Genomic DNA, 109445 nt, shown 5'->3' on the forward strand with positions numbered 1-109445 from the left:
CGTTTGGCTTGCGAGGGTCGGCGTGGGGACGTGGGTGTCAGCTGGCGGCGTGACGTCGGCGTTACCAGGGCTCGCCGGAGGCGAGATCGACCTCGCTGTCACCCTTTGCGGAGGGACAGACGTCGGCCAGCACGCAGTCCGCACAGTCGGGATTCCGAGCCGTACAGGTCGCCCGACCGTGATCGATACAGAGGTGGGTGAACTGCTGCCAGTAGCCTTCGGGAACGATCCCCATGAGGTCCTGTTCGATCGGCTCTGGATACTCCTCATCGGTCAGGCCGAGTCGACGCGAAAGTCGCTGGACGTGGGTATCAACCACAATCCCTTCGACGACGTCGTGGGCGTGCTGGAGGACCACGTTCGCTGTCTTTCGGCCGACACCCGACAGCTCCGTGAGTTCGTCCATCGTATCCGGCACCTCGCCGTCGTGGTCCTCGAGGATCGTCGCACAGGCGCTGCGGATGTATTTGGCCTTGTTGTTGTAGTACGTGATCGAGTTCAGGTCCTCGGCGAGTTCCTCCTGTGAGACGTCGGCGTAGTCTGCCGCCCCATCGTACTTCTCGAAGAGATGTTTCGTCTCTTTGTTCACGCGTTCGTCAGTACATTGTGCCGAGAGGATCACCGAAATCAGCAATTCGAGGCGGTTGGCATACCGCAGCGAAATCGTCGAGTCTGGATAGGCTTCCTCGAGACGCGTAATGACTTCCTCGGCCTGTTCCTCGCGGCTCTCGAGCGGGGTTCCCATTGTGCGTTCGTTGCGAGAGTGACCATTTGATCCTGTCGGTCAGCGATTGTGAGACCTCGAGGCCGGTCGTCGACGACTCACTGTTGGCGAGACCACAGATTCTGTGTTCGAGTAATAATCAGAAATAAATATATTTACTATTTTGTGAGAAGTGAGATGGGTCCGTGAGTCGGCGTTGACGGAGACAGATAATCAACAGGTACTCGAGTATACGAACAGTTCAACACGGTTAGACGACAGTAGCGGGCGGTGACGTGTTTGTTCGATCGACGACCCATCGATTACGTCGGTTTCCGAGTGAAAGTACCCAATCTGGCGGTTGTTCATCTGCTAAACCCGAGTGTCTCGCTCGGACGAGCTCTCCCTCGACAGTATATACGTAGACCGATAGTAGTAGATACTTATCAAACTCTCGTTATGTATATTGGTGCGCTCCCAATCAACTGGGCAGGCCGTCACCATCCGTCGGACCGACGGAGAACACGACACGCACTGTCAGAATGCGGCTGGCTGTTCCGATCTACAAGTATCGTTCGGTGGCTTCGTTCGACGGTGCAGTTACGGCTGTGCTGTGGTACCAAGCGTTAGTAGTCCCCGTCTCGTACGCTCGAGCATGCCGCACACAGCGCCGTTCGAGGAACACACCGACCGGTATGAGGGGTGGTTCGAGGCCCATGAAGCCGTGTACCAATCCGAACTCGAGGCTCTGGAACGCTTGGTGCCGTCGCCCGGATACGGCCTCGAAATCGGCGTCGGCAGCGCACGCTTTGCCGAACCGCTCGGGCTGTCGGTCGGGATCGATCCAGCCGAGGCGATGCTCGAGTACGCCCGCGAGCGAGGGATCGACACTGTCAGAGGTGTCGCCGAAGCACTCCCGTTCGCAGACGACGCGTTCGAGACCGCGCTGATCGTGACGACGATCTGTTTCGTCGACGATATCCCGCAGACGCTGGCCGAAGCGGATCGAATTCTCGAGCCGTCTGGACGACTCGTGATCGGATATATCGACAGGGACAGCCCCGTCGGCCAGCGGTATCAGGAGACCAAAGACGAGAATCCGTTCTACAGGGACGCGACGTTCGTTTCGACCGACGAACTCGTCGCGGCGCTCGAGACGGCCGGGTTCACCGAGGTCGAGTTCGTCCAGACCATCTACCACTGGCTCGATGAAATCGATAGCCCCGAACCGATCGAGGAGGGGTACGGCGACGGCTCGTTCGTCGGGATCAAAGCGACTCGGTGATGGTCTGACCAGCCGCGGGCATCGACCGACCCGATATCGACAGATCGGATTGCCCTGTCGGAAACGTATCTCATTACGCGACTCACCAGTACAGCCAAATGAGTTCGTTGAGTAGCCCGTTCTATGACCGCCATCGAACTCGAGGGACTCACGAAAGATTACGGCGAGGTCCTCGCAAACGACGACCTGACGTTCAGCGTCGAAACTGGGGAGGTCTTCGGCTATCTGGGGCCGAACGGGGCGGGGAAGACGACGACAATTCGGATGCTTCTCGGGTTCATTTCCCCGACGGCGGGGACTGGCCAGGTACTGGGACACGATATCCGGGACGAACGAGCGCTCATCGAAGCCAAACGGCAGATCGGGTATCTCTCCGACGAGCCGGGGTTCGACGAGCAGGCGACTGGCAACGAAATCCTCGAGCTCCACGCCGCGGTCAAAGGCGACGAGCGAAGCGACGAACTCCTCGCGTTGTTCGATCCCCCGATGGACCGACAGATTCGCGAGTACTCGCGCGGGAACGTCCAGAAGCTGGGGCTCGTGACAACGTTCATGCACGATCCGGAGCTCGTGATCTTAGACGAGCCAACGAGCGGCCTCGATCCGCTGATGAAACAGCGCTTTGCTGAGTTCCTCCGACGCGAGAAAGAAAACGGGGTGACGGTCTTCTTTTCCTCGCACATTTTGAGCGAGGTTCGACGGCTCTGTGACCGCGTCGGCATTATTCGCGGTGGGGAACTCGTCACGATCGAACCGATCGAGACGCTGTTGACTCGAAGCGGGAAGGCGGTGCGCATCCAGAGCGAGACGCCGATTCCGCTCACGGTGCTCGATATCGATGGCGTCCACGACCTCGAGTCGAGTCTTCCCGGTGGCACGGACGATATCGATCCGTCGTCGGCATTTACCGAATGTGCGTTTACGTTCACTGGCGACATCAATCAACTCCTCGCGGCCCTCTCCGAGTACGACCTGCTGGATCTCTCGATCGAGGAAGCACCACTCGAGGACGTCTTCCTGCGATTTTACGGCGGTGGGACCGATGTTTGAATTCCTTCGATATGACGGACGAAAACGGCTCATGGGGAGTCTATATCTGTCGATCGGCATGGCACTCCTGGCGGCGATGATCATCTGGGTCTACCCCTCGTTCCGTGACGCGTTCGACGAGGACGAACTGCTCGCGGCCTACCCACAGGAGCTCATCCAGCTGTTCGACGTCCAGACGATGACTGCACTCGAGGGCTTTCTCGCGTTCGAACTCTACGTCTTCGGCTGGGTGATCCTGCTCGGCCTCTACTTCGCCTACAGTGCCGCGGGTGTGATCGCCGACGAGGTCGACCGGGGCCGAATGGACTCGCTGCTGGCGATGCCGGTGTCCCGACGGCGGCTCTTGACTGAGAAGTTCGCGTCGCTTGGCGTGCCGATCGTCATCGTGAACCTCCTGTTGCCGCCCGTCGTGCTCGTCGGTGCCTGGCTGATCGACGAATCGCTGTCCGTGGCCGACGTGTTCGCCGTCCATCTCCTGTCGATCCCGTATCTGTTCGCCTGTGCTGGGATCGGTCTCGTCTGCTCTGTCGTGTTCGATCGCTCGTCGATCGCCCAACGGGTTGCCCTCGGGGCGACGTTTGCCCTCTTCCTGATGGAATCGGTGCTCGAGGGAACCGATTACGAAGCGATCGGGGCACTGACGCCGATGCGGTACTTCGATCCGAACGAAATCCTACTCGAGGGGACGTACGACCTCGTTGGCGCTGGCATCCTGATCGCGATGACCCTGTTGTTCGTCGTCGGCAGCCAGTTCTGGTTTGCACGGAAAGATATCTAGCCGTCTGTCAGCAGACAATTATTTTTGTGGCGTCCCCAGCACGTCCACAGCCGGCGTTGAAGGGATAGTATAAGGATGATACACGTATGACGTGTGAGATACCATGTCTGATGTACGATCCGATACCGACGGCACCGTGCTGGTCCCGGTTGCGAACTCGGAGACTGCCGACCGCCAGCTCGATACCGCGATCGATATCGCAACCGATCGGTCGTACCGAATCCTGCTCGTCTACATCGTCGACGTTCCGTCCCAACTGTCGCTAAAAGACGGCCGCCGATACCTGCTCGAGGACGACGATGAGGCGATGCTTGCGGATGCGGCGGCGCGTGTTGAGGCCGCCGGGGTCCCTGTGGACAAGCGGATCCGGATGGCTCGCGGTGTCTCCACGGGAATCGTCGGGGCCGCCGAAAAGTACGATGTCGACACGATTCTGATGGGATGGCGCGGACGACCGCCACGACAGGACGTCATTCTGGGCAACCACATCGACAGAGTTCTGCGAGACGCCGAGTGTGACGTACTCGTCAAACGGATCAAGACGCCGAGACCGGAGCCAGTCGAGCGGGTTCTCGTTCCGGTCGCTGGTGGCCCACACGAGGGCCTCGCTGTCGACACGGCTGCCTCGATCGCCAGCCGAAACGACGCTGCTGTCACGCTGTTGCACGTCCGCGAATCGGACGACCCCGAACGGACGACAAACGAAGCGAAAACGTTACTTGCCGAGGCCGCAGCCGCGTTCGACGACAGTCAGTCGGTCGATCGTCGCATCGTCGAAAGCGACGACGTTGCGGGGACGATCACTGACTCGACCAGCGAACACGACGTCACCGTCCTCGGAACCTCACGGGGCGGACTCGTCCAGCGAGCGCTCCTCGGGACGATCTCCGAAGCGGTGGGGAGACACGCCGCCAACACGGTCATCCTGGCAAAGCGCCACGATCCCGTTCCCTCGCGGCTTCGTCGACTGCTCTCCTGATACTGTCGGACAGAAGTCAGTCGTTACGATACCAGCCCGTGTCAATCGGAGACAGGATTATCCCGACTGCGAGAGTAATACGCACATGGTTGATCGCGTTCTCGTTCCGTACGATGGGTCGACACCGTCGAACGACGCCCTCGAGTACGCCTTCGAGACGTTTCCCGAGGCCGATGTGACGGCCGTACATGTCATCGAGGTACCGGAGTCACACGTCGCGTTTCTCGAGGGCCCGGAGATCCGGCCACCGGTCACCGAAAAGGCCCGCGAACACGCGACGGAGATCCTCGAGGGCGCGATGGAACTCGCCGCTGTGCGTGGCCGCAAGCTCGAGACGGATATCGTGACGGGAAAGCCGGAACGCCGGATCGTCGACTACGCAACGCGGACCGACCACGAGACGATCGTCATCGGGAGTCACGGCCGACGGGGCGTCTCGAGAATCCTGCTTGGGGACGTGGCAGCGGACGTCGTTCGCCGGGCCCCGATGCCCGTCGTCGTCGTTCGCTAGCGACCGATCCGTCGACGCTGATCGGTGAGTCGACAATATATTCCTGGTGGCTGTTCAAACGGATGCTATGGACGGCCTTTCGAGCGACTGTCGGGTTCTCATCGATCAATGACGGGGTACTATCGGCGCTATCTGCAGGTGCTCGTCCAGTTCGTTCCTCTCGCGATCGCGTTGTTGCGAGACCGTCGGCGATTCCTGCTGTTCGGTCCGTCCCGCCGGGTGTCGACGGCAACGCACCGAGATCGGGCCGAACGACTCACCGAGACGATGCTCGAGCTCGGCCCGGCGTTTATCAAGGTCGGACAGGTGCTGTCGACACGACCGGATATCGTCCCGCCGACGTACGTCGAGGCGTTTTCGAGGTTACAGGACGAAGTTCCCGAAGGTGCAGGCGGTGATCCGCTGACCGTCGTCGAATCCGAACTCGGCGACGAACTCGATCTCGAGACGCTCGAGCCGGTCGCTGGCGGCTCGCTCGCGTTCGTCTACACCGCCGAGTACGATGACGAGCGAATCGCCCTGAAAGTCCGACGACCGGGGCTGGTGCCGGTGATCGAGCGTGACCTGCGGGTTATCAGGGGGCTCGTGCCGTTGCTGTCGATGGTTGCCGACGAGCACCAGCAGTACTCGATCGAGAACCTCGCCGACGACTTCGAGAACATCATCCTCGAGGAGTTAGATTTCGAACGCGAGGCGTCGATCATGGCCGAAATCAAGGCCAACATGGGGGACGATAAGCGGGTCGTCGTCCCCGCAACGTACTCCGAACTCTGCTCCGAACGCGTGGTCGCGATGGAGTACGTCGAAGGGACGAAGATTACCGACGACCGCGCCCTCGCCGCGGCTGGTGTCGAACCGACCGAGATGGCGACGCTGATCGCCCGCACGTATCTGCAGATGGGGCTCGTCGATGGCGTCTTTCAGGCCGACCCACACCCCGGCAACCTCGCGGTGACCGACGATGGACGGCTCGTCATCTACGATTACGGCATGAGCCAGCGGCTGACCCCACAGGAACAGGCCGATCTCACGAGTCTGTACCGAACGCTCGTCCGTCGTGACGTCGACGGCCTGTTGAACACGCTCATCGCCCTCGAGATACTCGATCCAACGGTCGATCGGGCCGCAGTCAGACGGGTGCTCGAACTGGTGATCGAGAACCTCGAGGGACGCTCCGAAATCACCTGGCGGGCGATCATCACCGAGTTGCTCTCGATGCTTCATGACTTCCCGTTTCGGATCCCGCCGAACGTGATGTTGCTCATTCGTGCCGGGACGGTCGGCGAAGGTGTCTGTCGAACGCTCGATCCGGAGTTCGACTTCCTCGAGGCGACGCGGTCGTTTCTCGTCGATCACGGGTTCATCGAGAGCGAGTTCGAGGCGTTGCTCGCGGACGTCCGGGCGGACGTTCGCGAGTCCGCACCCGTCCTCGCTCGAGCACCCGCCCGGTTCGATACCGTCTTCGGACAGCTCGAACGCGGCGAACTCGTCGTCAGAACCGAGCCGGTCGAGGCGACACCCGGCGGCGATCCGGCGGTCGGCTACGCGGTCGTCGCTGGCTCCCTGTTCGTCGCGACGGCCGTCCTGACGTTCCACGAGTTGCCACTCGAGGTCGTGAGTCTGGTCGCCGCACTCGTCGTGTTCGGACAGTACGTTCGCCGAAGACGAGCGACCTGATGCGGGGGATTCTTGGCGGTGTCGCCCCAAGAGCGACCAATGGACAAAATCTCCTATGAGTATACGTTCGGGATGGACGACGCAGCCATCGACGAAACACTCCACGACCACGAGGTCGGCGTCCTCGCCCTCGCGGACGATGCGAGCGCCTACGCTGTGCCGGTCGCCTACCACTACGACGGCTCGTCGCTGTACATTCGGCTGACGAACGACGGCTCGAGTACGAAGATGGCGTTTCTCGAGGCGACGGCAGACGCCTGCCTCTGTCTGTACGACATCGAGCGGGCGGATACGTACTGGAGCATCATCGTCAGGGGGCCGATACGGAAGCTCTCTGCCGACGAACAAGCGGCATTCGACGACACGGCTGTCAACGAATCGTTCCGACAGCTGCCCGTCTTCGATCAGGACGTCGAAGCGCTCGAGGTCGAGATCTACGAACTCGAGATGGAGACGGTAACCGGGCGAGAACGGGAGCCATGACCGGCGGCCTGTCAGTTCCAGTAGGCAGGGTACTCCCAGCACATATATATGTCCGTTTCGTGAATAGGTTCACATGAACGTTCTTGTCCCGGTCGATGAATCCGATCCAGCACAAGAGGCCGTCCAACATGCCGTCACGACGTATCCAGACGCCACGATCACGGCGCTTCACGTCATCAACCCGTCGATGGCGATGTATCGTGGGGAGATGGCGTACAACTACGAGCGGCTCATCGAACTCGAGGAGGAAGAAGCCGAGACGCTGTTCGAAACGATCGAAGAGATCGGCGAGGAACACGACGTGTCGATCACGACGGAGCTGATGGTCGGGACGCCTGCCCGCAGTATCGTCTCGTTCGCAGAGGACAACGACGTCGATCAGATCGTCCTCGGCAGCCACGGTCGCTCCGGGATGTCACGCGTTCTGCTGGGAAGCGTCGCCGAACAGGTTGTCCGGCGTGCGACGGTTCCAGTCACCGTCGTTCGGTAAGCCGGCGGCCACATCGCTCGACGTTGGTGATGGGACTGGACGTCGGCAGTGTGACAACGGCTGCTGCCGGTCGAAGCCACTCACTCGGACAGTGCGACACCAGAGAGTTCGTCCGCCCGCAATTCGTACCACTCGAGGTCAATATCGCTGTTGGAGACGTCGATGTCTTTGGCGACGCGGTAGTACCAGGCCTCGATCTCGTCGTCGAGTTCGCTCTCGTCGATCCGCTCGAACGGGCCGCTTGCGATCACGCTTGTCCAGTCGTGGGGGTCGTGCCACGCGTAGACGGTTAGACAGACTTCGTCAGTCGCCTCGATGAACTCGCGTTTTTTGCTGTCCTCGGCGAATCCGAGGTCCATGATCGCTCGTTGCTCGTCCGGATCGTATGCGAACGCGACCGGAATGCCGTACGCGTGACGCCCGTTCGAAAGGGAGAGAACGCCCGTCGCCTGGTTGTTGAGAAATGCAGTGATCTCCTCGTCAGCCATCGTTTGTCCGTACCATGAATCGGTCATTCGGGGCACCGACGTGATAGACAACAAAGCCCCTTATAGAAGGGATGGGAACCAGTAGCTTGCCAAGAGTGACAAGGTGAACCGACTGTCAGCTCAAGAAAGATATCCGGACCGCGAATCGGGATGACGGCCAACAGTCTTCTACCGGGCACTGACTCGAGCAGACGGCGACGAACCCGACGCTGCCATCGAGGAGTTGCGGCGGGCCTCTGCTCGTGGCGAGTTCTCGGAGAACCGTTCGAGAACCGGCGCGAACGACTCGAAGAGGATCGATACCGGAGCCCCCGAGCGCGTATTTTCCTCCACCTAGTTATTATATTTCTTTAAAATGAGATATAATGAATATTTCAATGCCCATGGAACTTTCAGTCCGTGGGAACACCATACGGGATATTTTACCCCGCTCGTTCACGGTTGAATCATCAAAACCATGAACGAGTGTCAGATTATGGACGAAGACGGCGTCACACAGTGTGCGTGTCGGACAGACGATGTCCTCCGTCTACTCGCGGACACCCGTCGCCGGAAGTTCATCGCTGCGTTAGAATCCTGTGAGGACGGCTGGATACAGGTGGAACCGCTTCTTCGTCAGACCATCCCAGCCGGGAAAACCAGTCTCGAGGCCTGGACACGGGAGTTCTGTCACGTCCACTTACCGATGCTCGAGGATCATGGACTCATCGACTACGACAGCGAGGACGGGCTGATACGACGCTATCACTGTGAACTGGTGTCTGACGTTCTTGCAGTGATCGATTCGGATTGACGCCGCTCTCGTTGCGGATCCCGTCCCGTATCGAGCCTAGCCGACGGCGACACCGAGAGTTATCAGTCTGAATGTGGTGTATGTGGCCAAACCGATGTCGCAGACAACGTTTGGCTATCTGACCGAGGAGAACGCACCGCTGTTTACCGACCTCTATGAGTTGCGGATGCTACAGGCGTACCTCAATCAGGATCACAACCCGACGGCGACGTTCAGTCTCTTCGTCCGCGACCTGCCACCGAACCGGGGGTATATGATCGCTGCAGGATTAGAACAGGCGATCCACTACATCGAGACGCTCTCCTTTGGCGAGCGCACGCTCGAGTATCTGGCCGAGGAAGGGTTCGACGAGTCGTTTCTCTCCTCCCTGTCCGAGTTCGAATTCACCGGCGAGGTGCGCGCCTTGCCCGAAGGGACGCCAGTCTTCGCGAACGAACCGCTGCTCGAGGTGACGGCCCCGATCGCAGAGGCACAACTGCTCGAGACCGCGCTGATCAACCAGATCGGCTACCAGTCGCTCATCGCGACGAAGGCGAGCCGAATGCGGGACGTCATCGACCGGAACGGCGAGGGACAGCAACTGATCGATTTCGGCTCGCGGCGAGCCCACGGCACCGACGCCGGGATGAAGGCGGCTCGAGCCGCGTACATCGGCGGCTTCGACGGCACGTCGAACGTCGCTGCCGGCGAGGCGTTCGGGATTCCGATCTCCGGGACGATGGCCCACTCGTGGGTCCAGAGCTTCGAGTACGAGCGTGACAGCTTCGAGACGTTCGTCGACGAGTACGGCGACGAGAGCGTTCTCCTGATCGACACCTACGACACCGTCCGGGGGGCAGAAATCGCAGCGGACGTCGCCGACGAGAAGGGGGCGGCGATCCGTGGTGTCCGCCTCGACTCGGGCGATCTCGCCGCCCTCTCACAGGACGTCGACGAGGTACTCCCCGACGTCGATCAGTTCATCTCCTCAGGCATCGACGAGTACAAGATCGACGACTTCTTCGAGCGAGACGGCGTCGGCGCGGGCTTTGGACCGGGAACCGCGCTGGTGACGAGTACCGACGCGCCGAAAGTCGAAGGCGTCTACAAACTCGTCGCCACCGAACGCGACGGCGAGATGCGGCCGACAATGAAGCTCTCGGCGGGGAAGGTCACCTACCCCGGCGAAAAAAGCGTCCGACGTACCGAGTCGGACGGCCAGTACACCGGCGACGTCGTCGGACTCCGGGACGAGGACCTGCCCGGCGAAGAGCAACTCGTCACCGTCATCGACGACGGCGAACGCGTCATCGATCTTCCCGACCTCGAGGCCATCCAGGAGCGAGGCCGCGAGCAGCGACTGAAACTGCCCGAGAAACACCGCGACATCGAGGATCCCGAGCCGTATGACGTTCGAATCAGCGACGAACTGCAGGCCGAAACCGAGGCGTTACGGCAGGAACTCGAGTCCCGACGTCCGGCGTAGCGGTCCACTATGGCGTCGCTAGTCGACCGTCAACACCGGGACCGACGACCGGCGGACGACGCGAGCCGTCGTACTCCCGAGCAGTCGACCGGAGCCGACGGCACGGCCGCGTGTGCCCATCGCGATCAGGTCGACGTCGACCGACGAGACGTACTCGAGCAGTTCCTCGGCCGGGACACCACGGCGAACGTCGGTCGTCACGTCGAGCTGTCGATCCCGTGCCATCTCGGCGACCGTCTCCGTCGCGTGTTTGCCGCCCTCTTTGAGCAAGCCAATGATGCTCCGAGGAGCGTCCTCAAGGTCGTACGTCGTCGTGTCGATCACGTAGACGGTGTGCACGTCGGCGTCGTATTTGTCGGCGATCTCGAGAGCGTTCTCGGCGGCGCGTTCGGCGGCGTCGCTCCCGTCGGTCGGGATGACGATTCGGTCGTACGTCGGGGCGGGTGCGTCGCCGTCGTCGGTCAGCCGGACCGACAACACCGGGACGTCCGACAGCGCAAGGACGCGTTCGGTGGTACTGCCCAGTCGGGCCCGGTCGGCTCCCGTCCGGCCGTGTGTCCCCATGATGATCATGTCGACGGCCTGTTCGTCGACGTACTCGAGGATCGTTCGATGCGGGACGCCCTCGCGGACTTCTCGAGCGGCCCGGAGGTCGTGAGCCTCGGCTTCGTCCGTGATCCGGATCGTCGCCTCGCGGCCCCGTCGCTCGGATGGGGCGTACAGTTCCTCGCGGTCGTCGGCGGCGAGTCCGGCCGGCGTACCGCCGGTCTCGACGACGTAGAGGCTGTGAATCTCGGCCTCGTACGTTCGGCCGAGATCGAGAGCGTGATCGATCGTCGCTTCGGCACCGGCGCTGCCGTCGGTCGGGACGAGTATCGTCGTGAACATACCAGGCTGTTCGGTCCGGACGCCTATCAAATGCACTCGTATGTTCAGTATCTGACAGCAATCGTGGGCCAGCCACTGCTCGCCGTCGTCACGACTCCTGGTAGGCCCCTTCTTCCAGTTGAATCTCGGGGATCTCCGGCGGGGCGTAGTACCGGACGATGTGCACGTCGTACGTCGCGTTCGCGGCGACGCCGCCGGCGACGCTCGTCACCGGCTGAGCGATCTCGCCGACGTTTTCGGTGCCGAGGAAGACGACCGACGGCCGGATCTCGTCGGCAACGTCTGTGATCCGAGTTGCGATCGCTGCGGCCGAACCGTCGTCGATTTGCTCCTCTCGGAACGTCGCGCCGGGAGCGATGTCGTCGACACCCTCGCGGAGCCGTTTGGCGACGTAAGAGACGCTAAACGGCTCGGACTCGCCGGATTCGTACCAGCCAACGCTCGTTGCGTACGCCTCGTCGTCCGGAATCACCGAGAGGGCAATCACGTCCTCGTCCAGTGCCTTGCCGTACTCGGACGCCCGCATCAGTGCCGCCTCCGCCAGATAGGACCCGTCGAACGGGACGAGAAACGTCATGTGTCTCTAGAGCGTTCGCGCTGGTCAGTCAACAATCTTTGGTACTGTGACACTATACGATTGGGGCGCGTACGACGGCGATATGAGCGAGACCGTACTGGTCCCACACGATGGCAGCGAGCACGCTGACGCCGCACTCCGTTTTGCACTCGAGACGTTTTCGGACGCTTCGGTCGTCGTCCTCCACGTGGTCGAACCCTTTGCAGAACACACTGACGCCGGCGTCGAGGACGGCGGACGGTGGCGACGTCGCGCACGCGAGCACGCCGCGGACGTCTTCGATGGCATCTCCGATATCGTGGCAGCGTTCGAGACGACCGTCGACACCGTGTGGCGGTACGGACGGCCGAAACACGTGATCGTTCGGTATCTCGAGGAAGAGGGAATCGATCAGGTCGTGATGGGCAGTCGCGGACGGAGCGGGATCGATCGGCTGCTTTTGGGGAGCGTCGCCGAGACTGTCGTTCGACGGGCATCCGTCCCGGTGACGATCGTCCACGATACGGATCGTGACGAGACGGCGTAGCCGCCGCTCGAGCCATCGGCTCACGTGTCGAGTCCCGACTTACCGAACGACGGTGACCGGAACTGGCGACCGTCGGGCGACGGTTTCGGCCACACTCCCGTAGAGCGCCCGGTTCGTCTCGAGTCGGCCGTGTGAGCCGAGTACGATGTGGTCGACGGCTTCGTCGGTTGCGTACTCGAGAATGAGTCGCGCCGGCTCGCCGATATCCGACTCGGTCGCGACCGAGCGGTCGTAGTCGGCGGCGACGTCGGCAACGTCTTCGAATAGCTGGTCGGTCGCCGCGTCGACGGCGCGATACCACGCATCCGAGCCGATCATCGGCTCGTAGGCCGAGTCGACGTCGGTGCCGTAATCGGGTTCGAACAGATCGACTGCGTGATAGGCCGTGATTTCGGCGTTTGGAAACGCCCGCAGGGCGTGTCGAAGCGCGTCCATCGAGAGCGGCGAGCCGTCGACTGGAACGAGAACCGAACTGGGCATAGCGTCTGCTTCCGGCCGGAGTCATATATACCATCCTGTTGGATTCCCTGATCGAACCTCGAGCGATCGCCTCGAGCCCGTCCGTTTTTGGCTCTCGTCGGTGGACGATTCCCTATGACTCCGATCGAGCTGCCCGATCCTGAGACGGACGGGAAAACGAGCGTCGAACGAGCGATCGCGACCAGGGCGAGTCGGCGATCGTTCGCCCGCACGCCGCTCGAACTCGCAGACGTCGCACAGCTCCTGTGGGCTGCCCAAGGACTCTCCCACGTCCGCGACGGCGTCGAGATGCGCACCACGCCCAGCGCCGGGGCGACGTATCCGCTCACCGCATTTCTCGAGGTCGCGCCGGACGGCTGTGCGGAACTCGAGGCCGGGCTGTACCGGTACGATCCACCGCAGCATCGACTCGAGGCCGAACTCGAGGGTTCGATCCACGACGAGGTCACGCACGCGGCGCTGGGACAGGACGTAATCGGAGACGCGCCGGCGACGATCGTCCTCGCCGCGGACGCCGACCGAACGCGACGGCAGTATCCCGACCACGGTGACCGATACGTCCACATGGAGGCCGGACACGCGGCACAGAACGTCCACCTCGTCTGCGAGTCACGCGACCTGCATAGCTGTCCCGTCGGTGCGTTTTCCGACGACGACGTCGCAGCCGTGCTCGACCTGCCAGAGCGCCTCGAGGCGCTGTACCTGCTTCCCTGTGGCCAGCCACCGGCCGACCGGTAGCGGTCCCGGTTCCGTGTTTACTGCAAGTGGTCTTCGAACCAGTCGGCTGCCACGTCGGCGACCTCCTCGAGGTGGCCGGGGCCTTCGAAGAGGTGGCCTGCGCCCGCGACGACGTGGAGATCGTGTTCGCAGGTGAGCGCGGCGGCGGCTTCGCGGTTGAGTTCGAGCACCTGCGTGTCGTCGCCGCCGACGATGAACAACGTGGGGGCGGTGACGTCCCCGAGCACCTCGGATGCGAGATCGACGCGGCCGCCTCGAGAGACGACGGCGTCGATGTCGGTAGCAGGACGCGCCGCACCTCGCAGTGCCGACGCTGCGCCGGTACTCGAGCCGAAGTAGCCGTAGCGACGGTCGGCCGTCTCCTCGCGGCCTCGCAGCCACTCGGTCACCGCGACGAGTCGGTCGGTCAACAGCGGAATGTCGAAGCGGTTCTCGCGGTATCGGTCCTCTCCTTCCGTGAGCAAGTCGAACAGCAGGGTACCCAGCCCTCGCTCGCGGATGACGTCTGCAACGTAGTTGTTCCGCGGGCTCTTTCGACTGCTGCCGCTGCCGTGGGCGAAGACAACGAGACCGCTCGCGCCGTCGGGGACGATGAGTTCGCCCTCAAGTTCGACGTCGTCGACCGGGATCGTCGTGTAGTTCGCGTCGGACATGGCGTGGTCTCCACTCCCTGTCGTCTTAGTGTTGTCATCGGTCAGTTCGGGAGAGAGTTCACGATTGCTGTCGGTCGACGGCAGTCAGCCGCCACCGCCGTCGGTGGTCGCGTGTGAGTGGCTACAATCGCGGTTTCGAGTCCGCCGCTACTCGATATCGATCTGCTGTCCCTCGAGCGAATCCGGTTCGCGTTTGGGGAGCATGACCGTGAGGACGCCGTTTCGATACCGTGCCTCGACGGCGTCTTCGTCGACCGGATCGGGAAGTCGAACGGAGCGACTCATCGACTGTCGGGACCGTTCGCTCTTGATGTAGAACTCCTCGTCTTCGTCGGTCGTCTCTTCTTCGCGCGCTGCAGTGATGTGAATCGTGTCCCCGGAGAGGCGAATCTCGATATCGTCCTTTTCGAAGCCCGGCACATCGGCTGTCAGGACGAACGTCTCGCCGTGGTCGGCCAGATCGATGCCCATCGTCGTAATCGCCGCCTGTGACTGTCCGAACTGGTCGATATCCCACATCTCGAGTGACTCCTCTAGCTGTTGTTGTAGGCGCTCGAACTGTTTCTCGAGGGCTCTGAACGGATTGTTGTCTGTACTCATTGGTGAACCGGGGCGAAACCCCGGCTTGGAGTCCGACGCCATTCGTGTTAAACGTTTCATCGGTTCGGCTGCTGTCGAGTGGCTCGAGCCCCGTTTGCCCGCTACCGTTTTGGCCCCACAGCGAGTCTAGCGGGACGAATGCAACTCGAGGCTACCAGGGTTGACATCGGCACGAGCCGGCCACTCGTGTTGTTGAACACCGTCGATGCGGCCGAACTGGGTGCACACCCGCTCGATCGCGTGCGAATCGAACACGACGACGGAACGATGACCGGGATCGTCAAACGGACCGACGAACTGGTCGCAGCGGGTTCCATTGGCGTGACCGAACCGCTTCATCACGTCCGCGGGACCGTCGACGTCACACTCGCCGGACCCCCTCGATCAGTCCGGTACGTTCGCAAGAAGTTAGACGACATCGAACTCGAGGCCGACGAACTCGAGACGATCGTTCGGGATATCCACGAAAACCGCCTCTCGGACGTCGAACTGAGCGCCTACGTCTCGGCGGTGTATACGAACGGACTCTCGCTCGAGGAAACCAAACACCTGACGGAAGCGATGAGCGGCGTCGGCCAGCGGCTGACGTGGGAGACCCCAGTCGTCGCGGACAAACATTCGATCGGCGGCGTGGCGGGCAACTGCGTGACGCCGATCATGGTCGCGATCGTGACGGCGGCGGGGCTGACGATGCCCAAGACCTCCTCGCGGGCCGTGACCTCGCCAGCGGGAACGGCGGACGTCATGGAAGTCCTCTGTGACGTGGAGTTTACGATCGCCGAGATCGAGTCGATCGTCGCGGAGACGAACGGCTGTCTGGTCTGGGGCGGCGGTGTGGATCTCTCGCCGGTCGACGACGAGATCATCCGCGCCGAAAACCCACTGTCGGTCGATCCGCCGGGCCAGCTCATCGCCTCGGTGCTCTCGAAAAAGCGCAGCGCCGGCTCGACACACGTCGTCATCGACATCCCCTATGGTGAAGGGGCGAAAGTCGAGAGCCTCGTCGCAGCACGGGAGCTTGCGGACGATTTCAAACGCGTCGGCGACCATCTAGCAGTCGACGTCAGCTGTGCGATCACCCACGGAACCGATCCGATCGGCCGCGGCATCGGGCCGACGCTCGAGGCCCGGGACGTCCTTGACGTACTCGAGAGCGAGGGTCCGGAGTCGCTGCGACTGAAGTCGTTACGGCTCGCTGAGATGCTCCTCGAGCACTGTGGCGTCGATGCGTCGTCGACCGAGATCCTTGAGTCGGGACAGGCACTCGAACGGTTCCGACGGATCGTCGCTGCACAGGGTGGCGACCCCGAGATCGAAGCCACAGACCTCGAGCCGGGAGCGGAGTCGACGACCGTCCACGCAGCCCGGTCCGGAATCACGACGCGTGTCGACAACCGGCAACTCTGCGATCTCGCACGGCGGGCGGGTGCACCCCTCGATAGCCGTGCTGGGCTCGTGATTCATCGGACCGTCACCGAGCAGGTCGAACCTGGCGATCCGCTGTATACGATCCACGCCGAGACACCGACCAAACTCGCGGAGGCGGAGCGACTGGCCGACGAACTCGAGCCGGTTCGGGTCCGGAGCAAGGCGGACGCACTCGTCGAGCGCCGGTAGCTGTGTGCGGTGTAACTTATTTGGGCTACCCAGTGGTGAGACACATACTGTATGTACGACACGATCCTCGTTGCGACGGACGGGAGCGACTCGGCAAACCGTGCAGTCGACCAGGCGCTCGATCTCGCGTCGACGTTCGACGCCGACTTACACGGGATTTCGGTCGTCGACACCCGACGATACGGCGACTCGATGCTGTCGGATTCGGATAGCGTTATCAGTGATCTGAAAGCCCGTGCTGAAGAGATCCTGACGGATGTCGGCATTCGAGCCGACGTCGACGTGACCACGACTGTCCGTCGCGGTCGCCCACACGAGGAAATCGGCAGCTATGCCGACTCGATCGATGCAGATCTGATCGTGCTTGGAAACCGCGGTCTCGGTGGCAGCGGCGAAATCGGGAGCACGGCGGAGCGCGTCGTCAGATATCTCGACCGCCCGGTACTAACGGCCTAACCACGTCTCGAGCCGACGATCTATCAGTGATTCGGGTATAACCTATTTGGCAGCTTCCGACATGCATACCGCTACGCCAATGTACGAGACGATTCTCGTCCCGACCGACGGGAGCGACCCGGCAAATCGGGCAGTAGAGCACGCACTAGAACTCGCGGACAGATATGGTGCCGACGTGCACACGATGTACTGCGTTGAAACCCACCGATACGGTGAAACCGCGCTGAGCAGTGCCGAGATCGTCCTCGACAGACTCGAGGAACAGGGCGCCGCAATGCTCGAGGAGATCAGCGACCGGGCTGATAACGTCGGCATCGACTGCAGTTGGTCGGTCTGTCACGGCCGTCCGTGGGAAGAGGTCTCCGAGAAGGCAGCCGACATCGATGCGGATCTGATCGTGATCGGTCATCAAGGGCAGAGTCACACGCGAACGAACAAGATCGGCAGCGTCGCCGAGCGAATCGTCCGGACTGCGGATCGGCCGGTGTTGACCGCCTAACCGATCGACGACGCGTACGACCTCGTCGTCTCGGAAGCGCGCTGGAAGCGCACGCCGGTCGTCGGCTCGACCGTCGGTGGTATGCCGCTCCAGATCGGAAACGGTCGGAACGGCTCTCTCGTCGCCCCCGACGATATCGCGGGCGTTACACGGCGCGTCGAACCTCTCCTCGGAGACGACGCCACCCCTCTAAGGGGATCGCCCCCGTTTATCGGATCACATGTCAGCGGATCTTCCGACCGGGACGAACTCATCCAGGGAATGACCGTCGAGATCGAACAGGAAACCGGCGACCGCCTCGTTGGAGAGGTCGGTGCGATCCTCTCCGACGACCGCACCCATCCCGACGGAATCCTCGTCAAGCTCAAATCCGGCGTTCGCGGACGCGTCAAACGCATCGGACCGGACACCTGAGCGGCGCGCAGCCGTCTGTCGTGGCGACAGCCCGATGGTTTACTTCGGTGCGCCGCGAACAGGGATGTATGAAGTGCCTCGTAGCTGTCGACGGATCCGAAGCGTCGAAGAACGCCCTCGCCTACGCCATCGACATCGCAGACGCGATGGACGGTTCGATCACGGTCGTCCACTCGGTTGACCCCACTGCCCACGACGAGGGCGGAAGCGAACCGACCCTGTCGCTTTGGGATGAAGATCAGCGACTGATCCTCGAGAGCATCGAAGACGCCGAACAGCGAGGACTCGATCTCCTCGACGATGCCTCGGCGTTCGCCGACGACCTCAGTCACGACGTCGCGGTCGAACTCTGCTACGGCAATCCGGTCGCGGAGATTACCGATTACGCCGAGGACGAGGGATTCGACGCGATCTTCGTCGGCCACCGGGGCCGATCGGAGCGTGCGGGGCTGATGCTCGGGAGCGTCGCGAAGTCACTCGTCGAACGGGCGACCGTTCCGGTTACCGTCGTTCGCTGACGTCGTCCGTGTGCCTCATCACCAACGATTGAGTGGTGATTACTCCTCGAGCAGCCAGCCGAAGCGCTTCTCCCAGAACTCCTCGGTCGGGGGCTTTTTGCTCCGGCCGTAGGTCTTCTTATCACGGATCTGTCGCTCGAGCACATCGCGCGCCTCGTTGAGCGCGTGACTCGCGCCGTACCCCTCCCCGGAGGCGATGTACAGTCCACTGTCGGTGTGCAACCGGATGCGGGCGAGTAGGAGCGAAACCCCGCGGCGTTTCTCGTCGTGTTTGTGGAGATGAACCTTCGCGTCCAGCACGTTCATTCCGTGGTCTCTGTCGTCGAATTTCTCGATCATCGCGACGATACTGTCGTAGGTCGTGTCATCTATCAGGTCGGTCCCGTAGATCTGGACGGCCCGGTTCCCGCCGGCTTCCCACGTCAGTGACTCGAGGACGTCGGTTTTCGTGACGATCCCGTACGGGTGGCCGTCCGTCGTCACCAGCAGCGACGAGGCGTCGATCTCGAACATCTCCTCGACGGCCATCTCGAGCGTTTCGTCCGGCTGGATCGTCCGTACCGGTGTCGTCATGACGTCTCGAACGGGGAGATCCAACATCCGCGCGGGCTCGCCCTCCCGAGAGCCAAAGCCACCGCGGCGCGAGCGGCCAGTTCTCGAGGAGATTTCGCCGCCGAACGGGTCGGTTCCACCCGCGTCACCGCCCTGGCTCGTTACTTCAGCGCGGACCGTCAGGTCGGTCACGTCGTAGAGACTCACGATCCCCGCTGCCGTCTCGTTCTCGACGACCGGGAGATGCGTGATCCGGTGCTCACGGAAGACGTTAAGCGCGTCGCCAAGCGTCGAGTCCGGCTCGAGCGAGACGAGATCGCTCGAGGCGGCCTCTGAGACGGTCGCCGCGTCGAGAAACGGGTTCACTTTCTCGAGGATCGTATCGGCGGTGACGACGCCGACCAGTTCCCGGCCCTCGAAGACGGGAAGAAGCTGGGAGTCGCTGTCGATCATCAGCTGTGCCACTTTTCGGACGTCTTCGTCCGGCGTGAGTCGAGGGACGTGCCAGACCAGCGAGCCGAGCTTTTCGGTGGGCTGGCGATGTGAGGTGGCGAGTTGTCGGCGCGTCACGACGCCCTCGAACGAGTCGCCCCGCACGACGACGCCGTCGACGTTCGAATCTTCGAACGTGCCGACGAGCTTCGAGACGGGTGTTTCCGGGGTGAATTCGACGTACTCTTCTGAAACGATGTCTTCGATATCCATGCGTGTTCTGTTGTATCAGGTCGGGTGTTAGTGTGCAATACGGTACCACTGTACTGGAGCTGTGCTGGTTGTCGGTCCCCTCATCACGTTCCCACAAGAACTCGAGAGTCGATCTCGAGTCCGTGGATTCGACGGGTCGTCCGGCGGGTTACCGGTCCAGATACGCCATCGCCTCCTCGTCGGAGACCTGCCCGAAGCGTTCGTAGAACTGCCCGACGCCCATGAACCGACTCGGCGTCTCGAGACAGACGACCGCGTCGGCTTCATCCTCGAGGGCAGCGATGGTCTCGGGTGGGCCGACTGGCACTGCCAGCACGATCTGTTCGGCGTCCGTTTCGTTGAGCGTCTGGAGACATGCTCTGGCCGTCGACCCCGTCGCGACGCCGTCGTCGACGACGACGACGGTTTTCCCGGCCAGACCTGGCGGCTCGCGGTCGCCCCGATAACGGTCGGCTTTCTGTCGAGCGTTTTCGGCTTCTTCCTCGCGGCGTCGCTGGAAATACTGTTCGTCGCTGTCCGTCTGGCCGATCGCGTCCTCGTTTCGCCAGGTGCTGCCGTCGCTTGCGACGGCACCGATAGCATACTCCGGGTTACCCGGCGCGCCGATTTTCTTCGCGACGACGATATCCAGTGGGATCTCGAGTTCGTCAGCGACCGCTCGACCGAGCGGAAGCCCGCCGCGCGGGATCGCAAGCGCGATGTCCGCGTCGATGTCCCGCTCGCGGAGTTCCGCTGCGAGGCGCTCACCCGCGTCGGTTCGGTCCCTGAAGCGTTGGGTGCCGACCATCGTCTCTACGTGCCACAGGTGACGGTATATAACAGTCGGGTACCCCTCACAAGACCGAACGGATCTCGTCCGAAGCGGCCGGGCACGGGCAGAGCCTCACAACGGAGGCAGATCGATCTCAAGGGCGTTCGTCGGCGTCGGTTCGGTCGCCACTCGAGTCAATAGAACAAAGACTGTGGCCGCTGTACCGCCAGCCATGTACGACGACGTGCTCATCGCAACCGATGGCAGCGACGTTGCAACGGACGCCGCAACAGTTGGCATCTCGCTTGCACAGGCGTTCGACGCGACGGTTCACGCGCTGGCGGTCGCCGAGGCCAAACGCGGCACCGACGCGAACCGCCGCGAGCAACGCGAGGCGGCTGTGGACGCAATCGCCACCGACGCCGTCGAGGCGGGCTGTACGGCCGAGTCCGTCGTTCGAACGGGACGACCGGCAAGCGAGATTCTGGCCTACGCCGACGAGGCCGACGCCGACGCCATCGTCGTCGGCACCCACGGCCGAACCGGCTTGCGACAGGCCCTACTCGGCAGCGTCGCCCTCGAGGTCGTTCGCGACGCCAGCCAGCCCGTGCTCACGGTTGGGCGCGAAACGGTCGACCGCGACGGCATCCAGATCGACGACGTCTGTCTCGCAACCGACGGCTCAGTGGGTGCAACCGCCGCGACCGAACACGCCCTGTCGTTGGCTGAGGCCTGCGACGCCACCGTCCACGCGCTGTACGCGGTCGACGTCAGCCCCGAGGCCGACGCGATTCGAGAGAACTTCCTCGAGCACGGCGAGCAGACGACGACGGGCGTCGAAGAGCGGGCCACCGAGCGCGGCCTTGAGACGACGCGGACGGTCACAGAAGGAACTGCCCACGAGGTAATTCTCGACTACGTCGACGCTGAAGCCGTCGACGTGCTCGTCATGGGAACGGAGAGCAAATCGAACCTCGAGCGACTCGTGCTGGGCAGCGTCTCCCAGCGCGTGGTGCCGGCGGCGAGCGTTCCGGTGATGACCGTGCGAACGCCCACGCCCGAGCAGTAACGATTCTTCGAAGGCGATGAAAACGCTCCGGTGCCGGTCACACCGTATGAACCGTCGGGTTCGACCTACGTCGCGTCGTCTTCATAAAACTCGGCGTGGGGAGTGACTCCCTCGAGTCCGGGCGGTGATCGCTGGCGCACGACGAAGACGTCGTAGGCCTCCTCGTTGGCGATGTGGACGCCGACACTCGTCAGCGGTGTCACGATGCGGCCGACGTTGTCGCTGCCGAGGAAGACGACGCTTGGCTCGTGTTCCAGTGCCAGTCGCTCGATGTGGCCGGCAATTCGTGCCTCCGGCGGGAACTCACGGATCCGTTCGTATTCGAACGACGCCTCTGGTGTGAGCGACGCCACCTGTTCGCGCAGGTGCTCGACGACGGCGTCGACGTCGTACGCCTCGTCCTCGTCGATCCAGCCCTTCTCTCGAGCGTATCGCTTTCGTTCCGGGACGACGGTCACGGCCGTCACGTCCTCCTCGAGTGCAGTGCCGTACTCGGCTGCTCTGACGAGGGCGGCTTCCGCGAGGTCCGAGCCATCGAATGGGACAACGAACGTCATACATCCCGTCTCTATGCCCTGCCCAATAACTTCGAGGGGCATTCATACGGGACCCTCGAGCGGCTGCGACCCGGCAATCGATAGCCAAACGGTCGCTCGAGCGTGGGACAGAGACGACACCGGCCGACAGTCACGGCCGACTGACGACCCCACCAGCCGCGAATCCGAGCGACAGATCACAGACGGCACCTCAATCGTCGCTGGACTCCCCCTATCGGGGCGCCGTGCAGTGGCGACGGGACCGATCACCGCGACCCCTCTCTGTAACATCATATTCCGTCTCCCACGCTCCCGGTAAGCAGTGCTTTCTGACCGAATGATTTACAGGCATATGCTTGTAATAGACTGTAATAACACACCGTCGTATGGCGGGTAAAATAGGGATATAGCCGGTAGCCCGTCCAAAAGACGATGGTAATAAGTAACTATTTCTAGCTGAAGTGAAAGTACACTGAAGTGTATCGGACCGAATTCGATCGAGCGGACGGTCGCGAGAGGACTCGGACAGCGGTCGTCTGGAGCCGACAGGGAGTGATCGAAACGGATCGTTATCGAGTCCGCGTACCCTGTATCGTTATTGGGTATGGGACTGGAGCTACGTCCATGTCAGCTCCGATCGATGGAATCGATTCGGTCCTACTGCCGACTGACGGCAGCGACAGAGCGCTCACTGGAGCGAAACGAGGCACCGAACTGGCCGCCGCCACGGGAGCTGACATCCACGTCCTCTCAGTCGTCGACACGTCGGAAACCGAGACCATCTCATCGCTTCTCGGAAGCGATGGCGACGAGAACCTGGCGGCGAGCGAGGCCGAAGCCGAGACGGCCGTCGAGGCCGTCGCGACGATGGTCCGGGAGACAGCACCGGAACTCGAGGTCACGACGACGACAGACCGTGGAACGCCGTTTCGAGTCATCGAACGATACGTCGACACAGCCGGTATCGACGTGATCGCGATGGGAACGAAAGGTCGAACGGGACTCAAACGGGTGACGCTCGGCAGCGTGACCGAAAACGTGCTTCGGACGGGATGTGCCCCCGTGCTTGCGGTCCCACCGGAAGCGACCGACACCTCACTCTCCCCGACACGGACCGACCGTATCCTCCTACCAACGGACGGGAGCGAAGGTGCGGCTGTCGCTGTCGAGTGGGGAATCGACCTTGCCACCGTGTTCGACGCGATGGTTCACACGCTCTACTCGGCCGACACGAGCCGATTTCTGGCGAGTACGGAGCCGGACGAAATCCTGCCGAAACTCGAGGAGGCAGGGAAACACGCACTCGAGACGGTTCGTGAACGAGCCAGAGCGGAGGGTGTCAGCGTCACTGGAGCCGTCGCAAGCGGACCGCCAGCGAGGGTGATTCTGGACTACGCCGACAACAACGAGATTGACCTCCTCGTCATCGGGACGCACGGCCGATCCGGGGTGGCACGCCATCTGATTGGAAGCGTTGCGGAAAACGTCGTCCGGAACACTACCGTGCCGGTCGTCTGTGTCCCGATGAGTGCCGACCAGCACAGGTAACTCGTTTCAGTTGCTACTATCGCTGTACACGACCGTCACAGTCGGCATATCAGAGTGTTACTCGCTTTCAATGGTGATATCCCCGACCTGGGTCGCCTCGTGGTACTGACATATATAGGTCGTCATCTCTTGGGTCGCAACGACACCCTCAAGCGATGTTTCCTCTCCTTCTTCACCGACGTCATCGCTTTGATAGTCGTCGATGACCTCGTCGTTCTCGTCACGGATCTCGAGATTGTGCGTCTGACCGTCGTTGTTCACCCACCTGAACGTATACTCCTGCCCTTCGATGAGCGTAAGTGTGGGGTTCTCTTCGCCCTCGAGGAACGCCGGTTCGATGCCACCCCAGTGTGAGACTTGGCCGTCGAAGTAGAACTCCTCGACCGCTCCCCAGTCTTCGTCAGCGGCACCGTTTCCGTCTTCGGCCGCTCCATTGCCGTTCTCTCCATCCCCACCACAGCCGGCAAGCACCGCCATCCCTGTCACACCTGCGATTTTCAGCGCTGTCCGTCGAGAAAACCCCGTATTCTCTGTCATCGCATACAAGAAGGACATGCTGTTGCTTAATACCCATTTATTATCGAACGGAAACTCGCGAATTCGAGCATAACAGCCTCGAGCTATCCGACGACGTTCAGTTGTGCCAACCAATCGAGCCCCAACGGTCGTCGAACAGTCTCAGTACCGCTCGAAGTACCGATCCTGAAGCTTCACGAAGCCCGCCATCAGCAGTGCGAACACCGTCGTCGCGAGCGCGAGCTGGACCCAGTGGACGAGCGCAAGCGGTTCGACGTCGAACAGCAACTGGCCGGTCGACGTGTAGAGGACGAGCAACTGCAACGTCACCGCGATGGCGACCGCGGCGACGAGCCACCGATTCGAGAAGAGCCCGAGCCCGTATCGGAACCGGACCGCCTGGATGCGGACGATCTCGAAGACGACGAACCCGGTGAACACCATCGTCTGGGCGAGGTCTCGGCCGACCTCGTAGCCAGGACTCCAGCCAAACACCGCCCCTGTCACGTCGTAGCCCGGGATCAACTCGCCGTAGAAGTTGAGCGTAAATAGCGGGAGCAGACAGACCGTCATGAAGATCGCGATGCCGACGATCGAGGTAACGATCCGGTCGGTGATGACGCCCTCGTCGGGCGGCCGGGGCTCGCGCTCCATCACGTCGTCGGCCGCGGGATCGACGCCCATCGTGAGCGCGGGAATCCCGTCGGTGACGACGTTGATCCAGAGGACCTGAATCGGCGTGATTACGAGTCCGAGCCCGGCGAGCGTCCCGGTAAAGATCATCGTCACCTCGCCGCCGTTGCCCGATAAGAGGTAGTTGACGAACTTGCGGACGTTGTCGAAGATGCGGCGGCCGCCTTTGACGGCGTCCCGAATCGTCGCGAAGTTGTCATCGAGCAAGACGATATCGGAGGCCTGTTCCGTGACGTCGGTGCCACGAATCCCCATCGCGATCCCGACGTCGGCATTCTTGACGGCGGGTGCGTCGTTGACCCCGTCACCGGTCATGCCGACCGTGTGGCCTTTCGCCTGGAGCGTCTGGAGGATCCGCGTCTTGTGGTCGGGCGAGGTACGGGCGAAGATGTCGACGTCATCGACGATCTCACGCAGTTCCTCGTCGGTCATCCCCTCGAGTTCGGGCCCCGTCACGACGCGCGTCGAGCGCAGGCCGACCTCCTCGCCGACGGCCCGCGCCGTGACGGCGTTGTCGCCGGTGATCATCACGACGTTGATGCCCGCGTCGAGACAGCCCTCGATCGCACCGGGAACCTCTGGCCGGGGCGGGTCGAGCATTCCCTGCAGACCGAGAAAGACCAGCTCCTGCTCGAGGTCCTCGTCTGGATCCTGGGCCTGAGATTCGGGCACGTCGGGCCGGTAGGCAAACCCCATCACGCGCAATGCGTCCTCGCCGAACGACTCGTTTTGTGCCTCGAGTTCCGCCCGACGCTCGTCGGTCAACGCGACGTGTTCGCCGTCGACGAGTTCGCGATCACAGCGCTCGAGGACGGTCTCGGGTGCGCCTTTCATGTAGGCGACAGTCCTGCCGTCGGGCGTCTCGTGGACGGTCGTCATCCGCTTTCGCGCGGAGGTGAAATCAACCTCGCCGAGTCGGGGGTAGGCCGCGTCGAGTTCGTCGTGGTCGAAGCCGGCCTTTTGAGCGGCGACAAACAGCGCGATCTCGGTGGGGTCGCCGAGATACGTGCGGGTGCCGTCACTATGTGTCGCCACGTCGCCGTCTCGTTCGCGGGTGCCGACGTCGACGTTGTTACAGAGCATTCCACAGCGCAGTACCTCCGCGACGCGGTCGCTGTCGACGGGCGTATCGTCCTGTAAAAACTCGCCCTCGGTGTCGTAGCCGGTGCCGGTCACGTCGTAGGTCTCGCGGTTGGCGACGATCCGCTGGACAGTCATCTCCTCTTCGGTGAGCGTCCCGGTCTTGTCCGTACAAATGACGTCGACCGAGCCAAGCGCCTCGACGATCGGCAGGCGGCGCACGAGTGCGTTCTGCTCAGCCATCCGACGCGCCCCGAGGGCAAGCGAGAGGGTGACGACCGCGGGCAGCCCTTCGGGCACCGCCGAGACGGCGATCCCGACTGCCGTCAGGAAAACCTGCAGCGGCGGCGTATCGCCGATCACGAGTTCCGTGATCGCGATGATCGAGACGATGCCGAGGACACCGAGCGCGATGAGTTTGCCCAGCCGATCCATCTCCGTCTGGAACGGCGTGTCTCGTTCCTCGGCTTCCTCGAGGGCGGTCGCGATCTGGCCAATCTCGGATTCGGGACCGGTTTCGACGACGACCGCCGTGCCGGAGCCACGCTCGACGACGGTGTCCTTGTAGAGCATGTTCTCCCGCTCGGCGAGCGAGGTCTCCGTGTCGACCTCGCCGATCTCTTTCGAGACGCCGACGCTCTCACCCGTCAGCGCCGCCTCGTCGACGCTGAGGTTGGATTCCTCGATGAGCCGAGCGTCAGCCGGAACGATATCGCCCGACTCGACGAAGACGATGTCGCCGGGGACGAGCTTCGTGGCGTCGAGTTCGGTCTTCTCGCCGTCCCGTCTGGCCATCGCATACGTCGTCGACAGTTCCTTGAGCGCCTGGATGCTCTGTTCGGCGCGGTAATCCTGTAGAAAGCCGAAGATGGTGATGAAGACGACGACGCCGGCGATCACCCCTGCGTCGATCGTGTGCCCGACGAAAGCCATCACCGCCGCCGCGACGATGAGCACCCAGATCAGCGCCGGCTTGTACTGGTCGATAAAGATCTGCAGCGGCGAGATTCCGTCCCCGGCTTCGATCTCGTTCGGCCCTTCGCGCTCGAGACGAGCGCTCGCCTCGTCCGACGCCAACCCCTGCTCCGAGGTCTCGAGTCCCGAATAAACGTCCGCAAGCGCCCTCGAGTGCCAGTCATGGTCCGTCGTAGGCTCGGCTCGCTCGTCTTGTGCTGACCGTGACACGTGTGTATGAGTACACTCAGTGAAGTAGTATTTAGTTGCCGTGCCCAGAGAGTGAGAATCTCCGTTCGGGGTCGACAAACTCTAGTGTGCGTTCGAACGCTGTGATGTTCGCGAGTACGAGCGGTCGAGGATGTGGTCGCTGCTCATGGTCGACGGTGTTCTGGTGCCGTCGCGGCTCCAACATGTCACAGTCGATGAAAGCGAGACATAAGATTAACATGATAGACGGTGTAGCGCTATCCGTATGTCTGAATCAATCCAGCGATTAGAGCCCCTCGATCGTCGGCCACTCGCCGATAAAACCTGTCTCGTCACCGGTTCCTCGCGCGGGATCGGTCGCGATATCGCCTTCGAGTTCGCCCGCTGTGGGGCAGACGTCGTCGTGAACTACCGCAGCTCCGACGAAAAAGCACAGGAAGTGACCGAACGAATTCGAGCGAACGACGAAACGGCGATCGCCGTCGGTGCTGACGTCTCGGACCCCGACGAAGTCGTCCAGATGGCCGATGAGGTCCACGACGAACTCGGCTCGATCGACGTCCTCGTCAACAACGCAGGGATCACCATCGATCGGAAGTTCGAAGAGATGACCTACGAGGACTGGAACCGAGTTATCGAGGTCAACCTCAACGGGACGTTCAACTGTACCAAGGCGTTCTACGACGACATCAAAACGGCCGATCAGGGACGACTGATCAACATCTCGAGCGTCGTCGGCCAGCAGGGCAACTACGGGCAGGCCAACTACGCCACGTCGAAAGGCGGCCTCATCGCCTTCACTCGGACGATCGCGCTCGAACTCGCCAGACACGACTCGACGGCCAACTGCGTCGCCCCCGGCTTCACCGAGACCGACATGCTCGAGAAAGTCCCGGATCGCGTCCGTGAGCAGATCCGCGAGGACATTCCACTGAATCGGTTCGCCGATACCCAAGATATCGTCGGCATGGTTCGCTTCCTCGCTGGCAACTATGCGAATTACATGACCGGACAGGTCATCGGCATCAACGGCGGGATGGAGTGGTGATGGGCAGCCGACAGGAGAGATGGTATTATACCATCTGCCGGTGTAAAGTACCGTATGAGTGAGCGTATTCTCGTCCCGTACGACGGCTCGCCGCCCGCAACGAAGGCACTCGAGTACGCCTTCGAAACGTTCCCCGACGCGTCGGTCACCGCCCTCACCGTCGTTCCGCTTCCCGAAGGCTACTGGGCCGCCTTCGAGGATGACGAACACAGAGCCGCCGACATCGAGCGGGCTCGCGAACGCGGGCAGGAGATCCTCGAGGACGCAACGACGACTGCAGCGGCACACGACCGTGAACTCGACACCGACGTCGCGACGGGGAAACCGGATCGGGAGATCATCGAACAGGCCGAAACGGAGGGGTACGATACGATCGTCATCGGCAGCCACGGCCGAGAAGGGGTGTCACGAGTCCTTCTCGGCAGCGTCGCAGAGGCCGTCGTTCGCCGCTCGCCGATCCCCGTCGTCGTCGTCAGGTAACTGTCTCGCCCGCTGGAGCTATCGTCGCCGGCACTATAAATGATTAAGAGGAGCCAGACAGTACGTGTCTCATAACCTATCATGTCTTCAACGAATCACGCTGCCGAGTCCATTCACTCGATTCTCGTGGCGATCGACGGAAGCGACGCCGCTGAGAACGCCCTCGAGCGCGCGTTAGCGATCGCCGACCGGGAAGCGGCAGTCGTACACGTGCTGACGGTCATGGACACCGCCAGCGGGCCGCTGGCGTTCGGTGTCGAAGACGTCCACGAACTCGTCGAGGCCAAAGAGCGCCTCGTCGACGAACTCGTCTCGAGCGCCGACGAGTACGACGTCGACATCACAGGAGCCGTTCGGCGCGGTCGCCCCGCCGAGGAGATCATCAGCTACGCCGACGAACACGGTATCGACCAGTTCGTCCTCGGGCGAACCGGGCGTGGAGCGGTCACGGAAGCGCTGCTCGGGAGTACGGCCGATCAGGTCGTCCGCACGGCGACGATTCCCGTCCTCGTCGTTCCCGACGCCGTTGACGACGAATGAGATGTCGGTTGGCACTCGCGTCCAACTGCGTTCGGAGGCGGGACCGTCGACTAGGTTTACTATCGACTCTCTCTAACAGTCTGCTACGATCATGTCGCGATCGATTCTCGTCGCACACGACGGTTCGCCACACGCACAGGCTGCATTGAGTTACGCTCTCGAGACGTTTCCGGGTGCGCGACTCGTGGTTTTTCATGCGATCGATCCGTTCGAGGTGACCCCAGACGAGGCGGGGCTATCACCGTTGACCGAAGAGTGGCTCGAGGACCAACACGCAGAAGCGGCCGCGCTCTTCGAAACTGCGCTCGAGGATGTCGACACAACGGCCGTCACAGTCGAAACCGAGACCGCAGTCGGCTCGCCAGCACAGACGATCGTCGCCGCCGTCGAGGAGACGGACGCCGATGGGATTGTCGTCGGGAGCCGTGGCCGTGGGAACGTCGCCGAGGCGCGGATGGGGAGCACCGCCGAACTCGTCGTCAAGCGTGCGAGCGTTCCGGTAACGGTCGTCCGATAGCAGCGACGGCGTCGACTACTCGTCGGCTGCTTCGCGAACGACGGTGACGGTCACTGGCGAGCGGGCGACGACCAACTCCGCGACGCTGCCGAGTAACAGCCGGCCCGGTCCCGTCCGTCCGTGCCCGCCCAGAACAATCCCATCGATATCGTGCTCCTCAGCGTAGTCGACGATTTCGCGAGCGGGATCGCCGGTCTTGCTTTCGGTGGTGAGAGCAGCGTCGTGCTCGGCCGCCAGATCGCGAACTTCGTCGAAAATCAGTGCTTCTTCCTCGGCTGCTCGGTCGTACCATGCTTCGGAGCCGTGAGGTGGCTCGTTTCTGACGTCGATGGGTGTCATGGAGCTGTAGCCGGGCTCCGACGGATCGATGACGTGGAGCGCGACAACGGACGCGTCAGGGTGGATTTCGAACGCGTATTCGAGTGCCTGCTTCGACAGCGGCGAGCCGTCGACAGGGACGAGTAGTTGGCGAGACATCACCTCTTCGTACTTCGCGGAGTCTCAAAAGACTATGCAAGGACTGCTCGAGCCGTCGACCTGTCTTGAGTCACGACTCCGTTCCGACTGACAGCATGCCTTTATGCGTGCCGTTGGTGTACGCCTGATCGCTCGCTATGAACTACAAGGAATTCATCGGCCAGGTTCAGCACCGACTCGAGTATGCACAGTTCGGACAGGCAGTTCGGGCGACCAGAGCTGTCCTGACGACGCTCGGCGAACGCCTGCAAGAAGGGGAGGCGACCGATCTCGCCAGCCCACTCCCGATGGAAATCGATCGCTACCTGATCGACGCCGAGCACGGACAGCGCTTCGACTATCAGGCGTTTCTCGATCGGATCGCCGAACGCGAGGGTGTCGACCGACCCGACGCCAACTACCACGCCCAGCAGCTACTGGCCGTCGTCGGCGAGATCGTTCCGGCGGGGAACCTCGAGAAAGTCAACAATCAACTGCCCGAGGATTTCGATCCGCTGTTCGAACTGATCGAGGCACCTGAGGAGTGACCGCTGACGAGCAGCCACCGGTCGCCGGCGACGAGTCGCCCTCGAGTACCGATGTCGACGGCGCTCCAAGCGAGACACCGCCGGGGCCGATCAGCCGCGTCTCTCGGCCAAAAGGGGCCGCTCGGGAGTGGTACGACCGGATCAGCGAACGGTACGACACGTTCGCCGACCCGTTTGAGGCACCGGCACGCACGGCAGGGATCGACCTCCTCGATGCACAGCCGGGCGAGTGCGTCCTCGACGTGGGCTGTGGAACCGGAACCGCACTCGTCGCGCTGTCCCGAGCTGTCGGGGCCGACGGGACTGCCGTCGGAATCGACCTCGCCGACGGGATGACTCGTGTCTCGAGAGGGGCGCTCGCTGATGCCGGCCTCGATTACGGCGTTGTGGTACTGGGCGACGCCGCGACGCTGCCGTTCGAAGACGATGCCTTCGATGCACTGTTCGTGAGTTTCGTCCTCGAACTGTTCGATACACCCGAGATGCTGGCCGTGCTCACGGAGTGGCAGCGCGTGCTCGCTCCTGGTGGCCGACTCTGTGTCGTCTCACTGTCCCGCCGTGGCGATGGGCCAGCGACGTGGCTGTACGAGTCAGTTCACACGCTGATCCCAACGCACGTCGACTGTCGCCCGATCTACGCTCGTGACACGCTTCGTGAGGCCGGGTTTCGGATCGACGACACACGCGAGGCAACCGTCTGGGTGTTCCCGGTCGAAATCGTTCGCTGTCGACTCGAGTCCTGACCGTGGCCACGAGCGAACAGAACAGGTCGCTCGAGGAGTCATACGGACGCCTGTCGGTCAGTGCCGTTGCACCCGCGACCCACCCTGTAGGTGTGCTGGGACACCGTGACAGCGACTGGGTCAGTCGTCTTCGGACCGGTCGCCGTCGTAGGTGTCTCGGCCCAGCACGCGATTTGCCGGACACGTTTGTGCACCCGCAGACGCCAACAGCACTGCCGCAACCAGTAACATCGCTGCTGCAATGAGGCCTTGTCTGCCGGCTCCAAGCGATTCACCGAAGGCGATGGTCGCCATCGATGCACCGACGAATGCGAGCCCGCCGAGAAGTCGAACCGTCTTCTCCGTCTTGCCGACGTTTTTCTTCACGACGACCACTCCATCCAGCTGCCGTCTCGATACTGCACCAACCGAAGCGTTCGAACAGAACACGTTCCGAATGTCATGATCGATTTTCCGTGCCCTCGTCCGAAATACGTGTCGCAATCGGGTCTTGGACCGTCCCATCCACTCGTGTTCACGCGAGGAGAGCCGTGAGTGATCGAGCGCTGTGTCTCGAGTCAGTCCGTCCGGGCCGCTATCGAACGATCGTCACTGGCACCGCTGCCCGCCGGGTAACCGTTTCGGCAACGCTACCGAGCAGGATCCGTGAGATGCCCGAGCGACCGTGGCTCCCCATGACGATGTGGTCGACGTTCCGGTCGTCGGCGGCCCGCAGAATCGTGTGGGACGGCCGGCCAGTTTCGACAGCCGTCTCGAGCACCGTCGACGAGGAGTAGTTCCCCTCCTCGAATCGGTCTGTGGCCTCGTCACAGAGTTGTTCGCCGCGCTCGCGCGCTCGGTCGAACGTCGTGCTGTCGTAGTAGCCGCTGTCAGAACCCGCGTAGACGCCGTCGGCTGGATCGATGACGTGCAAGATCGTGATCCGCTCGCCGTCGTACTGGTCGAACGCATAGTCTACCGCGTCCCACGACGATTCGGAGCCATCGAGCGGCACCAAGACGTGTTTCGTCATACCGGAACGACGGGATCCGACACCAAAATCTTGTTCATGAGTTCCGAACGGAGACACTCCACAGCACGGTATTCAGACGGTCTGCTGTCCCGGTGTCTCGGCGCACCCCGAACGGTTGCGGGTGCACCGAAACTGACGGACAGGCGTCCGTATCAGATAACGTTCTGTAGGATGCCACCGTCGACAGTAACTGCCTGACCGGTAATGTTTCGGTTCTCAGCCAAGAAGACTGCAAGTCGACCCATATCGTCCGGTGTCTGGTCACGTCCCATCGGAATAACTCGTTCGATGGTTTCCTCGTAGGATTCCTCGAGTTCAGGTGTCAGCACGTCTTCCCACATCGGTGTCTGGACAATTCCTGGGCAGATGGCATTGACCGTTACGTCCGGTGCGAGCTCGAGGGAAAGCGACTTTGTCAGTCCGAGCACAGCGTGTTTCGATGCACAGTAGTGTCCGAGACCGGCCGCGCCGATGTCGCCGGCAATCGAGGCGGTGTTGATGATGCTCCCCTCCGACTCTCGAAGATGTGGAATTGCGGCCTTCGAGACCAGGAATACCCCTTTCGCGTTCACGTCCATGATCGAGTCCCATTCGTCCGCTGCCATCTCCTCGACAGGCGTGACGGTAATAATGCCGGCATTGTTTACGAGCAGATCGAGTCCGCCGAACTCCGAGACGGTCTCGTCGATCAGCGCGTCGACCTGCTCCGGTTTGGTCACGTTGCACTCGACGACATGGGCCCGCTGTCCTTGGTCTTCGATCTGCTCAACGACCGCCTGTGCCCGCGTCGCACCGCTGACTTCCTGTGAGGACTGCTGATTGTACGCCGTCTCGAGGACGTCCACATCAGCAATGACGATGTCGCTTCCCGCGGACGCCAGTTCTGTTGCGATACCGCTGCCGATATCTCCACCTGCGCCGGTAACGATCGAGACTGCCCCATCGAGCGATGTTCGTTCTACCATGATCGACATGCTAGTTCGTCACATGTTATCATAAACGTATGCGACGCTCGCACACTCGAGAACCGCGACAGTGTACCGTCTGCGAAGACACTCCGGATCGTTGTAACTGAACCTTTTCTCACTTCGACCTGTACGCGTAGTGTATGACAGGCCTTCGCTGGGTGCAACTGTCCGAACAGGAGCGAAACGAGTTCCTGGGAACCGGCGGCATTGGCGTGCTCTCGTTTGCAACGAGTGGGGACGAGCCGCCGGCGTCGTTCCCGGTTTCGTACGGCTATTACGACGATGCCGAAGACTTCTACTTTCGGCTCTCCTTTCCGCCAGGGAGTACCAAAGAGACGGTCATCGACAACCCAGTGTCGTTCGTCACCTACGCCGAAGGCGATGACGGCTGGCGCAGCGTCGTCGCCGCCGGAACGCTCGAGGAGCTCACCGAGCTTCCACACGAGTCGGTCGCCGTACAGGGGATGTGGGCGGTCGAAATTCCGACGGTCGACGTCTTCGATCGACCGCGGTCGGAGATCACGTTTCACGATTTTCGGCTCGATCCCGAGACAGTGAGTGGTCGGAAAGAAACCAGCTGATCACCGACCCCGGGAGAGCGAAATCGCGCGATCAGGTTCCTGGGATCGGTGCCAGCGTGAGACCGTACATCGCCGTCACCGTCATCCCGATGATCGCGACGAGCAGCGGCGGCCAGATCCGTGTACTGGAGACCGGCGGAGCGATACGACCGCCGCCGAGATACTTCACGACGAGTTCGATCGTGAACAGGCTCGTCGTCGCCGCCGCGGACATCATACAGAACGGGCAGATCGCCCCGATCACGCCCAGTTGCAGGTAGACGAAGTACGCCGACGCGCCCAGCCCACCGAGCGTGATCAGGAAGATCCCTCGCTCGAGCAGGTCGTGTTTCGTCTCGAGCCAGAGCCCGCCCAGGACGAGCATCGTGGCGTAGTAGCCCGCGCCGAGTAAGGCAAGCGGGATCGGGCCAACGTACGCCCACGCGCTCGTGATCACGGCCATACTTCCCTCGGGTTCGATGCCGGACGGGAGCGGGAGCGCCCAGAAGTGCACCGCGGTGAGGAAGATACTGGCGCCCCACCCGATGACCGCGATACCCAGAAAGGCACCGAGGAGTTTGTTCACGTAGCGTTGTGCGCCGTAGGACTGCGTCGTACTCGTGTTCGAGATGGATTCGCCCATTGTATGCTGCTGTATAGACTATTCGAACTTAAGACTTTGTGTGATTACCACAATACTACACACAAGTGGACGGGCTGAGTCGATCGATATCGCACGAGCGTTCCGTCACTCGAGTCAGTAGTAACCAAACTGCTAGCAAGTTTGCACTGCTAAAAGCCACGTTTCCACGATGGGGGACCAGGAATGATAACAGCACGGAACGTAGAAGTTAGAATTGTCCATAAAACGCAATACTAGTGCGAAGCGGCGATCGAGTCGAACGCGCTAGTCGTCCGCCTCGACGGCGACAGCGGTCTCGGATTGAGATGCGACAGCCTGCTCCTCGAGCCAGGATTCAGCGTCGAGCGCGGCCATACTCCCGGTTCCGGCAGCCGTGATCGCCTGTCGATAGTCGGGATCCATCACGTCACCCGCGCCGAAGACGCCCTCGACTGCGGTTTCGGTCGTCATCCCCTCGAGGGTCTGCAGATAGCCCTCTTCGTCGAGGTCGACGGCCGTCTCCTCGAGAAACGTCGTGTTCGGGACGTGGCCGACGCCGTAGAAGATCCCGCCGACGTCGACGTCCTCCGACTCGACGTCCTCGTCGGAGCCGAGTTTCTCCTTCGGGCGGCCGTCGGGGTGGCTCACCAGCGTCGCACCGGTGACACCGTCGTCCTGGGAGCCGTGGATCTCGAGTAGTTCGGTGTTCCAGCGGAACTCGATCTGGTCGTGTTCGCGGGCACGACGAGCCATGATGTCGGAGGCGCGCAGTTCGTCGCGACGGTGAACGACCGTGACGGTGTCGGCGAACTTCGCGAGGAAGAGCGCTTCTTCCATCGCGCTGTCGCCGCCACCAATCACGAGCACGTCGTCGCCGCGGTGGAACGCGCCGTCACAGGTCGCACACGTCGAGAGGCCATAGCCCATCAGCTCGTCTTCGTTTTCGGCCCCAACCCAGCGCGCGCTCGCGCCGGTTGCGACGATCAACGACTGCGTTCGCAGCGTCTCGTCGTTCGACAGTTCGAGAGCGAACGGTCGCTCCTCGAGCGCCGCGTCCTCGACGGTGCCGTGGACGAACTCGGCACCGAACCGTTTGGCCTGTTCTTTCCCGTTCTGGATCAGTTCCATGCCGCCGATCCCCTCGGGGAAGCCGAGGAAGTTCTCGACCTCGGTCGTCAGCGTCAGCTGGCCGCCTGGCTCCGGCCCCTCGAGTACGATCGGCTCGAGGTCGGCGCGTGCGGCGTACACTGCCGCCGAGAGCCCGGCGACGCCGGAGCCGACGATCACGACGTCGTGGACGGTCGCGTCAGGTGTGTCCTCGTTCATTCAGTGTATCCCTCGATCATGTCGCGCAGTCGGTCTGCCGGCAGCGCGCCGGTGTGCTGTTCGACCTGCTCGCCGTCCGCGAAGAGCACGAGCGTTGGGACGCCGCGGACGCCATAGGCTCCGGCGAGTTGCTGGAGGTCGTCAACGTCGACTTTCGCGACGACGGCGTCGGTTTCGCTCGCCAGCCCCTCCATAACGGGCTCGAGCATCTGACATGGCCCACACCACGTCGCAAAGAAGTCTACGAGGACGACGTCGTGGTCCGCGACGACCTCATCGAGGTGACCTTTGCTCTCGATGTGGACGGGTTCGTCGGGAGACTGTCCGGGTGAGCCGCTGTGTGCATCAGTTGCCATCACGCTCTTCTATGGGCTGGTAGTGTTTAAAGGTTTTGTGTGAATTGCACAATACAGGAATGGGTCGAGCTCGCGTCGAAGCAAGCAGGGATACATTGGCGATGATCGAACAGCCTTCATTCCCCGAATAACTCCCGTTTCGCGCAGTGGAACGTTCTCTCGAGTAGACTGTGTGATGAGCAAACACGAATCAGTGTTTCGAAATCTGTGCAACGCGGACGATCACGCAGGAACGTGAAAGCGACCGAAATACCCGACTCGAGTGCCCGCGAACGCGTCGAACTCGAAGCCCTCCCGACTGGCTCGCCGGCGAAGCGTCGGTCGGGTAACGAAGTGAGGATCCGGGAGCAGTTCTCCGACGACGAGGCGGCCACCGGGTTTCACCACGCGGTAGAGTTCGGCGAGTGCTCGCTGTTGATCGGGGATTTCACCGAGGGTGAGGACCAGATATGCGGCGTCGAACGTGTCGTCGGGATACGGCAGCGTCTGTCCGTCGGCGTGGACTGGGACGACGTTTGTACAGTCTCGAGCAGTCGCCTGCGTCCGGAGTTGCTCGAGCATCCCTCGCTGGACGTCGACCGCGTGGACCGTGCCACCCGGCTCGAGCTGCCGTGCGATGGGGAGCGTGTAGTGCCCCGTTCCAGACCCGACCTCGAGGATGCGCTCGCCCGACTGTGGTGCGAGCAGTGCTCGCAAACGGGTCCGCGTGATGACGGGCCGCGGGAGGTCGATCCAGCGTCGGCGGGCGTACGGACACGGGGACGGGTGCTGCCGCCAGCGAAGCGCGTACGCGACGCCGGCGACGGCGACGAACCCAAGCAACCCGAGGAGTGCTCGGGTGACGCGTCGAGTGACCATCGGACGTGGGTTGTCGACGGATCGACTAAGGCTTTGATTCTGGCGCCATCGTGAGCGAAGTCGTCCAGTAACGGCTCGTCGTCGCTCTCTCGAGACTGCCACTGCCACCACAACAGCCATGCCTATCCATGTGGTCTTGTACAATGTGTCCTATACAACAAACAAGCGAGTTGACGGGGCGTTCGACGACGTCGTCGGGATGACGATCGATGCACTCGAAGACGCGGGGTTCGGCGTCCTCTGCGATATCGACGTTCAGGCGACGTTCGCAACGAAACTCGAGGAGGAGTTCCGTCAGTACAGAATTCTGGGCGCGTGCAATCCCGGGTTGGCACATCAGGGCCTCGAGGAGGATCTCGATCTCGGAACGCTCCTGCCGTGCAACGTCGTCGTCTACGAGGACGATGCCGGCGACGTGATCGTCAGCGCCGTCGATCCCGGCCAGTTGCTCGCCGTCGCCGACAACCCGGCACTCGAGTCGATCAGCGATGATGCCAACGACCGGTTCGAACAGGCTTTTGAGAGTCTCTAATCAGGTTCCTGCGTTCTCAGCGACAGTTCTCGCTGTGGTCGCCACGGCCCGGACGAACTGAGCGCCACACCAGCGCCGGCGTTGTGTCATCTGTCCCGCTTCGGTCGACGATCCGTGGCCGAGACAGGAGTCTCGTCCCGAGTCACAGCGGTCGACGAATCGGTCGGCGACTCGAGCGAGCGCAGGAACTGGGCCAGTAGCGCGAGACTCGAGGCCGAAAGTAATCCGAACACGACGAGGACGGGCATCGGAACGCCGTCGCCGTCACGGATCATGAATACGGCCATCGCCAGGACGGCCAGACTGAGCGTCGCCGCCTTCACGAGAAGGACGGCGGTGAACGCGTACCCCCACGCTCGGCGCTTCCGGAGCCAGTGTGCCGAGAGCAGGAACGCCGGCAGGATGATCCCCAGATCGAGCGAGTAAATGACGGATGTCGGGAGCGCCGCCTCGGCGACGCTCGGGGGGACTGTCCCGGCGACAATCGCCGGCAGAATCTCCGCCAGCCACAGGACCGCGACCAGCACCGCCAGCACCACCTGAAAGGCGACGTACGGCCGAACGGACAGGTCGCCGGCGGCTGCTTTTAGTTCCGCGGCCTCGAGTCGGGCCAGTCCGCCGACGAACGTGACCAGCGTGAGCCACAGCAGCGTCGTGTAGACCAGATACAGCTCGTTAAATGCCGTCATGAACGCGTACGACGCGTAGGTGTACAGCAGGTAGCCGTCCACGCCGAGCCAGACGATGTAGCCTCGCAACGAGCCTCGAGCGGCGTGGTAGAGCGCGATCGCGAAGATGGGAAGCGCAACGACCAGCGTCAGCAGATCCTGTCCGTAGACCTGCGGTAAGAGGACCGGTGCGTCGCGGTAGAACCCGGGGACGAACAGCCCGACGGTCGTCGCGATGCCCGCGAGGACGAGCGTCGCCACCGAGGCGAGGACGTACGGCCGCGGCAGTGCTCTCTCAGCGCTGGTCATGACACCCCTCGTGAACCGGCTCGTCGTGCATCGTCGTGTCGGAGTCGTCGAATCTGGGTCACGCCTTCATCACCGTTGACACTCTCTCGGATAGAATACGACATAAAGGGCGCGACCGAGAAGCGGTCGCCGGGAGCACCGCCCGTCGGCGAGCCGCGAGCGCGGACATGCGGACGCCTTTCGACGCACTGTTTGGGCGCCCATACGGACTGCTGTCAGTCAGTTCCATCGCAACCGCTGGCGGTTTGTGGTTGCGCCGGGACATCGGTACAGCAACCTGTCTCACTCGTCGTCGGCCGCCGCCAGTGCCACCGGATCGGGGTACGACTCGAGGTCGCGAACCTCCTGTGTGGCCCGTCCGTCGTCCGACTCGTAGTACCGGTGTCGTTGGATCCACTCCGTCGCTCTATCGTACCGGATCGCCACGCGCTCCATGACCTCCTCGCCGCGGTCGGGATCGGTGTGGATCGAGACCGTCTCGTAGGCCTCGATCTGGTAATCCCCGTCGGCGTAGCCCGTTACCTCGAGCGTCGTGCGCTCGGGTTCGAGTTCCTCGACAGCGTACTCGAGGAGGCGGTCAGCCAACTCGTCGAGGATCGCAAGCGAGGGAATCCCGGTGTCGTCGCTCGTGGTCATCGGTCAGGAATCGAAACGTAGTTGGCTCCTTGCATCAAGTGATCGAGACGTCGGCCAAGCGGGTGCGCGGTCCGTTCGAGCACGCAGCCAGCTACCATCTCACTCGAGTTAATCGTTCGCCCTTGAGCGAGCCGATCACGGCCGGAGCGTGGATCGAACGACCCTTCGCCGGAGATGAGCCCGTAGCCGAACGCAGCGCAAGCCCGACGACGACGCCCCAGAGCGGCCAGATCGGGAGCCGGACCCACCGCGCTGTACGGGAGAGCGCAATCGAGGGGAGTCCGCACCGATCGGTCCTTTCGTGTCATCAACCACGAACGTTCGCGTCATTCTCGGTTCGCAGGAACGACTGACGTGACCCGGATCGCAGCAGGCCCGCTTGAAGCGACCACGAGCAGAACGACAACGAGTGCTCGAGCGGCGTCAGGCCGCGCAGTTGTTCGGTCCGAGCTCGAGTTCCGTCGCTTCCGCCGGGTCGTCGAGGGCATCCCGGCCCGTGTTCAGTTCGATCACGCGCTCGTAGTTCGGCGGCTTCTCGGGGGCGTTCTCGGTCAACCGGCTGACGAATTCCGCCTCCTCGAGGCCGAGCAAGTCGAGGTCGTCGCGGAGGTCGCCGAGTCGAGCCGCGATCGGGTCGCCCGGCGAACCGACCTCGTATCGGCCGTCTGTCGTGACCGAGACGTGGCCCGGCAGGATTCGCGTGTCGTCTGGCAACTCGAGGATCGTCTCGTGGAGCGACTCGTACAGCAGTTCGGCACCGGTGGCGGCGTCCTCGTCACCGAACTGGAGTTCCGTGCGGCCGACAGACTCGACGAACAGCGTATCGCCAGTCAACAGCGCCTCGCCGTCGACGAGGTAGTTCACCATCTCGGAAGTGTGTCCCGGCGTGTGCAGGATCTCGATCTCGACGTCGCCGATCTCGATCGTCTCACCGTCGGTGAGCGGTTCGTACTCGTAGTCAACGTCGCGATCAGTGGCCGCCTCACCGAGGTGGTAGGGCACGTCGAGCGTCTCCGCGAGCGTCCGACCGCCGGAGATGTGGTCGGCGTGGACGTGCGTGTCGAGGACCCGATCGATAGTGACCCCGGCTTCGCCAGCGACGAGCGTAAACTGGTCGATCTGGCGCGTCGGGTCGACGACGACGGCGCTCTCGGCGGCTCTCGAGCCGACGACGTAGCCCAGACAGCCTTTCGCGCGCCGCTGGAGTTGCGCGAGAAACAGGTCGTCGTTTTGCGTCTCGATCGGGACGACCTCGTACACCGTGCTCCAGTCTTCCATCCCGCCTTTGACCACAGAGACGTCGTTGTAGCCGTGTTGCTCGAGTTCGAAGCTAAACGGTGTTGACGTGAGTCCCTTGCCACAGATGGCGACGATCGACTGGCCGTCGGCCAGTTCGTCCACGCGGTCCAGTTGTTCCTCGGAGAAGTCGTCGTCGGGTCCGAACGGGACGTTCTCGGCGCCGGGGATGTGCCACTGCTCATAGCTCTCTTTAGGTCGCGTATCGACGAGTGCAAACGGCTCGCCGGCATCGAGCTTGTCCGCGAGTCGCTCGGCAGTAATTTGGTCCATAAGTGGGATGCACCGACAACACTAGTCCCGTATCGATACGCATAGCTACCCGCCTTGCAACAGCGACCCCGCCAGCACCGGGTTTGAGCCGACCGAGTCAGTTCGCCGCGCAGTTGTTCGGCCCGAGTTCAAGTTCCGCGGCGTCATCGGTCAGCGGTTCTTTGCCCCAGTTGATGGCTTTGATCTGATTGTAGTTCGCCGGTTCGTCGGAGAGGCCGTCGACGATGGTCTGGACGAACGCGTCGCGGTCGTCCATGCCGAACAGGTCGTTGGTCGCCTCGAGTTCGCCGAGCGTCGTCGCGAGGGGTCGGATCTCCTCGTCGCTGAAGTGGCCGGGGAGGACGACCAGCTCGTCGGGCAGGTCGGCGAGCCGGTCGAGGCTCTCGAAGAGTGCGCGCGCCCCCTCGCGGACGTCGGCCTCGTCAGTTCCCTCAAGATCGGGCCGCCCGACGCTTCTGATGAACAGCGTATCGCCGGACAGCAGCCCGTCGCCGATGCGAAGGGAGACGCTGCCGGGGGTATGGCCGGGCGTGTGGAGGACCTCGAGGTCGCGGTCACCGACGGCGATGCTGTCGCCGTCTGCGATCGACGCGTAGCCCTCGAGGTCGCCGCCGTCGGCGTCGTGCAGGTAGTACGGAACATCGAACTCGTCGGCCATCGGCCGGCCACCGCTGACGTGGTCCGCGTGGGCGTGCGTGTCGACGACGCCGACGATCTCGACGCCCTGGTCGTCGGCGACGCGTCGGTACTGGTCGACGTACATACTCGGATCGACCACGACGGCCTCGTCACCGTCGGCGACGAGATACGAAATACAGCCGGTTCCAGGGCGGACGACCTGCGTGACGCCGTCGACGCTGTCGACGTCGTACGTGACGTGAACCCGTCCCCAGCCGTTCATGCCGTCGGCCATCGACCGGGCGTCGTGGCCGTGGTCGCGGAGGACGTCCGCAGCGGTTGCGGACGTGATACCGGCGACACAGACGATGGCGATTTCCTCGTCGTCCGGGAACTCCTCGAGCGAGGCCTCGAGTTCGGAGACGTCTCCCTCGAGCAACTGATCGTAGATCGGGAGGTTGTAACTGCCCTCGACGTGCCACTCGTCGTAGTCGTCCTCGTTTCGAACGTCGAGGATGAACAGGTCGTCGTCGTCGCGTCGGGCGGCGACTTCGTCCGGAGCGATCGTCGGGTCTACGCCTTCTGTCTTGCTCATATCACTCAATACTACGCACAGGACGATAATAAAGCTGCCCGCCATATGACGGTATGGGTCGTCGTCTTCTGAGAGGCACACCCACAAAAATCGAAACGTGGACTCGAGACTGTCGCTACGCCGCCATGTTGCGACACGACTCGGCACACTCCGGCAGAACGTCGGCACACACCTGACAGTGCTCGTGGTCGAACTGCGCGCATTCGTCGGCACACGCCTCGCACGCGTCCGCGCAGACGCTCGCCAGTTCGCCATGGTAGTCCGAATCGCGGGCCATCAGTCGGGCGTGCAGCGTCGTCAGATCAGCGACGTCGCGACAGAGTCGGATACACTCGGCCATCTCCTCGCCGTGGTCTGCACAGGCATCTGCACACCACTCACAGGCCTGAGCAGCCTCGAGGCAGTTGTCGATACACGCTTCCATCTGGTCGTCCGAATGTGCGAGTTGTTGTAACGACATTGCAAGAATCAGATCACCGTGATTTTCAATCAGCCTCGCGCATGCCGGTGCAAGCCAGCGTCGAAGTCAACTCCTGCACCTGTCGATCGAGAAACGCGCTCTGGAGTCGACGATGTGTGCCATCACCGGTGGCTCGTCGACGGCAGTCGTCGTTAGGCGTCTTCGATCCGCTCGATTGCCTCGTCGAATCGGTCGTTCGGCTGTGCGCCGACGAGTCGCCCAGCCGTTTCGGCGGCCGGGTTGAAGACGATGAACGTCGGTGTCCCCGACACGCGGAGCGACTGTGCCCGTTCCCCGTCGGTTTCGACCTCGGCTTCGAGTTCCGATCGACGGTCCTCGAGACACGACTCGAGAGCCTCGGCGTCGACACCGGAGACCGAACGGGTGTACTCGATGAGGTTGTCAGTGGCGGCCCAGCCCGCGTTCTTCTCGCCCTGTTCGTCGAACACCGCCGTATGCCAGTTCCAGTACGCCGTTGGCTCGTCCTCGCGGACCTGGTCCCAGACGCACTTGCTAGCGACTGCGGCGGTCATCGAGTCCGCGCCGAAGTACGCCAGCGGAACGAACACGATTCGAACCTGCCCCGGTTCGACGTACTCCGAGACGAGGTTGGGGAGCGTCTCCCGTTCGAACTGCTCGCAGAACGGACACTGAAAGTCGGTCCAGTAGTAGAGCTCGAGCGGTGCGTCGGGCGAGCCCATAATCGCCTTTCCGGCGAGGTCGACGCCCAGCGGGGACGTCTCGTCGCTCGAGTGGAACGTCGCCGACTGGGCGTGGGCAGTGTCCTCGTCGGAGTCGGAGCGTGTGAAATAATACGCGCCGCCAGCGCCGAGTGTCACGACTGACCCGGCGAGGAAGGCGCGACGGGATGGCTGATCGAGCGACATCTGGTAGTGTGCGGTCGTTCACGGGACGTGACTGTAACGGAGTCGTCGATTTGCTGAGTCAGCAAAACAGAGCCGCTCATTTCAGTTCCCCCTGCATCGGTTCACGTAAATGCTCTCGCGGAACTCGATTCGGGGATACCTGACGAACCTCTCCGCAGCGGTCTGGTACCCGTTCGAGACGTGGCGAGGAACGATCGGACTCCTCGTCGTCGCGTTCGTGACGTACGTCCTCTTGATCTTGAGTACGATGCCGGAGTTCTCGCTCCAGATGCTCGGCGACGGCGTCCACTGGTTCGAGTACGTCCTCGTCTCGTTAACGGAGACGGTGTACCGCACCGACGGCTGGACCGGATTGGGAACGATCGTCCTCTACGCGCTGCTCTCGGGTGTCGCCATCGTCAACGCCGCCGCACAGCTTCGCGTCGTCGGCCTCTCGAGTCTCACCGACCTGTCCGGGGTGCTCCCCGGCCTCCTCGCGTCGGGCTGTGCGAGCTGTGGCGCTGGACTGCTCGGTTTTCTCGGCTTCGCGGGCGGACTGGCACTGCTGCCCTACGACGGCGCGTTGCTTCGCGTCGGTGGCCTCGCGCTCTTGCTCTTCTTCCTCGGGCGTGCGGGCCATCCTGAGCAGTGTGCGGTTCCGACGGAGGTGTCGCGATGACGGCCCCACGCACGCTCGGAGCGATCCGCTCGAATCCGCGAGCGATCCTGTGGGGAACGGCCGCCGCCGTCGGCGTCTTCTCGCTGTTCGGTCTCGTCACCGGACTCATCCCGAACCCGCTGTACGTTCGGATGGTTCCCCGGACACCGACGGATTACCTGTTTCTGACCCTGACCGCGCTGCTGGCGGGTGTCTATATCGCACAGCGGCTATCGACCGACGTCGATACCGACCTCGAGAGGACGGGCGAGGGAGACGGCTCGGGCACGGGATCGGAGGACCGCTGGGCGATGGGCGGACTGATCGGTGGCTTTCTCGCGGTCGGCTGTCCGATCTGTAATGCCTTCCTGCTCGCGCTGTTCAGTTCGTCGGCGCTGATGACGTACTTCGATCCGCTTCGGCCGCTGCTCGGTGCCATCTCCGTGGCGCTGCTGGCAGGGCTAATCTATACGCGCCACAAACGCACGTGTTCGACCTGTGCCACGTGATCGTGGGTGCTCAGGTGGTCTGCTGTCCCGGTTTACTGGTGCATCCGCAGGTGTGCCGGAACTGTCTTACAGTCGTCCGTCTCACTCGGACTCCTTCCAGTCGCCGGCCTCTGTCTCGCGAAACTCCTCTTTCGCCTCGCGCTCGCGCGGCCAGAACGCGAGCACGAGAACGCCAACGTAGAACGTTCCGACGATCCCTGCGACGACCGCGCCGGGGGCAGACGCGATGGCCGCGGTATCGGGAAAGTTCTCGCCCGGCGCGAAGGCGGTGACGCGAAAGAGCCACGCGAGACAGAGCACGGTCAGCAGTGCAAAGTAGATGCGTCGCAGCCGGTTCGAGATCGCCTCGAGCAGCGTGATCTTCAGCGTCGGTCGCCGGTAGTCGTCGCTGAGTTCGGCTCGCCAGTCGCTGTGTTCGTCGCGTTGGGATGGGTCCAGCGTCGTTGCGAGGAAGTTCTGCTGGAGGAGTCGTACACGAGCACGATAGACGTCGTAGTCGCGATATCGCCGCGCCTCGATCAGGAGGAACATGTCGACGGCCAGCACGCCAACGAGGACGATGTAGTGGGGGTTGTCGGGGCTCGAGAACGCCCACGTGAGGATCGCGGCCATCACCGTGACGCTCCACGTCGTCGTTTGGTCGAGCGCGAACGCCAGGTCGTCTCGCGGGCGAGTTCCCCGCGATAGGCGTGACCCAGAACGGCATTTAGCTCCGAGAGATCGTAACCGAACTCCCGTCCCGGTTCGGCCTGTGTGGACTCGTCGTCGGTGGTGTCGGTCATCGGTTGCCCACTCTTTCGACGGCCGGCGAGAAATTAGTAGCCACTGAACGGCAGTGTACACTTGATCGCGTATCGGCTGTACGATCGGTGAAACCCGTTCCAGCCGCTGCTACAGCGCCGGTCGAGTACGCGGCCAAACAACGAGAATTGAGCATTCCAGCACGAGCAACCCGAGCGATGAGTGCGAGTCGACCAGTCCAATATTGTGGAAACTGTACAAAACACTCAAGTACTGGCGACTCGTTGTTTCGGTAATGACTGAAACAGCACCTTCGGAGACGGTCGGCGATGGAAGCGGTCCCCAGAAACCCGTCCAACTGGACAGCGTCGCCGACTACGACGAGTTGCTCGAGGCCCACGACCTCGTGTTGCTCGAGTTCATCACGTCGGGTTGTGGAATCTGTGCGTCGATGGAGCCGGTGCTCAGCGCGGTCGCTCGCAGCGCACCGGGTGCCGTCGCAACGGTAAACGCCGGCCTCGTTCCGGACGTTGCCGACGAGTACCAGATCCGCAGTGTCCCAACGCTCGTCGTCTTGAAAGACGGCGCGGAGGTCGCGCGCCTCGACGACGGCTTCCAGAGCGCAGAAACAGTCGTCGAACTGCTCGAGACGCACGCGGCGCAGTGAACAGGTTTATTTCGACCTCGTAATGCTATTTTAGCGCAATACTGGCTCGAATCGAACGGCCCACAAAACACCTCCGCCGTTTTGCTGGACCGGCAAATCGTCGCCTACTTGTTCGACGGCGGTAATCGACTCGCCGTGCAACACGAGGGACAGACAGATTCGGCGGAGATCTTTCAGGTTCTAGCCGACGACTACGCGCGGCGGATCCTCGTCGCCGCGGATCAGGGGCCGATGACGGCGAAGATGCTCAGCGAGGCCTGTGACGCCTCGCTCGCGACGGTGTACCGCCGCGTCTCGATGCTGCAGGAACACGACCTGCTCGAGGAACGAACGTCAGTCGGGCCCGACGGCACGCATCGACGCGAGTTCGAGACGGTACTCGAGGAACTTCACGTCGACCTCTCGGGCGGCGAACTCTCGCTGACGATGGAAACGCGCGATGAACTCGCGGACAATTTCACGGCGCTGTGGGACGGATTACGAGGCGACAAATGATCGAAGCGCCGTTCGTGATCGCCAAACTGATCACGCTCACATTGAGCCTCGCGGTCGCATATCTGGCCTATCACGGCTACCGTCGAAACGACCGCGAGCCGATGCTGTACGTCGCCGCCGGATTCGTGTTTATCGGTGCCGGCGCAGTCTGTGAGGGCCTGATTTACATGGTGTTTGGCACCTCGATCCTGTCTGCCGGACTCATTCAGGCTGCAATCGTCTCGAGCGGCATGGTGCTCGTGCTCGTTTCGCTGACCAAGTGACGGCTCGACCCGTCGCCGTCGCAGCGGCGATCGATTCGCTGACCCGGCAACTAACCGGTCGCCATTTATATGCTCGACAACAACCTCGAGATATGCATCGCCGTCGATATCTGTATACGGCCGCCACCGCTGGGATCGTTGGCACTGCCGGCTGTCTCGAGACGCTCTCTGGAACGGGCGATAGTCGAACCGTCCTCGAGCCACCGGAACAGGACTTGAGTGAGGCATCTCACCCGAGTTACGACGAACCGTTGCCCGAGACCACGCTTCCCGATCCGCTGCTCGGCGACGAGATCTCGACGGCACAGTTCGAGGGCGAGCGGGCCGTCTTGATGACGTTCTTTTATACGAACTGTCCCGACGGTATGTGTCCGGCACTGACCTTGCGCTTGCGTCGCACACAGGAAGTCGCAGCGGAAGAGGGGTTCGCTGACAAGTCGGCGTTTCTCGCACTGACGTTCGATCCCGAGCGGGACACGCCGGACGTACTCGAGACCTACGCCGGCGAGCAAGGTGTCGACCTCGATGCCGAGAATTGGCATTTCCTCCGGCCGGAAACGTACGAGGAGGCGAAACAGGTCGTCTCCGAGCAGTACGGGTTGCCACTCGAGAAACGCGACGCCGACCAGTACGAGAACCTCGAGTACGCGTTCCCCCATTACAATCTGATCTTGCTCGTCAACGAACAGGGGATCGTCGAGCGAGCGTACCCGAACGGTGCGACCGTGGACGTCTCGCGTGTCGTCGAGGACTTCGAGACCGTCGTGACTGCGTGATACCCACCTCGATCATTTCGTCAGTGCTCATTCGACGGTCGTTGTCCCGTTACTGGCGTGTTCGTACTGCTCCTCGAACACCTGAATGAGTCGGTCCATCTTCGCATACCAGTCGTTGACGGTTCGCTGCATATCGCGTGCGATCTGTGCGGCTGGCGTCGAGAAGTAGACGTGGTAGTACCCGCCCTGCTCGTAGTTGACCTGCTCCTTTTGGACGAATCCGCTCTGGAGCAGTCGCTGAATCGATCGGTAGGCGGTCGAGCGCTCGCGGTCGACTCGGTCTGCGACCTCGTCGATCGTCAACGGCTCGTCGCTCTCGACTAGCACCCGGTAGCATGCGGTGTCGAGTTGTGTGTGACCGTGGAGACACTCCAGCAGTCCTTCACACACCATCTCCTGCTGGAGTTGCTCAGTCATCGAGTTTACCATCGTCTTATGCTGATATTCGCGTCTCGTCGTGATAAGAATTTTGTAAGATTCGTACAATACCAGTCGGCCGTGATAGCGTCCACGTCCGCGACCGAATTCTCTGTGCGGTCGCACTGCCGCTGGCGGGTGTAGTGCGGTCAGTACGGCGGTCGTTGTGCCTGCACGACGTCTGCGAGCTGTTGGTGCTCGTCGGCGAGCAGTTCGTTCAGATCGTCGATTGTAATAATCCCGGTCAGTTCGCCGTTACTGTCGGTTACGGGAAGTCGACGAATACCGTGTTCGCTCATGAGCTCAGTGGCTTTGTAGAAGCCGCTATCGTGTGCGACCGTACACAGATCCGTCGACATCACGTCCGCTGCAGTCAGTTCATCCGGGTGGTCGCCTGCCGCAACCACCTGCAACGTCAGGTCGCGATCAGTTACGATCCCGACGGGATCGCTCTCATCAACGATGACGACGCTGCCGACGTCTTCATTGTCCATCGTCGTTGCGAGTTCTTTGGCCGATTCATCCGTGGCTGCCGTAATAACGTCACTCCGTGCGAGGTTGTCTACTGGCATCGTTCGCTCACCAGACTATCCTCCCCACGCCCGAGAATATAATCCCGTGTGCCGTTTATTCGATATCCGTACTGTCTTGCTCGAGAACTATTGCAAAACCGAGTCTCGAAACTACGGGACCACGATATCGACCTGGCGTTAGCTTTCGACTGCAGTCACGCCGTCATCGACGTGTTCGTACTTGTCTTCGAACTCCTGGATGAGCTGGCCCATCTTCGCGTACCAGTCGTTCAACATCCGTTGCATGTCGTTGGCGATCTGGGAGGGGTCCGTCGGGAAGTAGACGTGGTAGTAGCCACCCTGATCGTAGTTGATCTGTTCTTTCTGGATGAAGCCACTCTGGAGAAGTCGCTGGATCGACCGGTAGGCAGTCGACCGTTCCCGGTCGACTCGGTCGGCGACTTCATCGATCGTCAGCGGCTCGTCGCTTTCGACCATCGCTTGAAAACACTCCTTGTCCAGTTGTTTGAGACCGTGGATACACTCCAGGAGCCCCTCGCAGGCCATGTCTTGCTGGAGTTGTTCCGTCATCGAATTTGCCATGTTACTGGTTCTAGATAGGGATCCTGCTGGTATAAGGGTTGTGTGAGTATTGTACAATGACGAGCCGCGGTAGTCAGGGACTACAAAAAACCGTCGTTCGACGTTAGTCCGCGACCGTCGCAGCCGTTTTCGACTCCGCGCGCATCGTTTTGATCGTGCTGTAGATCACGGCCCCACTGACCAGGAACGCCGAGAGCAGGATCAGCGCGAAGCTGACCGTGCTCAGGACCTCCATGCCGAGGTAGTCGCCGGCCTGGCGAAAGGCGACGGCGACCGAGCCACCCAGGAGCATCAGCCCGAAGTAGATCTTGATGTCGCCTTCGTTGACGATCCCCGTCGCCGCCGAGCCGATGCGGGCACCGAGTGCACTGCCGGCGAGCAGCGGTGCGACGATCGAGAGATCGACGCCACCTTCCATTCCGTAGAGGAACGACCCGATCCCGCCCGAGAAGACGATCTCGAACAGGTCGGTCCCGACCGCCACGGGAACCGGCACCCCGATGAGGTAGAACATCGCGGGCATGCGGATGAAGCCGCCGCCGACGCCGAGGAAGCCCGACAGCAGGCCCGTCGCAAAGGCAACAGCGAGGACCATCCACAGCGAGACCTGGATGCCGCCGGCGATCGTCATCATCGGTGGAACGCGATACGACTGGATCTTCTTTGCAATGTCCGGAATGGCGTCCGGATCGATCTCGTCGTTCGCGGCGTCGTGATGGCCACCACTGTCATCATCACCATCGCTTTTGAGTGCATTGCGCGTAACGAACACGCCGATTGCACCCAGCAGGACGACGTACGTGACGCCAATAACCCCGCTGGCGAGGCCGAGTTCCTCGAGGTAGAACACCCCGATTCGCCCGACCTCGATGCCGACCGACGTCCCGACGATCATCAACCCGCCGAGTTTGTAATCGACCTGTCCCAGGTCGTGGTGTTTTAACGTCGCTATCACGGCCGTCCCGAAGACGAACGCCATTCCACTCCCGACCGCGACCCGCGCTGGATACCCCATCACGAGTAACGCGGGCGTGACGAGGAACGAGCCACCCATCCCGAAGAAGCCAAACAGCACGCCGACCATGAAGCCGAAGCTGACGAACAGCACGATCAGCGTGAGTCCGATGCCAAACAGTTCCATCTATGTCTCCTTGATCGTCTTGATGATTGGTGGTGCTGCGACCTGCTCGAGTGCGCCGTATCCGACGTAGAGGACGATTGCCTCGACGAGGACGGCACCGACGAGCACGCCTGCCTGTGCTGCTGGGGAGAGGGCTGCGAAGTCGATCATGCGTCTCGACCTCCGTCCGTTACCAGTTGTGTGCGGATCATGGATTTCTACTCAGTAGAGTCTACTGGCAGAGTGCGTATAACGCTTTTGGGAATAGCGCACAATATTACTGCAACCTATCTCATTGCTAACCCACGAGAATATTTACATACGTTATCTAAATATAGCGGCCGGGTCGACGACGCCGTAAATCCCTCGGGCGCGCTCGAGCAATACACGTCAACAAATACCATACCAACTCCACTCGAGTCGACGTGAGAGTACTCGTACGCGAGAAACCGTGTGAGCCCGTGTCGGACTATGCCGATAACCGTTAGTCGTGTGGATGGAAACGCTTGACGGCGCGGTCGACGGCGTCAGTCTGCCCGAGGAACGTGACCCGGTCACCGTCCCGCAGTTCGTGATCACCGGTTGGCACCTCCGTCGACCCGTCGTCGTGGGTAAGCAAGCCAACGATACAGCCGTCCGGAATCTCGGCATTGACCTCGGCGATCGACTTCCCGACGAGGTCCCCGGCCGTTACTTCGATCTCCTGGACGTCACCGGTTCGGCCGAGTTCGTTCATCCACGCCGACAGCGACGGCCGTTCTAAGACGTTCTCGAGCGACCACGCGGTCGCCATCGAGAGGTCGATCGCCCGGACGCCGAGCGATTCGAAGGCATCGACGTTGTCGGGTTGGTTGACCCGTGAGGCGATCTTCTCGACGCCGAAGGTCGTCTTCGAGAGTTGACAGACCAGCAGGTTGACGTCGTCGTCCGGCGAGGTCGCGATAACCGTCTTCGCGTCCGCGACACCGGCCCGCTCGAGGACGTCGGCGTCGGTGCCGTCGCCTTCGATCGCTCGCAGACCCCGTTTGCGGGCTTTTTCGACCGCATCGGGGTCGTTGTCGACGAGCAGTACGTTTTCGCCGTCCTGTTCGAGCCGTTCTGCGAGGGAGAGGCCGACCCGCCCCCCGCCGATGATGAGTGTGCGCATTGGTGAAACCTCGAGGTAGTTCGCGATCTGTGGTGCGAGCCCAGCCTGTAAGACGACCGTCGCGAAGATGATCAAAAAGACGGTGCCGGCCAACAGCTGGGCTTCCTGTGGCCGGCCGAGTATCTGCAGTTCGACGGCAAACAGCGTCGCAACGCTGGCGGGGATGATCCCGCGTGGGCCGACGGCGCTGAGAAAGAGCCGTTCGTTGTGGGTAAAGCGCTCGGCCGTCGTCGAGAGATAGATCACTGCCGGCCGAAGCACCAGCGTGATCGCGACGACGATAACGAGGCCGGCAACTCCGAGCCGGAAGATGTCCGCGAAGTCGATCAACGCCGCCAGCGCGACGAACACGAACGAGAGGACGACGACCGAAAGATCGTCCAGGAAGTCGATAACGTCCTCGTGGTGTGGGAGATCGATGTTGCCGAGTGCAAACCCGGCCATCGCAGCGGCGGCAATCCCGGTCTCGCTGGCGATCGTTTCGGCACCGGCGTAGGCGACGACGATCCCGGCGAGGACGATCAGCCGAGCGTGCAGCGGGCCATTGCTGGGGGCGAGGTTTCCACGGGTGAGCAACAGCCAGACGCCCGCGGCGACGATCGCACCGAACCCGAGCCCGATGCCGAGTCGCTGGAGAAAGTAGCCGACGAGAGATGGCCAGCTCCCGTCGCCAGCGATAAGTACCTCGAAGACGACGACGACCAGGATTGCAGCCGTGACGTCGTTGATTACGCCCTCGCCCTCGAGGACGGCGATAACGTGATCGCGGACGGTTACGACCTGGAGGATCGGGCCGATCACCGTCGGGCCGGTTGCGATCAACAGCGCCCCGACGAGCAGCCCGACGTCGACGCTTGTCTCGAGGAAAACGACCACGGCGGCGGCCGTCCCGAGCCAGGTGATCGCTGCACCGACGGTGGTGAGCCGGAGCAGCGCCGTTGGGCTCTCTCGGAGCTTCCCGAGATGGAGGTGATAGCCGCCTTCGAAGAGGATGATCGCGACGCTGACGCCGACGATCGCGGAGAGGCCGCCGCCGAAGGTTTCCTGGGAGACGATCCCGATCCCTTCCGGACCGATCAGGATCCCAGCCAGGATCAGAAACAGGACGCTCGGAATTCGCAGTCGATCCGCGAGCACGCGGGAGGCGACGCCGAGCGCCAAGATCACGGCGACGATACCGACGAGCGTCACCGCGGATCGCCCGCGCTGGGCTCTCGAACACGCGTTGGCCACAGCGGTTGCGGTTCCGGTGTCGCTGGTACCATAATCTCGAGGTGGTCGCTGTACATGGTCAATCGTTGCCTTTGGCTGCTGTCCCGGGATGGCTGTCGGTCGTCCGGACTGCCTGGACGCCGTAGTAGAAGATCACGACCGTCACGAAAAGCGACGAGCCGACGAGCAAGACGAAGCTGACAGTATCGAGAATCGGCATCTCGAGCCACGTGGCGAGTTCACCGAAGGCAACCGCTGTGCTGGCCAGCAAGAGCATGATGCCGAAGTAGATGGTAACGTCGTCCTCGTCGACGTACGCCGTCGCTGCCGAGCCGATGCGGGCACCGAGTGCACTCCCCATCAACAACGCAGTCACGACGCCGATGTCGATGACACCGGACAATCCGTAGGTGAACGCGCCGACCGCACCCGACATGAGCGCACCGAAGAGGCTCGTTCCGACGGCGGCAGTGAGTGAGACCCCGATGAGATAGTAGATTGCGGGCATGCGAATAAAGCCACCGCCAACACCGAGAAAGCCCGAAACCAGTCCGACGCCTCCACCGACACCGGAGATCGTCCACATCGATGCCTTGCTCCCGTCGGTGAGCGTGACCATCGGTGGGATGTTGTACGACTTGATCGTTTGTGCGATCTCGGGGATCTCATCGCCAGTGTCGTCGTCGTCGTCAGTTGACTGATTGAGTGCACTCCGAACGAACAGGACGCCGATCGCTGCAAGCAACAGGATGTACGCGACGCCGACGACGAGCTCAGCCCGGCCGAGTGCCTCGAGGAAGAAGACGACGGCCTTGCCACCCTCGATACCGAGAACGATGCCGACGAACATGAGCGCGCCGAGTTTGTAATCGACTTCGCCGACGTCGTGGTGTTTCAGCGTCGCGATGACGGCCGTTCCGAAGACGAACGCCATCGAACTACCGATCGCGACCGGGGCGGGATAGTCGAGGATCAGCAGCGCTGGTGTAACGAGAAAGGAGCCGCCCATGCCGAAGAAGCCGAAGAACACGCCGACCATGAAGCCGAAACCGATGAACAACGCCAGGAGTTCGATACTCAGTCCAAGGAGCGCCATCGGTTATCCGTTCCCCAACCGTTCGATGACCGGCGGGGCAACCGCTCGTTCGACGACGCCGTAGCCGGCGTAGAGGACGATCGCCTCGACGAGGACGACGGCGACGAGGAGTGTTGCCTGGACCGTCGGTGAGAGTGTATCGAGCCCTAGCATTCGTTTCGACTCCAGATGACCGTCGTTTGTATCCGGCACAGCGGTTCTCGCATACGCCCCTCTATCTGCAGAAGCTGTATAACACTTTTGGGATTGGTGTACAATATTATTAACGAGAATCTCACGGCTATCCAACGGAAATATCTTCGTACGTTTTACAAATATATCGATTGAGCGGATACCGAGCCCGTTCTCGAGCGCGCCACACCGTGGCACGACGAGGGTTCTCGCGATTAGTGAGTCGAACCACTGCAGTTACAGCGACCACAGCCGAACGGTGCAACTGGCGACCGGTCAGCGACCGACCCACTCAGTTGCGAACAACGCCGTATTGGGGAGGGAAAACAATATTATACCGTCGACACCTATAGCCAGTATGAAAGCCGTCTGTGCCACCGACCTTTCGGCAGCGAGCGAAGCGACTATCCAAAGCGAGACGTGCCTCGAGTGTCTCGGGCGGATCGGCGTCGAGGAGATTCACCTCGTCACCGTGATCCCGTCGAACGTTCACGCGGGGATGCCCGGTATCGACTTCGAAAAGCGCCGCCGGCAGGCGCTCGATCGCTACCGTAGGGTCATCGAGAAGGCCGGCTTCGACGTCGAAACGCACGTCGTTCGCGGCACGCCCCACCGACGGATCACCGGGATCGCCGAAACGATCGGCGCGAGCCTGACGATCGTTGGCTCGCGCGGGAAAAGCCCGCTCGAGAACCGCGTCATCGGATCGACGGCGCGAAACCTCGCTCGGACGACGGTGACGCCGCTGCTCGTCAACCGGGTCGAACGCGAGACGGAAGACCCCGACGTCGTCAGAGCACACCTGTTCCAGCGCATGCTGTACGCCACGGACTTTTCCGAGAACGCAGAACGGGCGTTCGAGACGTTCTCGTACCTGCGCCACGCCACCGAGGAGGCGACGCTGGTCCACGTTCAGACGCCGAAAGATCCCGGCCTTCCGGAGGATGACGATCCCGAAGAAACCCTCGGAGAACTCGCTGCCCAACTCGAGGAGTGGGGGATCGAGACGCAGATCAACGTTCGACAGGGCGATCCCGCCGACGAAATCCTCGCCGCGGAGGCCGAGTACGATCCGACGACGATCCTCGTCGGCTCGCGTGGTCACAGCCGACTCCGCCGACTGCTGCTCGGCAGCGTCTCCGAGGACATCGTCGCGCAGGCGAACGGGAACGTGATGCTCGTGCCGCCGGAGCGACTGGCCTGAGACGGACCGCTGTCCGCCAACTCCATCGCGACTGCGACCAGCCCGCAAGGAATCACGCAGTGCTCGCAGTCGCGGTCAGGTTCTGTTGCCCGGACCAGTCGCGGCCGACACCGTTTCACGGCCCAAGAGCGTGTCGCATGGTACGGTATGATTCGATCACAGACAACACAATAATATTGTTAGATTAGTACACTACTACAAACCCTATCCGACCACATGGAATTTGGTCGATCTGGACGGGTACAACAGCCCATCGCTTGCCCCGAACCCGCTGGCTTTCGTATCCATTCGCAACTCACGCATCCCGGTCGACCCACTCGTCACCCGATAGCTCCCAGTCCAGCCGCGGAATACCCGCACCCCGACCAGACAATATTGTTCGTGCTACACACAATTATTATGGTTACCGAGTCCGTACAGTCGGGTGATGAGTGACGCTGCAGACGACGAACGACAGCGAATCCGTGAGCAAAAGAAACAGGAACTGCGCGACCGCCTCGAGAACGGGGGCAGCCTCGACGACGCTCAGCAGACGGCCAGCCCGTCCGAACCGATCAGCGTTCGGGGTGGCGACCACCTCGAGTCCGTCGTCAACGACCACGACGTCGTCCTCGTGGACTGCTATGCCGACTGGTGTGGGCCCTGTCAGATGCTCGAGCCGACGGTGAAGGCACTGGCTGCAGAAACCGACGCCGCGGTCGCGAAAGTCGACATCGACGCCAACCAGGGGCTCGCCCAGCAACTGGGCGCGCGCAGCGTCCCGACGCTGCTCATTTATGCGGACGGCCAGCCCGTCGAGCGCATGGTCGGCGTGCAGGACAAAGCGACGCTGAAGGGCCTTATCGAGCAGCACAGCTAAGATCACATACCGGTTGGGAGACGAACGGCACCCGAACTGACGACGCCTCATACCACTTTACCCATGACCGACGACTGGAAACGGACGCTCGAGATGCAACGCGACGAGAAAGACCAGTACTTCGCCAACGACCCCCACTCGCCGATTCCGCCGGCCGAACGCGAGTCGGTCGACGGTCTCGAGTACTACCCGATCGACGGTGACTACCGGTTCGAGCTCCCACTCGAAACGTACGACGAGCCCGAGCCCGTCGTCGTCGCCACGAGCACGGACGGCGAGCGCGAGTACCTGCGCTGGGGCGAGTTTCGGTTCACCGTCAGCGGCGAGGAGGTCACCATCCAAGCGTACAAATCCGAGGCGGACGACGACCGGCTCTGGGTGCCGTTTCGCGACGCGACCAGCGGTGAGGAAACCTACGGCGCGGGTCGATACCTCGATTTAGAACCCGACACCCACCGGACGGCCGACGGGGAGTGGCTCCTCGATTTCAACGAGGCGTACAACCCCACGTGTGCGTACTCGGACCAGTATGACTGCCCACTTCCGCCGACGGAAAACTGGCTCGAGGTCCCGATCGAAGCCGGCGAGAAGGTGTTTCACTGAGTCCGGAAGCGCGGTTACTCGTTTTTGAGGTACGTCTGTTCGAACGAGCGGACACTCTCGTCGGTTCCCGCGATGATAACCTCGTCGTCCGGGTCGAACTCGAGCGTGTCCGGGTCGAACTCCGCGATCAGCTCCCCGTCACGGACGACGACGAGGACGGTACAGCCGGTCGTTGCCCGGACGTCGGCACCGGTGAGGGTGCGACCCGCCAGCCGGCCGACGGGGAGTCTGACGACGTCGATCTGTTTGTCGAACGTCAGCACCGATTCGTCCTCGAAGATCGTCGACGCCAGCATGCGACCGCTGACGGTCGCAAGCGACTGGACATACGCCGCGCCCGCCCGGTACAGTTTCCCCTCGCTCTTCGACTCGTTCGCCCGCACGATCACGTCGATCTCGGGGTTCAGATCGCTCGCGATCAGCGTCGTGAAAATCGCAGTCGTGTCGTCGTTGACGGCGATGATCACGGCCGATGCGTCCTCGATGTCGGCCTCGAGGAAGGTCTCCGGCTCTCGGGCGTCGCCCACGACGTCGACGCCCTCACTCTCCTGTCTGTCGATCACCGTCACCTCGGCTCCCGTCGACTCGAGGACGTCGGCCGCGACCGCTCCCGCCTCCCCGTAGCCGGCGACGAGGACGCGCTGGGGGGAAAACGACTGTACCGAGGACGTCGCCTCCTCGCGCAGGGCCGCGATCCGGTCCGGTTCCCCCGCGACGAGCAGCCGAACGTCGTCGTCTAACTCGAGGGCCGGATCGATCGGGCTCTCGAACTCGCCATCGACCCAGACGCCGATGATATCGACAGCGAACCGGTCTCGAAGCCGCACGTCGCCCGCAGTCCGGTTACAGAGGTCACTTCCCGATTCGATCGAGAGCTCGACCAGTTCCAGATCGTTCCCGATTTCGATGCCGTCGTCGACCGCCGTCGTGACAGCAGTCGGGACCTGATGGGCCAGACTCTCGCCCAGCAGTTGCCGCGGCGAGAGCACGCTATCGGCCCCCGCGATTCGGTGGTACTCCGCGAGGGACACGTCTTCGACGAGCGTCACCGTCGTAACGTCCGGGTTCACTTCCCGCGCCGACAGAACGATGCTCGCGCTACTCTCGTCCGAACTGTCCGCGACGAGCGCCATCGCTCGTTCAACCCCCGCGTTCTCGAGCACCTCGACTGACTCTGGGTCGCCGTGGACGACCCGGTGACCCGCCTCGTGGAGGCGCGTCGCCAGTTCGTCGTCGGATTCGACGATGACGTAGGCTTGGCCTCGAGATTCGAGTTCCTCGACGAACGTCTCGCCGCGGGAGGTGTACTCGCAGATAACGACGTGGTCCTCGAGATCAGTCACCGCCGTCGGTGGCGTAGGGGAGAGCGTGTTTCGGAGCCACGGGACCGCGAACACGTCCGCGGCAGTGAGGATCAGTCCGATGCCGGCCAGTTGCATCCCGATCATCAACAGGTTCATCTGCGGGGTCTGCCACGGTGCGTCCTCACCGTACCCCGTCGTCGTGTACGTCTGGAAGACGATCTCGAGCGAACGAAACAGCGGCTGTGGCCGCCCTTCCCACGTCGACATCCCGTAGTTGTATAGAAGCGTAAATATCACCGTCGTCGCGGCCACCAGCGCCAGATAGTAGCCGGTCCGCCGGGACTTCCACAATGACATACTGATCGTTTTAGCTGGTCCGGTGTTTACGTTACCGATCGTCAGCCCGGCAGAAACAGATTGAGAACGGCGACGACGATTCCTGCAAGTCCCATCCGGACGCCGGCGACGATCCAGTTCTGTTTCGAGATCGATCCGAGGTACGCGCCGAATAGAAACAGGACGACGACGCCGACGGCGATCCCGACGAGCGTCGCCTCGAGCAGCGTAAAGACGACGTCGTGGGCGAGAAACGGGAGCAATGGCAGAATAATGCCGATCAACGGCCCGATACCGCTCGCCACCGCGTTGATCTTTCGCGCCCCTGTCCGTCGCTCTTGAACCGTCGTCTCGTCTAACTCGGTTAGCATGGCCTGCTCGATCCGCAGCAGTTCGGCCTGTTTCTCGGCGCGTTCGATCTCCCAGACGCTCCAGACGCCCGACGTGCCGAGTCCGACGGCCGCGCCGAGGCCGATCGTGACGACGGTGATCCCTTCGGTCACGCCCGACAGATACGCGCCGACGATAATCCCGATGCTCGTCAGCGTGCCGTCGAACCCGTTCGAGATGAAGTAGCGCCGCGAGATCGATCGGACGTCCTCGTCCGCGAGGAGCGTGCGAAGCGACGGCATTTGCCTAGCGGTCCTGTGGCGTCGCGCTCTGTTCGACCAGTCGCTCGCCGCAGACGACCTGATCGATCGAATGGACCGTCCCGCCCAGGTCGACGAGGGTCTCTTCGACGGTCGCCGCCTCGAGGTCGTCGCCTTCGATCGTGAGTTTGATGTTTTGGACCGCCCGATCGGTTTCGACGAGCACGGCGTTAACGCCCTCGACGCCCGAACAGCCGGCGACGGCGTCGGCGAACTCGAGGATGTCAGGGTCGTGCGGTTTCATGACGTCGAGGACGAGCCGTCGTATCGGGGCGTTCATATCACGTACCGTCTCGGGCGAGCGTCTTAGTGACGAGGGCGATTCGCGGCCGGCGAAATCGACGGGCGACCTGCCAGCCCGGCGAGCGAACGCTCCCGGACTCCCACCCGCCCGTCACCGATGCCGTCGTTTGACGAACACGGCGACCGCGAGATAGCCGGGCAGACAGACGGCGAGGACGACCGCGATGAGTCCCCAGTCAGCCACCTCGAGCGGGATCGTCCCGAAGTACTCGTTGAGCGGCGTATACAACACCGCGAGCTGGAGTGCCATCGACATCGCGACGGCGACCGTCAGCCATGGATTCGACAGTGCCGGCGTCTCACGGAGCCAGCGGATGACGTAGAGGCCGCCGAGTTCGAGGAAGACGAACGACGTGAACACCATCGTCATCGTATACGGCGTGACCGACGCGGCTCCCTCGAGCGTGTAGACCATGAGCGCGAGCAGGACGACCGTGGTCACGGTCCCGATGCCGGCGATCAGCGTGAGTATCTGCCGACCGATGATTCCCTGGTCGCGGTCGCGCGGGGGCCGATCCATCACATCGCCGCTTGCGGGGTCCGCGCCCAGCGCCAGCGCCGGCAACCCGTCGGTGAGCAGGTTGATCCACAGCAACTGGACGGCAGGCAGGATGAGATAGCCGTACAGCGAGGCGATGAAAACGATCGCCACCTCCGCGACGTTCGCGGTGAGCAGGTAGGCGACGAACTTCCAGATGTTGTCGAAGATCGCCCGCCCGCGCTCGATCGCGCGCTCGATCGTCGCGTAGTTGTCGTCGAGCAAGACCATATCCGAGGCCTGTCTGGCGACGTCCGTCCCGCGAACCCCCATCGCGACGCCGATGTCGGCGTTTTTCAGCGCGGGCGCGTCGTTGACGCCGTCGCCGGTCATCGCAACGTCGTGGCCCCGATCCTGTAGCGCCTGCAGGATGCGAACCTTGTGCTCCGGCGACGTCCGCGCGAAAATGTCGACCGAGGCGACCCGCTCGCGCAGCGTCTCTTCGTCCATTTTCTCGACTTCTCGGCCCTCGAGCACCGTGCTCCCGAATCCAATTGATTCGCCGATCGCCCGCGCCGTCCGGACGTTGTCGCCGGTCACCATTTTCACGTCGATGCCCGCGCGTGTCGTCGCCGCAATCGCATCGGCGACCTCCGTTCGCGGCGGGTCGATCATCCCGGACAACCCGACGAACGTCAGCCCGTCGTCGAGAGCGTCGGCATCGGCAGGCTCGTCGCGGTAGGCCATCGCGAGCACGCGCAGTGCGTCGTCGCCGAACGCCTGTACCGTCTCCTCGATCCGAGCGCGGCGGTCGTCGGTCAACTCGACGGGCCCGTCGTCGGTCAGAATCCGATCGCAGTTCTCGACGACGACCTCCGGTGCGCCCTTGACGTAGCCGACGTCGTCGTGGACGGTCCCCATCCACTTGCGCTCGGATGAAAAGGGGATCTCGTCCGTCCGTGGCATCTCGGCTCTGCGTTGCGCTATGTCGATCCCGCGACTATCGGCCGCCTCGAGCAGCGCCTGTTCGGTCGGATCGCCGTCCTCGAGGGTCGAATCGTTACAAAGGACGCCGATCTCGAGGAGCAGCTCCTCGCGGTCGGTGCGCGTCGCCGGCTCGTCGGTGGCAACCTGCTCGAGATCGACGATGGTGTCGTTCAGCCAGAGTTTACTGACGGTCATCTGGCCTTTCGTGAGCGTCCCGGTTTTGTCCGTACAGACGACGTCGACGGCACCGAGCGCCTCGACCGCGGGGAGCCGACGAACCAGTGCGTTCTCGGCCGACATCAGGCGAACGCCGAGTGCGAGCGTGAGCGTCACCACCGCGGGCAGTCCCTCCGGAATCGCCGCGACAGCCAGCGACACCGCAGTCAGCGCGGCCTGAAGCGCCGACGTTCCACGGAAGAGCAACAGCGGTGCGACCAGCGCCGAGAGGACGAGCACGCCGAATCCGAGGGTCCGACCCAGCTGGTCGAGTTCGTCCTGCAGCGGCGTACGGGTCTCCTCAGTCGCGGCGAGTTCGTGAGCGATCGCCCCGACCGCCGTCTCCATGCCCGTGTCAGTGACGACGGCCCGGCCCTTCCCGCGGGTGACGTTCGTGCCCTTGTAGACCATCCCCTCTCGTTCCGCCAGCGGTGCCTCGGACTCGACCGTCGCCGTCGACTTCGAAACCGGAACGCTCTCGCCGGTCAACGCCGCCTCGTCGACCTCGAGGTCGGACGCCTCGAGCAGTCGAGCGTCGGCGGGGACGACGTCGCCGCCGCGGAACACGACGACGTCACCGGGAACGAGTTCAGTCGCGGCGATCTCGCGCGTGTCGCCGTCCCGGCGGACCGTGGCCGTCGGCGCGGCGAGCCCCCGAAGCGCCTCCAGGCTTCGCTCGGCCCGAAAATCCTGGACGAAGCCGAAGATCCCGTTTGCCACGACGATGATCGCGATCAGGATTGCGTCGACGGCGTTCCCGGCCCAGATCGAGAGGGCGGCCGCAGCGATCAGGACCCAGATCAGCACGCTGTCGAACTGCGCGATGAAGATGTCGGCCGCCGATCGGCCACCACCCCGGACGATGTCGTTCTCGCCGTAGGTCTCGAGTCGACGCCGTGCCTCCTCGCTCGTCAGCCCGTCGGGGTCCGCGTCGAGGTCCTCGAGGACACGCTCGGGCGACCGCTCGTGTGGCGAGGCTGCCATTGTCCCGACTGTCACTGTGGAAACCTATAGGCGTACACCCCGGAATTGTGGTCCGATGGCGAGCAGGACACATCGGTGGCCGACAGAATCTATCTCGAGCGATGGGCGCAGTTCGGTCGCGATCGACACGACTGCAGCCGAGTTGAAGACAAAGTGATTACTCGCTCCACTCCGAAGTGGCAACCGAGTGAACGGGATCGAAATCGGAGTTCGGTTGGTCGCTGGTGTCGGCCTCATCCTCGCGAACGCCTTTTTCGTCGCCATCGAGTTCGCGCTCACCCGTGTCAGGCAGTACCCCGAGTCGACGTTCGACGAACCCGGCCTCCGCCGGGCCTGGGAGATGACCGACGACCTCGAGATCTACCTTACGAGCTGTCAGGTCGGCATTAGCGCGACGAGCATTGCCGTCGGCATCGTCGCCGAACCGGCCCTCGCCACAGTCGTCGCGCCCATCTTCGCGAACACGGCGCTTGCCTCCGCGGGTGCGGGTGCGGTCGTCGCCTTCGTCATCATCAACCTCTTGCATCTCACCCACGGCGAACAGACGCCGACCTATCTCGGCGTCGAGCGGACGAAGTTCGTCGCCCGATACGGCGCAACACCGCTGTACTGGTATGCTGCGCTGCTCCGCCCCGTGATCTGGCTCGGCGACGCCGTCGCGAAGTGGACGCTCCGACGCTTCGGGATCGAGATGACCGGTGCGTGGCTCGAGACCGAGACGGAAATCATCGAGACGCGAGCCGACCTCCGGCGGAAACTCGGCTCAGTCCTCGAGCAGGGTGATCTCCCGCGGGAACGTCGAGAAGAGATCCTCAACGCGCTCGTCGTCGGCGAGGAACTGGTCAGCGACGCCATGACTGACGTCGAGGACGTAACCTTCCTTTCGACGGCGGCGTCCGTGGAAGACAATCTGGATCGGATCGGCTCGAGTCCGCACACGCGGTTTCCGCTGATCGATGGCGAGCCCGAGGCGTTCGTCGGCATCGTCTACGTCCCGACGGTCGTCGACCGCATCGACGACCTCCGCGACGGGACGGTGACGTTCGAGGAGTTCGCGACGCCGCCGATGACGCTTTCGGCCGACACGCCAGTCAGCGACGCCATCGACGCGTTACAGGCCGAACAGCAGGAACTCGCGCTCGTCGAGGACGACGGCGACGTCGTCGGCCTGCTGACGGTCACGGACGCCCTCGAGGCGCTGGTCGGAGCGTTCGAGGATCCGCTCGAGACGGACGACTTCCTGTCGGAGCGCGTCGGTCGCCGACGCTCGCGGACGGACTCCTGATCGACGCCGTTCTCTCGTTCATCTCGCCCGTCTCAATGTCGGCTCGCCAACAACACACGTATACCACTCCCGACCGAACGCGGAAGTATGTACGATTTCGTTCTCGTTCCCGTCGACGGCGGCGACTCCTCGATGGCGGCCCTCGAGCACGCTGTCGAACTCGCGGCCGACCACGGGGCGACCGTCCACCTCCTCTACGTCGCCGACACGAACACGCCCAGCCTCGCTCGACAGGGGACGACCGTCGTCGACACACTCGAGCAGGAAGGTGAAGACGTCCTCGCGGCGGCCCGATCCGTGGCCGAGGATCAGGGCGTGCCCACCGTGAGCGACGTTATCCAGGGCGATCCGCGCGAGGTCATCCTCGAGGCCGCCGCGTCCGGCCCTGTTGACCTCATCGTCATGGGAACGCACGGCCGACGCCGGCTCGGGGAGTACGTCCTCGGCACCGTCACGGAGGGCGTCATCAACGAGACTGAGATGCCGGTGGTGACGGTTCGGGCGGACGAGGACGTGACGCGGTCGTACCCGTACGACGGGATTCTCGTCCCGATGGACGGGAGCGACCACGCGGAGGCGGCACTCCGCCTCGGTACCGAAATCGCAGTCCACCACGGCGCGACGATATACCTGTTGACCGTCGTCGATACGCCCGTTCTCGGGATCGCCGACAGGACGACGTCGGTCGCCGACGACCTCGAAGAACGGGCCCGCAAGATCCTCACCGAAGCTTCGGCGATTGCGTCGGACGCGGGAGCCGACGACGTCGTCACGACGGTCGAATCGGGCTCGGTCCCGCGAGAGATTGAGTCGGCCGCGGACGCGGACGGTGTCGACCTCGTCGTCATGGGGACCCACGGGCGGATCGGCCTCGATCAGCGACTGCTCGGCTCGACGACCGAACGGGTGATTCGGACGGCACCGACGCCCGTGGTAACGACGAGCGCGACCGTCACCGACGACGACTGATCGACCCGGGACGAACGCGAACCACACCGCTCGAGGCCACTTTCGCTGGCGATTTATACGACCGGTTCGAGGAGCGACATATAGATGTCCCTGCTCGAGAATCTCGTCTTGGTGTTCGTCGCGGGGTTCATTACGGCGTTGGCGACCGGGATCGGCGCACTGCCGTTTTTCTTCTTCGACTCGATTAGCGACCGTCGAAGCGTCATGCTCTGGGGACTGTCCTCCGGGATCATGGTTTCGGCGTCGGTGTTCGGCCTCATCGAGGAGGGGCTAGCCGAAGGGACGATGGGCCAGATCGCCGTGGGGATGGCCGCCGGCGTCTTGCTCGTCGTCATTGCACACGACGTCCTCATGGACGCCGACATCGACCCACGCGAGTACGAGGAGGCGGACTTCAAGAAACTCGTGCTTATTCTCGGTATTCTGACCGTCCACAGCTTTCCGGAAGGGATCGCCGTCGGCGTCTCGTTTGCAGATCTTGGTCTCGAGGGAGGGGTCGCGTTTCTGGGCTTTACCGTCCCGCTGCTGGCGGTCTTCATGACGATTGCGATCTCGATTCACAACATTCCGGAAGGCACCGCGATCTCGATCCCCCTGAAATCGATGGGCGTGTCCAAGTGGAAGATGGTCTGGTGGGCAGTCTTCTCGAGTCTGCCACAGCCACTCGGAGCCGTTATCGCGTTCGCGTTCGTTAGCGTCGCGCGGGAGTTCCTGCCCTACGGCTTCGGCTTCGCCGCGGGAGCGATGATCTACCTCGTGCTCACCGAGTTCATCCCGGAAGCCCTGGATCTTGGCAAAGGGCTCCCGAACGGCGGGAAACCGGAGCTCGCGGGCGGAATCGTTCTCGGTGTGGCGATTATGGTGCCACTGGCGTTCATCTGATCGCCGTTACCAGTCGTTGCGAATACGGTTTCGTCGTTCAAAGAGAGGCGTAAAACTCGCGCTCAGTACCGATAACTCACCCAGTGCTCGCTTCGCTCGCGCTTCGTTCGCCATACCGCAGAGAGCCGCGCTATCGCGCGTCTCGAACACCGCTCCAGCCGATGCAGAAACTGCGAGCGAAGCGAGCAGTTTGCACTATCTTGCTACTGGTCTGCTCGCAGAATCATCGACAGAAAGCAGGACTTTTGACCACACGTGGACTGAAACTCGTACTGATGGACCAGATTTCGCTCGAGCGGAGGTGGCTGCGATGACGACGAACGTAACCGAAATTACCGTTATTGGAGACGACGATACCGGGCTGGTCGCCGGGGTGACCAGTCTCCTGTTCGAGCGCGGGATCAACATCGAAGACCTCGATCAGGCGGTTCGGGACGGCGTCTTCCGGATGTATCTCGCCGTCGACACCTCCGAGATGGTCTGTACCGAAGCCACGCTGCGCGAGGACCTCCACGATCTCGGCGACGAACTCGGCCTCGACGTGCAGGTTCGGTTCCCCGCCGACCGCGAGACTCAACAGATCGCCGTGCTCGTCACGAAAGAGAGCCACTGCCTCGAGGCACTGTTCGAGGCGTGGGCGAACGACGACCTCGGCGCGGATATCGGCGTCGTCATCGGCAACCACGACGACCTCCAGCCGCTTGCCGAACACTACGACGTGCCGTTTCACGACATCGGCGACGACGGCGGCCAGCAGAACGAAGACGCGCTGCTCGACCTCCTCGGCGAGTACGACGTTGACCTGATCGTGCTGGCGCGATACATGCGCATTCTCAGCCCGAACGTCGTCTTCCGCTACGAGGATCGGATCATCAACGTCCACCCGAGCCTGCTGCCCGCCTTCCCCGGCGCAGAGGCGTACCGACAGGCCGTCGAGGAAGGCGTCCGCGTGGCCGGCGTGACCGCCCACTACGTGACGACCGACCTCGATCAGGGACCGATCATCACCCAGCGCGCGTTCGACGTCCCGGACGACGCCGACTTAGCGGAGATGAAACACCGCGGCCAGCCCCTGGAAGCCGACGCCCTGCTGGAGGCAGTCAAACTCCACCTGAACGGAGACGTCTCGGTTCATCGCGGCCGGACGTCCGTTCGGGAGAACGGCACTGGCTACCAACTCGGCCTCCCCGACGAACTCGAGGAGTTCACGCCGGACCGACCAGTTGATGGGATCGGCAGCGTCGTCGCAAACGACCAGTAACCGCTGGCTGCGGCGTGTTTTTTGGGCGCGGCTCGTGTCGGCTACGACTCCCAGGCCTCGAGGCAGTCGTCGCTACAGAAATAGTGGTGGATCGCCGTGCCGTCCTCGACGGTGCTGACGACGCGTTGTTTGGACGCCGATGCAACGGAGTCGCCACACTGTCGACACTCGGGTGGGTCTTCGTCCGTGAGTTCAACCATTACGCGACTGAATGCAATCGTCATACTTGAACGAATCTATCGGTACTATTGTCAGCAACTCGTTCAGATATTCTGACAGTAGGCTTATCGACGTCGATGGCGTATTTTGGTATGGTATGGCACAACGAGAAATCGAAGAGGAACTCTTCGTCGACCAGTACACGCTCGGCCTCGTCGGCCCCGATCAGGAGTGGGCGGGAACCGTTGCCGACGGCGGAACGATCGAGACGTATACGCCGCCAGGCTGTTGGGGGCCGATGATCACCCCCGAGTTCCACGGCGGCCACGAGGTCACGCGACCGATTCGCGTCGAGGGAGCGAGCGTCGGCGACGCCGTGGCACTACATATCCGGGACGTCGAGGTCACGAGTATGGCGACGAGTACGGGCTCGATGGCCGAACGCGAGGACGCATTCGGCGACGACCCGTTCGTCGACCACCGCTGTCCGGAGTGTGGAACGAAGTGGCCCAAGACGATCGTCGAAGGGACGGGTGAGGAGGCGATCAAGTGCGCCGAGTGCGGCGCGAACGCCTCCTCCTTCGGCTTCGAGTACGGCTACACCGTCGCCTTCGACGACGACGGCACCGTCGGCATTACGCTCGACGAGGACGCGGCCCACGACCTCGCCGAGAACGCCGACGACGTGATGGACATTCCCGAAAACTCGCGCCAGCACCCCATCCTGCTGTACGAACCCGGCGAGATGCCCGGGACACTCGGGCGCTTGCGGCCGTTTATCGGCAACGTCGGGACGACGCCGCCGGTCACGATGCCCGACTCGCACAACGCCGGCGACTTCGGCCAGTTCCTCATCGGAGCCGACCACGACTACGGCATCGAGAGCGAGGCCGACCTCAAGGACCGAACTGACGGCCACATGGACATCCCGCAGGTCCGCGCCGGCGCGACCCTGATCTGTCCCGTCAAAGTCGACGGGGCCGGTATCTACGCCGGCGACCTCCACGCCAATCAGGGCGACGGCGAACTCTCACTGCACACGACCGACGTCAGCGGCACCGTCCGCATGGACGTCGAGGTCATCGACGGCCTCGAGCTCGACGGCCCGGTCCTGTTGCCGCCCGAGGCGGATCTTCCCTTCATCAGCAAACCCTACAGCGACGAGGAACGCGAGGCGGGCCGCGACCTCGCCGCCCAGCACGGTGTCGACCTCGAGGATGACATGGGCCCGATTCAGGTCATCGGCTCCGGCGCGACGGTCAACGACGCGACACAAAATGCGTTCGACCGGGCGACGAAACTGCTCGACATGAGCGAAGGCGAGGTCCGCTCGCGGTGTACGTTCACCGGCGGCGTCCAGATCGGTCGCCTGCCCGGCGTCGTCCAACTCGACTTGCTCGCGCCGATGGCTGTCCTCGAGGACCGCGGAATCGACCACCTGGTCCGCGAGCAGTACGACCTCTGAGCCGGCTCACCCGTCGGTCGAGCCGCCCTGCACGGCCGGCATCAGTGTCAGTTCGGCGTCGTTCGACACCGGAGCCTCGAGAGCTGCGCGCTCGCCGTTGACCGTCACTCGCACGCTCGAGCGCACGTCGTCGCCGTCGTAGAGGTACGGTGTCGCCCGCGGGTACGCGGCGGTGAATTCAGCCAGCGCATCCGCGACGGTCGTCCCCGTGAACTCGAGGCCCACCGTTTTCCCGCCGGTCGCGCTTCGGAGCGGCCCGTACACTGTGACTTGCATGGATGGCACTGTCGTCTGGCGAGCAGATATACTGTCGCCCAATTCTGATCCACGAACGCCACGAATGCGGTGTGTGTGTCCCGTCTTCGTTCGTATTCCGTACGCCTAGTGAAAAATAATAACCATATAAGGTTTTTCGAGGGCATATAGCCACAATAGTTATAATAGTGTTCCAATTGAGTGATGTTTGTATGTGAGATGGACACATGGTGCTAGGATCAGTGCGGTACACCGATCGGACATGACAGCGGTACTGGGATAACTAACGGCTACAGTATGTCAGAACCACCCACCACGCGTCGGTCGTCGAATCGCACAGAAACCACCCCACTGGGGGACCACGAGCCGATACGACGAAGCATCGAAGTAGAGTACTGGGTTATCGACGAGCAGGGACGCCTGACCGAACCAGGCGACCTCGTCGAGGCCTCGCCAGGGGTCGAACGGGAGTTCATCGCCCCACTGCTCGAGATCAAGACGACACCGTGTGAGACGACAGCAGCGCTTCGGAACGAACTGTTCGAGCGGCTCAATCGGGTCTTGCGCCGGGCCGACACACAGGACAAGGGGCTCGTCCCGCTTGCAACGCCAGTAAACGAGGATTCCATCGCGGACCTCCCGAGTGAGCGCACGCGGATTCAGGATCAGATCATCGGTGCGGATTTCGAGTACGTTCGACACTGTGCCGGGACGCATATCCACGTCGAACAGCAGCCGGGACGCGAGATCGACCAGCTCAATACGTTTATTGCACTCGATCCCGCGCTGGCGCTAGTGAACTCCTCGCCGTATTTCAGAGGGACGCGCCTGACGACCGGCGCGAGATCGAAACTGTATCGCCGACTGGCGTACGCCGACCTGCCACACCAGGGGACGCTGTGGCCGTACGCCGACGACACGGCGGAGTGGGAGGGGCGGCTCGAGCGCCGGTACAACGAGTTCGTCACGGAAGCTCTCGATGCCGGGTTCGATCGGGAAACGATCGAATCGTGCTTCGATCCGGAAAGTGCGTCCTGGACACCGGTCAAACTCCGCGACCAGTTCTCGACCGTCGAGTGGCGCTCACCCGATACCGCGCTCCCGAGTCAGGTCGTCCGTCTGGCCGATGATCTCGTGGAGGTCGTCGAACAGTTACTCGACGCCGAGGTCCGTATCGGCGGCGACACCGGTCGCATAACGGACGACGCCGTCGTCCTTCCGGCGTTCGAGACGGTCCAGACGTACGTCGACGCCAGCATTCAGGATGGGTTGTCCTCGGACGCCGTCCGGTCGTATCTCGACCGGATGGGGTTCGATGTCTCAGCGTACGATCCCCTCGCTCACGAGCTAGACACCCGCGAGGAACTGACGGAAGAACACGCACGACAGCTTCGACTCGAGTACGCTGCGCGACTCGAGCAGGACGTACAGCAGGCACGGTCAGTCAGCGCTGACTGAGAGGAGACCGTCTACGACGAGATTCGAACGCCACAACGAGGAGACCACCACATGGGACAGCTTCGACTTGCGTTGCTCAACGCGGCTCACAAGGCCGTAGACACCCGGCAGAACTTTCACCGAGAGCTCGACGCGGAGCTGACGGTGTTTCACTGTCCGTCCGGCGAGTTCCCCGAGAGCTTTCGGTACGACGGGTTCGTCATCACCGGCTCGAGTGCGTCGGTCTACTGGGACCGGGAGTGGATCGGCCGGTTGAAAACGTGGGTCGGCGATGCGATCCAGGCCGGGCTGCCCGCACTCGGTGTCTGTTATGGCCACCAGCTTCTCGCGGATGTCATGGGCGGTCGCGTCGAGGGGATGGGCGACTACGAAATCGGCTACCGCACTGTCGAACACGACGGGGAGAGTCGCCTCCTCGATGGAATCGACGAGACGATGACGGTCTTTACGACACACTCGGACCACGTCACCGAGAAGCCGCCGGGTGCGACAGTCTTCGCGACGAACGAGTACGGAATTCACGGCTTTCGAAAGGATCGCGTCTTCGCCGTGCAGTTCCACCCGGAGTACGATATGGCGACCGCCAGATCGGTCACGAACGGGAAAACGGGGCAACTCCCGGCACAGCGCATCGACTCCGTCCTCGAGGGCATCCATCCAGAGAACTACGAGGCCGCCTGTGAGACGAAACAGCTGTTCGACAACTTCCTCGCGTACGTCGAGGAGGTACGAGACACGCGGCTCAGGACGGACTCGTGACGGCTGAACCGAGAGCCACCACGTCGAGCCGTCGATCGAGGGGATCTACACTGCCATGTCGTGGCGATCCTGTTACAGCCGCTGGACCGCACCGATCGCACTCGAGAGCGGCGGCGCGTCGAACAGCTCCTGATTCATGTAGGCGTTTGCACCTGCACAGTACAGATCGCGAGCCGTCTCGATAACGTCGTCCTCGAGTGGCTCGGGCTGGACGTCACAGAGCGATTTCCAGTCGGCGATGTCTTTTTGCTTGGCTTCGGCTTTCGCTGCCTTGACCGCCTGCACCCACTCGGGCTGGGTGCGCTTGTGGTACTGTCGGAGCACCTCCTTCGAGAGCTGTGTCCCGCCGTGACTAAAGCGGTTCTCGTCGAACGTGCCGACGACGTCCGCGACGCGGATCTCGCCCTGATAGAACAGACACTCGATCTTGCCGTCCTCGTGGACCAGTCCAGCGGAGTCGGCCTGTTCGGTGATGATTCGGTTGACCTCGAGTGCGACTGACTCGAGATCCTCGATCGACGCCGTGCCGGCGATCGCGTCGGCTTCCGCCCGGTCGAGATAGCGGTCGCCCTCCTCGTATTTCGTCGAGAACTCGACGATCGGCTCCTCGAGGTCGACGACCTCCTCGGGCCAGCTCTCGAACGCGAGGCCGTGGTCTTCGGGCTCGGTTCGTCGGCGCAGACTCGAGCCGATGGGGACGCGATTGCGGAAGACGACCTCAAGCGGAATGAGGTAGTTCTCGCCGGCCGCGTCGTGGTAGTGGTCGTAGTCGTACTCGCGACCCTCGTGAGGGAGGTCGGGGACCTGCGTGAGATCGATCGCCATCTCCCGAGGCGGACTCGAGGCGTCCTCGAGAGGCACGATGTCGCCGTTTTCGACAACATCGTCGGACCGCGTCCGACGGTCTGTCGAGCTATGCTCGACAACACCGCGGTAGTGGGTCGGGACGCCTTCGGACTCGAGGCGTTCGAAGTTGAACGCGCCCATCGTACAGAGGCTCGTGCCTTTCTCGGGGATCGAATCGGGCATCTGGCCCCAGTCGAACACCGAGTAGGCGTCGGTGAAGACGAACGCGCCGCGGCCGAGTTCGTCGTCAGTTGCTGCCTCGTCGATGCGGAACTCTTTGACACTCGTCATACGGGACACCTTCGGCTGTCGCCGCCGCCGCAGTTCATACCCGAGTTGCCGTGGCCGGACCCTAAGAAGGTTTCAGTATCGGTTCGATTGCCGGACACCGGAATTTCCGGTATAATCTGCCGATCCATCACGCTTTTCTCGCTGTACTGGTATTGATACGTCGATGGAGCGACCGGTGACCGAGGCAGACCTCACGTTCGACCACGTTCCCGAGACCGACCAGTCGTTCGAGAACGCACTCACGAAAGCACGCGCTGGCGACCGGCTCACGGTCGACGACGCGATCGAGTTACTCACGACGGGGACGGAGATTGGGGGTATCGACAGCACGCGCAAAGAACAGGTGCTCGAGGCTGCCGACCGCCGCCGCGCCGACGTCGTCGGCGAGGAAGTCACGTTCGTCGCCAACCTGAACAACAACGTCACGACGGCCTGTAACGTGGGCTGTCTGTTCTGTAATTTCAAAGACGCCGCTCACACCTTCGAACGCGACACCGAGATTCAGAGCGCTGGTTTTACGAAAACGCCCAGCGAGTCCCGCGAAATCGTCGCCGACGCCGTTTCTCGCGGGGTCTACGAGGTCACCTCCGTCTCCGGACTGCACCCCGCGTTCGCACTCGACGACGAACACCGCGAGATCCTCGAGGCCCACCCGGACCCGAAGGCGGTCAACTACAAGCCGCCCGAAGCCTACGAAATCGATCCCGGCACCTACACGGACCAGATTTCGGCGATGAGCGTCGACGGCGTTCACGTCCACTCGATGACCCCCGAAGAAGGGTATCACGCCCGGCGTGGCACCGACTGGTCCTACGAGGAAGTCTACAGTCGACTCGCAGCTGCTGGCCTCGATACGGTCCCCGGCACGGCCGCCGAAATCCTCGTCGATGAGGTCCGGGACGTTATCTGTCCCGGCAAGATCAGCACGGAGGGGTGGCTCGAGGCGATGGAAGCCGCCGCGAACGTCGGTTTGGGCCTGACGGCGACGATCATGTACGGCCACGTCGAGAACGAGGCCCACCGCGCGATGCACTTGAAACGAGTCCGTGACCTCCAGGAGCGCGTCGACGGCGCGATCACGGAGTTCGTTCCGCTTTCGTTTGTCCACCAGAACACGCCGCTTTACGAACACGATGTCGTCTCTGGCGGCGCGAGCACCGACGAAGACGAACTCATGATCGCCGTCTCGAGACTGTTTCTCGACAATATCGACCACATTCAGTCGTCGTGGGTCAAATACGGCGACGAGCAGGGGCTGAAGATGCTCTCCTGTGGGGCCGACGACTTCATGGGGACGATCCTCTCCGAAGAAATTACCAAGCGCGCCGGCGGCGAGTACGGCGAGTATCGCTCGTTTGCGGACTACGTCGACCTCGTCACTTCGATCGGTCGCGTTCCGGTCGAGCGCTCGACGGACTACGAGACGCGCCGCGTTATCGACCCCGACGAGCCGCCGTTCGGCCCGCGACTGGGGCCGAAATCCGACGGAACGCCCATTCTGACGCCCGAGGAGCGCGCGCCGCCGGCCGACGACTGATCGTCACAGACTACTGCCGGGTCGGTGCGAACGGAGGAGCACTTTTTTCGGATGGCACCCGTTGACACAGATATGAACCACCTCTTTCAGACCGACGACACCAGCTGGCGACTGCCAAACCACGCCCACGTGGTCGTCTACGAACGCGAGGACAGCGATCGCGGCCTGCTCACGATCTACGACTGTGGGGCCGCCCAGAAACCACCGAAAGCGCAGTTGCTCGGCACCCTCGAGTCGGTCGATGCACCAGCCACGGTCGAGTCTCAGCCGACGGGCAAGATCGTGAAACTCCGTGCGGATGCCACACTCGAGGAAGCCGCGCCGGATCAGTTCCGGATCGTCCGGTCCTAACGGGTTAGTTTTCGTCCGTGATGCCGACGGCCCGGACCGGTGCACCATCGCTGTCGAGCGCGAGCGGGTACGCCCGGAGTTCGAACCGATCGTCGACCGCCTCGAGGTGCGTGAGGTTCTCGAAAATTAACTGCTTGTTGCCAAGCAGCGTGTGGTGGGCCACGAAGCCATCGGGTTCAGCCGCACCCGCGGTGGCCGTCGGCGTCGGATCGGGGTTGAGCGTATCCACGGCGACATCGAATCCCCGTTCGACGCACGTCTCGGCCGCGGCCGGCGCGAGATACGGATGCTCGAGATACTGCTCGGTGCCCCAGTGGACATCCCACCCGGTCCAACACACCACGAGATCGGCGTCGACGTCGGGAATCCGACGCGCCGGAATCGGCTCGCGCGCCTCGAGGTCACGACAGTCGATTCGAATGGCGTCGAAGGCGAACCGCTCGAGCGAGTAGGCCGCGAGCGTGTTCCCGTCGGGGTCGATGTGGGCCGGGGCGTCGACATGTGTGCCGGTGTGGCTGCCACACTTGAGGGCAGCGACGCTGGCTCCGTGTTCCTCGTGGGTCGCGTGTGGCCGGACGACGACCGGCGGGTCATCGGGGTAGGTTTGCATCCCGGTTTCGATCGGGTGGCTCAGATCGACGTGCATACGCGACTCTCCGCGGTCGAAGGGGGATAACGCTGTGTGATTGTCGGGCCGGACGCTTCTCGAGGGCGGCACGTCGAACCGGAGCGTCGAAACCCCTCGGTGACGTTCGATGAGCTATGACCACGGACGAAGCCGGCGTTCGACGGGCGATCGACCTCGCACGGACCGCAGTCGACAACGGCAACACCCCCTTCGGCTCGCTGCTCGTCGTCGACGGCGACGTCGTTCGGACGGCCGAGAATACGACACTCACGGACGACGACATTGCCGCCCATCCGGAGTTCAAACTGGCCCGGTGGGCCGCACGCGAACTCGAGGCCGACGAACGCGCCTCGTGTACGATGTACACCAGCACAGAGCCGTGTCCGATGTGTGCAAGCGCGATCGCCTACGCGGGACTCGACCGTGTCGTCTACAGCGTGTCCGTCGACTCGCTCGCAGCGCTGCGAGACGACGGAGTAATCGAGATCCCTTGCGAAGAAGTGGTCGATCGGTCCGACGCGACGACGACCGTCGAGGGACCGGTGCTCGAGGACGAGGGACTCGCTGTCCACCGAGCGTACTTCTAACGCGTCGACAGCGACTCGCCGTTGAGCACCGCACGATAGCGCTTTCCGGCCGCGTCGTCGGCCTCGAGCGCCCCGCGAATCGTCGGCGAGATCCACTCGCGATCCGCGTCCGCGTTCCGACCGCCATCAGCGCCGGCCGTGCCGTCGGCAGCCACGCCGTCGAACGCGTCGGGTCGCAGGTCCGCGGGCAGGAACCGTTCGTAGACCGGCAGCCGCTCACCGAGGGGCAAGTCGGCGGCGTCGGCGATTTCCTCGAGTTCGCGCAGCGCGGGCCACGTGTAGTCGGGATTGATGTGGTCGTCCGTAATCGGCGAGACGCCGCCCAGATCGTCGACGCCGCAGTCGATCAGGTCGCGAGCGGGCGCGAGATTCGGCGGCACCTGCACGGAAATTTCCTCGGGCAAGGCTACACGGGCCATTGCCGTCACTCGGCGCATCGTCTCGAGGGCGGGCGAGCCCTCGTCCCAGCGCTCGTTGTCGACGACGGGCTGGACGATCACCTCCTGAATGTGGTCGTATCGCTCGTGGAGGTCACGGATTGCGAGCAGACTCTCCGCGCGGTCGCGCCAGGACTCACCGATCCCCACGAGGATCCCAGTCGTGAACGCGACGTCGAGTTCGCCCGCGTTTTTGATGGTTTGTAGGCGTTGGCCAGGCTCTTTTTGCCGGGGACCGGCGTGGGCATCGACCTTGGCGGTCGTCTCGAGCATCACGCCCATACTGGCGTTGACGTCGGCCACAGTGGCCAGCTGCTCGCGAGTCTGGTCGCCCGGATTCGCGTGTGGAAGCAGGCCTTCCTCTAAGGCGACCTCGCAGGCCTCGCGCAGGTAGGTATGAATCGAGTCGTGGCCCCACTCGGCGAGCTGGTCGTAGATCTCGGTGTAACGGTCATCGGGGTCGTCGCCGAACGTAAACAGAGCTTCCGTACAGCCCGCGTCGGCCCCCCGTTTGCAGATGTCGCGGACCTCCTCGAGGCTGAGCAGGGAGGCCTGACCGGGGGCGTCGAAGTAGGTGCAGTAGGTACAGGTGTAGCGACACGCCGTCGTCAGCGGGATGAAGACGTTTCGGGCGAACGTCAGCGCCTCGGGCGCGTCGACGTCGTCGGGCGTGACCGCGAGCAGATCAGCGACCGCTGTGTCGTCGATCGCGATGTCGACACCGTACTCACTCGCCCCAGGAATCATTACCTCGGAGTGGTATCGCGTGGCAGATAAGCGCTTCACTTCGGTGAGGCCGTCTGTCACTCGCGTGTCGTCTCCTCGAGTCGGGAAACGCCGACACGGCCGTCCCGCGTCTCGAGGTCGAAGCCGAGACCCCGAAGACAGGCGGGTGCACGGTCGGCTTCGTCGCCGTGGATGAGCACCTCGACGAGATCTGTGGGTTCGTCGATGTCGGTGCTCAGCCGGAAGGAGTCGACCGTCTCGAGGCTCGCGTCGATATCGCGAGCGATCTCACAGTGGTCCAGATACGACGTGCCGTGATAGTCCACTCGGAATTCGGGGTGGGAGACGACCAGTGCGTTCGTCCCGCCGCTTCGTCCCGGCGCGATGGTAACCGCAGCGTCGTGTGCAAAGAGCGCCGCGAGTGTGTCAGGTGTTGCGAGCGCGAGGTCGGACATGACGACGGCAGTGGTCTCGTCGTCACGACTGGCCGGCAGCCGCGCGTTGACGGCCTCGGTCAGCGGCCGGTCGTCGACTGTCACCGAGACGGCATCACGGACGGGTGCCTCGAGTGAGAGCGTTGCGGGGTCGAGCGGTGCCGTCGAGACCACCGTCGGCTCAGCGCCCGCCTCGACGACCGCCGTGAGGACGTCGGCGAGCATGGCTCGAGCAAGCGTCGACCGTTCTGCGGACGACAGCACTGACGCGAGCCGCGTCTTCGGGTCGATGGCAGCAAACGGGACGACGACGTGCATCGATCGAGTGTAGCCATGGAACCATCAAAAACACGTCGGACCCGAACGTCCGCGTTCGCAACCTCGCCATGCCCCAAACCGAACGCAATCGCTGACGTCGTCAGTCGGTAGGAACTGCGAGCCTAAAACAGTGGCTCGAGTTCGTCTTCGTCGTCTTCGACGAGTTCCTCTAAGTTCTCCTCGCTTTCCTGTTGGATGTCGTCGATGTTGTCCTGGGCTTCGATCGCGACCTGCTGGAGGCGTTTGATCCGCGGGACGTTCGTCACGCCCGAGAGCAAGATCGCTGCAGCGACTTCCGGCTCCTGCCGGGGGAAGTCCCCACCACGGACTTCCATGCTCCCGGTTTCTTCCTCGAGCCACTTGCGGCCGCGTTCGATGCCTTTCCGGTTCAGATACTCCGACGGTCCGGAGAGGACGAGCAGGGCACGCTCGGTGCCTTCGATCTCACACGGCAGCGTCAGTCGGCCGAGTGCGGCCTTGCGGACGAGACTTGTAATGCGGTTGGTCGTGTTTGCAGCGTCCAAGTTGTCGTTACCGCCGTCATCGCCGGTAAACCGCGAGAGCAGGCCGCCGCCCGTGTTCAGATCGACCTCTTCGCTCGCAAACCCGACCGTCGAGACGCCGCCACCCGAGAGCGTGTTGATGATCTCGGAGGAGTCGACGACGCTTTCGGCGACTTCCTGGCCGTCGCCGACCTCGCCAGCACCGAAAAGGATCCCGAATCGGCGGACGATCTCCTCGTTGATCTGGTCGTAGCCGCCCTCGACGGACTCGCCGGTCTGTCGCCACGAATCGTTGTCGAAGACCAGCAGATTGTCGACTTCGCGGACGAACGTCTGGAACGACCGCGCCGCGTTGAGCGTGTAGATTCCGCCCTCGTCGGTCCCCGGCAACACACCGAGTCCGTAAACAGGGATCGTGTAGATCCGTTTCAAGTGCTTCGCGAGGACGGGTGCACCGCCCGACCCAGTCCCGCCGCCCATGCCAGCGACGACCAGAAATGCATCGACCTCGTGGGTCGGAATCGCATCGATGGCGTTTTGGACTTCGTCGATGTCTTCCTCGGCGACCTCCGCGCCGAGTTCGTTGTCTGCACCCACGCCGTGGCCCTTTACGCGGGCTTGGCCGATGAGTACGCGATTCTCCTGTGGAATATTATCGAGACCCATGAGGTCCGCTTTCGCGGAGTTGACAGCGATCGCCGCGCGGACGATTCCGCTGTTCGTTCGATCGTCGTAATCGAGGAACCGATCGACGATTTTCCCACCGGCCTGTCCGAATCCGATCATCGCCAGCTTCATTGTTTGTAAGGGGGCTCCGTTGGATTGAAACCAGAGTAATCAAGGACATAAGTCTTTTGTTGCAGTGAATGTCATGCTTTGTTTTGTATTGCTGAAAACCGACAGCAGGAACCCTGTTTTACGTAGTATACCGCCTGCATGTGGAACTGTTATCACTGCCGATACTGGACGGTATATCAAATAATTGGTTATCTATTCAGGCCGAGCGACTCGCCGAACGTCGTCAGGTCGTCCTCCGAGCGACCGAACGCGGTCACGTCGTTGGTGACGACGGTGTTGTGCTGTTCGAGCGACCGGGCCTGGTCTGCCCCGAACGGAACGAACGGAAGCGGGTCGGCCGCCGTCAGTCCGAGTTTCGCGAGCGGCATCGGGATCGAAAAGATGCTGACGGACTTCCCCTCGGCCTCGTAGACGAGTTCCGTCGCATCCGCGAGCGTGACGATCTGTGGGCCGGCGACCTCGTAGGTCTCGCCGACGTGTTTGGCGTCCTCGAGTGCATCCGCAAGCATCGGGACCAGATCGCCGACCCAGATCGGCTGAAATCGGGTCGTCCCGCCGCCCGGCAGCCCCGTCACGTACGGCGTCGTCAGCTGTTTGGTGAACTCGACGAACTCACTCCCCCCACCGAAGACCACGGACGGCCGAAAGATCGTCCACTCGAGGTGGGAGTTTCTGACGAGCGTTTCGGCTTCACCTTTGGTGCGGATGTAGTCGGTGTCGCCGTCGGGGTCAGCCCCGAGCGCGCTCATCTGGACGAACCGGTCGACATCCCCGTCTTCGGCGGCCTGGACGAGGTTTGCCGTGCCGCCAAGATTGACGGTCTCGTGGTCGACACCGCTCGGTGGCTTGTACAGCGGCGAGAGGGCGACGAGATTGACGACAGCATCGTGGCCTGCGACCGTGCCCGCAATAGAGTCGTAAGCACTCACATTCCCCCTCGATCGCTCGATCTCCGCAGGGAGGTCGCTGCCGCGTGGGTCTCGAGACAGGGCCGTCACCTCGTGGCCGCGCTCGTGGAGTTCCGTACAGAGAGCCGTGCCGATAAAGCCGGTGCCGCCGGCGACGAGGACATTCATACGTACGACATACTGCTACAGCGATAAATAGCTGATCGCCTCCGTGGTTTGGCTGCAACGGTTCTCGACAGATTGTAATAGCTTACGTCCGCAGGTGCGAGCATGCTGGTCACGCTCGAGGGAGTCGACGGGAGCGGGAAGACGACGGTCTGGGAGGCCTTACAGGAACGGTATCCCGACGCCACGTTCACACGCGAGCCGACGAACGACTCGTGGTACGGCGAGGCCGTCTACCGCTCGATCGGGGACGACGACGCCGACTCGCTGGCCGAACTGTTTCTCTACACCGCCGACCACGCCGCCCACCTCTCGCGAGTGATCGAACCCGCACTCGAGGCCGACGACCTCGTGATCTCGGATCGCTACTCGGACTCCCGGTTTGCCTATCAGGGGGCGACCCTCGCGAGTTCGGACCGACTCGCCGTCGACGACCCCCTCGAGTACGTCGTCGACCTCCACGAGCCGTTCTCGATCGAGCCCGATCTGACGATCTATTTCGACGTCCCCCCCGAGACGGCCGCGAAACGGGCCGGCGCGACGAACAAGTTCGAACGTGCCGCCTACCTCGAGTCGGTCGCCGAGAACTACGAACGCCTGATCGCGCGTGACCCCGAGCGGTTCGTCCGTGTCGATGCGACCCAGACGCCAAAACGGGTGCTCGAGGCGGTCAAAAGCGCCGTGGCCGACGCGATAGCGACGAAGTAGCGAAGCGATCGGTGGGCGCTGGATCGGCCTGAAAAAACGGACTCACTTCGTCCCGATCAGTTCGGTCACAGTGTCTGCATCTTCCCACAGGACGACATCACCGCTGCGGTGATCGTAGTCGATGAACTGCTCGTCATCGAGTTTCGGGAGGTGGTGGTGATGAAGCTCGACGTCGATGCGTTCCGTCTCAGCTTCCGGAACGGCGTCGTCATCGGCGAGTTCTCGTGCGACCTGTTCTCGCCGCAGGACGTCGTGCTCGACCAGAAGCGACATCACTCGACGCCGGGTAACGTGGGCGAGCGCACCGCCGGATTGGAGCGCAGAGGCGGCTGTCTCGTCGAGCAGCGCAACGACCGCGACAGTCCCCTCAAGAACTAAACAAACGATCGTAAGAGCCACTGTCGATGAGCCAACAAAAATATTCCCACGGCTAAACGAGATATTCGTTCTGTTTGCACTGATCAATCCGGACAAGCGGACAGTTGCTCGCACCGACCGGTGGTGTTAGTCCATCGCGATGTATGTCTGGGTGCTCTCGATGCCGTCGATCCCCTGAATCTGGGTGGCGGCGATCTCCTTGACCGCGGCTGGTGTCTCGACCTGCGCCTTCGCGATGATGTCGACGTCGCCGGCGACAATGTGTGCCGACTGAACGCCCTCGATCGCTTCGATGCTCTCTTGGAGCCGATCCGCCTCGCCCGTGTTCGCCTTGATCATGATGAAAGCCGTGACCATTAGTTGACACCTCCAGTATCTGAACTCGCGTCGGTTCCCGCGTTCGCCGCAGCCTCACGTGGCGTTTCGCCGACCAGCAGCTGGCGGACCTCGTTCAGGACGTCGAAATCCGCGAGGACGACGAGTCGGTCGCCGTCCTCGAGCGACAGATCCGAGTTCGGAATCTCGAGGGGCTGGTCGCGCTTGCCGAAGGCGAGGACGGTCGCGTCGGCGGGCAGTTGCAGTTCGCCCATCGTGTAGCCGTTGACGGGAGCGCCGTTGGTGATCGTCAACTCGACGATCTGCAAGTGCGGGGCGATATCCGCGATTGCGCGGATCGTCCCGCCGAGTAAGGCGTTTTTCGCACCGATCGCGCCCAGCCGTTCGGGGTAGATCACCTCGTCGACCTCGTCGGCGTACTTGCGGTAGATCCCCTCGCGGTAGGCCTCGTCGATCCGCATGATCGTCCGGCAGCCGTGGTGGTTGCCGATCATACACGCGGTGAAATTGACGTTGAGATCGCTCGTCAGCGCGCCCAGCGCGTCGGCGTCAGTGATGCCGGCGTCCTCGAGGACGTCCTCGCGGGAGCCGTCACCCTCGACGACCGTAAACTCCTGCGACCGAGCGCGTCGGATCATCGCCTCGTCCTGTTCGATCAGCGTCACCTCGTGGCCCTCATCGCGCAGGACACGCGCTGTGCGCAGGCCAACTCGTCCAGCACCAATGATCACGAACCGCATGGACAGGGGTACGCCCGCCCCCGTCAATAAGCTTGTCCCCAGCTACCACATCACTCGATCGGGTGCGGTCGCCGCCAGGCAAAGACTTTAGTCATGCCATGGTGTACCACACCCTCGACAGATGGTTCACGCGTTTATTATGATCAAGACGGCCGCCGGAAAATCCGAGGGGCTGCTCGCGGCGATCAGGGATCTCGAGCGAGTCACCGACGCTCATATCGTCGCCGGCAACTACGATATCATCGCAGAGATCGACGCCCCCGAGATCTACGACATCCTCGAGGCCGTCTCCTCGAGAATGCAGGCACTCGAGGGCGTCAGCGAAACGAAAACGTACATCGCGATGGACTAATCAATTCGGGCGTCTCTCGAGTTACATCGGCATGCCGCCGCTCTCTTCCGTGGCCTGCTGGCTGCGATCCTGGGCGTTCTCGAGCAGCGTCGCGGCCTCGCCGCGATACTCGTAGCCGGGAACGATCCCCTGTGCGAACGTTCCTTCGACGTACTCGATGAGGGCTTTGGCGTCCGCGACGCCCTCGGTCGCGTTCCAGGCGACGTACTCGAGCGTGACTGTGACCGCCTCCGTGTCGCGGTCGATCGTCGGCTCATCGTGGGTGCTCGTCTGGGCGACGGTAAAGACGTCCTCGAGTCGGCGCTCGAGCGTTTCGAACCAGCCGTCTTCGACGACGGAGGCGACGGCTTCGCCTGCGACAGCGGTGTCGAGCGTCGGCAGAGTGACCGTCACCCGAAATCGGCCGTCCCGTTTTCCGTCCGCGTCGTCCGCAGTAATAGTCGTCTCGAAGACGGTTGTCGTGAGATCGTAGCCAGCGGTTTCGTCCACTGCGACGAACGCGTCGTGGGCCTCGAGTGCGCGTTCGACGGCGGCGGGGAGCTCGGTCATGCTCGAAAGAAGGGGCGTCACGGAAAAGGGTGTTACGCTGTTCGAGGCAGGGTGCCGGATATGAAACAGTTACAAGCCTGAAACTGACCGGCAGCGTCGGGATCGTTTCACGATCGTAGCCCGTCGTTTCCACACGAAATGACCTGCATTACTACAACGGATCCTGTCTTCTTTCACCGGCATGAGTCTCGATAGACACGCCGCCGAACGTCGCCGGTTCGCCCGCCTCCTCGGAATAGACGGCGAGGCCGGCTGCGGATTACCGATCGGTTCTCGCTCGAGTCACACCGACGGGACGGTCGACTCGGAGACCCGTAACTATCCGAAGTCGGCCACCCGATCGGCGACGACCCGCATTGCCGACCGCTCGCACGACAGCTGAACTCCCATCGCAGTCGCTGATACGCCTTATTCTACCGACTCGATCGCCTGCTCGAGGTCGGCGATCACGTCGTCGACGTCTTCGATGCCGACGGAGAGACGCACGAGGTCGTCGGTGGTGCCGCTCGCGAGTTTCTCCTCTTCGGTGAGCTGTTGGTGGGTCGTACTCGCCGGATGGATGATCAGCGTCTTCGCGTCGCCGACGTTTGCGAGCATACTCGTGAGGTCGACCGCGTTACAGACCGTTTCGGCAGCGTCGTAGCCACCCTCGAGGCCGAACGTAATCATCCCGCCGTAGCCGCCCTCGAGGTACGTGTTTGCGTTCTCGTGGGTCTCGTGGCTCTCGAGGCCGGGGTAGTTGACCCAGGCAACGTCGTCGTGGCCCTCGAGGAACTCGGCGACGGCCATCGCGTTCTCGCTGTGTTTTTCCATCCGCAGCGGCAGGGACTCGAGTTTCTGGAGGGTGACCCAGGCGTCGAAGGGTGCCTGCTGGTTCCCCAGATCGCGCAGGCCACGGGTCCGGGCGACGATCGAGAACGCTTGCTCGCCGAACGTTTCATAGAAGTTGACGCCGTGATAGGCAGGGTTCGGTTCAGTAATCTCGGGGTAATCGCCGTCGGGCCACGGGAACGAGCCACCGTCGACGAGGACCCCGCCGACCGTCGAGCCAGCGCCGTGGATCCACTTCGTCGTCGAGTTCCAGACGAGGTCCGCCCCGTGCTCGAGCGGCCGGCAGAGATACGGCGTCGCGAACGTGTTGTCGACAAAGAGCGGGACGTCGTGGTCGTGGGCGATATCGGCGATGCGTTCGATGTCTGGCGTGACGAGCGCAGGGTTGCCGATCGTCTCTAGGTGGACGAACGCGGTGTCATCGTCGATCGCCTCCGCGTAGGCGTCGTAATCTAAGGTGTCGACGAACTTCGTCTCGATGCCCCGTTTCGCGACGGTGTGGGTAAGATACGTGTACGTCCCGCCGTAGATCGAAGACGAAGAGACGATGTTGTCCCCGACTTCCGCGAGGATGAACGTCGCGAGATCGAACGCGGCCATCCCGGACGAGGTCGCGAGTGCACCAACGCCACCCTCGAGGGTCGCGATGCGTTCCTCGAGCATCGCGTTCGTCGGATTCATGATCCGCGAGTAGATGTTGCCGAACTCCTCTAAGCCGAACAGTGCGGCGGCGTGGTCCGTATCCTCGAACTCGTAGGACGTCGTCTGATAGATCGGCGGTGCGCGGGCCCCGGTTGTCGGGTCCGGCTCCTGACCGGCGTGTACGCTGTTCGTGGCAAATCGATGGGCGTCCGAACTGGAATCGTCGCTCATATCAGCGTCGTTGCAGGCTGAGTAAGTAAAACCACTAGAGACTCCCGTCCGTTCGGAGTTCGACCGAGCTGTAGGCAGATGTTGCCAGCAACGCAGTCCCGGCGCACAACGCTCGAGACCGGTATCGGGGCCGTCGGTGTCTACTGACGGCCGAAGCACACGATCACCGCGAGGGCGATGGGGTTCTCAGCGGAAAATAGCGGCAATTGTCACCGCAATCAGGTCCGCGATGTGGCAGCGCTCGTGGTTACTCGAGCAGTGACTCGCCGGTCATCTCGGGTGGCTGGTCGAGGTCGAGACACTCAAGCATCGTCGGGGCGATGTCGGCCAGCGTGCCGCCCTTGCGAACGGTTCGATCACCAGCAGTGCCGCCCGGAGCGAGGTAGATAAGCGGCACGTCGTTGTAGGTGTGAGCCGTGTGTGGGTCGTCTTCGGTCCCCATGTCGTCGGCGTTGCCGTGGTCTGCAGTGATGAGAACGTGCGATCCCGCAGCCTCGAGCGCGTCGACGAGTCGCCCTAACTGTTCGTCGACGGCCTCGACGGCTTCGATCGCGGCCTCGTAGTCGCCAGTGTGGCCAACCATGTCGGGGTTGGCGTAGTTGAGCACGAGCACGTCGGGATCGTCCGACTCGATCGTGTCCGTTGCGGTTTTGGTCACCTCGGGGGCACTCATCTCGGGTTGGCGGTCGTAGGTCGGCACGTCGGGACTCTCGACGATTTTGCGGATCTCGCCGTCGAACTCGACCTCGCGGCCGCCGTTGAGGAAGTAGGTGACGTGGGCGTACTTCTCGGATTCGGCGATCCGAAGCTGTGTCTTGCCCGCGTCGGCGAGCACCTCACCGAGCACGTTTTCGGGCTGGTTCGGCGGGTACGCAATCGGGAGGTCGAACGTCTCGTCGTACTGGGTCATTACCACGACCTCCGTCTCGGGCGGGTTGGTTTCGAGTGTGTCCGCCCAGTCCTCCGAGCGGATGTCGGCGAGCATTCGGGTGAGTTGGCGAGCGCGATCCGACCGGAAGTTGAACCAGATAACTGAGTCGCCGTCCTCGAGCGCCGGCTGCTCCGAAACGAGCGTCGGTTCAACGAACTCGTCGGTCTCACCCCGATCGTAGGACGCTTCGACGGCGTCGACGGCCGATTCGGCCGTCCACTCGGCCTCGCGGTCGACAATGGCGTCGTAGGCCCGCTTGGTTCGCTCCCAGTTCTGGTCGCGGTCCATCGCGTAGTACCGGCCCGTGACAGTCGCCACGTCGCCCGTGCCGTGGTCGTCGACGACGTCCTCGAGCGTGGCGAGGTACTCCCGTCCGCCAGTCGGCGAGGTGTCTCGCCCGTCGGTAAAGGCGTGGGTGACGGCCTCGACGTCGCGGTCGGCCGCCAGTTCGACTAGCGCGTGAAGGTGTTCGTGGTCCGAGTGGACCCCGCCGTCGCTAACGAGGCCGAGGAAGTGGACCTGTCCATCGTTCTCGCGAGCGTGGTCGAAGGCCGCATTGATCGCGTCGTTCTCCCGAAAAGAGCCGTCGGCGATCGAATCCGAGATCCGCGTGTACTCCTGGTAGACCACGCGCCCGGCTCCGATGTTCAGGTGGCCGACCTCGCTGTTGCCCATCTGGCCCTCGGGGAGACCGACCCGTCGGCCAGCGACCTCGAGTGAGCCGTGTGCCCCCGATTCTGCAAGCGAGTCGAACGTCGGCGTCTCGGCCGCGTCAACGGCGTCTCTGCTCGTTCCATCGCCGAGTCCCCACCCGTCGAGGATAATCAGCGCAGCATCCATGTGCGACGGGTCGCCAGCCTGTCGTAACTAGCTGTCGTTGTCGCGGTCGGCGGCAGTCGACATCGAACGCGAATCAGTCCGACATCGAACGCACGTCATTCCGAACCCAAATCCAGGGTAGCCGACTGCCGCCACCGTACAGACGGAAGGTATTTACAACTCAACTCGAGAGTGTCGCGCAGTTATCGGTTCGCCACGCGGCGTCCCGACCCCGTCAGTTATGACCGATCGTCTCTCCGGAATGGTCCGTCCCGATCGCGCCCGAATCCGCGACGCACTCGAGCGCCGACTCGGGATCGATGCCCGCGCGCTGGCGGCGTTTCGAATCATCCTCGGGCTGACGCTGCTGTTCGACGTCCTTCATCGGTCGCGGCATCTCGTCACGTTCTACACCGACAGCGGAGCCGTTCCGCGGGAGGTGCGTCTCGCCCAAGCCGACGTGAGCGCCCAGTACTCGATTCACATGCTGTCGGGCGAGCCGTGGGCGCAGGCGCTGCTGTTCGGTCTCGCGGCACTGCTCGCGATCGGCGTGCTCGTTGGCTACCGGACGCAACTCGCCGTGTTGCTCTCGTTGGTGTTGCTCGTCTCCGTCCACTTCCGGGCCCCGCTGGTGCTCAACAGCGGTGACAGACTGTTACGCGAGGTGATGGTGCTGGCGGTGTTCTTACCGCTCGGGACGCGATGGGCCGTCGACGCGATCGGTAGCGATCGCGAGCGCAACCGCCGGGTGGCGACGCCCGCGACGGCGGCCATCCTTCTCTACGTCGTGAGCTTCTTTGCGAACAACGGCCAGCACAAGCGACTCGGCGACACGTGGCCCGGCGGCGAGGCGTTACAGTACGCCCTTCGACAGGACCAGCTAACGATCCTGCTTGGCAATTACCTCGTCGACTACCCGTTGCTCCTCGAGGTCGGCACCTACGGCTGGCTCGCTCTTGTCGTCGGTGCCCCGCTGTTGCTGGTGCTCTCCGGCTGGCTTCGGGTCCTTTACGTCGGACTCTTCCTGAGTGCCGTCGCTGGACTGGGTCTGAGCATGGCCGTTGGGCTGTTCCCCGCCGTGTTGACAGCGGTGCTGGTGCTGTTCGTTCCAACTCGTGTCTGGGACCGACTCGAGACCGCCGGCGCGAGTCACTGTCGGCGAGTCGAGGGCCTCGAGCGCCTTCGAGCGCGGACGAGTGCGCTCGGATCGCAAGTCGGACCGCCTCGCCGTCTCCACTCCACGCTGTCCCCACAGACAAGCGAGCGCAAGCGACAGCTCTGGTCGGTCGTTCTCGGTTTCGTGTTGCTCGTTGTCGTCGTCTGGAACATCGGGTTGTTGGGCTACGCCGACACGCCCGAGATGGCCGACCCAATCGATCCCGAGGACAACCAGTGGACGATGTACGCGCCGGATCCGTCGACCACCGCCGGCTGGTACGTGGTCGAAGCGCACCTCGAGTCCGGCGAGCGGATGGACGTCCTGCGAAACGACGACCTCCGGGACGGGCCGCCGCCGGACGCGTCCGATTCGCTCCCAAGCTTTCGCTGGCGCAAGTACATGAGTTCGCTGGACGACGACACCCAGCGGGCCGACCGGTTCGGCGCGTCCATGTGCGACCGCGCCGCCGAACAGTTCGACACGCCCGTCGAGCGCATCGAGGTCGTCTACTACTCCGACGCGATCGATTTCGATGCCGAGGAGTCGTCGCCGACGGCCACCACGCGAGTCGAAACGGCCTGCAGCGCCGCGTGAGCCGCCTCCAGACGCGTCCCTGTGTCCCGGAGCGATCGCACGCGGGGTCGCGGTCGCTCCAGAGCGAACTCCAACAGCCCGTCTCGAGTCGAGGTCGACTGAGCGGAACGCTGAACACTCGCCGACCCCAAGGAACGGTATCCGATGTCCGTAGACGTGCCGGACGACGGCCCGATTGTCCTCTTCGATGGCGTCTGCAACCTCTGTCACGGGTTCGTGCAGTTTATTCTCCCCCGCGACACCGAGAAACAGTTTTACTTCGCGTCGCTGCAGTCCGACGTCGCCCAAGAGCTGCTTGCCGCCCACGGCCTCGAGACCGAGTCTCTCGAGTCGGTCGTTCTGATCGAGGGCGAGGACGCCTATGTGAAATCGGCCGCCGTAATCCGAATCGCACAGCGATTGGGCGGCGTGTATCGCCTCCTTGGCCCGTTTCGATTCCTCCCGCGTCGACTGCGAGACTGGCTATACGACCTCGTTGCCGACCACCGCTATCGGGTGTTCGGCACAAAAGACCAGTGTATGCTCCCGACCGGAGACGTTCGAGATCGGTTCCTCGAGTAGCACCGTCTCGAGCCGACCAGGGTGGACCCGTCGCTTTCGGACGCGATAGTTCAGAAATCGTACATCGTGCTCGAGCAGTGTCGATGACTCGAGCGTGTCGAGATTACCGCATCGAATCGCCGCGTTCGGCCGCCGAATCACAGCAGTGGTCGAACGTCGCCCCACAGTCGCCACAGACAGTGCTTCGGCCGGGGGTCGTTCGCTGGGCGAAGACGGCTCCACACTCGTCACAGATCATATAGAGCCGGTGTTCGGGCGGAATACCCGCTTCGAACGTCATTCGGACCCAGGCGTCGGGATTGGCTTCGTCGTACAGCGTGACACTCGAGCCGTTCTGTCGCCAGTTGATCGCATCGTCATCGGGTTCGGCCGCTTCCAGACCTCGCTTGGACATCAGGACAAGTGACTCGATGCGACCCGGTCAAATAATTTTTCTGATAGTAATTTACCCGCACTCGAGTGAATGGCATCGCCTACTGCTGAGTGGCTCACGAAGAGTCCACCGCTGACTTTTTGCGGGTGGGGTGGGAGCCACAGCACATGACGCTCGATCCGGTTCATTTCGACGGCATCGCGCAACTCGCCAGACGGATCGATCACGGAGCCGATGAGCGCGACCGCCGTGCCTTCGCGGAGACGGTCTGGGACTCGTTTCTGGATCCGCTCGTCGACGACAGCGGCCGGACGATCCTCGAGCCGGTCAATACCCAGCGCCGACGGCTCGTCGACTGCGAGGGCGTCGCCCTCCACAAGCGTCCCTTCGAGACCGAACACGGCCTCGACGCGGGGACAATCAACCCGACGACGTTCAAAAACGGCCTCGTCATCGACATCGCCCAGGCCGCCATGAGCTCGACGCCGAGCGACCTCGACCTCCACCGCTCGCGAACCACCGTGATGACCGTCCACTCGAACGACGAGACGATGACGGTCGACGAGACGTGGGGGACGTTCGACGAGGGCTACAGCCAGAGCCGCGCCGTGAAGATCCCGCCGCTGCCACGCTTTGCCGAAGGCGTCGTCCACGCGCTGGCGCTCTATCTCGCCGAGAGCAAACACGCCTGCGACCACGCTGCCGACGTCGAGGATTTGCTCGTCCTCGATGGCCCGCTGTATCCGCGCGGCCTGCTGCGGTGGGCCGACCAACATCCCGACCTCGCTGATTTCCTGCTCGAGGACCCGCGGCCGACGACGGTCCTCGAGAACTACGTCCGACTGGTCGAGCGCTTCGTCGACCGGGACGTGCCGCTCGTCGGCTTCGTCAAGAATCCGGCGACTCGCGTCATTACGCGGACGCTAAAGAACAAGCGCGACGTCGACGTCGCCAGCCCGTGGAGCGACGACTCGGCGCTGTTTACCCGCCTGCTCGAGCGCGGCGAGTACGTCCCCGACATCGACGGCGACCGCTGGGAGCGAGAGACGTCGGCGCTGACCTACACCAACTGGTTTCGCTCGCGTGGCGGCGTCGACCGGCCGCTCTCCGTCGACGGTGACGCCCTCGGCGTCGAGCGCAACCGCTCACTCGAGGAGTACGAGGTGACCTTCTTCGTCGTCTACGACCCCCGTGACGACCTCGTCTACCGGATCGAGGCCCCCTACGCGTTCACTCGCGAGCCGGAGACTCGCGAGCGGCTGACGAGACAGGTGTTACAGGACGTCGCGATCGCACACGGGCCGCCGACGATCGTCGAGAAGGCCGACGAGCTCGCCCGGATCAGTCGCTCGGAAAAACGCTCGCTTCGAGAAACGCTCGAGACACAGTTCGAGACGTCACAGGATCGGACCTACGACGACCATCGCTGGAGCGAGGAACCGTACTAAGGCTCGACCTCTTTCTCGACCTCGAGATCGACGTCCTCGGGGTCGACACCGATCCGGGCGAACTGCGTCCGGACGTGTTCTTTGGCACTCTCGAGTGCCTGTTGTCGGGTATCGAACCCACGCGGCATCGGCGATTCAAACGCGAGGTGGATCTCCCGGTCGTCGATAAGTTGTACCGAACCGCCGCTGTCGACCTCGTAGAACTCGTCACAGACCCACACGTACGCGGCGTCTTCGTCGGGTGCACCACGGAACGAGGGCGCTCGCTCGCCCCGTTCGTACAGCGTGCCAGTCAGTTCGGTGCCGCCGGCACGACCGCGTACCAGTATCATACGCTTGTCTAGGATTCGTGGCTGCAAAAAGACAGTGCTACACGGCCGTCTGTTGGACTGTTCGAAACGAACTGGCTGATGACGAGATATGTCTACACTAGTACTAGTTTAAAAAACGGACTGAGAACATTCTATTATTAATAGAAGGTTTTGAATTATTCCTGTCACACCGGTTTCTCGGACGCCTGAGCATGTTCTCGAGATTTTACTCGATCTCCTTGTTGTGTCCGACCCAAATCGTTTTGGAAACGTGCTTATTCCAACTGCAACACTGAGTACGAGCAATGAGTTCGGACGCCCATCCAAGCGGTGCCAGCAAACGGGATTCACTCGAGAATATCCCGGCCGAGTGTTATGACGTCTTCCGCCACCCACGGCGGATTCGTCTCCTGAAGATTCTCAGCGCCACTCAAACCCGACTGTCGCTGACAGAGCTGACGACAGCACTCGTCGAAAGCGAAGGAATCGACGGCTCGAACGAGCAGACACGAGACGACGTCCGGATCAGCCTCATGCACACCCATCTCCCTCGACTGGCCGACAACGACATCATCGAGTGGGACACTGAGACTGGCGTCGCGCTCGCCAGCGAGCACCCACTCCCGCCCGCTGATCTCGCCTCACTGCTCGAGTTGTGTGAGCGGAAGAACTGTGACAGACTGCTCGAGGTGCTCGTTCATCCCGTCCGAATCGGTGTGTTTTCGATGGTCAGCGACAGTGATCAGCCGCTGTCTGTCAAAACACTCGCATCGAAACTCGCTGCCCGTAACGTCGGCTCGCTGTCCGACTCCAAACGCGCGATGGTTTTACTACATCACACCCATCTCCCCATGCTGGCAGACGTCGGCGTCCTCGAGTTCGATCACGAGTCTGGCGTGGTCATGGGAGACGAACAGGCGATGTCGATCGTTCAGTAGCCGGGACGCGGTCCAGCGCCGATCGACCGCCAAGCTGTCGACGTGGCGACGAACTCTCTTGTCACTGTTTTTTGGCGAGCGTGATCGCTTCCCCAGTGTCATCTTCGACGGCCGCAGGCTAAATCTGACTCGAGGCGAGCGGAGGGAAACGCGTTTGTGGGCCCGCCCGGATGGAACTGATATGACCGATCTGGGTGATTTTGGCGATTTCGACGCGGGTTCGGACGGCGATTCCGACGCGACAGACGCCGTCGCTGCCGACGTGGGCGATACGGCATCGGCTGCGTCGAGTGCCAACGACTCGACAGGGACGACCGAGGACTCGAGCACGGCGTTCGAATCCACACCTGTCGAACCTCGCGGCGAGGACGTCGGGATCGGCACGCTCTGTGTCTCCCAGGGACTGCGTATCGCCGAGGACGAAGACGACACCTCCCTGCGCGCGTACATCACGCAGGGCAACCGCTCGTCGATCCGTATCGGGAGCTACCTGCTCGCACCATACCCCGACGGCGAGACGCTGTTCTGTCGGATCACCGGTCTCGAGTACGCCCAGCAGTATCACGCGGACGACGCGACGGAGATCCACGCCCGCCGTGCCATGCGAACCGACGAGGTCGACGAAGCCGACTACAAGTTCGTCGCGAGCCTCGAGCCGGTGGCCGTCCTCTACGACGATGACGGTGAGTTGAAACGGCGGATGACCGACCGCGTCCCGAAACCCCAGACGGTGATCCGGACAGCCGACGACATCGAGGCGATCAAAACTGGGCTGAAGATGCCCGAAGACGGCGTCTTCCTCGGCCATCTCTCCGTCGGTGGCGAGAAAGTTCGGACGGCGGCGTCCCCGCCGACGATCGATTACCGGCTGAAAGACAACTACGCGTCCGGCGATCCGCTCGTCTTCCGCCATACGCTAATCGCAGGCGGCACTGGCTCCGGAAAAACCCACGGTGCAAAGAACATCCTTCGGCAGTACCTCGCTGACGAGCGGACGTATCCGATGGCCGATGGCCGTGAGGTCGGCACCGCCGTCGTCCAGTTCGACCCACAGGACGAGTACGCCCAGATGCACGACGACAACCCCGACCTCGATTCGGAGTTCGCCCGGCGACTCGAGCGCGAGGGCATCGCCTACGGTGGCCACGAGGATACGACGGCGTTCGTTCCGAAAGTGGGCTCGGCCACCTATTCGGCGGGCCATCACCGCGCGAAACAGGTCGAGTTCACGATTCCGTTTTCGATGGTCTATGAAAACCCGTGGCTGGTCGCGGGCAGCGGGCTGAACGACAACCAGTACGGCGCGCTCGTGAGCGTCCTGCTGCCGCGATTCCGCAAGCAGTACGGCAACGGCGGAACGTACGAGGAGTTTACGACGTTCCTCGACGACCCCGCGCTACGCGAGGAACTCGACGAGTCGGGCCGGGTCCACGAGGCGACGTTCGACGCCGTCCGCCGGCGGGTGCTCGGCTTCGGCCACGTCTTCGACCAGGACGCCCGGCCGATTACGGAACTGGTCCACGACTTCGTCCGCCCCGGCGGGCTGACCGTCGTCCCAACGTACCACATCAACGACACGCGGGCGACGGAGGCGATCGTCCTCGCGGTCTCCTCGCTGTTGATCGATCAGAAACTCTCGAACGATCCGATCTACGACCGAATCAAGGAGACGCCACTCGTCCTCGGGATGGACGAGGCACACAACTTCCTGACCGACGCCGACAGCGTGCAAGCGGGCAAGGTCATCCGGAAGTTCACCGAGGCAGCCAAACAGGGCCGCAAAGAACGGCTCGGGCTCTTTCTTATCACGCAGGACCCACAGGATATCCACGATGCCGTCTTCAAGCAGATCAACACCACCATCGTCCTCAACTTAGGCGACGAGGACGCCATCAAGAGCGTCAACATCCCCAGCAACTTGGAGTCGAAAGTCCCCTACATGGAGAAAGGCCAGATGGTCGTCTACTCGCCCGACAACTCCGAACCCGTCGAGTTGATCGGCCTCCCGAAGTGTCTGACCCGTCACGGACGAGACTGAGACTGCGTCCCAGGCGCGCTACGCCGACTCGAGCAAGACGTCCTCGAAAACGTCGCTGACTGCATCGGCGATCTGCCCGTGGTGGCCGATAAAGAAGTGGTCGCCCGACAGTTCCGTGACCGTGTCGCCGCGTTCGCGGGCGCGCTCGACGAGTCGTTCCCAGTCGACGGTCGAATCCCGCTCGCCGTACAATATGTGGGTCGGACACGTAAGGGCCTCGAGCGCTGCGAGCGCGTCGAGGTCGTCGGCAAGCTGGGCCGTCGGCGCGAGCGCGGAGACAGCGGCAACCTCGCGGTCGCGTCCGCTGGCCGCGGCGAGCAACGCCTGGGTCGCACCGAAGCTGTAGCCGAAGACACCGATCGGGAGGCCGTCGTACTGCTCGTCGGCCCAGCGGATGGCGTTGCGGACGTCTTCGCGCTCGCCGTAGCCGTTGTCCCACGACCCGTAGTCGATTCGAAGACAGGCGATTCCAACATCCTGGAGCGCCTCGCTCACCGCGACGAGGCGCGGATCGGATCGACTCCCGCCGTGTTGGGGATGGGGCGGACAGGCGACGACGATCGCATCTGGGTCGTCGGCTGGCTCCTCGAGCGTTCCACGAACGTCACGACCGCCGGGAATGAGGACGTCGCTCATGAGTCAGCCGTCGCGACGCTAGATAATTAAATCGGCGAGAAACACCCGCTAACGAGTCGATTTCTTCGAGGACTGTCGCTGATGTGATGTTTTTAAGGGTGACGAGCGATAGGTAGGCATATGGGCATCCTCTCTCGGACCTCCTACGTCATCCGGTCGAAGATCAACTCGGTGCTCAACCGGGCCGAGGATCCGACGCAGACGCTCGATTACTCCTACGAGCAGATGCGCGACCAGCTTCAGCAGGTCAAACGCGGTATCGCCGACCTCACCACACAGAAAAAACGCCTCGAGATGCAGAAACGACGCCTCGAGGAGAACGTCGACAAACACAACGACCAGGCCCGCACTGCCGTCCAGCAGGGCCGTGAAGACCTGGCACGTCGCGCACTCGAAAAGAAAAAAACGAAGATGAACCAGATCGAAGATCTGGAGCGACAGGTCTCACAACTCCAGAGCCAGCAGGATAGTCTGATCGAGCAGAAAGACGAACTGCAGACCCGTATCGAGGAGTTCCGGACAAAAAAGGAGACGATGAAAGCCCGCCACGAAGCAGCCAAGGCGAGTTCGACCGTCTCGGAAGCGATGACGTCCACGGGCGAGGAGTTCGAGGACGTCGGACGCGCCATCGAACGGGCCGAAGAACAGACCGAGGACATGGAGGCACGCGCCGCCGCGCTCGACGAACTCCACGAAACCGGGGCGTTCGACGACGTGCTGTCCGACAAGGACAGTATCGACCGCGAACTCGAGTCGCTCTCGACCGACAGCGGCGTCGACGCGGAACTCGAGACACTCAAATCCGAGATGGGCGAGGAGGAACCACAAGCGACAGCAGACGCCGAGAGCGAACTCGACGAGGACAAACTCGAGGACCTCGACGCCGACGTCGACGATAGCGAGGTCGAGGCGGAGCTTGCGGATTTACAGGACGAAGAGAACACCTGATCGTCCGCCATCGGTGTGAGTTACAGCTGAGCACGGCGAGGACCGCGGAATCTTCGGGACTGCTTGAGCACGAGATCAGCGATTCTCGAACGACGTGTCCTCGAGGCGATTCACTATCGGAGAGCATCGATTATCCGGCCGGTCGATGTATCACTGGCTGGCATCTCCCAGGACAGTCGCGTCGGGCGTCCCCGTCTCGTGCATTATTTCCCATTATCCACAATGAATAGAAAAGCAACGACTACTAGGGTTGACGTGTAAGTACAGCTATGGCCACTGAATCACAGTTTGATGATATCTCTCTGACAGAGCAGGTCATCTTGCTGGCTGTCGCTGCACAACACCGCGATGAGGAGACACCAGTCCAGACACACGACCTCCGACACATCTGCCAGTCCCAACTCGAGGGCGTCGATACGGAAGTCGTCGGCACGATCACGGAAGCGGACGTCATGCGATCGCTGTACAGCCTCGAGGACGCCGGGTTCGTCGAGGAAATCAAGACGAACCAGACATCACCAACCGGAAAGGGGCGGCCGGCCTACACGCTCGCTCTCGCGCTTGATGACGTCTACGAAGGCGTCAACGACGATCTTCTCGAAGACGACCTCAGCTGACCAGCGGGTCGGTATCACAGTCGACGACCGGAGCGACACAGACCGGTCGTTTGAACAGTGGAGCGCCCCCTCATGTCGGTGTCCCGAGAACAGCAATCTCGTAGTCGGCGATCGCCGACGGCGGCTGGAGGATGATGACCTGAAACGACCAGGTCGCGGCCCCGGCCAGATCGCCGGCGCTATCGAGATACAGACCGAGTTGTGCTCCGGTGTCGTCGAAGACGCGAACACGAACTTCGACGAGCGCGATCCGATCGTCGCCGGTGTTCTCGACCGTTCCCTGCACCGTCGAGCCGCGGTATCCGTCCTCGAGGACGAACTCGTGGTCGGTAATCGTCACTGCCTCGAGGGGTGTGACACCGTTGTGTGATTCCTGTTGGGCGAGCGATTCCGCGGCGCTCATTTCCGCGGCCGAGCGGCTCCCGCCGTCAGTCTCGTCGACAGTGCCTGTCTCGTACTGGGGCTCGCTACCCACGCCACCGCCGTTGCAGCCAGCCAGTCCAGCGGTGGCTCCAGCCCCAACCGCAACCAGGACGCGTCGACGAGACAGTGTCGACCGTGTCATTGCTTTCGACCTCGCCAGTGGCGTGTGTCGGGGACCAAATGGCTGTTTCCATGACCAGTCATAGATGAACTGTCACCACGAACCCATTTGAGTGTCGGCCCTGAACCGTCAGTTCTCCGCTTGATACGGTCTGCTGTACCGATGTATCGCCGATCACCAGAGACGGGGTCAGTGATCGAGTGGGTGTCGCCATATGCAGCGCAGGCCCTTATTGCAGATTCTACCGACGTTGGCATATGGGGTCTTCTCAGACCGACGACACGCTCGAGTCCCACGGTACCGATATCGGGAGCCGAACCGATTCACTGGCCCAGTTTCGGGAGTGGGTGCTCGTCGAGGGAGATCGGTTGCTCATCGCGGCGAGCATCTCACTTCTCGTCTTCGTGCTCTTGTTTGGTTTGAACGAGGGCGGTGTGATCTCGGTTGCCAACGAGGCTTCGGTCACCCGGCTCGCTGGTGGAATGATCGCCGGGACCTTCTCGCTTGTCACGCTCGTCGTCTCGATCAACCAGCTCATTCTCTCACAGGAGTTCGCTTCCGCCAACGACGCTCGCGACCAACTCGAGGGGATCATGGATATTCGAGCCGACATCGCAGCGCAGGCGAACGTGCCGGCGAGTCCGGCGTCGCCGACGAAACTGCTCGAACTCCTCATCGAGACGATCGCCGCACACGCCAGTGCCCTCGGTGACGCCACCACAGCACACGACGACGACCGCGGTGAGCTGATTCAGCGGTTCGTCAACAGCATCGAAGAGAGCACTGAGCGAACCCACGACACGCTCGAGCACACGAAGTTCGGAACGTTCACGGCGGTGTCGACGGCGATCGCCTACGACGCCACCTGGCAGCTCTACGTCGCCAGACAGCTCCGTGGACGGTACGATGACTCGCCGTCGTCGGAGACGGCGACGACGCTCGAGGCGTTGATCGAGACGCTGGAGCTGTTTCTCATCGCTCGAGAGCATTTCAAAACAACGTACTTACAGCGGGAACTCACACGCTTCTCGCAGTTGACCATCTACTGTGGCATCCCGGCGATTCTGGCAGCGATGACGCTTGGCTTGCTCTTTGGCGGGTTCAGTGGCGCGACCATCAGTGGCAGCTACCTGCCGTACGTCGTCAGTGGGCTCATTGCGATCGTCATCTCGCCGCTTGCGTTGCTCGCGTCGTACATCCTCCGTACCGCCGCCGTCACCCATCGAACGGCGTCGATCGGGCCGATGTTGCCACAGAAAGAGCCCGAAGCGGGGCCGTTCGATGTCTCCGCCGACGACGAGGCGAAGTGAGACGGGGACGACACATCAGTTCAGTCGCCGTCGACAAGCACTCGGTACGAGGCTTTCGACTCGAGAAGCACTGACTCACTCCCGAGGAGCGGTCGTGTTCGTCACCCATGGCGTGACTGTCGAGTTCGGCCTACCGCGTCAGCACGAACCCGCCAGTCGTGCCTATTCGTTGGTAATCACGTGGGTGACACAGCCGTCATCGACGACGGAGTCACCGACGAACAGCCGTGCACAGTTCTGGACGCCATCGGAGCCGCCGGGGAACCGATCTGCCGGCGCGATGTCGACGGTTAGCGTCAGTGTCGGGAGACAGTCGCCCGGTCCGAGTCCGGCACTGTTCGGATGGACTGCGGTAACGATCCCACCGGACACCGACGCCGTCCAACCGCTTCCCGATTCGGAGACGAACGAGAGTCCGTCCGGAAGGTCGTCAGTCACGCGAATCCGCCCGTCACAGTGGTGTTTACCCGTGTTGCAGACATCGATCTCGTACGTCGCCTGCTGGCCGTAGGTAAACTCGCTAGCGGCGCGTTTCGTGATCTCGAGTCCATCACAGCCGCCGTCGGGAGGCCGAACGGGCACGTCGACGCAGTCGCGGTTGGTGTCGGGGTCGGCATCGTCGTACTCGAGGCTCGCACAGTTGCGGATCCGGTCGCCGGTTTCGTCCAGCGATCCGATCTCGACCTCGAGCGTGATCGGCGGGAGACACGCTCCGGGTGACAGGCCAGTGCTGTTCCCGTGCTCGCAGGTGACGACCCCGCCACTTTCGGTGACGGTCCAGCCGGTTCCGCTTCCGGAGACGAAGCTGACGCCACTCGGGAGCGAATCGATCACCGAAACCGGTCCACGACAGAGCTGGTCACTGTCGTTGCAGACGGTGAGTTCGAACTCGGTCGTGTCGCCCGGCGAGACGTGTGTCCCGTCATGGGTTTTGGTGATCGACAGGTCACATTCGCCGTGGCCACCCGCATCGGTGTGGATTGGCACGTTGGCACAGTCACGCTTGTTGCTCGCGCTCGTGTCGCCCTGTTCGACGGTGGCGCAGTTGACGATTGCATCGCCGACCGCGTCTCCCTCGTCGACCTCGACTTCGAGGGTGAGCGTCGGGAGACAGTCCCCGGGGCCGAGGCCGTTCGAGTGGGGATGTTCACAGGTGACGACACCGCCGCTTTCGGTGCAGGTCCAGTCGGTGCCGCTGCTCGAGACGTACGTCATCCCGGCCGGCAGGTCGTCGACGACCGTGACGGGACCCGGTCGGCACGTGCCGTCGCCGTCGTTACAGACGGTGAGTTCGAACGCCGTCGTCTCGCCGGGTTCGACCGGCTCGCCGTCGCCGGCGTGTTCTTTGGTGATCGAGAGATCACACACCTCGTCGCCCGGTTCATCGTCACAGTCACAGACCACCGCCGCGTCGATCAACAGTCCGGTGATGGTCATATTGTTGTACACCGTGGCCCGGAGCGTGTACTGCCCGGGCCCAACCGGCTGGCTGACCGGCCCTTTCAGCGTCGTGTGCCCGGAATCCTGGGCAAGCGTGGTGGTTCCGGACGGCCCCTCGAGTTCGATCGTCGCGTCGTCATCGACGGACCACTGGTTGATCCGGAGCTCGCACTGCTCGTCGGTCCAACTGTCGGCGATTTCGAAGTCGATCTCGTAGACGTAGTCACCGAGGGGGTCTGAGGGCGCGGGCCAGCCACCGGTGCCGTATGGATCGATCCAGTTTGCAGTGGGCAGCGTGACCCACTGGGAAACCGGTTCGATGCTCACTGCCTGTCCCGTCGTCCCGTCGGGTGAACTGGCGACGCGCCAGTCGGGGTCAGTCGTCCCGAACGCATCGGGCGTCCCGTTCGTCGTGCCGGTACAGAGGTCGATCGTGAGGTCGTCACAGGAGCCACCGTTGCCCCCGTTGCCATTGCCGATGCAGCCAGCCATCGCCACGGCACCCCCAGCACCCAGTGTCCGAAGGATGCGTCTGCGGGAGATCGGTCCCTCGTCGCTCATTGAATCCTCGAGTCCCCGGCGGTCTCGTCTCTCGAACTCGTCGCCGTCGGCTGTGATCGGTCACGGTAGCGGTCGTCAGTGTCGGTTCCCGTCTCACCGATGGACCACCGCTGGCAACCGAACGTTGTTTGCTGTGTGCGTTGCTGGTTCTGAACAGATCCATCCCCCCATGACCACCGCGGACGGTCGTCACAGTGCTGCCGCTGGCCAACGTATCGTGCTATCATATGCAGTGAATGAAGCCCGTTCCAGTCGGTTTCCCGACACGGATGGGGCTCTACCTTGCTACTGATGGGCAAGACGGTGATAAGTACTTTCCGGGAGAACGTCCTTTTATACAATAGTTTCCGCGTGACCGTAATACAGCCGTCTGCGCGGTGGTCACGTTCAGGTTCCGTCGTCACCGGTGTTCGTGTCCGCCGGTGGTGACACGGCACGTGGACCGCCGTCCGCGCGGGCGGGAACAGAGGTACTATCAGTAGGTCGTGTCCAACGCCTCCGCTCAGAGCCTGTCTGCGGCCTCGAGAAACGCTTCCGGCACGCCTGTATGCGGCTTCGCTCAAGTCCCACCGGCGCGTCGTGGCCGTCTTACGCGAGACTCGCCTCCTCGTCCGACGAGTCGGAATCTCCGATTCCCTCGTCGTCGTCCCGTTCCTGTCCGTTTCCGGTCCCCTCTTCGGCGGCAGGTTCGTCGTCTTCGGCTTCGGAGTCCGCTGGTGGATCTTCCTCACCCGGACCGCCGCACCCGGCGAGAAGGGCAGTCGACACTGTGACACCCGTCGCCTGGAGGACTCGGCGTCGCGTCTGTCGCGCTCGTCTCATATCGTCACTCTGCGTTTCCAAACCGATACGCCCAGAGCCGACACTTGCGTGGTCAGAGCTGGCAGACATTCAGTCTACTGTGACAGTCAGTCGCCACGGCCTGTTCGTGGCGATCCACAGGTCGACCGACGATATTTCACACGTTATGAAGGCATTAGAAGTAGTCTCAACTCCTCTAGGACAGTTTCATGTCTCGAGTCGAGGGGGATCCGGTCGGCTGGGATCGCTCACAGTGTTTAACCCTCTCCGGCGATTCACTCTACATAACCGATGAAACGCCCGACCCGCCAGAAAGCGCGTGACGATCAGAAAGAGCACGAAACAACTGAGCAAGAGGGCGTTCGCACCTGTCCGGAGTGTGACTCGACCTCACTCATCCGAAGCTCGGACGAGAGCGAGGTCAGTTGCGAAGACTGCGGGTTGATCCTCGAGGAAGAGGCCATCGACCGCGGGCCGGAGTGGCGGGCGTTCAATCACTCCGAACGCGACAGCAAATCCCGCGTCGGCGCGCCGACGACCCAGACGATGCACGACAAGGGGTTGACGACCACGATCGACTGGAAGAACAAAGACGCCTACGGTCGGTCGCTGTCTTCGGACAAGCGAAACCAGATGAACCGACTGCGCAAATGGCAAGAGCGCATCCGAACCAAAGACGCCGGCGAGCGAAACCTCCAGTTCGCCCTCTCCGAGACCGACCGGATGGCCTCCGCACTCGGCGTCCCGCGCTCGGTGCGAGAGGTCGCCAGCGTCCTCTACCGGCGCGCGCTCAGCGAGGACCTCATCCGCGGCCGCTCGATCGAGGGCGTCGCCACGAGTACGCTGTACGCCGCCTGTCGAATGGAGGGCATCCCGCGCTCACTGGACGAAGTCGCGGCCGTCTCGCGCGTCGAACGCATGGAGATCGGCCGCACGTATCGGTATATCTCCCAGGAACTCAGCCTCGAGATGGAGCCCGTCGATCCGAAGAAGTACGTGCCGCGATTCTGTTCGGAACTCGACCTCTCCGAGGAGGTCCAGGCGAAGGCCAACGAGATCATCGACACCACCGCCGAACAGGGGATGCTCTCGGGCAAGTCGCCAACCGGCTACGCCGCGGCCGCAATCTACGCGAGCGCGCTGCTCTGTAACGAGAAAAAGACCCAGCGCGAGGTCGCCGACGTCGCGCAGGTGACCGAGGTCACCATCCGAAACCGATACCAGGAGCAGATCGACGCGATGGGGATCTATAGTTAGGGACTCGAGCGCCGTCGACGACGTCGTTGCAGGTACTGTGCACGGTTTTTCGGTGTGGTGTCAGTGGCTAGTGAGCGACTGGCTCGAGCGGTTTTCAGCAGTGCTGGTGTCGTTGGCTGGGACTGCGTCGTCCGCTCGGACATCCTACTGGCTCGTGTGCTCGACTCACTGACCGGCCTAGAACACAGTTGGCTGTCGGTTTCTCGGGGAGTAGCTGTGGCTCGAGTGGGTGGTGGCTCGAGAGGTGCACACGATGTTCCTGATCTCGTGTGTAGATTTCGGGGACCGTTCAGCAGCGTACGGTTGGTTTTTGACTACGAAAATGGGAAGAGACCATGTACTGTGTTGGGAAACGGTTTTAACGAATAAACTTAGTGTCACACAATCATGACGGACTACTATCTTGCAATCTGTGCCAGTGGTCATCTTATTGATTCAGATGAGGTTACGGTAACAGAACAAATCAACAAAGATAGTTTTATGCAAAAACAATATCCAAGACAAAATTATAATGTTTCATATGACTTTTGTCCTGACTGTGGGGCCGAAGTTTTGACATCTTGTCCAGAGTGTAATTCTAACTTACAAATAGAGTATCATGGACCACCTTATCCTGAGGAGAATCACATTCCAAGTTTCTGTTACAGTTGTGGCAAATCATTTCCTTGGACTGCGACAGTAGAGGCGGAAAAACAGCGTGAAGGTAACTTCCTTGATATTGATGACTCAGAGATTGACGGTCATTTTTACCCAAATTTCGTATACGAGATCAATCTCTGTTATAAAGTGAAAGCAGATCAAGCAGTCTTAGTTCTCAATTGAAAGCTAATTGAAAGTTTAATAATCGATATTTTACGTTCTGTCTTCACAATGAAGGACGTAGACATATTCTACGATACTGAAAATAATAGGTCACATCGACTTTCACATTTAATTAAGAATATGAAGTCTCGACGGACGGAACTTGAAAAATATGGACCTAACCTCGATCAGCGATTCTTCCGGGCAATCAGTGATCTGAAATACCGTGGTGATGCGTCTGCCCATGCAATCGAAGAAGATCCCTCACAAGATGACTTAGAAGAAAAATCCAAATCGGCTACAAATGTCGCAAAGATTTTATTCCGACTCAAGACAGAAGCGAAAACGGCTCATCGAAATAATTGAATATCAAGCATTACGCCAGTTTCCTTCTTCATTAATATCGTTTCGAAAAATGCTCGACCTCTGTTTATATGCGCGAATTCGAATCACGCGAGACTCGCTGTGCTCGTCTCGCTTGCTCTCGTTTGCTTCGCTCACGAGAACGCGGTTACGGCCACCCAAAGGCCGTCGCTGCGGCAATTGAAAGTGGGGAAAAGTGGGCCGGCGCGAATTCGAATCGCGGTTACGGCCACCCGAAGGCCGAAGGATACCAAGCTACCCCACCGGCCCGCAAGTGTACTGTGAGCGCCCGATTGTTTAACGCTTCCGGAACCGCTCAATTGGGGCGCTTGCTGGCGATTTGTGCCCGCTCAAAACCGCTCGTAGCCGTCCGTATCCAGATAGTGATGGGCCACCGTGATCGCCTGATCGGCGTGTAACAACTCCGGCCCGAGTCGAATCCGCTGGTCGACGGCCTCCTCGAGCACGCGTTCTTCCGCCGGCGTGAAATCGTGGTGGTCCGAGAGGACGAACACGGGATTTTCGAGCCCGCCGGCGTCGACCACGGCGTCGCCGTCCTCGTGGAGTTGGACGACGGTTCCGTCGGCGGCGATCGCCTCGAGGGTGGCCTCGAAGCCGCGTCGATAGAGCTCGATGCCGGGGCTCGGCTCGGCAGGGAGCGCGCCGATAGCGTCCTCGCGATGCTCGAGCGCCTTGCGAACCAGTGCAGCGGTGCTTCGTTCGTCGGGGTTGAGCCGCCGCAGTTCGCTGCCGTCGAACGTGATCGTGAGTTCGTCCTGAATGACGAGGTGGGTGCGGACGTCCTCCCGGATGCCATGCGAGGTGACGAAGGAGGCGGTGATCGACCGACAGAGCGCATCGAGACGGCCGGCCCCACCGGCGAGATCGTCGAGCGAGAAGTCGGGCGTCGTCGGCACGTCGTGGGCGATGAGTACGAACTGGCGCATACCGGAGGGTGGACGACCGACGGGATAGCCGCCACGGTTTCGCGAGCCGTTTCGCAGTCCGTGTGTAGGGCTACCATATCATGAAAACCGACGCCAGCGCGGCCGGATGGACCGATTCGACATTGCATAGGCATGGCCAACCGTTTTCCCCGCTATCCAGTATGGAGTGCTTGCATGGCGAAATTACAGTCGTCTCGGACGGGCGACAACGGCCAGCAAGTACTTATGCTTCTCGAGGGACGCTCGTGTCCGTACTGTACTGCGGGCGAACTCAAGCGGGGGACCTACAAGGACAACCGGGCGGTGATTTGTGACCACTGCGAGACGCCACACGCACAACTGTGGTAGCGACTCGAGTCGTACCCAAAAACAACTGTTTCGACCGTCTCAGCTTCGACCACGACGTCGCTGGCTGCAGGTGTTGATTACCGTGAGCGTGAGCCGGTGTAGTCGTGGCCGATAACGAGGGCTGCTGCATGGACGACAACGAGCCCGAGAAAGATCGAGAGCGTTTCAGTCGAATCGATACCGGTAAAAAAGACGGGGAGGTAGGCGATGGGCAGGAGGATACCGAGCCAGAAGCCAGCGGCGGTGACGGAGTTCTCCAGGTGCATCTGTAATCACTACTGCATCGTCTCGAGCGAGACGAACGCCCCATCGTGGGCGGTGATCCACTGGGTCATCAGTTCCTCCTCGGTTGCCTCGCGCGGAAAGATCGCACACTCGTCGGGGGCGTTCTCGTTCTCGATAGTTGCGTGATCGAGCTCGGGCGTCGGGTCGTCGGCGAGGGGGTAGCTATCTGTGTCCATAGTCATCGTTCTCAGGCGATGGGTGATCGCTCTGGAAAGTGCTACCAGCACCGCTCCTATTGTTATCGACACAATAACCGGTTACACAACGGCGAGAGCCACCGATTTGCTCGGAGACTGCGCGATCAGTCACGATTTTAGGATCGAAATCGATGCTGACGTGTACGGTGAGACTACGGCCGTCGCCCCTGGAGCCGGCCGTGAATTCGCGATCGACTTCGTACCGACGGTATTACTTGCGCGTGGGCCGCGCACCGAGTGTCAACGAGACGGTCATTTCACTGCCGTTTCGCCAGATATCGATCTCGATCGTATCGCCCGGACTGGTTTCGAGTTCGAGATACGTCGAGAGGGCGTGCCGGTCGGGGATCGGCACGCCATCGATTGCCAAAATGACGTCGCCACCGACGGGGACCGACGTTCCAGTCCGGGGCGGCGTCGCTGCCTCGAGAACGCCGTCCGCGGCTTCGCCGTCGGCGACCGCCGTGACGAGAACGCCGGTCGCTTCCGAGAGCTGATTCGCCTCGGCGATGTGGCGATTGACGCTGAGGATCCCGATCCCGATGTACGGATGGTCGTACGTTCCTGTCTCGATGAGTGCGGGGACGACCCGTGCCGTTATCGCTGCCGGAATCGCAAAGCCGATGTTGTTCCCACCGCCGGAGTTGATGACACCGATGACGTTGCCGTCGATATCGACGAGTGGCCCGCCGCTGTTGCCGGGATTGACTGCGGCATCGGTCTGGATCGCGTTCGAAACCGAAAACTCCCGATCCGGTAGATCGAGCGTTCGATTGACGCCGCTGACGATACCCTGGGTCATCGTCCCCTCGAGACCGTAGGGGTTGCCGATGGCGAGGACCTCCTGGCCGACGACGGGCCACTTGTCCGTTAACGACAGCGGAGTCGATGCGGCGGGAACGTGATCGACCTCAAGGACGGCCAGATCGCTATAGAAATCGGTCCCGAGCAATCGAGTCCCCGTCCAGTCGCCGGTGATATACTGGAGATCGATTGCGTCGCCGCCGGCGACGACGTGTTCGTTCGTCACGAGATGAGAGTCGTCGATGAGAAAGCCGGATCCCTGTCCACGCCCTTCCTCGCCGGTGACTGGGTCACTGATGCCCACAACCTGGACCTGCGTGACCGAGTCGATAACGGACTGGTAGATGTCCGTATACACCGATCCGTCGGCGACGTTGTCCCGGTCGATCGAATGGGAGGAGCGCCCCTCCATCGAGTTGTCGACCTGGGGCTCCGAACAGCCAGCGAGGGCACCGACGAGGCCGCTACCGGCCAGCGTAAGAAACCCGCGCCGATCCAGCTGGGAGTCGTTCATGTCCTGTGGATAGGACCCACACCATTTGAACATCCGGGATCCCCTGCTGCCGATCTCGCGACGCGTTCCTCACGGTCAGACCGCTGGGCGGCCAGCGATCGCTGGCCCGTCCGAAGGGAAAACGTGTTACCCGCGGCCGCCCGATTCCCGTCATATGATCACAGAAGACGCCCGCACGCTACTCGAGACGGGTGCGGTCTGTGACTCCTGTCTCGGCCGCCCCTTCGCCGAGCGGAGTTTCGGACTGACCAACGCCGAACGCGGTCGGGCGCTACGGACGACGGTCGCGATGGCCGACGACGACGACTTCGAGCCCGTCGATCCCGAGGAGTGCTGGGTCTGCGAGGGGTACTGTGGCACGTTTGACGCGATCGCCGAAACGATCGTCGACGCGCTTGAAGACGTCGATTTCGCCACCTATCAGGTCGGGACCCGCGTCCCGCCGCTGGTCGAGGAAAATGAACGGCTCCTCCGAGAGGACGCCGACCTCGAGCCGGATGTCGGCGAGTTGCTCAAACAGGAGTGCAACCGCGAGGTCGGCCGCCGCGTCGGTGCGAAGACGGGGACTGATGTCGATTTCGACCGCCCCGACGTGCTCGCGATCGTCGACCTCGAGGCCTTCGACCCGCTCGAGGCCCTCGAGGCGGAGTCGGTCACGAGCCACGCCGTCGACGTGCAGGTCAATCCCGCGTTTGTCTACGGCCGGTATCGCAAACTCGAGCGCGACATTCCCCAGACGGAGTGGCCCTGCCGGGAGTGTGGCGGCAGCGGCATTCAGTTGGGCGACGACGGCGAGGAGCCCTGTGATTACTGTGGCGGCTCGGGCTACATGTACGACACGAGCGTCGAGCAGGTCGTCCGCCCCCACGTCGTCGACGCTATGCAGGGCGAGGAGGGAACCTTCCACGGCGCTGGCCGCGAGGACGTCGACGCCCGAATGCTCGAGGCGGGCCGACCGTTCGTCCTCGAGGTCAAGCGGCCAAACACGCGCGATCCGGACCCCGCCGAACTCGAACGCGAGATTAACGCGGCCGCCGACGGATCGGTCGAGGTCAAGGGTCTGCGCTTGGCGACATACGAGATGGTCGAGCGCGTCAAAGAACACGACGCGAGCAAACAGTACCGCGCCGACGTCGAGTTCGCCGACCCAATCGACGAGGCCGACTTCGAGGCGGCACTCGAGGAACTCACGGGGACGACGGTCGAGCAGGACACGCCACAGCGCGTCGACCACCGCCGCGCTTCGCTCACGCGCGAACGAACCGTCTACGACATCGATGGCGACCTCCTCGAGCCGACGCAGGCCGAGGTCAGCGTCCACGGCGAGGGCGGCCTCTATATCAAGGAACTCATCAGCAGCGACGAGGGCCGAACGGTGCCGAGTCTGGCCGGCCTGCTCGAGACTGACGCCGAGGTGACGGCCCTAGACGTGATCGGCGTCGAAGGCGAGGACGAACCGTTCGAACTCGAGGCGTACTTCCGGGACGAACCGCGAGCCGACGATTCGGACGACACCGCGGAAGCCGCTGACTGAGACGGACCGCTGTCCGTCAGTTCCGGCGCGACTGCGATTCATCCTGCGGCCGCGCCGGTACATCGGTACAGCATTCCGTATGAGACGGCCAGCGAGTCACAACGACTTTTATCGCCGCCGCTGAGCCATGTCGTATGCCATTTGGCGTCGACGAGGCGGGGAAGGGGCCAGCGCTCGGATCGATGTTCGCCGCAGCCGTCTATCTCGAGGATCGAGCAGTGCTCCCTGAGGGCATTGCGGACTCCAAACAACTTGCCCCGACACGGCGCGAGGAACTGGCGACACGGCTCCGTGCGGACGATCGAATTGCCGTCGGGATCGCCGAGATCACGACCGCACAGATCGACGATCCGACGACGGATATGAACTCGCTTGCCGTCACAGCCCATGCCGAGGCGATTGCTGACGCGCTCGCGGCCCTCGAGTCCGACGCACTCGAGGTCGATTCGATTTCGGGACTCTGCGACGCCTGTGACACCGACGCCGACCGGTTCGCTCGTCGCGTGGCCGACGCCTGTGCGACCACGTCCACGTTCGAGGCGGCGATCGACCTCGAGATCGACGCCCGCCACGGGGCCGACGACGACTCGAAACTCGTCGGCGCAGCCAGCATCGTCGCCAAAGTCGAACGCGACGCCCACATGGCCGCCATCGCCGACGAATACGGCGCAGTCGGGAGCGGCTACCCCAGCGATCCGAATACCCGGGCATTCCTCGAGTCCTACGTCGAGCGCCACGGTGGACTCCCATCGTTTGCCCGGGAGTCGTGGTCGACTTGCGAGACCGTGCTCGCCGACGCCCAGCAGACGGGACTCGGACAGTTCTGATTCGAGTACGGTCTCGTCGCCTGCGACTGTTTTATACGCACACTCGACACACGACTGATACATGATCGACGTGATCGGACTGCTCGGACTCGCCGTGGTCGCGACGGCGGTCGTCTGGAAGGGAAGCACGTGGCTCGAGGATTCGGCCAACCGACTTGCTGCGGGCTACGGCGTTCCAGCGGTCGTCCAGGGAGCGATTATCGCCGCGGCGGGCTCGAGTATGCCGGAACTGGTCAGTGTGCTCCTTGCAACGTTGCTGCACGGCGAGTTCGAACTCGGCGTCGGGGCAATCGTCGGCTCCGCTGTGTTCAACCTGCTCGTCATTCCGGCCGCAGCAGTGCTTGCGGGCGGCGGGCAAATGTCGACGGGTCGCGATCTGGTATATAAAGAGGCGCTATTTTATATGCTCGCGGTCGCCGCCTTACTGTTGACGTTCTCGCTGGCGGTGATCTACAACCCGCTCGCGGGGGCTGGCCTGCAAGGAGCCGTCACCCGCCCGCTCGCGCTGTTTCCGCTGTTGCTGTACGGGCTGTACGTTTTTACCCAGTATCTCGATACGACCGAACACGAAGGAAGCGCTGACGATACAGTCGATCTCGTCTCTGCGTGGCTCTGGTTCGGCCTCGGACTCGTAGTTATCATCGTCGGTGTCGAAGGCCTCGTTCGGTCCGCGATCGGGCTCGGTGAGGCGTTCGGCACGCCAGCGTTCCTCTGGGGAATGATCGTCGTCGCTGCCGGCTCGAGCGTCCCGGATGCGTTCGTCAGTATCGCCGCGGCCCGGTCGGACCGCCCGTCGGTCAGTCTCGCGAACGTGTTGGGAAGCAACGTCTTCGACCTGCTCGTTGCCGTACCGGTCGGGGTATTGGTTGCCGGCACGCTGGCGATCACGTTCGAACACATCGTCCCGATGATGGGGTTTCTGATCCTCGCGACGATCGTCTTCTTTACCGTCGTCCGAACGGAGATGTTGCTCTCACGGCAGGAAGCGTGGCTGTTGCTCGTACTGTACAGCCTGTTCGTCCTCTGGCTCGTCGCAGAGAGCATCGGCATGACGAACGTCGTTCCGACCTGAGTGGCACACCGGCCACATTAATCGGGTTGCAGTGGCAGACAGACCGATCTTGCCCGTTGGACCGGTTTTTCCGCCGGTTATCATGCCTGTCTGTACGAACTGCGACAGTCCCGTCTCTCTCGACTTCGCGCGTGTATACGGTAGCGATGGCAGTGTCGAGTGGTGCCCGCGCTGTCGAGACGGGCTCCACCACGACAATAACGAGCAAAACGATGATCACCGCGGCTGAACCGCGTTACTTGTCGGTCAACAGCCGCTGGAGGATGTCCCCGTAGGCCGGTCGGGTGATGAGCACACCGACCAGCACGCCGAGGATGGTGATGATGGCGAACCCGCGCAGATCGCCGAGGCTCAACACGGCCAGCGGCGACATCGCGATGATCGTCGTCGCCGCAGCAGCACCGATAACCCAGAACGCCTTGCGGAAGCGGGACTCGAACACCCGCTGTGAGCTGACGTCGCCGTCGTCCATCACCTCATCGGCGATGATGATGAGGTCGTCCACCCCCGTCCCGACGACCGCGATGAACCCGGCGACGTGGGAGAGATCCAGCGGCATGCGTATCAGCGCGGCAAAGCCGAGCAGGATCACCACCTCCGCCATCGCGGTGACGATCATCGGTGTCGCGACCCGGACGTCGCTGTATCGCAGGAAGACCACACCGCTGACGGTTACCACCGACAGCGCACCGATGAGCAGCGAGTAGAGCTTGAACTGGTCGGCGAGTGCCGGCGACAGCGAGAGCGTCTGCTCTTGCTCGAGGTCGAGCGGTGCAGGGAGCGCCCCAGCCTGCAGGT

At 62.5% G+C, this 109445-nt stretch carries 128 protein-coding genes, 1 tRNA gene and 1 pseudogene (1 of these 130 running past the window's edge); 65 read left to right on the forward strand and 65 right to left on the reverse strand.

Annotated features, from left to right (window positions below; translation table 11 throughout):
• Positions 1-61: 61 nt before the first annotated feature.
• Positions 62-745 carry an endonuclease III gene (gene nth, locus BW940_RS04410; RefSeq protein WP_076607975.1) on the reverse strand — a complete coding sequence of 228 codons (684 nt, stop codon included), beginning with the start codon at positions 743-745 and terminating at the stop codon, positions 62-64.
• Positions 746-1358: 613 nt separating this feature from the next.
• Here nth and BW940_RS04415 point away from each other — a divergent pair.
• From BW940_RS04415 to BW940_RS04450, 8 genes are all read left to right on the forward strand, one after another.
• The gene (locus BW940_RS04415) at positions 1359-1988 is read left to right on the forward strand and encodes a class I SAM-dependent methyltransferase (protein ID WP_076607976.1); all 630 of its coding nucleotides are present in this window, start codon (positions 1359-1361) and stop codon (positions 1986-1988) included.
• Between the two features lie 123 nt (positions 1989-2111).
• Positions 2112-3038 carry an ABC transporter ATP-binding protein gene (locus tag BW940_RS04420; protein ID WP_076607977.1) on the forward strand — a complete coding sequence of 309 codons (927 nt, stop codon included), beginning with the start codon at positions 2112-2114 and terminating at the stop codon, positions 3036-3038.
• Entirely contained in the window at positions 3031-3816 is a 786-nt protein-coding gene (locus tag BW940_RS04425) for an ABC transporter permease subunit (RefSeq protein ID WP_076608125.1), read from the forward strand. Before BW940_RS04420 ends, BW940_RS04425 begins: the two co-directional genes overlap by 8 nt.
• A gap of 103 nt (positions 3817-3919) precedes the next feature.
• Positions 3920-4795 (forward strand): universal stress protein, encoded by an 876-nt coding sequence (locus tag BW940_RS04430; protein WP_076607978.1) that lies wholly within the window; start codon positions 3920-3922, stop codon positions 4793-4795.
• 85 nt (positions 4796-4880) lie between these two features.
• A complete protein-coding gene (locus tag BW940_RS04435) occupies positions 4881-5306 on the forward strand; it encodes a universal stress protein (RefSeq protein ID WP_076607979.1) in 426 nt (141 codons plus the stop codon).
• Between the two features lie 108 nt (positions 5307-5414).
• Complete coding sequence (locus tag BW940_RS04440; protein WP_076607980.1) at positions 5415-6983, forward strand: ABC1 kinase family protein; 1569 nt, start codon at positions 5415-5417, stop codon at positions 6981-6983.
• Positions 6984-7022: 39 nt separating this feature from the next.
• Positions 7023-7466, forward strand: coding sequence for a pyridoxamine 5'-phosphate oxidase family protein (locus BW940_RS04445; protein WP_076607981.1), 444 nt, complete (start codon positions 7023-7025; stop codon positions 7464-7466).
• 73 nt (positions 7467-7539) lie between these two features.
• The gene (locus BW940_RS04450; protein WP_076607982.1) at positions 7540-7956 is read left to right on the forward strand and encodes a universal stress protein; all 417 of its coding nucleotides are present in this window, start codon (positions 7540-7542) and stop codon (positions 7954-7956) included.
• Positions 7957-8036: 80 nt separating this feature from the next.
• Here BW940_RS04450 and BW940_RS04455 read toward each other — a convergent pair whose 3' ends face one another.
• A complete protein-coding gene (locus BW940_RS04455) occupies positions 8037-8471 on the reverse strand; it encodes a pyridoxamine 5'-phosphate oxidase family protein (protein ID WP_235847771.1) in 435 nt (144 codons plus the stop codon).
• Positions 8472-8901: 430 nt separating this feature from the next.
• Between BW940_RS04455 and BW940_RS04460 the strand changes: the two genes are divergently transcribed.
• Entirely contained in the window at positions 8902-9237 is a 336-nt protein-coding gene (locus BW940_RS04460; protein WP_076607984.1) for a DUF7344 domain-containing protein, read from the forward strand.
• A gap of 94 nt (positions 9238-9331) precedes the next feature.
• Positions 9332-10702, forward strand: coding sequence for a nicotinate phosphoribosyltransferase (locus BW940_RS04465; protein ID WP_076607985.1), 1371 nt, complete (start codon positions 9332-9334; stop codon positions 10700-10702).
• Positions 10703-10720: 18 nt separating this feature from the next.
• On the opposite strand, the gene BW940_RS04470 is transcribed toward BW940_RS04465, so the two are convergent.
• Together BW940_RS04470 and BW940_RS04475 are read right to left on the reverse strand one after the other, a co-directional pair.
• Positions 10721-11590, reverse strand: a complete 870-nt coding sequence (locus tag BW940_RS04470) for a universal stress protein (protein WP_143823860.1) — start codon at positions 11588-11590, stop codon at positions 10721-10723.
• Between the two features lie 88 nt (positions 11591-11678).
• Positions 11679-12167 carry a universal stress protein gene (locus tag BW940_RS04475; protein WP_076607986.1) on the reverse strand — a complete coding sequence of 163 codons (489 nt, stop codon included), beginning with the start codon at positions 12165-12167 and terminating at the stop codon, positions 11679-11681.
• A gap of 82 nt (positions 12168-12249) precedes the next feature.
• On the opposite strand from BW940_RS04475, the gene BW940_RS04480 reads away from it, so the two are divergent.
• Positions 12250-12693 (forward strand): universal stress protein, encoded by a 444-nt coding sequence (locus tag BW940_RS04480; RefSeq protein WP_076607987.1) that lies wholly within the window; start codon positions 12250-12252, stop codon positions 12691-12693.
• 39 nt (positions 12694-12732) lie between these two features.
• On the opposite strand, the gene BW940_RS04485 is transcribed toward BW940_RS04480, so the two are convergent.
• Entirely contained in the window at positions 12733-13173 is a 441-nt protein-coding gene (locus BW940_RS04485) for a universal stress protein (RefSeq protein ID WP_076607988.1), read from the reverse strand.
• A gap of 114 nt (positions 13174-13287) precedes the next feature.
• On the opposite strand from BW940_RS04485, the gene BW940_RS04490 reads away from it, so the two are divergent.
• The gene (locus BW940_RS04490; protein ID WP_076607989.1) at positions 13288-13911 is read left to right on the forward strand and encodes a SagB/ThcOx family dehydrogenase; all 624 of its coding nucleotides are present in this window, start codon (positions 13288-13290) and stop codon (positions 13909-13911) included.
• 17 nt (positions 13912-13928) lie between these two features.
• On the opposite strand, the gene BW940_RS04495 is transcribed toward BW940_RS04490, so the two are convergent.
• Complete coding sequence (locus BW940_RS04495; protein WP_076607990.1) at positions 13929-14564, reverse strand: dienelactone hydrolase family protein; 636 nt, start codon at positions 14562-14564, stop codon at positions 13929-13931.
• 147 nt (positions 14565-14711) lie between these two features.
• Positions 14712-15164, reverse strand: a complete 453-nt coding sequence (locus tag BW940_RS04500; RefSeq protein ID WP_076607991.1) for an Hsp20/alpha crystallin family protein — start codon at positions 15162-15164, stop codon at positions 14712-14714.
• 138 nt (positions 15165-15302) lie between these two features.
• Between BW940_RS04500 and BW940_RS04505 the strand changes: the two genes are divergently transcribed.
• The 5 genes from BW940_RS04505 (at position 15303) to BW940_RS04525 (ending at position 18668) form a co-directional block, all read left to right on the forward strand.
• A complete protein-coding gene (locus tag BW940_RS04505; RefSeq protein WP_076607992.1) occupies positions 15303-16781 on the forward strand; it encodes an AMP phosphorylase in 1479 nt (492 codons plus the stop codon).
• A gap of 51 nt (positions 16782-16832) precedes the next feature.
• Positions 16833-17237: a universal stress protein gene (locus BW940_RS04510; protein WP_076607993.1), complete on the forward strand. Its 405-nt coding sequence runs from the start codon at positions 16833-16835 to the stop codon at positions 17235-17237.
• 79 nt (positions 17238-17316) lie between these two features.
• Complete coding sequence (locus tag BW940_RS04515) at positions 17317-17736, forward strand: universal stress protein (protein ID WP_076607994.1); 420 nt, start codon at positions 17317-17319, stop codon at positions 17734-17736.
• An 81-nt stretch (positions 17737-17817) separates the two neighbouring features.
• A complete protein-coding gene (locus tag BW940_RS21020; protein WP_143823868.1) occupies positions 17818-18150 on the forward strand; it encodes a DUF2196 domain-containing protein in 333 nt (110 codons plus the stop codon).
• A 68-nt stretch (positions 18151-18218) separates the two neighbouring features.
• Positions 18219-18668, forward strand: coding sequence for a universal stress protein (locus BW940_RS04525; protein WP_076607995.1), 450 nt, complete (start codon positions 18219-18221; stop codon positions 18666-18668).
• Between the two features lie 39 nt (positions 18669-18707).
• Here BW940_RS04525 and BW940_RS04530 read toward each other — a convergent pair whose 3' ends face one another.
• Both BW940_RS04530 and BW940_RS04535 read right to left on the reverse strand, forming a co-directional pair.
• A complete protein-coding gene (locus tag BW940_RS04530; RefSeq protein ID WP_076607996.1) occupies positions 18708-19925 on the reverse strand; it encodes a CBS domain-containing protein in 1218 nt (405 codons plus the stop codon).
• 148 nt (positions 19926-20073) lie between these two features.
• The gene (locus BW940_RS04535; protein WP_076607997.1) at positions 20074-20712 is read right to left on the reverse strand and encodes a phosphoribosyltransferase; all 639 of its coding nucleotides are present in this window, start codon (positions 20710-20712) and stop codon (positions 20074-20076) included.
• 196 nt (positions 20713-20908) lie between these two features.
• Between BW940_RS04535 and BW940_RS04540 the strand changes: the two genes are divergently transcribed.
• Positions 20909-21745 carry a universal stress protein gene (locus BW940_RS04540; protein WP_076607998.1) on the forward strand — a complete coding sequence of 279 codons (837 nt, stop codon included), beginning with the start codon at positions 20909-20911 and terminating at the stop codon, positions 21743-21745.
• A 65-nt stretch (positions 21746-21810) separates the two neighbouring features.
• Here the strand turns inward: BW940_RS04540 and BW940_RS04545 are convergent, their stop codons facing one another.
• The gene (locus BW940_RS04545; RefSeq protein WP_076607999.1) at positions 21811-22302 is read right to left on the reverse strand and encodes a universal stress protein; all 492 of its coding nucleotides are present in this window, start codon (positions 22300-22302) and stop codon (positions 21811-21813) included.
• Between the two features lie 603 nt (positions 22303-22905).
• Here BW940_RS04545 and BW940_RS04550 point away from each other — a divergent pair.
• The gene (locus BW940_RS04550) at positions 22906-23829 is read left to right on the forward strand and encodes a universal stress protein (protein ID WP_076608000.1); all 924 of its coding nucleotides are present in this window, start codon (positions 22906-22908) and stop codon (positions 23827-23829) included.
• Between the two features lie 57 nt (positions 23830-23886).
• Here the strand turns inward: BW940_RS04550 and BW940_RS04555 are convergent, their stop codons facing one another.
• Both BW940_RS04555 and BW940_RS04560 read right to left on the reverse strand, forming a co-directional pair.
• Positions 23887-24366 carry a cupredoxin domain-containing protein gene (locus tag BW940_RS04555; RefSeq protein WP_076608127.1) on the reverse strand — a complete coding sequence of 160 codons (480 nt, stop codon included), beginning with the start codon at positions 24364-24366 and terminating at the stop codon, positions 23887-23889.
• 141 nt (positions 24367-24507) lie between these two features.
• Complete coding sequence (locus tag BW940_RS04560) at positions 24508-27303, reverse strand: cation-translocating P-type ATPase (RefSeq protein WP_076608001.1); 2796 nt, start codon at positions 27301-27303, stop codon at positions 24508-24510.
• Positions 27304-27547: 244 nt separating this feature from the next.
• On the opposite strand from BW940_RS04560, the gene BW940_RS04565 reads away from it, so the two are divergent.
• From BW940_RS04565 to BW940_RS04580, 4 genes are all read left to right on the forward strand, one after another.
• Positions 27548-28330 (forward strand): 3-oxoacyl-ACP reductase family protein, encoded by a 783-nt coding sequence (locus BW940_RS04565; RefSeq protein WP_076608002.1) that lies wholly within the window; start codon positions 27548-27550, stop codon positions 28328-28330.
• A gap of 54 nt (positions 28331-28384) precedes the next feature.
• Complete coding sequence (locus tag BW940_RS04570) at positions 28385-28810, forward strand: universal stress protein (RefSeq protein ID WP_076608003.1); 426 nt, start codon at positions 28385-28387, stop codon at positions 28808-28810.
• A gap of 81 nt (positions 28811-28891) precedes the next feature.
• Positions 28892-29350, forward strand: a complete 459-nt coding sequence (locus tag BW940_RS04575) for a universal stress protein (RefSeq protein WP_076608004.1) — start codon at positions 28892-28894, stop codon at positions 29348-29350.
• A 91-nt stretch (positions 29351-29441) separates the two neighbouring features.
• Positions 29442-29867 carry a universal stress protein gene (locus tag BW940_RS04580; protein ID WP_076608005.1) on the forward strand — a complete coding sequence of 142 codons (426 nt, stop codon included), beginning with the start codon at positions 29442-29444 and terminating at the stop codon, positions 29865-29867.
• Positions 29868-29882: 15 nt separating this feature from the next.
• On the opposite strand, the gene BW940_RS04585 is transcribed toward BW940_RS04580, so the two are convergent.
• Positions 29883-30344, reverse strand: coding sequence for a universal stress protein (locus BW940_RS04585; protein ID WP_076608006.1), 462 nt, complete (start codon positions 30342-30344; stop codon positions 29883-29885).
• Between the two features lie 137 nt (positions 30345-30481).
• Between BW940_RS04585 and BW940_RS04590 the strand changes: the two genes are divergently transcribed.
• The gene (locus BW940_RS04590) at positions 30482-30871 is read left to right on the forward strand and encodes a DUF2267 domain-containing protein (protein WP_076608007.1); all 390 of its coding nucleotides are present in this window, start codon (positions 30482-30484) and stop codon (positions 30869-30871) included.
• Positions 30868-31614, forward strand: coding sequence for a class I SAM-dependent methyltransferase (locus BW940_RS04595; protein WP_084776731.1), 747 nt, complete (start codon positions 30868-30870; stop codon positions 31612-31614). Before BW940_RS04590 ends, BW940_RS04595 begins: the two co-directional genes overlap by 4 nt.
• Positions 31615-31734: 120 nt before the next feature.
• Here the strand turns inward: BW940_RS04595 and BW940_RS04600 are convergent, their stop codons facing one another.
• From BW940_RS04600 to BW940_RS04610, 3 genes are all read right to left on the reverse strand, one after another.
• Positions 31735-31980 carry a YgaP family membrane protein gene (locus tag BW940_RS04600; protein WP_076608129.1) on the reverse strand — a complete coding sequence of 82 codons (246 nt, stop codon included), beginning with the start codon at positions 31978-31980 and terminating at the stop codon, positions 31735-31737.
• Between the two features lie 208 nt (positions 31981-32188).
• Positions 32189-32626 (reverse strand): universal stress protein, encoded by a 438-nt coding sequence (locus BW940_RS04605; protein ID WP_076608008.1) that lies wholly within the window; start codon positions 32624-32626, stop codon positions 32189-32191.
• A gap of 152 nt (positions 32627-32778) precedes the next feature.
• The gene (locus BW940_RS04610; RefSeq protein ID WP_076608130.1) at positions 32779-33591 is read right to left on the reverse strand and encodes an SDR family NAD(P)-dependent oxidoreductase; all 813 of its coding nucleotides are present in this window, start codon (positions 33589-33591) and stop codon (positions 32779-32781) included.
• A 143-nt stretch (positions 33592-33734) separates the two neighbouring features.
• Between BW940_RS04610 and BW940_RS04615 the strand changes: the two genes are divergently transcribed.
• Complete coding sequence (locus BW940_RS04615) at positions 33735-34175, forward strand: pyridoxamine 5'-phosphate oxidase family protein (RefSeq protein ID WP_076608009.1); 441 nt, start codon at positions 33735-33737, stop codon at positions 34173-34175.
• 31 nt (positions 34176-34206) lie between these two features.
• Here BW940_RS04615 and BW940_RS04620 read toward each other — a convergent pair whose 3' ends face one another.
• The 4 genes from BW940_RS04620 to BW940_RS04635 all read right to left on the reverse strand — a co-directional run bounded on the left by BW940_RS04620 (position 34207) and on the right by BW940_RS04635 (position 37316).
• Entirely contained in the window at positions 34207-34797 is a 591-nt protein-coding gene (locus tag BW940_RS04620) for a vitamin K epoxide reductase family protein (RefSeq protein WP_076608010.1), read from the reverse strand.
• Positions 34798-35061: 264 nt separating this feature from the next.
• Positions 35062-36102: an NAD(P)/FAD-dependent oxidoreductase gene (locus BW940_RS04625; RefSeq protein ID WP_076608011.1), complete on the reverse strand. Its 1041-nt coding sequence runs from the start codon at positions 36100-36102 to the stop codon at positions 35062-35064.
• On the reverse strand, positions 36099-36458 hold the full coding sequence (gene trxA, locus BW940_RS04630) for a thioredoxin (protein ID WP_076608012.1): 360 nt from the start codon (positions 36456-36458) through the stop codon (positions 36099-36101). The genes BW940_RS04625 and trxA (BW940_RS04630) overlap by 4 nt, the downstream gene beginning before the upstream one ends.
• Before the next feature lie 222 nt (positions 36459-36680).
• Positions 36681-37316, reverse strand: a complete 636-nt coding sequence (locus BW940_RS04635; RefSeq protein ID WP_076608013.1) for a class I SAM-dependent methyltransferase — start codon at positions 37314-37316, stop codon at positions 36681-36683.
• A 145-nt stretch (positions 37317-37461) separates the two neighbouring features.
• Here BW940_RS04635 and BW940_RS04640 point away from each other — a divergent pair, with 145 nt between their 5' ends.
• Entirely contained in the window at positions 37462-37848 is a 387-nt protein-coding gene (locus BW940_RS04640) for a DUF302 domain-containing protein (RefSeq protein WP_076608131.1), read from the forward strand.
• Between the two features lie 86 nt (positions 37849-37934).
• On the opposite strand, the gene BW940_RS04645 is transcribed toward BW940_RS04640, so the two are convergent.
• From BW940_RS04645 to BW940_RS04675, 6 genes are all read right to left on the reverse strand, one after another.
• The gene (locus BW940_RS04645; RefSeq protein ID WP_076608014.1) at positions 37935-38825 is read right to left on the reverse strand and encodes a hypothetical protein; all 891 of its coding nucleotides are present in this window, start codon (positions 38823-38825) and stop codon (positions 37935-37937) included.
• 282 nt (positions 38826-39107) lie between these two features.
• Complete coding sequence (locus BW940_RS04650) at positions 39108-39461, reverse strand: hypothetical protein (RefSeq protein ID WP_076608015.1); 354 nt, start codon at positions 39459-39461, stop codon at positions 39108-39110.
• Positions 39462-39884: 423 nt separating this feature from the next.
• Positions 39885-41030, reverse strand: coding sequence for an MBL fold metallo-hydrolase (locus BW940_RS04660; protein WP_076608017.1), 1146 nt, complete (start codon positions 41028-41030; stop codon positions 39885-39887).
• A 97-nt stretch (positions 41031-41127) separates the two neighbouring features.
• Positions 41128-42243 (reverse strand): MBL fold metallo-hydrolase, encoded by a 1116-nt coding sequence (locus tag BW940_RS04665; protein WP_076608018.1) that lies wholly within the window; start codon positions 42241-42243, stop codon positions 41128-41130.
• A gap of 115 nt (positions 42244-42358) precedes the next feature.
• Entirely contained in the window at positions 42359-42703 is a 345-nt protein-coding gene (locus BW940_RS04670) for a four-helix bundle copper-binding protein (RefSeq protein ID WP_076608019.1), read from the reverse strand.
• 152 nt (positions 42704-42855) lie between these two features.
• Complete coding sequence (locus BW940_RS04675; RefSeq protein WP_076608020.1) at positions 42856-43590, reverse strand: DsbA family protein; 735 nt, start codon at positions 43588-43590, stop codon at positions 42856-42858.
• 109 nt (positions 43591-43699) lie between these two features.
• On the opposite strand from BW940_RS04675, the gene BW940_RS04680 reads away from it, so the two are divergent.
• Together BW940_RS04680 and BW940_RS04685 are read left to right on the forward strand one after the other, a co-directional pair.
• Positions 43700-44248, forward strand: a complete 549-nt coding sequence (locus BW940_RS04680) for a hypothetical protein (protein ID WP_076608021.1) — start codon at positions 43700-43702, stop codon at positions 44246-44248.
• A complete protein-coding gene (locus tag BW940_RS04685; protein WP_076608022.1) occupies positions 44245-44736 on the forward strand; it encodes a hypothetical protein in 492 nt (163 codons plus the stop codon). Before BW940_RS04680 ends, BW940_RS04685 begins: the two co-directional genes overlap by 4 nt.
• Before the next feature lie 81 nt (positions 44737-44817).
• On the opposite strand, the pseudogene BW940_RS04690 reads toward BW940_RS04685, so the two are convergent.
• Positions 44818-45518: pseudogene (locus BW940_RS04690) on the reverse strand (DUF2270 domain-containing protein).
• 254 nt (positions 45519-45772) lie between these two features.
• Here BW940_RS04690 and BW940_RS04695 point away from each other — a divergent pair.
• The 4 genes from BW940_RS04695 to BW940_RS04710 all read left to right on the forward strand — a co-directional run bounded on the left by BW940_RS04695 (position 45773) and on the right by BW940_RS04710 (position 47678).
• A complete protein-coding gene (locus BW940_RS04695; protein WP_076608023.1) occupies positions 45773-46144 on the forward strand; it encodes a thioredoxin family protein in 372 nt (123 codons plus the stop codon).
• 135 nt (positions 46145-46279) lie between these two features.
• Positions 46280-46639, forward strand: a complete 360-nt coding sequence (locus tag BW940_RS04700; protein ID WP_076608132.1) for a winged helix-turn-helix domain-containing protein — start codon at positions 46280-46282, stop codon at positions 46637-46639.
• Positions 46636-46902: a DUF7521 family protein gene (locus BW940_RS04705; protein ID WP_394329396.1), complete on the forward strand. Its 267-nt coding sequence runs from the start codon at positions 46636-46638 to the stop codon at positions 46900-46902. Before BW940_RS04700 ends, BW940_RS04705 begins: the two co-directional genes overlap by 4 nt.
• 92 nt (positions 46903-46994) lie before the next feature.
• Complete coding sequence (locus BW940_RS04710; protein WP_076608024.1) at positions 46995-47678, forward strand: SCO family protein; 684 nt, start codon at positions 46995-46997, stop codon at positions 47676-47678.
• A 27-nt stretch (positions 47679-47705) separates the two neighbouring features.
• On the opposite strand, the gene BW940_RS04715 is transcribed toward BW940_RS04710, so the two are convergent.
• The 8 genes from BW940_RS04715 to BW940_RS21685 form a co-directional block, all read right to left on the reverse strand.
• Positions 47706-48107 carry a helix-turn-helix domain-containing protein gene (locus BW940_RS04715; RefSeq protein ID WP_076608025.1) on the reverse strand — a complete coding sequence of 134 codons (402 nt, stop codon included), beginning with the start codon at positions 48105-48107 and terminating at the stop codon, positions 47706-47708.
• A 137-nt stretch (positions 48108-48244) separates the two neighbouring features.
• Positions 48245-48667 (reverse strand): CBS domain-containing protein, encoded by a 423-nt coding sequence (locus BW940_RS04720; protein WP_076608026.1) that lies wholly within the window; start codon positions 48665-48667, stop codon positions 48245-48247.
• Between the two features lie 138 nt (positions 48668-48805).
• Positions 48806-49210 carry a helix-turn-helix domain-containing protein gene (locus BW940_RS04725; protein ID WP_076608027.1) on the reverse strand — a complete coding sequence of 135 codons (405 nt, stop codon included), beginning with the start codon at positions 49208-49210 and terminating at the stop codon, positions 48806-48808.
• 103 nt (positions 49211-49313) lie between these two features.
• Positions 49314-50351: a sulfite exporter TauE/SafE family protein gene (locus tag BW940_RS04730; RefSeq protein ID WP_076608028.1), complete on the reverse strand. Its 1038-nt coding sequence runs from the start codon at positions 50349-50351 to the stop codon at positions 49314-49316.
• A complete protein-coding gene (locus BW940_RS21680; protein ID WP_173834842.1) occupies positions 50352-50501 on the reverse strand; it encodes a DUF7512 family protein in 150 nt (49 codons plus the stop codon).
• A 313-nt stretch (positions 50502-50814) separates the two neighbouring features.
• Positions 50815-52668: a cation:proton antiporter domain-containing protein gene (locus BW940_RS04735; protein ID WP_076608029.1), complete on the reverse strand. Its 1854-nt coding sequence runs from the start codon at positions 52666-52668 to the stop codon at positions 50815-50817.
• 100 nt (positions 52669-52768) lie between these two features.
• A complete protein-coding gene (locus tag BW940_RS04740; RefSeq protein ID WP_076608030.1) occupies positions 52769-53785 on the reverse strand; it encodes a sulfite exporter TauE/SafE family protein in 1017 nt (338 codons plus the stop codon).
• A 3-nt stretch (positions 53786-53788) separates the two neighbouring features.
• The gene (locus BW940_RS21685; protein WP_173834843.1) at positions 53789-53938 is read right to left on the reverse strand and encodes a DUF7512 family protein; all 150 of its coding nucleotides are present in this window, start codon (positions 53936-53938) and stop codon (positions 53789-53791) included.
• Between the two features lie 376 nt (positions 53939-54314).
• Between BW940_RS21685 and BW940_RS04745 the strand changes: the two genes are divergently transcribed.
• The 3 genes from BW940_RS04745 (at position 54315) to BW940_RS04755 (ending at position 56622) form a co-directional block, all read left to right on the forward strand.
• Positions 54315-55160, forward strand: a complete 846-nt coding sequence (locus tag BW940_RS04745) for a universal stress protein (RefSeq protein ID WP_076608031.1) — start codon at positions 54315-54317, stop codon at positions 55158-55160.
• A gap of 427 nt (positions 55161-55587) precedes the next feature.
• Positions 55588-56019, forward strand: coding sequence for a thioredoxin (gene trxA, locus BW940_RS04750; protein ID WP_076608032.1), 432 nt, complete (start codon positions 55588-55590; stop codon positions 56017-56019).
• A 63-nt stretch (positions 56020-56082) separates the two neighbouring features.
• The gene (locus tag BW940_RS04755; RefSeq protein ID WP_076608033.1) at positions 56083-56622 is read left to right on the forward strand and encodes a DUF1684 domain-containing protein; all 540 of its coding nucleotides are present in this window, start codon (positions 56083-56085) and stop codon (positions 56620-56622) included.
• Between the two features lie 14 nt (positions 56623-56636).
• Here the strand turns inward: BW940_RS04755 and BW940_RS04760 are convergent, their stop codons facing one another.
• The 4 genes from BW940_RS04760 to BW940_RS04775 all read right to left on the reverse strand — a co-directional run bounded on the left by BW940_RS04760 (position 56637) and on the right by BW940_RS04775 (position 61880).
• The gene (locus BW940_RS04760) at positions 56637-58283 is read right to left on the reverse strand and encodes a potassium channel family protein (protein ID WP_076608034.1); all 1647 of its coding nucleotides are present in this window, start codon (positions 58281-58283) and stop codon (positions 56637-56639) included.
• A gap of 41 nt (positions 58284-58324) precedes the next feature.
• Complete coding sequence (locus BW940_RS04765) at positions 58325-58894, reverse strand: VIT1/CCC1 transporter family protein (protein WP_076608035.1); 570 nt, start codon at positions 58892-58894, stop codon at positions 58325-58327.
• Positions 58895-58898: 4 nt separating this feature from the next.
• Complete coding sequence (locus BW940_RS04770) at positions 58899-59192, reverse strand: DUF211 domain-containing protein (RefSeq protein WP_076608036.1); 294 nt, start codon at positions 59190-59192, stop codon at positions 58899-58901.
• Positions 59193-59306: 114 nt separating this feature from the next.
• Entirely contained in the window at positions 59307-61880 is a 2574-nt protein-coding gene (locus BW940_RS04775) for a calcium-translocating P-type ATPase, PMCA-type (protein WP_076608037.1), read from the reverse strand.
• 187 nt (positions 61881-62067) lie between these two features.
• Between BW940_RS04775 and BW940_RS04780 the strand changes: the two genes are divergently transcribed.
• The 4 genes from BW940_RS04780 (at position 62068) to BW940_RS04795 (ending at position 66277) form a co-directional block, all read left to right on the forward strand.
• Positions 62068-63165, forward strand: a complete 1098-nt coding sequence (locus BW940_RS04780) for a CNNM domain-containing protein (RefSeq protein WP_076608038.1) — start codon at positions 62068-62070, stop codon at positions 63163-63165.
• 87 nt (positions 63166-63252) lie between these two features.
• Positions 63253-64134: a universal stress protein gene (locus BW940_RS04785; protein ID WP_076608039.1), complete on the forward strand. Its 882-nt coding sequence runs from the start codon at positions 63253-63255 to the stop codon at positions 64132-64134.
• Between the two features lie 84 nt (positions 64135-64218).
• Positions 64219-65016: a ZIP family metal transporter gene (locus BW940_RS04790; protein WP_076608040.1), complete on the forward strand. Its 798-nt coding sequence runs from the start codon at positions 64219-64221 to the stop codon at positions 65014-65016.
• Positions 65017-65326: 310 nt separating this feature from the next.
• Complete coding sequence (locus tag BW940_RS04795) at positions 65327-66277, forward strand: formyltetrahydrofolate deformylase (RefSeq protein WP_076608041.1); 951 nt, start codon at positions 65327-65329, stop codon at positions 66275-66277.
• 41 nt (positions 66278-66318) lie between these two features.
• Here BW940_RS04795 and BW940_RS21690 read toward each other — a convergent pair whose 3' ends face one another.
• The gene (locus BW940_RS21690) at positions 66319-66477 is read right to left on the reverse strand and encodes a DUF7576 family protein (protein WP_173834844.1); all 159 of its coding nucleotides are present in this window, start codon (positions 66475-66477) and stop codon (positions 66319-66321) included.
• A gap of 116 nt (positions 66478-66593) precedes the next feature.
• Between BW940_RS21690 and BW940_RS04800 the strand changes: the two genes are divergently transcribed.
• A complete protein-coding gene (locus BW940_RS04800; protein WP_076608042.1) occupies positions 66594-67901 on the forward strand; it encodes an acetamidase/formamidase family protein in 1308 nt (435 codons plus the stop codon).
• Between the two features lie 6 nt (positions 67902-67907).
• Here BW940_RS04800 and BW940_RS04805 read toward each other — a convergent pair whose 3' ends face one another.
• Entirely contained in the window at positions 67908-68177 is a 270-nt protein-coding gene (locus BW940_RS04805; RefSeq protein WP_076608043.1) for a MoaD/ThiS family protein, read from the reverse strand.
• Positions 68178-68453: 276 nt separating this feature from the next.
• Here BW940_RS04805 and BW940_RS04810 point away from each other — a divergent pair, with 276 nt between their 5' ends.
• Positions 68454-69614 (forward strand): glutamate-cysteine ligase family protein, encoded by a 1161-nt coding sequence (locus BW940_RS04810; RefSeq protein WP_084776732.1) that lies wholly within the window; start codon positions 68454-68456, stop codon positions 69612-69614.
• 51 nt (positions 69615-69665) lie between these two features.
• The gene (locus BW940_RS04815) at positions 69666-70373 is read left to right on the forward strand and encodes a type 1 glutamine amidotransferase (protein WP_076608044.1); all 708 of its coding nucleotides are present in this window, start codon (positions 69666-69668) and stop codon (positions 70371-70373) included.
• A 72-nt stretch (positions 70374-70445) separates the two neighbouring features.
• On the opposite strand, the gene BW940_RS04820 is transcribed toward BW940_RS04815, so the two are convergent.
• Complete coding sequence (locus BW940_RS04820; RefSeq protein ID WP_076608045.1) at positions 70446-71510, reverse strand: phosphoribosylaminoimidazolesuccinocarboxamide synthase; 1065 nt, start codon at positions 71508-71510, stop codon at positions 70446-70448.
• 163 nt (positions 71511-71673) lie between these two features.
• Between BW940_RS04820 and cofH the strand changes: the two genes are divergently transcribed.
• On the forward strand, positions 71674-73047 hold the full coding sequence (cofH, locus tag BW940_RS04825; RefSeq protein WP_076608046.1) for a 7,8-didemethyl-8-hydroxy-5-deazariboflavin synthase subunit CofH: 1374 nt from the start codon (positions 71674-71676) through the stop codon (positions 73045-73047).
• A 72-nt stretch (positions 73048-73119) separates the two neighbouring features.
• The gene (locus BW940_RS04830) at positions 73120-73398 is read left to right on the forward strand and encodes a hypothetical protein (RefSeq protein WP_076608135.1); all 279 of its coding nucleotides are present in this window, start codon (positions 73120-73122) and stop codon (positions 73396-73398) included.
• A gap of 4 nt (positions 73399-73402) precedes the next feature.
• Here BW940_RS04830 and BW940_RS04835 read toward each other — a convergent pair whose 3' ends face one another.
• Positions 73403-74044, reverse strand: coding sequence for a cyclase family protein (locus tag BW940_RS04835; protein WP_076608047.1), 642 nt, complete (start codon positions 74042-74044; stop codon positions 73403-73405).
• A 116-nt stretch (positions 74045-74160) separates the two neighbouring features.
• Between BW940_RS04835 and BW940_RS04840 the strand changes: the two genes are divergently transcribed.
• On the forward strand, positions 74161-74613 hold the full coding sequence (locus BW940_RS04840) for a nucleoside deaminase (protein ID WP_076608048.1): 453 nt from the start codon (positions 74161-74163) through the stop codon (positions 74611-74613).
• Here the strand turns inward: BW940_RS04840 and cofG are convergent.
• From cofG to BW940_RS04860, 4 genes are all read right to left on the reverse strand, one after another.
• Positions 74610-75797, reverse strand: coding sequence for a 7,8-didemethyl-8-hydroxy-5-deazariboflavin synthase subunit CofG (cofG, locus tag BW940_RS04845; protein WP_076608136.1), 1188 nt, complete (start codon positions 75795-75797; stop codon positions 74610-74612). The two genes, BW940_RS04840 and cofG, sit on opposite strands and share 4 nt — an antisense overlap.
• Before the next feature lie 56 nt (positions 75798-75853).
• Complete coding sequence (gene cofC / locus BW940_RS04850; protein WP_076608049.1) at positions 75854-76528, reverse strand: 2-phospho-L-lactate guanylyltransferase; 675 nt, start codon at positions 76526-76528, stop codon at positions 75854-75856.
• 122 nt (positions 76529-76650) lie between these two features.
• Complete coding sequence (locus BW940_RS04855; protein WP_076608050.1) at positions 76651-77829, reverse strand: tubulin/FtsZ family protein; 1179 nt, start codon at positions 77827-77829, stop codon at positions 76651-76653.
• A gap of 188 nt (positions 77830-78017) precedes the next feature.
• A complete protein-coding gene (locus BW940_RS04860; protein WP_076608051.1) occupies positions 78018-78905 on the reverse strand; it encodes a complex I NDUFA9 subunit family protein in 888 nt (295 codons plus the stop codon).
• Between the two features lie 102 nt (positions 78906-79007).
• Between BW940_RS04860 and tmk the strand changes: the two genes are divergently transcribed.
• A complete protein-coding gene (tmk, locus tag BW940_RS04865; RefSeq protein ID WP_076608052.1) occupies positions 79008-79610 on the forward strand; it encodes a dTMP kinase in 603 nt (200 codons plus the stop codon).
• Between the two features lie 42 nt (positions 79611-79652).
• On the opposite strand, the gene BW940_RS04870 is transcribed toward tmk, so the two are convergent.
• From BW940_RS04870 to BW940_RS04880, 3 genes are all read right to left on the reverse strand, one after another.
• The gene (locus tag BW940_RS04870) at positions 79653-80009 is read right to left on the reverse strand and encodes a DUF7344 domain-containing protein (protein ID WP_076608053.1); all 357 of its coding nucleotides are present in this window, start codon (positions 80007-80009) and stop codon (positions 79653-79655) included.
• Positions 80010-80114: 105 nt separating this feature from the next.
• Positions 80115-80345: an Lrp/AsnC family transcriptional regulator gene (locus BW940_RS04875; RefSeq protein WP_076608054.1), complete on the reverse strand. Its 231-nt coding sequence runs from the start codon at positions 80343-80345 to the stop codon at positions 80115-80117.
• Positions 80345-81064 (reverse strand): potassium channel family protein, encoded by a 720-nt coding sequence (locus tag BW940_RS04880; RefSeq protein ID WP_076608055.1) that lies wholly within the window; start codon positions 81062-81064, stop codon positions 80345-80347. The genes BW940_RS04875 and BW940_RS04880 overlap by 1 nt, the downstream gene beginning before the upstream one ends.
• Positions 81065-81185: 121 nt before the next feature.
• Between BW940_RS04880 and BW940_RS04885 the strand changes: the two genes are divergently transcribed.
• A complete protein-coding gene (locus BW940_RS04885) occupies positions 81186-81416 on the forward strand; it encodes an Lrp/AsnC family transcriptional regulator (protein ID WP_076608056.1) in 231 nt (76 codons plus the stop codon).
• A gap of 21 nt (positions 81417-81437) precedes the next feature.
• Here BW940_RS04885 and BW940_RS04890 read toward each other — a convergent pair whose 3' ends face one another.
• Complete coding sequence (locus BW940_RS04890) at positions 81438-81965, reverse strand: DUF5813 family protein (protein WP_076608057.1); 528 nt, start codon at positions 81963-81965, stop codon at positions 81438-81440.
• Between the two features lie 181 nt (positions 81966-82146).
• Here BW940_RS04890 and BW940_RS04895 point away from each other — a divergent pair, with 181 nt between their 5' ends.
• On the forward strand, positions 82147-82347 hold the full coding sequence (locus tag BW940_RS04895; protein ID WP_076608058.1) for a hypothetical protein: 201 nt from the start codon (positions 82147-82149) through the stop codon (positions 82345-82347).
• 26 nt (positions 82348-82373) lie between these two features.
• Here the strand turns inward: BW940_RS04895 and BW940_RS04900 are convergent, their stop codons facing one another.
• Both BW940_RS04900 and gpmI read right to left on the reverse strand, forming a co-directional pair.
• A complete protein-coding gene (locus BW940_RS04900) occupies positions 82374-83669 on the reverse strand; it encodes an O-acetylhomoserine aminocarboxypropyltransferase/cysteine synthase family protein (RefSeq protein WP_076608059.1) in 1296 nt (431 codons plus the stop codon).
• Positions 83670-83916: 247 nt separating this feature from the next.
• Positions 83917-85440, reverse strand: coding sequence for a 2,3-bisphosphoglycerate-independent phosphoglycerate mutase (gpmI, locus tag BW940_RS04905; RefSeq protein ID WP_076608060.1), 1524 nt, complete (start codon positions 85438-85440; stop codon positions 83917-83919).
• Positions 85441-85660: 220 nt separating this feature from the next.
• Here gpmI and BW940_RS04910 point away from each other — a divergent pair, with 220 nt between their 5' ends.
• Both BW940_RS04910 and BW940_RS04915 read left to right on the forward strand, forming a co-directional pair.
• Positions 85661-87172, forward strand: coding sequence for an HTTM domain-containing protein (locus BW940_RS04910; RefSeq protein WP_076608061.1), 1512 nt, complete (start codon positions 85661-85663; stop codon positions 87170-87172).
• 144 nt (positions 87173-87316) lie between these two features.
• The gene (locus BW940_RS04915; protein WP_076608062.1) at positions 87317-87733 is read left to right on the forward strand and encodes a thiol-disulfide oxidoreductase DCC family protein; all 417 of its coding nucleotides are present in this window, start codon (positions 87317-87319) and stop codon (positions 87731-87733) included.
• Positions 87734-87836: 103 nt separating this feature from the next.
• Here the strand turns inward: BW940_RS04915 and BW940_RS04920 are convergent, their stop codons facing one another.
• The gene (locus tag BW940_RS04920) at positions 87837-88127 is read right to left on the reverse strand and encodes a hypothetical protein (RefSeq protein WP_084776733.1); all 291 of its coding nucleotides are present in this window, start codon (positions 88125-88127) and stop codon (positions 87837-87839) included.
• 146 nt (positions 88128-88273) lie between these two features.
• Here BW940_RS04920 and BW940_RS04925 point away from each other — a divergent pair, with 146 nt between their 5' ends.
• Positions 88274-89554, forward strand: coding sequence for a DNA double-strand break repair nuclease NurA (locus BW940_RS04925; RefSeq protein WP_076608064.1), 1281 nt, complete (start codon positions 88274-88276; stop codon positions 89552-89554).
• Here BW940_RS04925 and BW940_RS04930 read toward each other — a convergent pair.
• Positions 89551-89886, reverse strand: coding sequence for a DUF7113 family protein (locus BW940_RS04930; protein WP_076608065.1), 336 nt, complete (start codon positions 89884-89886; stop codon positions 89551-89553). The genes BW940_RS04925 and BW940_RS04930 overlap by 4 nt on opposite strands.
• 284 nt (positions 89887-90170) lie before the next feature.
• Here BW940_RS04930 and BW940_RS04935 point away from each other — a divergent pair, with 284 nt between their 5' ends.
• Positions 90171-90803: a DUF7344 domain-containing protein gene (locus BW940_RS04935; RefSeq protein ID WP_076608066.1), complete on the forward strand. Its 633-nt coding sequence runs from the start codon at positions 90171-90173 to the stop codon at positions 90801-90803.
• A gap of 181 nt (positions 90804-90984) precedes the next feature.
• Complete coding sequence (locus BW940_RS04940; RefSeq protein ID WP_076608067.1) at positions 90985-92841, forward strand: ATP-binding protein; 1857 nt, start codon at positions 90985-90987, stop codon at positions 92839-92841.
• An 18-nt stretch (positions 92842-92859) separates the two neighbouring features.
• Here BW940_RS04940 and BW940_RS04945 read toward each other — a convergent pair whose 3' ends face one another.
• Positions 92860-93477: an alpha/beta hydrolase gene (locus BW940_RS04945; protein ID WP_076608068.1), complete on the reverse strand. Its 618-nt coding sequence runs from the start codon at positions 93475-93477 to the stop codon at positions 92860-92862.
• A 120-nt stretch (positions 93478-93597) separates the two neighbouring features.
• Between BW940_RS04945 and BW940_RS04950 the strand changes: the two genes are divergently transcribed.
• Together BW940_RS04950 and BW940_RS04955 are read left to right on the forward strand one after the other, a co-directional pair.
• A complete protein-coding gene (locus BW940_RS04950; protein WP_076608069.1) occupies positions 93598-94425 on the forward strand; it encodes a PspA/IM30 family protein in 828 nt (275 codons plus the stop codon).
• Positions 94426-94694: 269 nt separating this feature from the next.
• Positions 94695-95042 carry a hypothetical protein gene (locus BW940_RS04955; RefSeq protein WP_076608070.1) on the forward strand — a complete coding sequence of 116 codons (348 nt, stop codon included), beginning with the start codon at positions 94695-94697 and terminating at the stop codon, positions 95040-95042.
• Positions 95043-95112: 70 nt separating this feature from the next.
• Here the strand turns inward: BW940_RS04955 and BW940_RS04960 are convergent, their stop codons facing one another.
• Positions 95113-95607, reverse strand: a complete 495-nt coding sequence (locus BW940_RS04960) for an FxLYD domain-containing protein (RefSeq protein WP_076608071.1) — start codon at positions 95605-95607, stop codon at positions 95113-95115.
• A gap of 236 nt (positions 95608-95843) precedes the next feature.
• On the opposite strand from BW940_RS04960, the gene BW940_RS04965 reads away from it, so the two are divergent.
• Positions 95844-96896, forward strand: a complete 1053-nt coding sequence (locus BW940_RS04965; protein WP_076608072.1) for a hypothetical protein — start codon at positions 95844-95846, stop codon at positions 96894-96896.
• Between the two features lie 162 nt (positions 96897-97058).
• Here the strand turns inward: BW940_RS04965 and BW940_RS04970 are convergent, their stop codons facing one another.
• Both BW940_RS04970 and BW940_RS04975 read right to left on the reverse strand, forming a co-directional pair.
• A complete protein-coding gene (locus BW940_RS04970) occupies positions 97059-98897 on the reverse strand; it encodes a DUF11 domain-containing protein (RefSeq protein WP_076608073.1) in 1839 nt (612 codons plus the stop codon).
• 588 nt (positions 98898-99485) lie between these two features.
• Positions 99486-99665, reverse strand: a complete 180-nt coding sequence (locus BW940_RS04975; RefSeq protein ID WP_235847772.1) for a hypothetical protein — start codon at positions 99663-99665, stop codon at positions 99486-99488.
• Positions 99666-99989: 324 nt separating this feature from the next.
• Between BW940_RS04975 and BW940_RS04980 the strand changes: the two genes are divergently transcribed.
• From BW940_RS04980 to BW940_RS21025, 3 genes are all read left to right on the forward strand, one after another.
• Entirely contained in the window at positions 99990-100955 is a 966-nt protein-coding gene (locus BW940_RS04980) for a transcription initiation factor IIB (RefSeq protein WP_076608075.1), read from the forward strand.
• 387 nt (positions 100956-101342) lie between these two features.
• Entirely contained in the window at positions 101343-101777 is a 435-nt protein-coding gene (locus BW940_RS04985; protein WP_076608076.1) for a DUF2321 domain-containing protein, read from the forward strand.
• Positions 101778-101825: 48 nt separating this feature from the next.
• Positions 101826-102122 carry a hypothetical protein gene (locus tag BW940_RS21025; protein WP_143823862.1) on the forward strand — a complete coding sequence of 99 codons (297 nt, stop codon included), beginning with the start codon at positions 101826-101828 and terminating at the stop codon, positions 102120-102122.
• A 194-nt stretch (positions 102123-102316) separates the two neighbouring features.
• Here the strand turns inward: BW940_RS21025 and BW940_RS04990 are convergent.
• Positions 102317-102389, reverse strand: a tRNA-Pro gene (locus BW940_RS04990).
• Between the two features lie 80 nt (positions 102390-102469).
• A complete protein-coding gene (trmY, locus tag BW940_RS04995; protein WP_076608077.1) occupies positions 102470-103066 on the reverse strand; it encodes a tRNA (pseudouridine(54)-N(1))-methyltransferase TrmY in 597 nt (198 codons plus the stop codon).
• Between the two features lie 174 nt (positions 103067-103240).
• On the opposite strand from trmY, the gene BW940_RS21695 reads away from it, so the two are divergent.
• Positions 103241-103414 carry an HVO_A0556 family zinc finger protein gene (locus BW940_RS21695; RefSeq protein ID WP_173834845.1) on the forward strand — a complete coding sequence of 58 codons (174 nt, stop codon included), beginning with the start codon at positions 103241-103243 and terminating at the stop codon, positions 103412-103414.
• 77 nt (positions 103415-103491) lie between these two features.
• Here the strand turns inward: BW940_RS21695 and BW940_RS05000 are convergent, their stop codons facing one another.
• From BW940_RS05000 to BW940_RS05010, 3 genes are all read right to left on the reverse strand, one after another.
• Positions 103492-103680, reverse strand: a complete 189-nt coding sequence (locus BW940_RS05000) for a hypothetical protein (RefSeq protein ID WP_076608078.1) — start codon at positions 103678-103680, stop codon at positions 103492-103494.
• A 9-nt stretch (positions 103681-103689) separates the two neighbouring features.
• A complete protein-coding gene (locus BW940_RS05005) occupies positions 103690-103881 on the reverse strand; it encodes a DUF7511 domain-containing protein (protein WP_076608079.1) in 192 nt (63 codons plus the stop codon).
• 226 nt (positions 103882-104107) lie between these two features.
• Complete coding sequence (locus BW940_RS05010; protein WP_076608137.1) at positions 104108-105214, reverse strand: S1C family serine protease; 1107 nt, start codon at positions 105212-105214, stop codon at positions 104108-104110.
• 154 nt (positions 105215-105368) lie between these two features.
• Here BW940_RS05010 and BW940_RS05015 point away from each other — a divergent pair, with 154 nt between their 5' ends.
• The 4 genes from BW940_RS05015 (at position 105369) to BW940_RS22650 (ending at position 108876) form a co-directional block, all read left to right on the forward strand.
• A complete protein-coding gene (locus BW940_RS05015; RefSeq protein ID WP_076608080.1) occupies positions 105369-106748 on the forward strand; it encodes a tRNA pseudouridine(54/55) synthase Pus10 in 1380 nt (459 codons plus the stop codon).
• 134 nt (positions 106749-106882) lie between these two features.
• Positions 106883-107575, forward strand: a complete 693-nt coding sequence (gene rnhB / locus BW940_RS05020; RefSeq protein ID WP_076608081.1) for a ribonuclease HII — start codon at positions 106883-106885, stop codon at positions 107573-107575.
• 61 nt (positions 107576-107636) lie between these two features.
• The gene (locus tag BW940_RS05025; RefSeq protein ID WP_076608082.1) at positions 107637-108647 is read left to right on the forward strand and encodes a sodium:calcium antiporter; all 1011 of its coding nucleotides are present in this window, start codon (positions 107637-107639) and stop codon (positions 108645-108647) included.
• 82 nt (positions 108648-108729) lie between these two features.
• Positions 108730-108876 carry a DUF7563 family protein gene (locus BW940_RS22650; RefSeq protein WP_449406673.1) on the forward strand — a complete coding sequence of 49 codons (147 nt, stop codon included), beginning with the start codon at positions 108730-108732 and terminating at the stop codon, positions 108874-108876.
• Positions 108877-108882: 6 nt separating this feature from the next.
• Here BW940_RS22650 and BW940_RS05030 read toward each other — a convergent pair whose 3' ends face one another.
• Positions 108883-109445, reverse strand: partial view of a preprotein translocase subunit SecD gene (locus tag BW940_RS05030; protein ID WP_076608083.1) — the final stretch only. It continues 1063 nt past the right edge of the window; the window shows 563 of its 1626 coding nt (coding positions 1064-1626); the start codon falls outside the window, past its right edge; the stop codon is at positions 108883-108885.

The sequence above is a fragment of the Natronorubrum thiooxidans genome (assembly GCF_900156475.1).
Lineage (GTDB): Archaea > Halobacteriota > Halobacteria > Halobacteriales > Natrialbaceae > Natronorubrum > Natronorubrum thiooxidans.

Coding starts and splice junctions, on each gene's coding strand:
- nth (WP_076607975.1), bottom strand. CDS start 745: ATGGGAACCCCGCTCGAGAGCCGCGAGGAACAGGCCGAGGAAGTCATT.
- BW940_RS04415 (WP_076607976.1), top strand. CDS start 1,359: ATGCCGCACACAGCGCCGTTCGAGGAACACACCGACCGGTATGAGGGG.
- BW940_RS04420 (WP_076607977.1), top strand. CDS start 2,112: ATGACCGCCATCGAACTCGAGGGACTCACGAAAGATTACGGCGAGGTC.
- BW940_RS04425 (WP_076608125.1), top strand. CDS start 3,031: ATGTTTGAATTCCTTCGATATGACGGACGAAAACGGCTCATGGGGAGT.
- BW940_RS04430 (WP_076607978.1), top strand. CDS start 3,920: ATGTCTGATGTACGATCCGATACCGACGGCACCGTGCTGGTCCCGGTT.
- BW940_RS04435 (WP_076607979.1), top strand. CDS start 4,881: ATGGTTGATCGCGTTCTCGTTCCGTACGATGGGTCGACACCGTCGAAC.
- BW940_RS04440 (WP_076607980.1), top strand. CDS start 5,415: ATGACGGGGTACTATCGGCGCTATCTGCAGGTGCTCGTCCAGTTCGTT.
- BW940_RS04445 (WP_076607981.1), top strand. CDS start 7,023: ATGGACAAAATCTCCTATGAGTATACGTTCGGGATGGACGACGCAGCC.
- BW940_RS04450 (WP_076607982.1), top strand. CDS start 7,540: ATGAACGTTCTTGTCCCGGTCGATGAATCCGATCCAGCACAAGAGGCC.
- BW940_RS04455 (WP_235847771.1), bottom strand. CDS start 8,471: ATGACCGATTCATGGTACGGACAAACGATGGCTGACGAGGAGATCACT.
- BW940_RS04460 (WP_076607984.1), top strand. CDS start 8,902: ATGAACGAGTGTCAGATTATGGACGAAGACGGCGTCACACAGTGTGCG.
- BW940_RS04465 (WP_076607985.1), top strand. CDS start 9,332: ATGTCGCAGACAACGTTTGGCTATCTGACCGAGGAGAACGCACCGCTG.
- BW940_RS04470 (WP_143823860.1), bottom strand. CDS start 11,590: ATGTTCACGACGATACTCGTCCCGACCGACGGCAGCGCCGGTGCCGAA.
- BW940_RS04475 (WP_076607986.1), bottom strand. CDS start 12,167: ATGACGTTTCTCGTCCCGTTCGACGGGTCCTATCTGGCGGAGGCGGCA.
- BW940_RS04480 (WP_076607987.1), top strand. CDS start 12,250: ATGAGCGAGACCGTACTGGTCCCACACGATGGCAGCGAGCACGCTGAC.
- BW940_RS04485 (WP_076607988.1), bottom strand. CDS start 13,173: ATGCCCAGTTCGGTTCTCGTTCCAGTCGACGGCTCGCCGCTCTCGATG.
- BW940_RS04490 (WP_076607989.1), top strand. CDS start 13,288: ATGACTCCGATCGAGCTGCCCGATCCTGAGACGGACGGGAAAACGAGC.
- BW940_RS04495 (WP_076607990.1), bottom strand. CDS start 14,564: ATGTCCGACGCGAACTACACGACGATCCCGGTCGACGACGTCGAACTT.
- BW940_RS04500 (WP_076607991.1), bottom strand. CDS start 15,164: ATGAGTACAGACAACAATCCGTTCAGAGCCCTCGAGAAACAGTTCGAG.
- BW940_RS04505 (WP_076607992.1), top strand. CDS start 15,303: ATGCAACTCGAGGCTACCAGGGTTGACATCGGCACGAGCCGGCCACTC.
- BW940_RS04510 (WP_076607993.1), top strand. CDS start 16,833: ATGTACGACACGATCCTCGTTGCGACGGACGGGAGCGACTCGGCAAAC.
- BW940_RS04515 (WP_076607994.1), top strand. CDS start 17,317: ATGTACGAGACGATTCTCGTCCCGACCGACGGGAGCGACCCGGCAAAT.
- BW940_RS21020 (WP_143823868.1), top strand. CDS start 17,818: ATGCCGCTCCAGATCGGAAACGGTCGGAACGGCTCTCTCGTCGCCCCC.
- BW940_RS04525 (WP_076607995.1), top strand. CDS start 18,219: ATGAAGTGCCTCGTAGCTGTCGACGGATCCGAAGCGTCGAAGAACGCC.
- BW940_RS04530 (WP_076607996.1), bottom strand. CDS start 19,925: ATGGATATCGAAGACATCGTTTCAGAAGAGTACGTCGAATTCACCCCG.
- BW940_RS04535 (WP_076607997.1), bottom strand. CDS start 20,712: ATGGTCGGCACCCAACGCTTCAGGGACCGAACCGACGCGGGTGAGCGC.
- BW940_RS04540 (WP_076607998.1), top strand. CDS start 20,909: ATGTACGACGACGTGCTCATCGCAACCGATGGCAGCGACGTTGCAACG.
- BW940_RS04545 (WP_076607999.1), bottom strand. CDS start 22,302: ATGACGTTCGTTGTCCCATTCGATGGCTCGGACCTCGCGGAAGCCGCC.
- BW940_RS04550 (WP_076608000.1), top strand. CDS start 22,906: ATGTCAGCTCCGATCGATGGAATCGATTCGGTCCTACTGCCGACTGAC.
- BW940_RS04555 (WP_076608127.1), bottom strand. CDS start 24,366: ATGACAGAGAATACGGGGTTTTCTCGACGGACAGCGCTGAAAATCGCA.
- BW940_RS04565 (WP_076608002.1), top strand. CDS start 27,548: ATGTCTGAATCAATCCAGCGATTAGAGCCCCTCGATCGTCGGCCACTC.
- BW940_RS04570 (WP_076608003.1), top strand. CDS start 28,385: ATGAGTGAGCGTATTCTCGTCCCGTACGACGGCTCGCCGCCCGCAACG.
- BW940_RS04575 (WP_076608004.1), top strand. CDS start 28,892: ATGTCTTCAACGAATCACGCTGCCGAGTCCATTCACTCGATTCTCGTG.
- BW940_RS04580 (WP_076608005.1), top strand. CDS start 29,442: ATGTCGCGATCGATTCTCGTCGCACACGACGGTTCGCCACACGCACAG.
- BW940_RS04585 (WP_076608006.1), bottom strand. CDS start 30,344: ATGTCTCGCCAACTACTCGTCCCTGTCGACGGCTCGCCGCTGTCGAAG.
- BW940_RS04590 (WP_076608007.1), top strand. CDS start 30,482: ATGAACTACAAGGAATTCATCGGCCAGGTTCAGCACCGACTCGAGTAT.
- BW940_RS04605 (WP_076608008.1), bottom strand. CDS start 32,626: ATGACGAAACACGTCTTGGTGCCGCTCGATGGCTCCGAATCGTCGTGG.
- BW940_RS04610 (WP_076608130.1), bottom strand. CDS start 33,591: ATGGTAGAACGAACATCGCTCGATGGGGCAGTCTCGATCGTTACCGGC.
- BW940_RS04615 (WP_076608009.1), top strand. CDS start 33,735: ATGACAGGCCTTCGCTGGGTGCAACTGTCCGAACAGGAGCGAAACGAG.
- BW940_RS04620 (WP_076608010.1), bottom strand. CDS start 34,797: ATGGGCGAATCCATCTCGAACACGAGTACGACGCAGTCCTACGGCGCA.
- BW940_RS04625 (WP_076608011.1), bottom strand. CDS start 36,102: ATGAACGAGGACACACCTGACGCGACCGTCCACGACGTCGTGATCGTC.
- trxA (WP_076608012.1), bottom strand. CDS start 36,458: ATGGCAACTGATGCACACAGCGGCTCACCCGGACAGTCTCCCGACGAA.
- BW940_RS04635 (WP_076608013.1), bottom strand. CDS start 37,316: ATGGTCACTCGACGCGTCACCCGAGCACTCCTCGGGTTGCTTGGGTTC.
- BW940_RS04645 (WP_076608014.1), bottom strand. CDS start 38,825: ATGACCAGCGCTGAGAGAGCACTGCCGCGGCCGTACGTCCTCGCCTCG.
- BW940_RS04650 (WP_076608015.1), bottom strand. CDS start 39,461: ATGACCACGAGCGACGACACCGGGATTCCCTCGCTTGCGATCCTCGAC.
- BW940_RS04660 (WP_076608017.1), bottom strand. CDS start 41,030: ATGGACCAAATTACTGCCGAGCGACTCGCGGACAAGCTCGATGCCGGC.
- BW940_RS04665 (WP_076608018.1), bottom strand. CDS start 42,243: ATGAGCAAGACAGAAGGCGTAGACCCGACGATCGCTCCGGACGAAGTC.
- BW940_RS04670 (WP_076608019.1), bottom strand. CDS start 42,703: ATGTCGTTACAACAACTCGCACATTCGGACGACCAGATGGAAGCGTGT.
- BW940_RS04675 (WP_076608020.1), bottom strand. CDS start 43,590: ATGTCGCTCGATCAGCCATCCCGTCGCGCCTTCCTCGCCGGGTCAGTC.
- BW940_RS04680 (WP_076608021.1), top strand. CDS start 43,700: ATGCTCTCGCGGAACTCGATTCGGGGATACCTGACGAACCTCTCCGCA.
- BW940_RS04685 (WP_076608022.1), top strand. CDS start 44,245: ATGACGGCCCCACGCACGCTCGGAGCGATCCGCTCGAATCCGCGAGCG.
- BW940_RS04695 (WP_076608023.1), top strand. CDS start 45,773: ATGACTGAAACAGCACCTTCGGAGACGGTCGGCGATGGAAGCGGTCCC.
- BW940_RS04705 (WP_394329396.1), top strand. CDS start 46,636: ATGATCGAAGCGCCGTTCGTGATCGCCAAACTGATCACGCTCACATTG.
- BW940_RS04710 (WP_076608024.1), top strand. CDS start 46,995: ATGCATCGCCGTCGATATCTGTATACGGCCGCCACCGCTGGGATCGTT.
- BW940_RS04715 (WP_076608025.1), bottom strand. CDS start 48,107: ATGGTAAACTCGATGACTGAGCAACTCCAGCAGGAGATGGTGTGTGAA.
- BW940_RS04720 (WP_076608026.1), bottom strand. CDS start 48,667: ATGCCAGTAGACAACCTCGCACGGAGTGACGTTATTACGGCAGCCACG.
- BW940_RS04725 (WP_076608027.1), bottom strand. CDS start 49,210: ATGGCAAATTCGATGACGGAACAACTCCAGCAAGACATGGCCTGCGAG.
- BW940_RS04730 (WP_076608028.1), bottom strand. CDS start 50,351: ATGGAACTGTTTGGCATCGGACTCACGCTGATCGTGCTGTTCGTCAGC.
- BW940_RS21680 (WP_173834842.1), bottom strand. CDS start 50,501: ATGATCGACTTCGCAGCCCTCTCCCCAGCAGCACAGGCAGGCGTGCTC.
- BW940_RS04740 (WP_076608030.1), bottom strand. CDS start 53,785: ATGGCGCTCCTTGGACTGAGTATCGAACTCCTGGCGTTGTTCATCGGT.
- BW940_RS21685 (WP_173834843.1), bottom strand. CDS start 53,938: ATGCTAGGGCTCGATACACTCTCACCGACGGTCCAGGCAACACTCCTC.
- BW940_RS04745 (WP_076608031.1), top strand. CDS start 54,315: ATGAAAGCCGTCTGTGCCACCGACCTTTCGGCAGCGAGCGAAGCGACT.
- trxA (WP_076608032.1), top strand. CDS start 55,588: ATGAGTGACGCTGCAGACGACGAACGACAGCGAATCCGTGAGCAAAAG.
- BW940_RS04755 (WP_076608033.1), top strand. CDS start 56,083: ATGACCGACGACTGGAAACGGACGCTCGAGATGCAACGCGACGAGAAA.
- BW940_RS04760 (WP_076608034.1), bottom strand. CDS start 58,283: ATGTCATTGTGGAAGTCCCGGCGGACCGGCTACTATCTGGCGCTGGTG.
- BW940_RS04765 (WP_076608035.1), bottom strand. CDS start 58,894: ATGCCGTCGCTTCGCACGCTCCTCGCGGACGAGGACGTCCGATCGATC.
- BW940_RS04770 (WP_076608036.1), bottom strand. CDS start 59,192: ATGAACGCCCCGATACGACGGCTCGTCCTCGACGTCATGAAACCGCAC.
- BW940_RS04775 (WP_076608037.1), bottom strand. CDS start 61,880: ATGGCAGCCTCGCCACACGAGCGGTCGCCCGAGCGTGTCCTCGAGGAC.
- BW940_RS04785 (WP_076608039.1), top strand. CDS start 63,253: ATGTACGATTTCGTTCTCGTTCCCGTCGACGGCGGCGACTCCTCGATG.
- BW940_RS04790 (WP_076608040.1), top strand. CDS start 64,219: ATGTCCCTGCTCGAGAATCTCGTCTTGGTGTTCGTCGCGGGGTTCATT.
- BW940_RS04795 (WP_076608041.1), top strand. CDS start 65,327: ATGACGACGAACGTAACCGAAATTACCGTTATTGGAGACGACGATACC.
- BW940_RS21690 (WP_173834844.1), bottom strand. CDS start 66,477: ATGGTTGAACTCACGGACGAAGACCCACCCGAGTGTCGACAGTGTGGC.
- BW940_RS04800 (WP_076608042.1), top strand. CDS start 66,594: ATGGCACAACGAGAAATCGAAGAGGAACTCTTCGTCGACCAGTACACG.
- BW940_RS04805 (WP_076608043.1), bottom strand. CDS start 68,177: ATGCAAGTCACAGTGTACGGGCCGCTCCGAAGCGCGACCGGCGGGAAA.
- BW940_RS04810 (WP_084776732.1), top strand. CDS start 68,454: ATGTCAGAACCACCCACCACGCGTCGGTCGTCGAATCGCACAGAAACC.
- BW940_RS04815 (WP_076608044.1), top strand. CDS start 69,666: ATGGGACAGCTTCGACTTGCGTTGCTCAACGCGGCTCACAAGGCCGTA.
- BW940_RS04820 (WP_076608045.1), bottom strand. CDS start 71,510: ATGACGAGTGTCAAAGAGTTCCGCATCGACGAGGCAGCAACTGACGAC.
- cofH (WP_076608046.1), top strand. CDS start 71,674: ATGGAGCGACCGGTGACCGAGGCAGACCTCACGTTCGACCACGTTCCC.
- BW940_RS04830 (WP_076608135.1), top strand. CDS start 73,120: ATGAACCACCTCTTTCAGACCGACGACACCAGCTGGCGACTGCCAAAC.
- BW940_RS04835 (WP_076608047.1), bottom strand. CDS start 74,044: ATGCACGTCGATCTGAGCCACCCGATCGAAACCGGGATGCAAACCTAC.
- BW940_RS04840 (WP_076608048.1), top strand. CDS start 74,161: ATGACCACGGACGAAGCCGGCGTTCGACGGGCGATCGACCTCGCACGG.
- cofG (WP_076608136.1), bottom strand. CDS start 75,797: ATGATTCCTGGGGCGAGTGAGTACGGTGTCGACATCGCGATCGACGAC.
- cofC (WP_076608049.1), bottom strand. CDS start 76,528: ATGCACGTCGTCGTCCCGTTTGCTGCCATCGACCCGAAGACGCGGCTC.
- BW940_RS04855 (WP_076608050.1), bottom strand. CDS start 77,829: ATGAAGCTGGCGATGATCGGATTCGGACAGGCCGGTGGGAAAATCGTC.
- BW940_RS04860 (WP_076608051.1), bottom strand. CDS start 78,905: ATGAATGTCCTCGTCGCCGGCGGCACCGGCTTTATCGGCACGGCTCTC.
- tmk (WP_076608052.1), top strand. CDS start 79,008: ATGCTGGTCACGCTCGAGGGAGTCGACGGGAGCGGGAAGACGACGGTC.
- BW940_RS04875 (WP_076608054.1), bottom strand. CDS start 80,345: ATGGTCACGGCTTTCATCATGATCAAGGCGAACACGGGCGAGGCGGAT.
- BW940_RS04880 (WP_076608055.1), bottom strand. CDS start 81,064: ATGCGGTTCGTGATCATTGGTGCTGGACGAGTTGGCCTGCGCACAGCG.
- BW940_RS04885 (WP_076608056.1), top strand. CDS start 81,186: ATGGTTCACGCGTTTATTATGATCAAGACGGCCGCCGGAAAATCCGAG.
- BW940_RS04890 (WP_076608057.1), bottom strand. CDS start 81,965: ATGACCGAGCTCCCCGCCGCCGTCGAACGCGCACTCGAGGCCCACGAC.
- BW940_RS04895 (WP_076608058.1), top strand. CDS start 82,147: ATGAGTCTCGATAGACACGCCGCCGAACGTCGCCGGTTCGCCCGCCTC.
- BW940_RS04900 (WP_076608059.1), bottom strand. CDS start 83,669: ATGAGCGACGATTCCAGTTCGGACGCCCATCGATTTGCCACGAACAGC.
- gpmI (WP_076608060.1), bottom strand. CDS start 85,440: ATGGATGCTGCGCTGATTATCCTCGACGGGTGGGGACTCGGCGATGGA.
- BW940_RS04910 (WP_076608061.1), top strand. CDS start 85,661: ATGACCGATCGTCTCTCCGGAATGGTCCGTCCCGATCGCGCCCGAATC.
- BW940_RS04915 (WP_076608062.1), top strand. CDS start 87,317: ATGTCCGTAGACGTGCCGGACGACGGCCCGATTGTCCTCTTCGATGGC.
- BW940_RS04920 (WP_084776733.1), bottom strand. CDS start 88,127: ATGTCCAAGCGAGGTCTGGAAGCGGCCGAACCCGATGACGATGCGATC.
- BW940_RS04925 (WP_076608064.1), top strand. CDS start 88,274: ATGACGCTCGATCCGGTTCATTTCGACGGCATCGCGCAACTCGCCAGA.
- BW940_RS04930 (WP_076608065.1), bottom strand. CDS start 89,886: ATGATACTGGTACGCGGTCGTGCCGGCGGCACCGAACTGACTGGCACG.
- BW940_RS04935 (WP_076608066.1), top strand. CDS start 90,171: ATGAGTTCGGACGCCCATCCAAGCGGTGCCAGCAAACGGGATTCACTC.
- BW940_RS04940 (WP_076608067.1), top strand. CDS start 90,985: ATGACCGATCTGGGTGATTTTGGCGATTTCGACGCGGGTTCGGACGGC.
- BW940_RS04945 (WP_076608068.1), bottom strand. CDS start 93,477: ATGAGCGACGTCCTCATTCCCGGCGGTCGTGACGTTCGTGGAACGCTC.
- BW940_RS04950 (WP_076608069.1), top strand. CDS start 93,598: ATGGGCATCCTCTCTCGGACCTCCTACGTCATCCGGTCGAAGATCAAC.
- BW940_RS04955 (WP_076608070.1), top strand. CDS start 94,695: ATGGCCACTGAATCACAGTTTGATGATATCTCTCTGACAGAGCAGGTC.
- BW940_RS04960 (WP_076608071.1), bottom strand. CDS start 95,607: ATGACACGGTCGACACTGTCTCGTCGACGCGTCCTGGTTGCGGTTGGG.
- BW940_RS04965 (WP_076608072.1), top strand. CDS start 95,844: ATGGGGTCTTCTCAGACCGACGACACGCTCGAGTCCCACGGTACCGAT.
- BW940_RS04970 (WP_076608073.1), bottom strand. CDS start 98,897: ATGAGCGACGAGGGACCGATCTCCCGCAGACGCATCCTTCGGACACTG.
- BW940_RS04980 (WP_076608075.1), top strand. CDS start 99,990: ATGAAACGCCCGACCCGCCAGAAAGCGCGTGACGATCAGAAAGAGCAC.
- BW940_RS04985 (WP_076608076.1), top strand. CDS start 101,343: ATGACGGACTACTATCTTGCAATCTGTGCCAGTGGTCATCTTATTGAT.
- BW940_RS21025 (WP_143823862.1), top strand. CDS start 101,826: ATGAAGGACGTAGACATATTCTACGATACTGAAAATAATAGGTCACAT.
- trmY (WP_076608077.1), bottom strand. CDS start 103,066: ATGCGCCAGTTCGTACTCATCGCCCACGACGTGCCGACGACGCCCGAC.
- BW940_RS21695 (WP_173834845.1), top strand. CDS start 103,241: ATGGCGAAATTACAGTCGTCTCGGACGGGCGACAACGGCCAGCAAGTA.
- BW940_RS05000 (WP_076608078.1), bottom strand. CDS start 103,680: ATGCACCTGGAGAACTCCGTCACCGCCGCTGGCTTCTGGCTCGGTATC.
- BW940_RS05005 (WP_076608079.1), bottom strand. CDS start 103,881: ATGACTATGGACACAGATAGCTACCCCCTCGCCGACGACCCGACGCCC.
- BW940_RS05010 (WP_076608137.1), bottom strand. CDS start 105,214: ATGAACGACTCCCAGCTGGATCGGCGCGGGTTTCTTACGCTGGCCGGT.
- BW940_RS05015 (WP_076608080.1), top strand. CDS start 105,369: ATGATCACAGAAGACGCCCGCACGCTACTCGAGACGGGTGCGGTCTGT.
- rnhB (WP_076608081.1), top strand. CDS start 106,883: ATGCCATTTGGCGTCGACGAGGCGGGGAAGGGGCCAGCGCTCGGATCG.
- BW940_RS05025 (WP_076608082.1), top strand. CDS start 107,637: ATGATCGACGTGATCGGACTGCTCGGACTCGCCGTGGTCGCGACGGCG.
- BW940_RS22650 (WP_449406673.1), top strand. CDS start 108,730: ATGCCTGTCTGTACGAACTGCGACAGTCCCGTCTCTCTCGACTTCGCG.